The sequence below is a fragment of the Micromonospora sp. RV43 genome (genome assembly GCF_001029515.1).
GTDB lineage: Bacteria > Actinomycetota > Actinomycetes > Mycobacteriales > Micromonosporaceae > Micromonospora > Micromonospora aurantiaca.
Genome location: NZ_LEKG01000007.1, coordinates 1 through 89,005 on the forward strand (window position 1 = coordinate 1; position 89,005 = coordinate 89,005).

Annotated in this window: 95 protein-coding genes, 2 tRNA genes and 1 pseudogene; 41 read left to right on the forward strand and 57 right to left on the reverse strand. The window is 72.7% G+C overall.

The features are described from left to right. Positions 1–273 precede the first annotated feature (273 nt). A complete protein-coding gene (locus tag ABD52_RS03135; protein WP_013473958.1) occupies positions 274–1,908 on the forward strand; it encodes a glycoside hydrolase family 13 protein in 1,635 nt (544 codons plus the stop codon). A 153-nt stretch (positions 1,909–2,061) separates the two neighbouring features. Here the strand turns inward: ABD52_RS03135 and ABD52_RS03140 are convergent, their stop codons facing one another. The 6 genes from ABD52_RS03140 to ABD52_RS03165 all read right to left on the reverse strand — a co-directional run bounded on the left by ABD52_RS03140 (position 2,062) and on the right by ABD52_RS03165 (position 6,633). After that, positions 2,062–2,505, reverse strand: a complete 444-nt coding sequence (locus ABD52_RS03140) for a hypothetical protein (RefSeq protein WP_200905154.1) — start codon at positions 2,503–2,505, stop codon at positions 2,062–2,064. 73 nt (positions 2,506–2,578) lie between these two features. After that, positions 2,579–2,953 carry a GntR family transcriptional regulator gene (locus ABD52_RS03145; RefSeq protein WP_013283968.1) on the reverse strand — a complete coding sequence of 125 codons (375 nt, stop codon included), beginning with the start codon at positions 2,951–2,953 and terminating at the stop codon, positions 2,579–2,581. After that, positions 2,950–3,891 (reverse strand): YhjD/YihY/BrkB family envelope integrity protein, encoded by a 942-nt coding sequence (locus ABD52_RS03150; protein WP_013283967.1) that lies wholly within the window; start codon positions 3,889–3,891, stop codon positions 2,950–2,952. Before ABD52_RS03150 ends, ABD52_RS03145 begins: the two co-directional genes overlap by 4 nt. Before the next feature lie 56 nt (positions 3,892–3,947). Further along, the gene (locus ABD52_RS03155; protein WP_225319617.1) at positions 3,948–4,523 is read right to left on the reverse strand and encodes a 2'-5' RNA ligase family protein; all 576 of its coding nucleotides are present in this window, start codon (positions 4,521–4,523) and stop codon (positions 3,948–3,950) included. Positions 4,524–4,557: 34 nt separating this feature from the next. Further along, on the reverse strand, positions 4,558–5,583 hold the full coding sequence (trpS, locus tag ABD52_RS03160) for a tryptophan--tRNA ligase (protein ID WP_013283965.1): 1,026 nt from the start codon (positions 5,581–5,583) through the stop codon (positions 4,558–4,560). A 33-nt stretch (positions 5,584–5,616) separates the two neighbouring features. Further along, a complete protein-coding gene (locus tag ABD52_RS03165; protein ID WP_200905155.1) occupies positions 5,617–6,633 on the reverse strand; it encodes a hemolysin family protein in 1,017 nt (338 codons plus the stop codon). Positions 6,634–6,864: 231 nt separating this feature from the next. Here ABD52_RS03165 and galE point away from each other — a divergent pair, with 231 nt between their 5' ends. Next, a complete protein-coding gene (galE, locus tag ABD52_RS03170) occupies positions 6,865–7,797 on the forward strand; it encodes a UDP-glucose 4-epimerase GalE (protein ID WP_235437321.1) in 933 nt (310 codons plus the stop codon). A 58-nt stretch (positions 7,798–7,855) separates the two neighbouring features. Next, positions 7,856–9,007, forward strand: a complete 1,152-nt coding sequence (gene galK / locus ABD52_RS03175; RefSeq protein WP_047890723.1) for a galactokinase — start codon at positions 7,856–7,858, stop codon at positions 9,005–9,007. Positions 9,008–9,097: 90 nt separating this feature from the next. Here galK and ABD52_RS03180 read toward each other — a convergent pair whose 3' ends face one another. From ABD52_RS03180 to ABD52_RS03220, 9 genes are all read right to left on the reverse strand, one after another. Further along, positions 9,098–10,399, reverse strand: a complete 1,302-nt coding sequence (locus ABD52_RS03180; protein WP_013283961.1) for a sulfate adenylyltransferase subunit 1 — start codon at positions 10,397–10,399, stop codon at positions 9,098–9,100. Then, on the reverse strand, positions 10,399–11,310 hold the full coding sequence (gene cysD, locus ABD52_RS03185) for a sulfate adenylyltransferase subunit CysD (protein ID WP_013283960.1): 912 nt from the start codon (positions 11,308–11,310) through the stop codon (positions 10,399–10,401). The genes ABD52_RS03180 and cysD overlap by 1 nt, the downstream gene beginning before the upstream one ends. A 79-nt stretch (positions 11,311–11,389) precedes the next feature. Continuing rightward, positions 11,390–12,223 (reverse strand): inositol monophosphatase family protein, encoded by an 834-nt coding sequence (locus ABD52_RS03190; protein ID WP_030274093.1) that lies wholly within the window; start codon positions 12,221–12,223, stop codon positions 11,390–11,392. Positions 12,224–12,288: 65 nt separating this feature from the next. Beyond that, complete coding sequence (gene pth, locus ABD52_RS03195) at positions 12,289–12,879, reverse strand: aminoacyl-tRNA hydrolase (protein WP_013473953.1); 591 nt, start codon at positions 12,877–12,879, stop codon at positions 12,289–12,291. Between the two features lie 100 nt (positions 12,880–12,979). Next, positions 12,980–13,675 (reverse strand): 50S ribosomal protein L25/general stress protein Ctc, encoded by a 696-nt coding sequence (locus ABD52_RS03200; protein ID WP_013283957.1) that lies wholly within the window; start codon positions 13,673–13,675, stop codon positions 12,980–12,982. Positions 13,676–13,959: 284 nt separating this feature from the next. Further along, entirely contained in the window at positions 13,960–14,940 is a 981-nt protein-coding gene (locus tag ABD52_RS03205) for a ribose-phosphate diphosphokinase (protein ID WP_013283956.1), read from the reverse strand. A 116-nt stretch (positions 14,941–15,056) separates the two neighbouring features. Further along, the gene (gene glmU, locus ABD52_RS03210) at positions 15,057–16,520 is read right to left on the reverse strand and encodes a bifunctional UDP-N-acetylglucosamine diphosphorylase/glucosamine-1-phosphate N-acetyltransferase GlmU (RefSeq protein ID WP_013283955.1); all 1,464 of its coding nucleotides are present in this window, start codon (positions 16,518–16,520) and stop codon (positions 15,057–15,059) included. 73 nt (positions 16,521–16,593) lie between these two features. Beyond that, a tRNA-Gln gene (locus ABD52_RS03215) sits at positions 16,594–16,664 on the reverse strand. Positions 16,665–16,711: 47 nt separating this feature from the next. Continuing rightward, on the reverse strand, positions 16,712–17,452 hold the full coding sequence (locus ABD52_RS03220; RefSeq protein WP_047890724.1) for a helix-turn-helix domain-containing protein: 741 nt from the start codon (positions 17,450–17,452) through the stop codon (positions 16,712–16,714). Positions 17,453–17,524: 72 nt separating this feature from the next. On the opposite strand from ABD52_RS03220, the gene ABD52_RS03225 reads away from it, so the two are divergent. Further along, positions 17,525–18,193 (forward strand): TetR family transcriptional regulator, encoded by a 669-nt coding sequence (locus ABD52_RS03225; RefSeq protein WP_013283952.1) that lies wholly within the window; start codon positions 17,525–17,527, stop codon positions 18,191–18,193. A 41-nt stretch (positions 18,194–18,234) separates the two neighbouring features. Here the strand turns inward: ABD52_RS03225 and ABD52_RS03230 are convergent, their stop codons facing one another. From ABD52_RS03230 to ABD52_RS03255, 6 genes are all read right to left on the reverse strand, one after another. Next, a complete protein-coding gene (locus ABD52_RS03230; RefSeq protein WP_030274086.1) occupies positions 18,235–18,702 on the reverse strand; it encodes a DUF4383 domain-containing protein in 468 nt (155 codons plus the stop codon). A gap of 116 nt (positions 18,703–18,818) precedes the next feature. Then, positions 18,819–19,274, reverse strand: a complete 456-nt coding sequence (locus ABD52_RS03235) for a DUF4383 domain-containing protein (protein ID WP_013283950.1) — start codon at positions 19,272–19,274, stop codon at positions 18,819–18,821. A gap of 97 nt (positions 19,275–19,371) precedes the next feature. Next, entirely contained in the window at positions 19,372–21,171 is a 1,800-nt protein-coding gene (locus tag ABD52_RS03240) for an ABC-F family ATP-binding cassette domain-containing protein (RefSeq protein WP_047890725.1), read from the reverse strand. 65 nt (positions 21,172–21,236) lie between these two features. Further along, positions 21,237–22,190 carry a 4-(cytidine 5'-diphospho)-2-C-methyl-D-erythritol kinase gene (locus tag ABD52_RS03245; protein ID WP_047890726.1) on the reverse strand — a complete coding sequence of 318 codons (954 nt, stop codon included), beginning with the start codon at positions 22,188–22,190 and terminating at the stop codon, positions 21,237–21,239. Between the two features lie 86 nt (positions 22,191–22,276). Further along, positions 22,277–23,146: a 16S rRNA (adenine(1518)-N(6)/adenine(1519)-N(6))-dimethyltransferase RsmA gene (rsmA, locus tag ABD52_RS03250; RefSeq protein WP_047890727.1), complete on the reverse strand. Its 870-nt coding sequence runs from the start codon at positions 23,144–23,146 to the stop codon at positions 22,277–22,279. Positions 23,147–23,248: 102 nt separating this feature from the next. Continuing rightward, the gene (locus ABD52_RS03255) at positions 23,249–24,154 is read right to left on the reverse strand and encodes a TatD family hydrolase (protein WP_047890728.1); all 906 of its coding nucleotides are present in this window, start codon (positions 24,152–24,154) and stop codon (positions 23,249–23,251) included. Positions 24,155–24,235: 81 nt separating this feature from the next. On the opposite strand from ABD52_RS03255, the gene ABD52_RS03260 reads away from it, so the two are divergent. Further along, positions 24,236–25,480, forward strand: a complete 1,245-nt coding sequence (locus ABD52_RS03260; RefSeq protein WP_047890729.1) for a hypothetical protein — start codon at positions 24,236–24,238, stop codon at positions 25,478–25,480. Between the two features lie 61 nt (positions 25,481–25,541). Continuing rightward, positions 25,542–26,393: an alpha/beta fold hydrolase gene (locus ABD52_RS03265; protein ID WP_013473944.1), complete on the forward strand. Its 852-nt coding sequence runs from the start codon at positions 25,542–25,544 to the stop codon at positions 26,391–26,393. A gap of 58 nt (positions 26,394–26,451) precedes the next feature. Here the strand turns inward: ABD52_RS03265 and metG are convergent, their stop codons facing one another. Beyond that, positions 26,452–28,254: a methionine--tRNA ligase gene (gene metG / locus ABD52_RS03270; RefSeq protein WP_030274078.1), complete on the reverse strand. Its 1,803-nt coding sequence runs from the start codon at positions 28,252–28,254 to the stop codon at positions 26,452–26,454. A gap of 127 nt (positions 28,255–28,381) precedes the next feature. Between metG and ABD52_RS03275 the strand changes: the two genes are divergently transcribed. After that, on the forward strand, positions 28,382–29,212 hold the full coding sequence (locus tag ABD52_RS03275; RefSeq protein WP_221488154.1) for a hypothetical protein: 831 nt from the start codon (positions 28,382–28,384) through the stop codon (positions 29,210–29,212). 60 nt (positions 29,213–29,272) lie between these two features. Here the strand turns inward: ABD52_RS03275 and rsmI are convergent, their stop codons facing one another. Further along, on the reverse strand, positions 29,273–30,121 hold the full coding sequence (gene rsmI / locus ABD52_RS03280; RefSeq protein WP_145754457.1) for a 16S rRNA (cytidine(1402)-2'-O)-methyltransferase: 849 nt from the start codon (positions 30,119–30,121) through the stop codon (positions 29,273–29,275). An 83-nt stretch (positions 30,122–30,204) separates the two neighbouring features. Between rsmI and ABD52_RS03285 the strand changes: the two genes are divergently transcribed. From ABD52_RS03285 to ABD52_RS03295, 3 genes are all read left to right on the forward strand, one after another. After that, positions 30,205–31,875 (forward strand): dolichyl-phosphate-mannose--protein mannosyltransferase, encoded by a 1,671-nt coding sequence (locus ABD52_RS03285; RefSeq protein WP_047890731.1) that lies wholly within the window; start codon positions 30,205–30,207, stop codon positions 31,873–31,875. Between the two features lie 306 nt (positions 31,876–32,181). Beyond that, positions 32,182–33,474, forward strand: a complete 1,293-nt coding sequence (locus ABD52_RS03290) for a VWA domain-containing protein (RefSeq protein ID WP_047890732.1) — start codon at positions 32,182–32,184, stop codon at positions 33,472–33,474. Between the two features lie 2 nt (positions 33,475–33,476). After that, on the forward strand, positions 33,477–34,250 hold the full coding sequence (locus ABD52_RS03295) for a hypothetical protein (RefSeq protein ID WP_047890733.1): 774 nt from the start codon (positions 33,477–33,479) through the stop codon (positions 34,248–34,250). A 52-nt stretch (positions 34,251–34,302) separates the two neighbouring features. Here the strand turns inward: ABD52_RS03295 and ABD52_RS03300 are convergent, their stop codons facing one another. Then, positions 34,303–34,578, reverse strand: coding sequence for a hypothetical protein (locus ABD52_RS03300; protein WP_013283937.1), 276 nt, complete (start codon positions 34,576–34,578; stop codon positions 34,303–34,305). A 126-nt stretch (positions 34,579–34,704) separates the two neighbouring features. On the opposite strand from ABD52_RS03300, the gene ABD52_RS03305 reads away from it, so the two are divergent. The 5 genes from ABD52_RS03305 (at position 34,705) to ABD52_RS03325 (ending at position 38,132) form a co-directional block, all read left to right on the forward strand. Further along, entirely contained in the window at positions 34,705–35,361 is a 657-nt protein-coding gene (locus tag ABD52_RS03305; RefSeq protein WP_047890734.1) for a 4'-phosphopantetheinyl transferase, read from the forward strand. Positions 35,362–35,436: 75 nt separating this feature from the next. After that, positions 35,437–36,438 carry a hypothetical protein gene (locus ABD52_RS03310; RefSeq protein WP_047890735.1) on the forward strand — a complete coding sequence of 334 codons (1,002 nt, stop codon included), beginning with the start codon at positions 35,437–35,439 and terminating at the stop codon, positions 36,436–36,438. Positions 36,439–36,565: 127 nt separating this feature from the next. Next, complete coding sequence (locus ABD52_RS03315; protein WP_047890736.1) at positions 36,566–37,282, forward strand: hypothetical protein; 717 nt, start codon at positions 36,566–36,568, stop codon at positions 37,280–37,282. A gap of 111 nt (positions 37,283–37,393) precedes the next feature. Continuing rightward, positions 37,394–37,585, forward strand: a complete 192-nt coding sequence (locus tag ABD52_RS03320) for a hypothetical protein (RefSeq protein ID WP_047890737.1) — start codon at positions 37,394–37,396, stop codon at positions 37,583–37,585. Between the two features lie 85 nt (positions 37,586–37,670). Then, the gene (locus ABD52_RS03325; RefSeq protein WP_047890738.1) at positions 37,671–38,132 is read left to right on the forward strand and encodes a hypothetical protein; all 462 of its coding nucleotides are present in this window, start codon (positions 37,671–37,673) and stop codon (positions 38,130–38,132) included. Between the two features lie 35 nt (positions 38,133–38,167). Here the strand turns inward: ABD52_RS03325 and ABD52_RS03330 are convergent, their stop codons facing one another. The 3 genes from ABD52_RS03330 to ABD52_RS03340 all read right to left on the reverse strand — a co-directional run bounded on the left by ABD52_RS03330 (position 38,168) and on the right by ABD52_RS03340 (position 42,279). Continuing rightward, positions 38,168–39,031, reverse strand: coding sequence for an alpha/beta fold hydrolase (locus ABD52_RS03330; RefSeq protein ID WP_047890739.1), 864 nt, complete (start codon positions 39,029–39,031; stop codon positions 38,168–38,170). Between the two features lie 63 nt (positions 39,032–39,094). Then, positions 39,095–41,137 (reverse strand): cellulase family glycosylhydrolase, encoded by a 2,043-nt coding sequence (locus tag ABD52_RS03335; RefSeq protein WP_047890740.1) that lies wholly within the window; start codon positions 41,135–41,137, stop codon positions 39,095–39,097. Positions 41,138–41,268: 131 nt separating this feature from the next. Further along, a complete protein-coding gene (locus ABD52_RS03340) occupies positions 41,269–42,279 on the reverse strand; it encodes a trans-acting enoyl reductase family protein (protein WP_047890741.1) in 1,011 nt (336 codons plus the stop codon). A 94-nt stretch (positions 42,280–42,373) separates the two neighbouring features. Between ABD52_RS03340 and ABD52_RS03345 the strand changes: the two genes are divergently transcribed. From ABD52_RS03345 to rox, 3 genes are read left to right on the forward strand one after another with little or no spacing between them, the layout of a single operon-like run. Continuing rightward, positions 42,374–43,312: a helix-turn-helix domain-containing protein gene (locus tag ABD52_RS03345; protein WP_047890742.1), complete on the forward strand. Its 939-nt coding sequence runs from the start codon at positions 42,374–42,376 to the stop codon at positions 43,310–43,312. A gap of 51 nt (positions 43,313–43,363) precedes the next feature. Then, positions 43,364–43,540, forward strand: a complete 177-nt coding sequence (locus tag ABD52_RS40060) for a hypothetical protein (RefSeq protein WP_200905156.1) — start codon at positions 43,364–43,366, stop codon at positions 43,538–43,540. A 20-nt stretch (positions 43,541–43,560) separates the two neighbouring features. Beyond that, entirely contained in the window at positions 43,561–44,988 is a 1,428-nt protein-coding gene (rox, locus tag ABD52_RS03350) for a rifampin monooxygenase (protein WP_047890743.1), read from the forward strand. Between the two features lie 25 nt (positions 44,989–45,013). Here rox and ABD52_RS03355 read toward each other — a convergent pair whose 3' ends face one another. After that, positions 45,014–45,526, reverse strand: a complete 513-nt coding sequence (locus ABD52_RS03355) for a hypothetical protein (RefSeq protein WP_047890744.1) — start codon at positions 45,524–45,526, stop codon at positions 45,014–45,016. A gap of 383 nt (positions 45,527–45,909) precedes the next feature. Between ABD52_RS03355 and ABD52_RS03360 the strand changes: the two genes are divergently transcribed. The 5 genes from ABD52_RS03360 (at position 45,910) to ABD52_RS03380 (ending at position 48,514) form a co-directional block, all read left to right on the forward strand. Then, positions 45,910–46,536 (forward strand): DUF1963 domain-containing protein, encoded by a 627-nt coding sequence (locus ABD52_RS03360; protein WP_082171183.1) that lies wholly within the window; start codon positions 45,910–45,912, stop codon positions 46,534–46,536. A 26-nt stretch (positions 46,537–46,562) separates the two neighbouring features. Further along, entirely contained in the window at positions 46,563–46,910 is a 348-nt protein-coding gene (locus ABD52_RS03365; RefSeq protein WP_013473924.1) for a helix-turn-helix transcriptional regulator, read from the forward strand. Further along, on the forward strand, positions 46,907–47,386 hold the full coding sequence (locus ABD52_RS03370; protein WP_047890746.1) for an SRPBCC family protein: 480 nt from the start codon (positions 46,907–46,909) through the stop codon (positions 47,384–47,386). The genes ABD52_RS03365 and ABD52_RS03370 overlap by 4 nt, the downstream gene beginning before the upstream one ends. A 61-nt stretch (positions 47,387–47,447) precedes the next feature. Then, positions 47,448–47,666 (forward strand): hypothetical protein, encoded by a 219-nt coding sequence (locus ABD52_RS03375; RefSeq protein WP_013283921.1) that lies wholly within the window; start codon positions 47,448–47,450, stop codon positions 47,664–47,666. Between the two features lie 152 nt (positions 47,667–47,818). After that, on the forward strand, positions 47,819–48,514 hold the full coding sequence (locus tag ABD52_RS03380; protein ID WP_047890747.1) for a proteasome protein: 696 nt from the start codon (positions 47,819–47,821) through the stop codon (positions 48,512–48,514). An 81-nt stretch (positions 48,515–48,595) separates the two neighbouring features. Here ABD52_RS03380 and ABD52_RS03385 read toward each other — a convergent pair whose 3' ends face one another. The 7 genes from ABD52_RS03385 to ABD52_RS03415 all read right to left on the reverse strand — a co-directional run bounded on the left by ABD52_RS03385 (position 48,596) and on the right by ABD52_RS03415 (position 56,682). Then, complete coding sequence (locus ABD52_RS03385) at positions 48,596–49,321, reverse strand: RICIN domain-containing protein (protein ID WP_235437318.1); 726 nt, start codon at positions 49,319–49,321, stop codon at positions 48,596–48,598. Positions 49,322–50,284: 963 nt separating this feature from the next. Next, positions 50,285–50,358, reverse strand: a tRNA-Ala gene (locus tag ABD52_RS03390). Between the two features lie 180 nt (positions 50,359–50,538). Beyond that, positions 50,539–51,321 carry a hypothetical protein gene (locus ABD52_RS03395; protein ID WP_176739738.1) on the reverse strand — a complete coding sequence of 261 codons (783 nt, stop codon included), beginning with the start codon at positions 51,319–51,321 and terminating at the stop codon, positions 50,539–50,541. A 168-nt stretch (positions 51,322–51,489) separates the two neighbouring features. Continuing rightward, the gene (locus ABD52_RS03400; protein ID WP_047890750.1) at positions 51,490–52,131 is read right to left on the reverse strand and encodes a GNAT family N-acetyltransferase; all 642 of its coding nucleotides are present in this window, start codon (positions 52,129–52,131) and stop codon (positions 51,490–51,492) included. Positions 52,132–52,183: 52 nt separating this feature from the next. Further along, positions 52,184–53,497 (reverse strand): gephyrin-like molybdotransferase Glp, encoded by a 1,314-nt coding sequence (gene glp / locus ABD52_RS03405; RefSeq protein WP_013473918.1) that lies wholly within the window; start codon positions 53,495–53,497, stop codon positions 52,184–52,186. After that, the gene (locus tag ABD52_RS03410) at positions 53,494–54,483 is read right to left on the reverse strand and encodes a UTP--glucose-1-phosphate uridylyltransferase (protein WP_047890751.1); all 990 of its coding nucleotides are present in this window, start codon (positions 54,481–54,483) and stop codon (positions 53,494–53,496) included. Before ABD52_RS03410 ends, glp begins: the two co-directional genes overlap by 4 nt. Positions 54,484–54,492: 9 nt before the next feature. Continuing rightward, the gene (locus ABD52_RS03415) at positions 54,493–56,682 is read right to left on the reverse strand and encodes a diguanylate cyclase (RefSeq protein WP_047890752.1); all 2,190 of its coding nucleotides are present in this window, start codon (positions 56,680–56,682) and stop codon (positions 54,493–54,495) included. Between the two features lie 124 nt (positions 56,683–56,806). Here ABD52_RS03415 and ABD52_RS03420 point away from each other — a divergent pair, with 124 nt between their 5' ends. Then, the gene (locus tag ABD52_RS03420; RefSeq protein WP_200905158.1) at positions 56,807–57,412 is read left to right on the forward strand and encodes a 5-formyltetrahydrofolate cyclo-ligase; all 606 of its coding nucleotides are present in this window, start codon (positions 56,807–56,809) and stop codon (positions 57,410–57,412) included. 63 nt (positions 57,413–57,475) lie between these two features. Beyond that, positions 57,476–57,616: pseudogene (locus ABD52_RS41365) on the forward strand (FmdB family zinc ribbon protein); the annotation flags it as partial. Positions 57,617–57,630: 14 nt separating this feature from the next. Here the strand turns inward: ABD52_RS41365 and ABD52_RS40560 are convergent. After that, complete coding sequence (locus tag ABD52_RS40560; protein WP_047890754.1) at positions 57,631–57,849, reverse strand: hypothetical protein; 219 nt, start codon at positions 57,847–57,849, stop codon at positions 57,631–57,633. 366 nt (positions 57,850–58,215) lie between these two features. Between ABD52_RS40560 and ABD52_RS03430 the strand changes: the two genes are divergently transcribed. Then, positions 58,216–58,692, forward strand: a complete 477-nt coding sequence (locus ABD52_RS03430) for a hypothetical protein (RefSeq protein WP_013473914.1) — start codon at positions 58,216–58,218, stop codon at positions 58,690–58,692. A 5-nt stretch (positions 58,693–58,697) separates the two neighbouring features. On the opposite strand, the gene ABD52_RS40065 is transcribed toward ABD52_RS03430, so the two are convergent. Further along, positions 58,698–58,874 carry a hypothetical protein gene (locus ABD52_RS40065; RefSeq protein ID WP_174361685.1) on the reverse strand — a complete coding sequence of 59 codons (177 nt, stop codon included), beginning with the start codon at positions 58,872–58,874 and terminating at the stop codon, positions 58,698–58,700. A 186-nt stretch (positions 58,875–59,060) separates the two neighbouring features. On the opposite strand from ABD52_RS40065, the gene ABD52_RS38000 reads away from it, so the two are divergent. Continuing rightward, the gene (locus ABD52_RS38000; RefSeq protein WP_047890756.1) at positions 59,061–59,606 is read left to right on the forward strand and encodes a hypothetical protein; all 546 of its coding nucleotides are present in this window, start codon (positions 59,061–59,063) and stop codon (positions 59,604–59,606) included. Positions 59,607–59,616: 10 nt separating this feature from the next. Here the strand turns inward: ABD52_RS38000 and ABD52_RS03445 are convergent, their stop codons facing one another. Next, complete coding sequence (locus tag ABD52_RS03445; RefSeq protein ID WP_013473913.1) at positions 59,617–60,099, reverse strand: DUF2231 domain-containing protein; 483 nt, start codon at positions 60,097–60,099, stop codon at positions 59,617–59,619. A gap of 161 nt (positions 60,100–60,260) precedes the next feature. Here ABD52_RS03445 and ABD52_RS03450 point away from each other — a divergent pair, with 161 nt between their 5' ends. Further along, positions 60,261–60,689: a Fur family transcriptional regulator gene (locus tag ABD52_RS03450; RefSeq protein WP_013473912.1), complete on the forward strand. Its 429-nt coding sequence runs from the start codon at positions 60,261–60,263 to the stop codon at positions 60,687–60,689. A gap of 80 nt (positions 60,690–60,769) precedes the next feature. After that, the gene (locus tag ABD52_RS03455; protein WP_013283905.1) at positions 60,770–61,621 is read left to right on the forward strand and encodes an oxygenase MpaB family protein; all 852 of its coding nucleotides are present in this window, start codon (positions 60,770–60,772) and stop codon (positions 61,619–61,621) included. Positions 61,622–61,634: 13 nt separating this feature from the next. On the opposite strand, the gene ABD52_RS03460 is transcribed toward ABD52_RS03455, so the two are convergent. The 11 genes from ABD52_RS03460 to ABD52_RS03505 form a co-directional block, all read right to left on the reverse strand. Next, complete coding sequence (locus ABD52_RS03460; protein ID WP_222947505.1) at positions 61,635–62,468, reverse strand: PD-(D/E)XK nuclease family protein; 834 nt, start codon at positions 62,466–62,468, stop codon at positions 61,635–61,637. A gap of 124 nt (positions 62,469–62,592) precedes the next feature. Continuing rightward, positions 62,593–63,207, reverse strand: a complete 615-nt coding sequence (locus ABD52_RS03465) for a MarC family protein (RefSeq protein ID WP_013283903.1) — start codon at positions 63,205–63,207, stop codon at positions 62,593–62,595. 31 nt (positions 63,208–63,238) lie between these two features. Beyond that, the gene (locus tag ABD52_RS03470; RefSeq protein ID WP_047890758.1) at positions 63,239–64,105 is read right to left on the reverse strand and encodes a PHP domain-containing protein; all 867 of its coding nucleotides are present in this window, start codon (positions 64,103–64,105) and stop codon (positions 63,239–63,241) included. Between the two features lie 10 nt (positions 64,106–64,115). Next, on the reverse strand, positions 64,116–65,333 hold the full coding sequence (locus ABD52_RS03475; protein WP_235437319.1) for a hypothetical protein: 1,218 nt from the start codon (positions 65,331–65,333) through the stop codon (positions 64,116–64,118). 56 nt (positions 65,334–65,389) lie between these two features. Continuing rightward, positions 65,390–66,097, reverse strand: a complete 708-nt coding sequence (locus ABD52_RS03480; RefSeq protein WP_047890760.1) for a SigE family RNA polymerase sigma factor — start codon at positions 66,095–66,097, stop codon at positions 65,390–65,392. A 93-nt stretch (positions 66,098–66,190) separates the two neighbouring features. Continuing rightward, positions 66,191–67,042, reverse strand: coding sequence for a PH domain-containing protein (locus ABD52_RS03485; protein WP_013473907.1), 852 nt, complete (start codon positions 67,040–67,042; stop codon positions 66,191–66,193). A 6-nt stretch (positions 67,043–67,048) separates the two neighbouring features. Then, complete coding sequence (locus ABD52_RS40070; protein ID WP_013283898.1) at positions 67,049–67,207, reverse strand: hypothetical protein; 159 nt, start codon at positions 67,205–67,207, stop codon at positions 67,049–67,051. 118 nt (positions 67,208–67,325) lie between these two features. Continuing rightward, complete coding sequence (locus ABD52_RS03490; RefSeq protein WP_327652719.1) at positions 67,326–68,012, reverse strand: DUF6758 family protein; 687 nt, start codon at positions 68,010–68,012, stop codon at positions 67,326–67,328. 102 nt (positions 68,013–68,114) lie between these two features. Beyond that, positions 68,115–68,738, reverse strand: a complete 624-nt coding sequence (locus ABD52_RS03495; protein WP_030273632.1) for an RNA methyltransferase — start codon at positions 68,736–68,738, stop codon at positions 68,115–68,117. A 34-nt stretch (positions 68,739–68,772) separates the two neighbouring features. Next, on the reverse strand, positions 68,773–69,264 hold the full coding sequence (locus ABD52_RS03500; RefSeq protein ID WP_047890761.1) for a hypothetical protein: 492 nt from the start codon (positions 69,262–69,264) through the stop codon (positions 68,773–68,775). A gap of 95 nt (positions 69,265–69,359) precedes the next feature. Further along, positions 69,360–69,875 (reverse strand): MaoC family dehydratase, encoded by a 516-nt coding sequence (locus ABD52_RS03505; RefSeq protein WP_013283894.1) that lies wholly within the window; start codon positions 69,873–69,875, stop codon positions 69,360–69,362. A 546-nt stretch (positions 69,876–70,421) separates the two neighbouring features. Here ABD52_RS03505 and trxA point away from each other — a divergent pair. From trxA to ABD52_RS03520, 3 genes are all read left to right on the forward strand, one after another. After that, on the forward strand, positions 70,422–70,784 hold the full coding sequence (trxA, locus tag ABD52_RS03510; RefSeq protein ID WP_013283893.1) for a thioredoxin: 363 nt from the start codon (positions 70,422–70,424) through the stop codon (positions 70,782–70,784). Positions 70,785–70,894: 110 nt separating this feature from the next. Next, a complete protein-coding gene (locus ABD52_RS03515) occupies positions 70,895–72,940 on the forward strand; it encodes an intein-containing Rv2578c family radical SAM protein (RefSeq protein WP_047890762.1) in 2,046 nt (681 codons plus the stop codon). Between the two features lie 41 nt (positions 72,941–72,981). Next, complete coding sequence (locus ABD52_RS03520) at positions 72,982–73,389, forward strand: CoA-binding protein (RefSeq protein ID WP_047890763.1); 408 nt, start codon at positions 72,982–72,984, stop codon at positions 73,387–73,389. Here ABD52_RS03520 and ABD52_RS03525 read toward each other — a convergent pair. Next, the gene (locus tag ABD52_RS03525) at positions 73,346–74,002 is read right to left on the reverse strand and encodes a TetR/AcrR family transcriptional regulator (protein ID WP_047890764.1); all 657 of its coding nucleotides are present in this window, start codon (positions 74,000–74,002) and stop codon (positions 73,346–73,348) included. The two genes, ABD52_RS03520 and ABD52_RS03525, sit on opposite strands and share 44 nt — an antisense overlap. 89 nt (positions 74,003–74,091) lie before the next feature. Here ABD52_RS03525 and ABD52_RS03530 point away from each other — a divergent pair, with 89 nt between their 5' ends. After that, the gene (locus tag ABD52_RS03530) at positions 74,092–74,745 is read left to right on the forward strand and encodes a PH domain-containing protein (protein ID WP_013283886.1); all 654 of its coding nucleotides are present in this window, start codon (positions 74,092–74,094) and stop codon (positions 74,743–74,745) included. A 9-nt stretch (positions 74,746–74,754) separates the two neighbouring features. Here ABD52_RS03530 and ABD52_RS03535 read toward each other — a convergent pair whose 3' ends face one another. After that, the gene (locus ABD52_RS03535) at positions 74,755–75,951 is read right to left on the reverse strand and encodes an acyl-CoA dehydrogenase family protein (RefSeq protein WP_013283885.1); all 1,197 of its coding nucleotides are present in this window, start codon (positions 75,949–75,951) and stop codon (positions 74,755–74,757) included. Between the two features lie 172 nt (positions 75,952–76,123). On the opposite strand from ABD52_RS03535, the gene ABD52_RS03540 reads away from it, so the two are divergent. After that, on the forward strand, positions 76,124–76,531 hold the full coding sequence (locus tag ABD52_RS03540) for a DUF4190 domain-containing protein (RefSeq protein ID WP_013283884.1): 408 nt from the start codon (positions 76,124–76,126) through the stop codon (positions 76,529–76,531). Positions 76,532–76,534: 3 nt separating this feature from the next. On the opposite strand, the gene ABD52_RS03545 is transcribed toward ABD52_RS03540, so the two are convergent. Next, positions 76,535–77,425, reverse strand: a complete 891-nt coding sequence (locus ABD52_RS03545) for an SDR family NAD(P)-dependent oxidoreductase (protein WP_013283883.1) — start codon at positions 77,423–77,425, stop codon at positions 76,535–76,537. Positions 77,426–77,541: 116 nt separating this feature from the next. Between ABD52_RS03545 and ABD52_RS03550 the strand changes: the two genes are divergently transcribed. After that, positions 77,542–78,096 carry a DUF4190 domain-containing protein gene (locus tag ABD52_RS03550; RefSeq protein WP_013283882.1) on the forward strand — a complete coding sequence of 185 codons (555 nt, stop codon included), beginning with the start codon at positions 77,542–77,544 and terminating at the stop codon, positions 78,094–78,096. 42 nt (positions 78,097–78,138) lie between these two features. Here the strand turns inward: ABD52_RS03550 and ABD52_RS03555 are convergent, their stop codons facing one another. Then, complete coding sequence (locus ABD52_RS03555; RefSeq protein ID WP_013283881.1) at positions 78,139–79,095, reverse strand: CoA ester lyase; 957 nt, start codon at positions 79,093–79,095, stop codon at positions 78,139–78,141. A 124-nt stretch (positions 79,096–79,219) separates the two neighbouring features. Between ABD52_RS03555 and ABD52_RS03560 the strand changes: the two genes are divergently transcribed. Together ABD52_RS03560 and ABD52_RS03565 are read left to right on the forward strand one after the other, a co-directional pair. Beyond that, positions 79,220–80,044 (forward strand): SDR family NAD(P)-dependent oxidoreductase, encoded by an 825-nt coding sequence (locus tag ABD52_RS03560; RefSeq protein WP_200905157.1) that lies wholly within the window; start codon positions 79,220–79,222, stop codon positions 80,042–80,044. Between the two features lie 18 nt (positions 80,045–80,062). Further along, the gene (locus tag ABD52_RS03565; protein ID WP_013283879.1) at positions 80,063–80,350 is read left to right on the forward strand and encodes a hypothetical protein; all 288 of its coding nucleotides are present in this window, start codon (positions 80,063–80,065) and stop codon (positions 80,348–80,350) included. 2 nt (positions 80,351–80,352) lie between these two features. Here ABD52_RS03565 and ABD52_RS03570 read toward each other — a convergent pair whose 3' ends face one another. Continuing rightward, a complete protein-coding gene (locus ABD52_RS03570) occupies positions 80,353–82,485 on the reverse strand; it encodes an APC family permease (protein ID WP_235437320.1) in 2,133 nt (710 codons plus the stop codon). A 66-nt stretch (positions 82,486–82,551) separates the two neighbouring features. Continuing rightward, positions 82,552–83,508, reverse strand: coding sequence for a DMT family transporter (locus tag ABD52_RS03575; protein ID WP_047890767.1), 957 nt, complete (start codon positions 83,506–83,508; stop codon positions 82,552–82,554). Positions 83,509–83,616: 108 nt separating this feature from the next. Between ABD52_RS03575 and ABD52_RS03580 the strand changes: the two genes are divergently transcribed. Further along, the gene (locus tag ABD52_RS03580) at positions 83,617–84,312 is read left to right on the forward strand and encodes an HAD family hydrolase (protein WP_047890768.1); all 696 of its coding nucleotides are present in this window, start codon (positions 83,617–83,619) and stop codon (positions 84,310–84,312) included. A 25-nt stretch (positions 84,313–84,337) separates the two neighbouring features. Here ABD52_RS03580 and ABD52_RS03585 read toward each other — a convergent pair whose 3' ends face one another. Further along, entirely contained in the window at positions 84,338–84,871 is a 534-nt protein-coding gene (locus tag ABD52_RS03585; RefSeq protein WP_176921705.1) for a hypothetical protein, read from the reverse strand. Positions 84,872–84,913: 42 nt separating this feature from the next. Beyond that, positions 84,914–85,783 (reverse strand): PhzF family phenazine biosynthesis protein, encoded by an 870-nt coding sequence (locus tag ABD52_RS03590; protein WP_013283874.1) that lies wholly within the window; start codon positions 85,781–85,783, stop codon positions 84,914–84,916. Between the two features lie 33 nt (positions 85,784–85,816). On the opposite strand from ABD52_RS03590, the gene ABD52_RS03595 reads away from it, so the two are divergent. The 3 genes from ABD52_RS03595 to ABD52_RS03605 all read left to right on the forward strand — a co-directional run bounded on the left by ABD52_RS03595 (position 85,817) and on the right by ABD52_RS03605 (position 88,925). After that, on the forward strand, positions 85,817–87,103 hold the full coding sequence (locus ABD52_RS03595; RefSeq protein ID WP_013283873.1) for a CBS domain-containing protein: 1,287 nt from the start codon (positions 85,817–85,819) through the stop codon (positions 87,101–87,103). Next, the gene (locus ABD52_RS03600; protein ID WP_013283872.1) at positions 87,096–87,704 is read left to right on the forward strand and encodes a DUF1003 domain-containing protein; all 609 of its coding nucleotides are present in this window, start codon (positions 87,096–87,098) and stop codon (positions 87,702–87,704) included. Before ABD52_RS03595 ends, ABD52_RS03600 begins: the two co-directional genes overlap by 8 nt. A gap of 72 nt (positions 87,705–87,776) precedes the next feature. Further along, positions 87,777–88,925, forward strand: coding sequence for an Mrp/NBP35 family ATP-binding protein (locus ABD52_RS03605; protein WP_013473894.1), 1,149 nt, complete (start codon positions 87,777–87,779; stop codon positions 88,923–88,925). Positions 88,926–89,005 lie beyond the last annotated feature (80 nt).

The window sequence follows — 89,005 nt, forward strand, 5'->3', positions numbered from 1 at the left end:
CGCCTGACCCCACCCGCCCTTGAGCGGGGGCGATCATGAGGTTGGCGGGGACAAATCGGGCGACGAAGGCCGTCAACCTCATGATCGACGGGAGTCGGCGGGCGGTGAGGGTGGGTCGGTGTCCCGGGATTCGGGAGAGGGTGCCGGAGCAGCGGCGGGTGATGGCCGTCATTTCTTGCGCAAGGAATGCTTGACTCTTGCAGTGCGATGGCGGCATTCTGCTCAGACACCCTGCGCCGCACCAGAAGCCGCCACAGAACGGGATCGACACCGATGACCTCCGTCCCCAGCACCACCCCACGCACCGCCGACGACGACTGGTGGCGGTCCGCGGTCGTCTACCAGGTGTACGTCCGCAGCTTCGCTGATGCGAACGCCGACGGTGTGGGTGACCTCCAGGGCATCCGGCAGCGCCTGCCGTACCTGCGTGACCTCGGCGTGGACGCGCTCTGGCTGACGCCGTTCTACACCTCGCCGCAGGTCGACGCCGGCTACGACGTGGCCGACTACCGCGACGTCGACCCGCTGTTCGGCAACCTGACCGACTTCGACGAGATGATCACCGACGCGCACGCGCTCGGCCTGCGGATCATCGTGGACATGGTGCCGAACCACACCTCCAGCGCGCACCCGTGGTTCGCCGCCGCGCTGGCCGCCGGACCGGGTTCGCCGGAGCGTGAGCGCTACCTGTTCGCCGACGGCAAGGGCGAGCAGGGCGAGCTGCCGCCGAACGACTGGGAGAGCATCTTCGGCGGTCCGGCGTGGACGCGCGTGGTCGACGGCCAGTGGTACCTGCACCTGTTCGACCCGGCCCAGCCCGACCTGAACTGGCGCCACCCGGAGGTGCGGGCCGAGTTCGAGGACGTGCTGCGCTTCTGGCTGGACCGTGGCGTGGACGGCTTCCGGATCGACGTGGCGCACGGGATGATCAAGGCCGAGGGCCTGCCGGACGTGGGCTTCAACTCGATGACCACCGGCCAGCGCCAGTCCGAGCTGCTGGGCAAGGGCCGGCTGCCGTACTTCGACCAGGACGAGGTGCACGACATCTACCGCGCCTGGCGGCCGATCCTGGACAGCTACCCGGGTGGCCGGATGGCGGTCGCCGAGGCGTGGGCCGAGACGCCGCAGCGGCTGGCCCGCTACATCGGCCCGGACGAGCTGCACCAGGCGTTCAGCTTCGACTTCCTCGACGCCACCTGGTCGGCCGACTCGTTCCGCAAGGTGATCGACACGGCGCTGGCCGAGTCCACGATCGTGGGCGCGCCGACCACCTGGGTGCTCTCCAACCACGACCGGCAGCGGCACGTCACCCGGTACGGCGACGGCGAGGTCGGCCTGCGCCGTGCCCGTGCCGCCGCGCTGCTGATGTTCGCGCTGCCCGGCTGCGCGTACGTCTACCAGGGCGAGGAACTGGGCCTGCCGGAGGTGCTGGACCTTCCCGACGAGCTGCGTCAGGACCCGGCGTTCCGGCGCACCGGGGAGAGCCGGGACGGCTGCCGCGTGCCGATCCCGTGGGGCGGCGAGCTGCCCCCGTACGGCTTCGGGCCGGACGGCAGCGAGCTGAGCTGGCTGCCGGCGCCGGCGACCTGGCGGTCGCTGTCGGTGACCGCCCAGACCGGGGTGCCCGGCTCGACGCTGGAGCTGTACCGGACCGCGCTGCGCACCCGGCACGAGCACCCGGCGCTGGCCGGCCTGGACGCCATCACCTGGCTGGAGACCGAGCCCGGCGTCCTGGCGTTCCGCCGCACCGCCGGGGACGCCGAGGTGACCTGCGTGGTGAACATCAGCGGCGCCGAGGTGACTGTGAGCGGCTACGGCCGCCCGCTCGTCGCCAGCGCCGAACTCACCGAGCGGGGCGACGGACACGTCCTGCCGGTGGACGCGGCTGCGTGGTTCGAACGGCGCTGAGCCGGGTAACCCGCCAACGACCTGGCCGTCCGTTGTGCCCCGCGCCGACGGGCGGCTGGGCTGCCGACCCCTTGTGGTGGGGGGTGAGGTGGCCCCGGCCCCTCGGGAGTCCGCTCCCGGGGGGCCGGCGTCCATCGGGGAGCGCGCGCGTCCTCAGCCGCCCTTGGCGGTGAGCAGCGCGGCGATCCGGGCGAACCCGGCCCGGATCTCCTCCCGGTCGGGCGCCTCCAACGGCTCGGGCTCCGGCTCGCGTTCGGCGGCCCGTTCCAGTTCCTCGTCGATGACGTCCTCGAAGTCGCCGTAGAGGTCCGCCTGGTCGATCTCGGCCGCCTCGTCCTCGGCGGCGATCTGCGCGGCCGCGATCTCGCCGCGGATCTCCTCCGGTGTGAGCGCCGGCAGCAGCGGCTCCACCACCGCCATCAACTGCTCGTCGGCCACCACCGCCTCGGCCAGCGCCAGCGCGTGCGGTCGCTCGTACGGGCCGCAGACCACCGGCTCCCAGTCGTCCTCGGCACCGAGCGGGCCGAACGTGATGATCCACGGCAGACTCCGGATCGGGGAGTCGTCCGGCAGGTCCAGTGTCACGAGTGCGCCCACCGGCCCATCATGGTCGCCGCACATCGGCCCGGGGAACGCATTCATCGGACTCTCCCCGCTTCGGGGACCACGCTCAGCCACGCGTACCGGCGTCCAGCGCCGCACGGACCAGCGCGACAGCCCGCTCCGGCGCGACACCCAGGCGCCGCGCCTCGGCGGCGTACTCGGCGGCGGCCCGGTGCAGCCGGTCGGTGGCGTCGTCCCGGCCGGGGGCCACCACCGTGCCGTGCCGGCCGCGCGTCTCCACCAGGCCGGCGCCCTCCAGTTCCCGGTACGCCCGCGCCACGGTGTTCACGGCCAGCCCCAGGTCGGCGGCGAGCTGCCGCACGGCCGGGAGCCGGGTGCCCACCGGCAGCCGCCCGTCGCCGATGCGCGCGGCGAACTGCGCCCGCACCTGCTCGTACGGCGGCACCGCCGACTCGGCGTCGATCCGGATCCGCGCGCTCATCCCGCTCCCCCCGGTGTCCCCGGTTCCGTCTCCTCGTCGAGCACGTCCGCCTCCACGTCCACCTCCCGGGCACCGCCCTCGGCCAGGTCCACCACCCGGCCGTACCGGCTGGTGGCGGCGAGCGCGGCGCCGAAGAGCACCAGCTGGTTGAGCAGGTAGAGGTAGAGCAGCAGGCCCACGGCGGTGGCGACCACTGTGTACGCGGGGTTCCGCTCGGTGCGTACCACGTAGTAACGCCCCACGGTGTTCAGCAGGGTGATACCGACGGCGATGGTCAGGATCGCCGGGCGCAGCCGGCGCCGGCTCATCCGCAGCCGCGGCACTGCGAGCAGCAGCGCGGCGGCGAGCACGGCGTTGACGAGCACGCTCAGCAGCGCGCTGATCGTGGTCAGGCCCACCGAGCCGGTGCTGCGCAGCAGGAAGCGCAGCAGCGACTCCAGCGCGTCCACGGCGGCGACCGAGACGAACAGCAGCACGAAGACCGCCACCAGCACGCCCAGGTCGACAAGCCGCCGCACCACGAGGTTGCCGGGCTGCTGGTTGAAGCCGTACATCAGCCGCTGCGAGGAGCGGATCGCCTCCACCCAGCCGATGCCGGTGAAGACCAGGATGACCAGGCCGACCACGCCGACGGTGCTGCTGCTCTCGGCGATCTGCACCGGGTCGAGGAAGGGCAGGTTCTCCTCCAGGAAGTGGGCCGCGCCGCGGCTGACCTCCTCGTTGTCGCGCAGCACCGCGCCGAAGATCCAGTACGCGACGAGCGCGAGCGCGAACACGGCGAAGAAGCCGTAGTACGCGATGGCGGCGGCGAGCCGCCCGGCGAGCAGGTCGGCGTAGAGCGTCCCGGCCCGCCAGACGTGGTCGAAGACCGACGAGCGGCCCCGGGCCGCGTCGATGCGGCGCCCCACCGCCGCCTCGATCCGGCCGAAGACGTTCACCCCGTCATCCTCGCCGATCTCCGCCCGTGGCGGAGGGGCCCCGGCCGGTCGGATGTTCAGCTCCGGCCGCCGAGCCGGAAGTCGCGGCGGGGCTGCCACCGGGTCGCCCCGCTGTGCGAGAACAGCGTGAACGCGTCCACCTGGAACAACGCGGAGAAGTCGGCCAGGTCCTCGTACGCCCTGTCGAGCACCTCGGGCGGCACGTCCTGCGCCACAGTGACGTGCGGGTGGTACGGGAAGCGCAGCTCGCGCCGCAGCTCGGGGGCCGAGTTGATCGCGGCGGCCAGCAGTTCGCACTCGCTGATCCCGGCCGCCACCGCCACGAACACCACCTGGGTGACCGGGCGGAACGTGCCGGTGCCGCGCAGGTGCAGCGTGAACGGCAGGTGCGCGGCGGCGACCCGGTCCAGGTGCTCCTCGACGGCGGGCAGCGCGCGTACCGGGATCTCGGTGGGCCCGAGGAGGGTGACGTGCGCGGGGACGGCGAGCGGGTCGCCGGCCTCGACCCGGCGGCGGGTGAGCAGCCCGCCCCAGGGCTCGGGGACGTCGACAGCGATCCCGATCTGGATCGTGTCCGCGCCGCCCGGCGCCGTGTCACTGCCCGCCACGTCGCGCGCCACCCCTCCGGCCACCGGCTGCGTCACCCGTTCCCGCCCGTCCGGGCCGTTACTCGAACCGCACCGGCGGGAAGAAGCCGACCCGCTCGTACGCGTCCCGCAGCGTCCCGGCGGCCACCGACCGGGCCTTCTCCGCGCCCCGCGCCAGCAGCTTGTCGAGCTGGGCCGGGTCGTTCAGGTAGGCGTTCGTGCGTTCCTGGATCGGCGTGACGAACTCCCGCACCACCTCGGCGAGGTCCTTCTTCAGGTCGCCGTAGCCCTTGCCGTCGTACGCGGCGACCAGGTCGTCGACGGACCGGCCGGACAGCGCGGAGTAGATCGTCAGCAGGTTGGTGATGCCCGGCTTGCCCTCGGCGTCGAAGACGATCTCGCGGCCGGTGTCGGTGACCGCCGAGCGGATCTTCTTGGCCGACCGGGCCGGGTCCTCCAGCAGATCGATGATGCCGGCCGGCGAGGACGACGACTTCGACATCTTGGCCGTCGGATCCTGCAGGTCGGTGATCTTCGCGGTGTCCTTCACGATGTGCGGGGAGGGCACTGTGAAGGTGCGTCCGAACAGCGAGTTGAACCGCTGCGCCAGGTCGCGGGAGAGCTCCAGGTGCTGCCGCTGGTCCTCGCCGACCGGCACCGCGTTCGCCTGGTAGAGCAGGATGTCCGCGGCCTGGAGGATCGGGTACGTGAACAGGCCGACGCTGGCCCGCTCGCTGCCCTGCTTCTGCGACTTGTCCTTGAACTGGGTCATCCGGCCGGCCTCGCCGAAGCCGGTGATGCAGCCGAGCACCCAGGCCAGCTGCGAGTGCTCGGGCACCTGCGACTGCACGAACAGCGTGCTGCGCTCCGGGTCCAGGCCGAGCGCGAACAGCTGCGCGGCGGCGAGCCGGCTGCGGCGCTTGAGCACCAACGGGTCGTGCCCCGCGGTGATCGCGTGCAGGTCGACGACGCAGTAGTAGGCGTCGTGGCTGTCCTGCAACGCCACCCAGTGCCGCAGCGCGCCCAGGTAGTTGCCGAGGTGGAACGAGTCGGCCGTCGGCTGGATGCCGGAGAAGACGCGCGGGCGGGCGGGTACGTCGGACATGGCGGCAATTCTGTCAGCAAGCCCCGGCGTCCGTCATGACGGGCCGGTGGATCGGGCGGGTACGGGCGGAAGCGGACCGTTCACCTCACGCCGGGGCTCGGGCAGCCGCGCGGCGGAGACCGCCAGGCGGGACACCCGCCGGCCGTCGAGCGTGAGCACCCGCAGCAGCCAGCCCGCCGGATCGGCGGGGACCGATCCGGTGGCCGGGTCGACAGCCACCGGCACCTCGTCGCCCGCCACGGGCAGCCGGCCCAGGGCGGCCATCACGTACCCGCCCACCGTCTCGTACGGCCCGGCGGGCAGCGGCACCCCGGTGCGCTCGGCGAAGTCGGTCAGGTTGAGCCGGCCGTCGACGACCGCGGGCAGACCGGCGGGTTCCGGTTCGAGCGGGCCGTGCTCGTCGTCGCGGATCTCCCCGACCAGCTCCTCGACCAGGTCCTCGCAGGTGACGATGCCGGCGGTGCCGCCGTACTCGTCGACGACGACGGCCAGGTGGTGGCCCTCCCGGCGCATCTCGGTGAGCGCCGCCAGCACGCGCTTGCTGTCCGGCAGGCGCTTCACCTCCCGGATCAGGTCGCCGACCAGGAGCAGCCGGTCCGCGTCCGGGCGCAGCAGCACGTCCCGCAGGTGCACCAGGCCGACCACGTCGTCGTGGGTGCCGTCGACCACCGGGTAGCGGGTGTGCGGCTCGGCCCGGACCAGCCGCTGGGCCTGCGCCAGCGGGAGCGCCGCGCTGAGGAAGACCACCTCGGTGCGGGGCACCATCACCTCGCGGACGAGCCGGGCGCCGGCCACCAGCACCTCGTCGATGATCCGCCGTTCGTCCGGGTCGAGCAGCGTGTTCGCCGCGACCAGGTCACGCAGCTCGGCCTCGCTGATCCGTTCCCGCCCGGCGATGGGGCTGGCCCCGAGCAGGGCGGTGACCAGGCGGGTGGCGCCGTCGGCGCCGCGCACCACGAGACGGGCCACGGTGCGGGCCAGCGGGCCGGGTTCGCGTCGGGGCCGCCCCGACGGTCGCCGCCGGGGCCCGGGACCACCACCCTCCCGCATGAGAAGGATGGTAGACAGCGGTCACCGTACGCTCGGCCCAATGTTCGTATCTGTTCAATCATGGAGGATTGTGATGGAATGGAGGCGGACTCAACTCGACAGCCGCGACACAGCCCCCGGCCGTAGGGTGATCGCGGGACGGCCGCCGCGGGACGCGGCCCAGGCAGGAGGACCGACGTGAAACTGCTCGTCACCGGCGGCGCCGGCTACATCGGCAGCGTGGTGACCCGGATGCTGCTCGACCACGGCCACCAGGTGACCGTGCTGGACGACCTGCGCACCGGTCACCGGGAGGCCCTCGCCCCCGACGCCACCCACGTCGAGCTGCCGGTGCACGAGGCCGCCCGGGTGCTCACCCCCGACGCAGGGTTCGACGGCGTGCTGCACTTCGCCGCCCTCATCGCCGCCGGCGAGTCGATGATCCGCCCCGAGCTGTACTGGCACACCAACACGGTCGGCTCGATCGCGCTCATCGACGCGGTCCGCGCCGCCCGGGTGCCCCGGATGGTCTTCTCCTCCACCGCCGCCGTCTACGGCAACCCCACCGAGCTGCCCATCCCGGAAACCGCCGTCAAGGCGCCCACCAGCACCTACGGCGCCACCAAGCTGGCCGTCGACATGGCGCTCACCTCCGAGGCGATCGCGCACGACCTGGCCGCCGTCTCGCTGCGCTACTTCAACGTCGCCGGGGCGTACCTGCGCGACGGGCTGGCCATCGGCGAGCGGCACGACCCGGAGACGCACCTCATCCCGATCGCGCTCGACGTGGCCGCCGGACGGCGGGAGAAGCTCCAGCTCTTCGGCGACGACTACCCCACAGTCGACGGCACCTGCGTCCGCGACTACATCCACGTCGAAGACCTGGCCCGCGCCCACCTGCTCGCGCTGGACGCGGCCACCCCGGGCCGGCACCGCATCTACAACCTCGGCAACGGCAACGGCTTCACCAACCGGCAGGTGGTCGACGTGGTCCGCGAGGTCACCGGGCACCCGGTGCCGGTCGAGGTGGCCCCCCGCCGCGAGGGCGACCCGGCCGAGCTGGTCGCATCCTCCGCGCTGGCCCGCGACGAGCTGGGCTGGACGCCGACCAAGCCGACCCTGCACGACATGGTCGGCGACGCCTGGGCGTTCTACCGGGCGCACGTCGCGGAACAGCCCTCGTGAGCGCGAGGAGTGAGCCGGGGTTGCGAGCCCCGCAGTCGCGAACGAAAGAAGGCACGGCATGAACGTCGCCGACCGCGCCACGGCCGGCTTCCGGCAGCGGTACGGCACCGAACCGGCGGGCCGCTGGGCGGCTCCCGGCCGGGTCAACCTGATCGGCGAGCACACCGACTACAACGACGGCTTCGTGCTGCCCTTCGCGCTGCCGCTGCGTACCGTGGTCGCCGCCGCGCCCGCCCTCGACGGACGCTGGACCGTCTGGTCGGAGCTGGATGACGAACCGGTCGAGTTCGGCGCGGCGGAGGCCGACGAGCCCGGCCGGGTCGACGGCTGGGCCGCCTACGTGGCCGGGGTGGTGTGGGCGCTGCGCGCCGACGGCCACGACGTGCCGGGCGCGCGGCTCGCCGTCGCCTCCGACGTGCCGGTCGGCTCCGGGCTCTCCTCGTCGGCGGCGATCGAGTCGGCGGTGCTGGCCGCGCTGGTCGACCTCGGCGGGCTCGACCTGCCCGCCGGCCGGTGGCCGCGGCTCGCCCAGCGGGCCGAGAACGACTACGTCGGCGCGCCCACCGGGATCATGGACCAGTCCGCGGTGATCCGCGGCCGGGCCGGGCACGCGCTGTTCCTCGACTGCCGCACCGAGGAGGTCGAGCAGATCCCGTTCGACCTGGACGGCGCCGGGCTGGCGGTGCTGGTGATCGACAGCCGGGCGCCGCACCGGCACGCGGACGGCGAGTACGCCGCTCGGCGCAAGAGCTGCGAGCAGGCCGCCGCGACGCTCGGGGTGACAGCGCTGCGCGACGTCGACGTGACCGACCTCGACGCCGCGCTGGCGCGCCTCGACGACGACGAGACCCGCCGCCGGGTCCGGCACGTGGTGACCGAGAACCAGCGGGTGCTCGACACCGTCGCGCTGCTGCGCGCCGGGCGGGTCCGCGACACCGGTCCGCTGCTGACCGCCTCGCACGCCTCCATGCGCGACGACTTCGAGATCACCGTGCCGGAGATCGACACCGCGGTCGAGACGGCGCTGGCCGCCGGGGCGTACGGCGCGCGGATGACCGGCGGTGGCTTCGGCGGCTGCGTGCTCGCCCTGGTCGACGCCGACGCCGCCGACACGGTGGCGGCCGCCGTGACCGAGGCGTACGCCGAGCGCGGCTTCACCGCCCCCGGCACGCTCACCGTCCTGCCCGCCGGTGGCGTCACTGAGGTGTAAGGAAGGGCCCCTTATTAACGCCTGCGGTAGAGGAAGGGCCCCTTGTTAACAGCGCACTGTTAACAAGGGGCCCTTCCTTGCAACCCAGGGTCAGCCGGCCTCGACGATCATGCCGGCGCCGACCGTACGGTTCGTCGACTCGTCGATGATCACGAAGCCGCCGGTGGTGCGGTTACGGCGGTACTCGTCGGCCAGCAGCGGAACCGTGGTGCGCAGCCGGACCCGGCCGATCTCGTTGAGCTTCAGCTCACCGGCCGTCTCGTCGCGGTGCAGCGAGTTGATGTCCAACCGGTAGTGCAGCCCGCGCACGATCGCCCGCGCCGAGCGGGTCGTGTGCTTGATCGCGTACTTGCCGCCGACCTGCAACGGCCGCGTCTCGTCCATCCAGCAGATCATCGCCTCGATGTCCTGCACGGCCATCGGGGCGTTGTTCGGCCGGCAGATCATGTCGCCGCGGGAGATGTCCAGCTCGTCGGTCAGCCGGACCGTCACCGACATCGGCGGGAACGCCTCGTCCACCGGGCCGTCCGCGGTCTCCACCGCGGCGATCCGGCTGGTGAAGCCCGACGGCAGCACCATGACCTCGTCGCCCGGCTTGAGCACGCCGGAGGCCACCTGACCGGCGTAACCCCGGTAGTCGGTGACGGTGGTGGACTGCGGCCGGATCACGTACTGCACCGGGAACCGCACGTCGACCAGGTTGCGGTCCGACGCGATGTGCACCCGCTCCAGGTGGTGCAGCAGCGACGGGCCCTCGTACCAGGGCATGTTCTCCGAGCGGGTGACGATGTTGTCGCCCTGCAGCGCGGACACCGGCACCACAGTCAGGTCCGGCACGTCGAGCTTCGCGGCGAACGCGGTGAACTCGTCCGCGATCCGCTCGTAGACCTCCTGCGACCAGTCCACCAGGTCCATCTTGTTCACGCACAGGACCAGGTGCGGCACCCGCAGCAGCGAGCAGAGGAACGCGTGCCGGCGGGACTGCTCCACCAGGCCCTTACGCGCGTCCACCAGGATCAGCGCCAGGTCGGCCGTGGAGGCACCGGTGACCATGTTCCGGGTGTACTGGATGTGCCCCGGGGTGTCGGCGATGATGAACTTCCGCCTCGGCGTGGCGAAGTAGCGGTACGCCACGTCGATGGTGATGCCCTGCTCCCGCTCGGCGCGCAGGCCGTCGGTGAGCAGCGCCAGGTTCGTGTACTCGTCGCCCCGGGCCGCGCTGACCGCCTCGACGGCGGCGAGCTGGTCACTGAACAGCGACTTGGTGTCGTAGAGCAGACGGCCGATCAGCGTCGACTTGCCGTCGTCGACGCTGCCCGCGGTGGCGAACCGCAGCAGGTCCATCGGCCGCGCGGTCTCGCTCTCGGCCGGGGCCAGGGTCTCGACGCTCATCAGAAGTAGCCCTCTCGCTTGCGGTCCTCCATGGCGGCCTCGCTGACCCGGTCGTCGCCGCGGGTCGCGCCGCGCTCGGTGATCCGCGTGGCGGCCACCTCCTCGATCACCTTCTCCACCGTGTCGGCGTCCGAGCGGACCGCCGCGGTGCAGGAGGCGTCACCCACGGTCCGGTACCGCACCTGGGCCTTGAACGGCTGCTCACCGGCGCGCGCCCGGAAGAACTCGTTCACCGCGTAGAGCATGCCGTCGCGCTCGATCACCTCGCGCTCGTGCGCGTAGTAGATCGACGGCAGCGGGATCCGCTCCCGCTCGATGTAGTGCCAGACGTCCAGCTCGGTCCAGTTCGACAGCGGGAACACCCGGATCGACTCGCCCGGGTGGTGCCGGCCGTTGTAGAGCGCCCACAGCTCCGGACGCTGGTTCTTCGGATCCCACTGGCCGAACTCGTCGCGGAAGCTGAACACCCGCTCCTTGGCCCGCGCCTTCTCCTCGTCGCGCCGGGCGCCGCCGAACAGCGCGTCGAAGCGGTGCTTCTCCACCGCCTCCAGCAGCACCGGCGTCTGGATCCGGTTGCGCATGCCGTCGGCCGACTCGCGGACCAGGCCCTTGTTCAGCGCCTCCGGCACGCTCGCCACGATGAGCTGCAGGCCCAGCTCGGCCACCCGCTGATCGCGGTAGTCGAGCACCTCGGGGAAGTTGTGCCCGGTGTCCACGTGCATCACCGGGAAGGGGATGTTGGCCGGCGCGAACGCCTTCTGGGCCAACCGGAGCATCACGATCGAGTCCTTGCCGCCGGAGAACAGCAGCACCGGCCGTTCCATCTCGGCGACGACCTCGCGCATCACGAAGATGCTCTCCGCCTCGAGCGCGTCGAGGTGCGACACCTGGTACGCGGCGGGGGACGTCATGACACGAACTCGATTCGCACGGATCCGTACATCGGATTCCAGACCTTTCAGGTCGGACTCGTGAAGAAGAACGCTCAGGTTACCCGGAATGCCGCTGCAACGCTGCAAGCAACCGACTCGCGAGATCCTTGCGGCAGACCAGCAGATCCGGTAGGCGCGGGTCGGCCCCGTTGTATTTCAGCGCAGAACCGTCGATCCGGGAAGCATGCAGACCGGTGGCCGTCGCCACAGCGACCGGAGCGGCCGAATCCCACTCGTACTGACCGCCCGCGTGGATGTACGCGTCGACCTCACCCGTGACCACGGCGGCGATCTTCGCGCCCGCCGAGCCCATCGGAACCAGATGAGCGCCGACGTCCTCTGCCAGGTCGGTCAGGAAAACCGGCGGACGGCTACGGCTGGCCGCCAAGCGGATGACCCGCGCGCCGCCCCCGGTGGCCGCCTCCACTGTCATCGGCGGGTACGCCGGCGGGTGGTCCGTGCCGAGCACCCGGTGCTGGGCCGGCAGCGCCACCGCGCCCGCCACCAGACCGTGCGGCCGCGACGCGTTACGCGACCAGAGCGCCACGTGCACCGCCCAGTCCGCGCGCCCCTCCTCCGCGTACTCCCGGGTGCCGTCCAGCGGGTCGATGATCCAGACCCGGTCCGCGGTCAGGCGCGACAGCGCCGCGTCTGTCACCTCCGCCGTCCAGGCCAGCCGCGAGCCCTCGTCCTCCTCCGACAGCACCGCGTCCGCCGGCCGCCACTTCGCCAGCTCGGTGCGGATCAGATCGTGCGAGACCTTGTCGCCGGCCGACCGGAGCGCGCCCGCGTCGGCGAAGCCCATCTCCGCGCGCAGGGCCGTCAGCGCCTGACCGGCCCGGGACGCCAGCCACCGGGCGAACCCGCCGTCGATCATCGGAGGACTGCCCATGCTGCTCCCGTCACCCGCCTTCGCTCCCGTCGCCCGAGGCTACCGGCCGGGCTCCGCCCCGCCGCTCAACCCCCGTGGTACAGGTTCTGCGTCGGCTCCACGCCCTTCAGAACCACGGACTCCACCACGTCCGCCGCGCGGTCCACCAGGAACTCCAGCTCCTTGCGCTCCGACGAAGAGAAATCCGAGAGTACGTAGTCAGCCGGGTCCTGCCGGCCCGGCGGCCGGCCGATGCCGAACCGCACCCGCACGTAGTCCTTGGTGCCGAGCGACTTCGACATCGAGCGCAGGCCGTTGTGCCCGCCCTCGCCGCCGCCGCACTTCACCCGCACCTGCCCGTACGGGATGTCCAGCTCGTCGTGCACCGCGATCACGTGCGCCGGCGGGATCTTGTGGAACTGCGCCAGCCCGGCCACCGGACCGCCGGAGAGGTTCATGTACGTCAACGGCTTCAGCAGCACCAGCTTCGGACCGCCGAACCCCAGCCGCCCCTCCGCGGCCTCGGCCATCGCACGCTTGTGCCGCCCGAACTTCGCGCCCACCCGGGCCGCCAGCAGGTCGGCCACCATGAACCCGACGTTGTGCCGGTTGCCCGCGTACTCCCGGCCGGGGTTGCCCAGGCCGACCACCAGCCACGGTCCCGCCTCGTCCGTCACCCGACGCCCCTTCCCGCTCGCTCGCCCGACCAGCCGTCCCGATACGCCGACAGGCGCCCCCGGGAACCGGGGACGCCTGTCGCACAGCCTTGCGGACCGGTCAGGCCTCGGTCTTCGCCTCGGCCGGGGCCTCCTCGCCCTCGGCGGCCGGAGCGCCCTCGGCACCCTCGGCGGTCTCCTCGCCGACCTCGGCCTCGGCCTCCTCGGTGGCCTCCTCGACCTCGGGGAGGGTGGCCTCGAGCTGCTCGGCGGTCGGAGCGGCGGTCACCGAGGCGACAGCGGTCTCCTCGTCGGTGGCCAGCTCGACGCCGGCCGGCAGCTCGACGTCGGCGGCGGTGATCGTGGTGCCCGGCTCGGCGCCCTCGATCGACGCCTCCAGGTGGTCCGGCACCTTGGTCGCGTCGGCGGTCACCGACAGCGTGTCGTGGTCGTGCACGATCAGGGTGTCCTTCGCGGCCTCACCGGTCAGCTGGACCGGGACCTCGACGGTGACCTTCTCGCCACGGCGGACCAGCAGCAGGTCCACGTGCTCGAAGGTGTCCTTGATCGGGTCACGCTGGATCGCCTTCGGCAGCGCCAGCACCTGGGTGCCGTCGCTGACCTCGATCGCGAAGAGCTGGTTCGCGCCGCCCTTACGGATCGCGGCGGCGAACTCCCGCGCCGGAAGCGCGATGTGCTTGGGCTTCTCGCCGTGGCCGTACAGCACGGCGGGCACCTTGCCGGCCCGGCGGGTACGACGGGCACCACCCTTGCCGAACTCGGTACGGGGCTCGGCGCTGATCTTTACCTCGGACACGGGGAAACTCCTGATGCTTCGCTGCGGCGGCTTGTCGTCTGGCGGTGCTGGGGCGAGGGGCTCGCTGGGGCTAGGGTCATGAACGACCGCCCGGAGCACCGCGTCGATGACGGCGCCTCCGTGCGGTGCTTGTCAGCAGCCCGCCGGGCACCCTCGCCGTGGCAACCGCACCAGTCTACCCGAGGGAATTCCCGGCTCTCCGGCAGTCCCCCATATCACCGCCCCGCCGGTTCCGCAGGGCATCGGCCCGGCCGCCGGGAACTCCCGGCGACCGGACCGCACGCTCAGCTCAGGCCACCGAACAGGGTGGTCACCGAGCCGTCGTCGAAGACCTCCCGGATCGCCCGCGCCAGCAGCGGGGCGATCGACAGTACGGTCAGCTTGTCCAGCTGCTTCTCCGACGGCAGCGGCAGCGTGTTCGTCACCACGACCTCGCTGATCGGGCTGTTCTTCAGCCGCTCCGTCGCCGGGTCGGACAGCAGCGCGTGGGTCGAGGCGACCACGATCTCCGCCGCGCCCTGCTCCTTGAGGATGTCCGCCGCCTTGGTGATCGTGCCACCGGTGTCGATCATGTCGTCCACGATCAGGCACACCCGGCCCTCGACCTCACCGACCACCCGGTTCGCCACCACCTGGTTCGGCTTGAGCGGATCGCGGGTCTTGTGGATGAACGCCAGCGGGCAGCCGCCCAGCCGGTCGGTCCAGCGCTCGGCCACGCGTACCCGGCCCGAGTCCGGTGCCACCACGGTCATCGGCCGGCCCGCGTACTTGTGCTCCACGTACTCGGCCAGCACGTCCATCGCGAACAGGTGGTCCACCGGGCCGTCGAAGAAGCCCTGGATCTGCGCGGTGTGCAGGTCCACGGTCAGGATCCGGTTCGCGCCCGCCGTCTTCAGCAGGTCGGCGATCAGCCGCGCCGAGATCGGCTCCCGGCCGCGGTGCTTCTTGTCCTGCCGCGAGTACGGGTAGAACGGCAGTACCACGGTGATCCGCTTGGCCGAGCCGCGCTTCAGCGCGTCGACCATGATCAGGGTCTCCATGACCCAGGTGTTCACGCCGTGCGTCACGGACTGCACCACGAAGGCGTCCGAACCACGGACCGAGTCCTTGTACCGTACGAAGATCTCGCCGTTGGCGAAGTCGTACGCGTCGGCCGGCGTCGGCGCGACGCCGAGCACCTCACCGATCTCCTTGGCCAGCTCCGGAAAACCCCTCCCGGAGAAGAGCATCAGGCTCTTGCGGTTTTCGGCGACGATGCTGCCCATGGGCCCGTCTGCTCCCGTATGTCGGTGGTGCCCGGCGGCGGTGGGGCCGGGGACTGTTCGGTTGCAGTATGCCCCCGGTTCAGCGATCCACCCACGGCCCGCCGATCCCCGTGGATTCAGTCACCTTCGCTTGCGGCGCCGCCCGTGTCCGGCGCACCCTCACCGGCCCGCCGCGCCGCCTCCGCGGCGTCCGTACCGGCCCGCTTGCGCAGCACCCAGCCCTCCACGTTGCGCTGCTGACCACGCGCCACCGCCATCGCGCCCGGCGGCACGTCTCCGGTGATCACCGAACCCGCAGCGGTGTACGCGCCGTCGCCCACCCGCACCGGCGCCACGAACATGTTGTCCGCTCCGGTACGGGCGTGACTGCCGATGGTGGTGTGGTGCTTGCGTACCCCGTCGTAGTTGACGAAGACGGTGGCCGCGCCGATGTTGCTGTGGTCGCCGATCGTCGCGTCGCCCACGTACGACAGGTGCGGCACCTTCGACCCGTCACCGATCGACGCCTTCTTGGTCTCCACGAACGTGCCGACCTTCGCCTTGCGGCCCAGCCGCGACTCCGGCCGCAGGTACGCGTACGGGCCGACGCTCGCCTGCGGGCCCACCTCGGCGCCGAGCGCGTGGCTGCGCACGATGCTCGCGCCCGCGCCCACAACCGTGTCCACGAGCGTGGTGTCCGGGCCGACGAGCGCGCCCTCGCCGACCACTGTCGCGCCCTGGAGCTGCGTGTTCTGGTCGATCACCGCGTCCCGCTCGACGGTCACGGTCACGTCGATCCAGGTGGTGTGCGGGTCGAGGATGCTGACCCCGGTACGCATCCAGCCCTCGTTGATCCGGTCGCGCAGCAGGCGGCGCAGCGCGGCCAGCTCGACCCGGTCGTTGCAGCCGAGCGTCTCCACGTGGTCGGCGGCGCAGTGCACGGCCACCGGCTCACCGGCGTCGCGCAGCAGCGCGAAGACGTCGGTCAGGTACTCCTCGCCCTGGTCGTTGTCCGTGGAGAGCTTGCCCAGCGCCTCCCGCAGGCGAGCCGCGTCGAACGCGTAGATGCCCGCGTTGATCTCCCGCAGCGCGCGCTGCTGGGGGGTGGCGTCGCGCTCCTCGACGATCTGCTCCAGGTGCCCCTGCGCGTCCCGCACGATCCGGCCCAGACCGGTCGGGTCCGGCACCTCGGCGGCCAGCACTGTCGCCGCCGCGGCGGCCTCCTCGTGCGCCTCGACGAGCGCCTGGACCGTCTCCGGCCGCAGCAGCGGCACGTCCCCGTTGATCACCACGACGGTGCCGGTCGCGTCCGGCACCGCGTCCAGCGCGATGCGGACCGCGTGCCCGGTGCCGAGCTGGCGCTCCTGGAGCACCGGCGTGGCACCCGGGGCGACCTCGGTCAGGTGCTCCCGGACCTGGTCGGCGCCGTGGCCGACCACGACCACCGAGCGGTCCGCGCCCAGCGGACCGGCCGCGGCCAGGACGTGACCGAGCAGGGTACGGCCGAGCAGCGGGTGCAGCACCTTGGGCAGGGACGACTTCATCCGCTTGCCCTCACCGGCGGCGAGCACGACAACGGTGCGGAGGTGGGGCTGGGACACGACGTGGCTCCCGTCGGGACGGCGACAGTCTCGCGGTCATGCTAACCACGCGACGGAGGGCAAACAGCAGAAGCTCCCGGGAGAGGATTCGAACCCCTATAATCAGGACCAAAACCTGACGTCCTGCCATTAGACGACCCGGGATGGTCGAAAACGGGCAAATAGTATTACGCCCGCCGGCTGCCTACACCTTACCGGTCACGAGGTGGATCTTCATTGCTCATTCCTTTCATGATCCCTTCGATCCTCCAATAGAGACGGGTTCCACCCACGACGTGCACGGTCAGGCAGCCGTGGTAGTCGGCTCCGACGTTCTTGCGCCTGGTCAGCGGCCGGTGCCTCTTGATCGTGGTGGGCTGGAAGCTCTCCGCCGGCACGCCTACCCGAGCCGCCCACCACCGCACCGCAGCCGCGTCGTCCGCCGTCTCGTGGATGCTCACCCGGAACCTCCGGTCCTCGACCGGCACCTCGACGGCGTTCAGGAAGCGAAGGAAGAGCATCACCAGCAACGGATCGCTGTTGACGAATTTGATCCGGCAGTCGTTCGGACGCCAGGGCTTCGCCTTGCCACCCTCACACCAGTAGAGCGCCGCGCCGATCAGCAACAACTCGCGCCGGTCGAGGCGCCGCACCCAGTCCGCCGACGCGGCCACCGCCTCGGCCCGGGCCGCGTCCCGCGCCGCCCGGTGCGCGCTCCACTGCGCGTCGGCACGCGCCTGCTGAGCGACCCGCCGGCGCCGGCGCACTAGCTCCGGATCCAGCGGCACATGCCGGGTCCACAGGTATGCCGTGGACTTCGAGACGCCGAGCGCCTTCGCGATCTCCCCCACCGGTGAGCCGGCTCGCCGCAGAGCCAGCGCCCGCGCATGCAGCTCCGGCTTCCACCCCCGGTAAGAGGGCGGACGACTACCGGACTCATCATCGACGGTCACCGGAGCAGATTAGAACACCCGTACGACAGCAGCCGGTCTGACCGCGAGCTTCGCGCCTGGCAGGATGGACGGGTGACCGACGTATCCGGCAGCGACCGCACCCGTCGGCGGCCCGTGCCGGCGGCGAAGCCCTCCCGGGTGCGGATGTCCGCGACGCAGCGGCGCGAGCAGTTGATCTCGATCGCCCGGCAGATCTTCGCCGAGCGCGGCTTCGACGCGACCTCGATCGAGGAGGTGGCGGCGCGCGCCAAGGTCTCCAAGCCGGTGGTCTACGAGCACTTCGGCGGCAAGGAGGGGCTCTACGCGGTGGTGGTGGACCGGGAGGTCCGCGCGCTGCTTGACCGGATCACCACGGCGCTGACCGCGGGCAACCCGCGGGAGCTGCTGGAGCAGGCCGCGCTGACGCTGCTGACCTACATCGAGGAGGAGACCAGCGGGTTCCGGGTGCTGGTCCGGGAGTCGCCGCTGATGTCGGCGACAGGCAACTTCAGCAGCGTGATGAACGACGTGGCGCACCAGGTGGAGCACATCCTGGCGGGCGAGTTCTCCATCCGGGGGTACGACCCGAAGCTGGCGGAGCTCTACTCCCAGGCGCTGGTGGGCATGGTGGCGCTGACCGGCCGCTGGTGGCTGGAGGTGCGCAAGCCGCGCAAGGAGACGGTGGCGGCGCACCTGGTGAACCTGGCCTGGAACGGGTTGTCGCACCTGGAGTCGAAACCCGGGCCGATCCCCCGGGGCTGACGCCGCGTCAGCGCAGCAGCCGCGTCAGCGCAACAGCCGCTTCAGCGCTCACCGATGGGGTGGTAGCGGCGCTGCCGCTCCTCCTCGGCGTGCTCCGCGGTGCCGACCTTGTCGTAGAGGCCGGTGGCGAGCAGGACCAGCCCGAACAGCAGCGACACGATGACTGTCGACATCGAGAAGTTCAGGAAGTTCGCCGGGGTCTGGAGCACCGACATCATCAGGATGCCGGTGACCAGGAAGACCACGCCGGCGGTGAGGTTCATGTAGTGGCCGAGGTTGTCGCGGCGGGACGCCCCGACCAGCAGGACCGCGCCGAAGACCACGGAGACCAGCGAGAAGGCCAGGTTGGTACGCAGGCCGAGCGCCCAGTCGCTGTCCCGGCCGAACAGTCCTTCGCCCCAGGTCTGGAAGACGCCGAAGACGCCGAAGACCAGGATGTAGAGGCCGATGAGCCCGGACAGCACCCGGTAGAGCGGCCGCGCGGGGTGGTTCACCGGGAAGTGCGCCATGATGCCCTCCAGCCGTGTGACTGATTCGGGGCAATTGTCACCTGCGTTGTCCGGTCGCGTCCGGAAAACACCGAAGGCCCGGCGCAGCGCGCCGGGCCTTCGGGTACGAGACGGGATCAGAGCACCAGGCGGGCCTTCTGCCAGGCCTCGTGCTCGTCGTCGGAGCCGACCTTGCCGTACATGCCGACCATCAGGAGCACCAGCGCCAGGGTCAGGACCACGACGTCGGTCATGATCGAGAAGTTGAAGATGTTGGCGTCGGTCTGCAGGAACGCCAGCGCGGCCAGGCCGATCACCATCAGCGTGTAGGCCAGCCACTGGTTGATCGCCACGTCGAGGTTGCGGCCGATCGCGGTGCCGACCAGGATCACGACGCCGACCAGCACCGACAGCAGCGAGAACGCCATGTTGGTGCCCTGGCCGAGGACCTTGGTGTCGTCCTGGGCGAGGAAGTCGTTGCCGGCGCTGGCGATGATGCCGAGGCCGCCGAAGACGACGAAGTACAGACCAACGAGCCCGCCGATCGCCCGGTAGATCGGCCGCGCGGGGTGGTTGACGGGGGTGTGGGCCATCTCTGCGTCTCCAAAAGACCGTTCGGACGAGGGTTCCACCGGTGATTGTCCCGTACGCCGGTCAGTGACGCCGCACACCCCCCACCCCGGCGGCAGGTCAGCCGCCCGGGAGCTCCTCGGCGAGGGACAGCCAGGTCTCCTCGGTGCGGTCCCGCTCGGCCCGTACCTCCTTGAGCTGGGCGTCCAGCTCGGCGACCCGGGCATAGTCGGTGGCGTTCGCGGCGAGCTGCTCGTGCAGGCCCGCCTCCTTCTGTTCGAGCTTGGCGATCTGCCGTTCCAGCCGGTTGAGTTCCTTCTTCGCGACGCGTACCTCGGCCGCTGACATGCCCTCGCGGGCCGGCGCCGCCGTGGCCGGGGTGAGGTCGGCGGGTGCCGGGCCGCCGGCCGCGGCGGCGCGCGCGAGGTACTCGTCGACGCCGCCGGGCAGGTGCACCAGGCGGCCGTCACCGAACATGCCGTACGCGACGTCGGTGACCCGCTCGATCAGGTAGCGGTCGTGGCTGGCCACCACGATCGTGCCGGGCCACGAGTCGAGCAGGTCCTCCAGCGCGGCGAGCGTGTCGGTGTCCAGGTCGTTGGTGGGCTCGTCGAGCAGGAGCACGTTCGGCTCCCCGGCGAGCAGCCGCAGCATCTGGAGGCGGCGGCGCTCGCCGCCGGACAGGTCGCTCACCGGGGTCCAGAGCCGCTTGTCGTCGAAGCCGAAGATCTCGGCGAGCTGGGCGGCGCTGATCTCCCGGTCGCCGAACTGCACACGCCGGGCCACCTCCTCGACGGCTTCCAGCACGCGCAGGTGGCCGGGGAGTTCGGCGAGTTCCTGGGACAGGAACGCGGGCCGGACGGTCTGCCCGGCGGCGAAACGCCCGCCGTCGGGGCCGGTCACGCCGGCGAGCATCCGCAGCAGGGTGGTCTTGCCGGCGCCGTTGCGGCCGAGGATCGCGACCCGGTCGCCGGGCCCGACCTGCCAGGTGGTGTCGTGCAGGATCTCCTTCGGGCCGGCGTGCAGCCGGACGTGTTCGAGGTCGTACACCTGCTTGCCGAGCCGGGCGGTGGCGAGCCGTTGCAGCGACATGGTGTCGCGGGGTTCCGGCACGTCGGCGATGAGTGCGTTCGCCGCGTCGATGCGGAACTTGGGCTTCGAGGTGCGTGCGGGGGCGCCCCGGCGCAGCCAGGCGATCTCCTTGCGGAGCAGGTTCTGGCGGCGGGCCTCGGTGGCGGCGGCGACGCGTTGCCGCTCGACGCGGGCCAGCGTCCATGCGGCGAAGCCGCCCTCGTACGCCCGGACGGTCTGGTCGGCGACCTCCCAGGTGGTGGTGCAGACGGCGTCGAGGAACCAGCGGTCGTGGGTGACCACGACGAGCGCCCCCCTGCGGGTGACGAGGTGCCGGGCCAGCCAGTCGACGCCGCCGACGTCGAGGTGGTTGGTGGGCTCGTCGAGGACGAGCAGGTCGGCGTCGCGGACCAGCAGCGCGGCGAGCGCGACGCGGCGGCGTTCCCCGCCGGACATCGGGCCGACCGGCGTGTCCAGGCCGAGGTGGGGCATGCCGAGGCCGTCGAGGATGGCGCGGACACCCGCGTCGCCGGCCCACTCGTGCTCGGCGCCCATGCTCTCGCCGAGCCAGGCGGTGCCGAGCACGACGTCCCGCACGGTCAGTTCGGGGGCGAGGTCCAGGCGCTGCGGCAGCCAGGCCACCCGCAGGTCGCGGCGGTGGGTGACGCGGCCGTCGTCGGGTTCCTCGGTGCGGGTGAGCAGGCGCAGCAATGTCGACTTGCCGGTGCCGTTGAGGCCGACCACACCGACCCGGTCGGCGTCGTCGAGGCCGAGCGAGACGTCGGTGAGCAGCGGCCCCGCGGCGCCGTACCCCTTGGACACCCGGTCCAGGTTGACGATGTTGGCCACTGACCCACCCTTCACGACTCAGGCGTCCCGGGGGCCCGGGACGCCTGAGTCAAGGGTACGGGGCGTCAGACCACGCGGGCGCCGGCGACCGGACCGTGCGCGACGCGGGCCTCCCGGCACACCCCGGCGGCGGTGATCTCGGCGGCGATCCGGACGGCGTCGGCCTCGCCGGTGGCGAGGAAGACGCAGGTGGGTCCGGAGCCGGAGACGATGCCGGCGAGCGCCCCCGCGGCCTCGCCGGCCTTGAGCGTCTCGGCCAGCGAGGGGCGCATGGTCAGCGCGGCGTCCTGGAGGTCGTTGCCGAGCGTGGCGGCGAGCACCCGCGGATCGCGCTGGCGCAGCGCGGCGAGCAGCGCGTCGGTGCTGCCCAGCGGCGTGCCGGCCCCGCCGGCGTCACGCAGCCGGTCCAGTTCCCGGTACGCGGCCGGGGTGGACAGGCCGGCGTCGGCGATCGCCACCACCCAGTGCCAGGAGGTGGGGCGGGCCAGCACCGGGCTGACCGCCTCGCCGCGGCCGGTGCCGAGCGCGGTGCCGCCGTGGATGAGGAACGGCACGTCCGAGCCGAGGTCGGCGGCGATGCCGGCGAGTTCGTCGCGGGACAGCCCGGTGCCCCAGAGCGTGTCGCAGGCGACGAGCGCGGCGGCGGCGTCGGCGCTGCCACCGGCCAGCCCGCCGGCGAGCGGGATCTGCTTGCGCAGGTGCAGCCGGGCGTGCGGGGCGACGCCCGCGTAACCGGCCAGCGCGTGCGCGGCGCGCAGCGCCAGGTTGGTGTCGTCCAGCGCCAGCTCGCCGGCGCCCTCGCCCTCCATGGTGAGGGTGAGCGTGTCGCCGCGACGGGCGGTCAGCTCGTCGTAGATCGAGATCGCGTGGTAGACGGTGTTCAGCTCGTGGTAGCCGTCACGCCGCAGCGGTCCGACCCCGAGATGCAGGTTGACCTTGGCGGGCACCCGCACCTTGACCGGGCCGCTGGCCCCGCGCCGCTGCCCGTCCTCGTCCCCCGGTCGCCATGCCTCGGTCACCGGGTGGACTCCACCGGACGTGGGCGGATGTCGAACGGCTTCGGCACTGTCAGCTCCTCGGCGAGGGGTCGGGCAACGGCGCCAGCCTACTGCTCGCCGCCGGGGGCGTCCGGGGCCGACGCCGCGATGGCGGCGAACTGCTCGACGGTGAGCGATTCGCCCCGCGCGGACGGGTCCACGCCGGCGGCGGTGAGCGCGGCGGCGGCCCGGTCCGCGCCGCCGGCCCAGCCGGCCAGGGCGGCGCGCAGCGTCTTGCGGCGCTGGGCGAACGCGGCGTCGACGACGGCGAAGACGGCCTTCCGGGGTACGTCCGGCCGGGGCGGCTCGCGCCGGGTGAACGCGACCAGGCCGGAGTCGACGTTCGGCACCGGCCAGAACACGTTCGGCGGGACCTTGCCGGCGGCGCGGGAGCGGGCGTACCAGGCGAGTTTGACCGACGGGATGCCGTACACCTTGGAGCCGGGACCGGCGACGAGCCGGTCGGCGACCTCCTTCTGCACCATCACCAGGCCGTGGCGCAGCGTGGGCAGCTCGGCGAGCAGGTGCAGCACGACCGGCACGGCGACGTTGTAGGGCAGGTTCGCCACCAGCGCTGTGGGCGCCGGGCCGGCCAGGTCGTCGGCGGTGACCCGCAGCGCGTCGGCCGGATGGACGGTGAGCCGTTCGGCGGCCGCCCCGGCGAAGCGGGCGGCGGTCTCCGGCAGCGCGGCGGCGAGCGCCGGGTCGAGTTCCACAGCGTGCACGTGCGCGGCGACCGGGAGCAGGGCGAGCGTGAGCGAGCCGAGCCCGGGGCCGACCTCCAGCGCCACGTCGTCGGGGGTCAGCCCGGCGGTGGTGACGATCCGGCGCACGGTGTTGGGGTCGTGCACGAAGTTCTGGCCGAGTTTCTTGGTCGGCGTGACGCCGAGGCGCGCGGCGAGTTCCCGGATCTCCGCCGGGCCGAGGAGTCCGGTCACGCCCCGTAGCGTAAGCGCCCCCGCCCGCGGGGAAGGAAGGGCCCCTTCTTAACGCCTCGCGATATGGAGGGGCCCCTTCTTAACGCCACGGACCGAACGCGCTCAACGCCACGGGCCGAACGCTCGCTCACCGTTCGTGGAGAGGGCGGCGCAGAGGGCGTCCACGTCGGTGCCGGTGGTCTCGGCGAGGAAACGGACCGTCAGCGGGATCAGGTACGACGCGTTGGGCCGTCCCCGGTACGGCATCGGGGTCAGGTAGGGCGCGTCGGTCTCCACGAGCATCTGCTCCGGCGGGGTGACGGCTGCGGCCTCGCGCAGCGCGGCGGCGCTGCCGAACGTGACGGTGCCGGCGAAGCTGAGCAGGAAGCCGCGCCGGACGCACTCGCGGGCGAAGTCGGCGTCGCCGGAGAAGCAGTGCATGACCACGGTTTCCGGGGCGCCCTCGTCGTCGACGATGCGCAGCACGTCGGCGTGCGCGTCCCGGTCGTGGATGACGAGCGCCTTGCCGTGCCGCTTGGCGATGGCGATGTGCGCCCGGAAGCTCTTCTCCTGCGCGGCCCGCCCCTCCTCGCCGGTACGGAAGAAGTCCATCCCGGTCTCGCCGACGCCCCGGACCCGGTCCCGGCCGGCGAGCGTCTCGATCTCGCGCAGCGCCTCGTCCAGGTCGGCCAGCCGGGGCGCCTCGTTCGGGTGCAGCGCGACGGTGGCGAGCACCGGGGCGTACCGGTCGGCGACGTCGGCGCTCCACCGGGACGAGTCGACGTCCACCCCGACCTGGACGAGCCGGTCCACGCCGGCCCGGGCGGCGACGTCGATCGCGGCGGCCACCGGGTCGTCGCCGGTGGTGCCGCCGGGAGGCGTGCCGAACTCGCCGACGGTGATGTCGAGGTGGGTGTGGCTGTCCGGCACGGGTACGGGCAGCGGCTCGGGGGCGGGCGGGAACTCCCCGGCCCGGCGGGCGGCGCGCTGCTTGCGGGTCTCGGTCTGCTCGGTCATCGCGGCCAGCATCACACACCCGCCCGGGGCTGCGTTCCCGGACCGCCACCGGCTGTTCACGTGCCTCACATCTGGCGGGCTTAGCGTCCTGGAGTGACAGTCACCGACCAGGCCGGCGAGCCCGCCTCCGACCGGGCCGGGTTGCGCGTGACGTACGGCGGCCGGGTGCATCCGGCGGAGGAGATCGCCCGGGGCGCGGCGTACGAGTTGTTCAGCGCCGACGAGGCGCCCGGGTTCGAGTGGTGTCCCCGGCCCGGCAACGGCTATCCGTGGCGCCGGTTCGTGCACGCGACCGAGGTCGACGCGGTGCACGGGGGCGCCGGTTCGGCCGACGACACGGACGCGCCGCTGCTGATGCCGGTGCACCGGGACCGGGGCTGGGCGTACGTACACCAGCTCAGCCAGCAGCCGGGCGCGGCGGCGGATCCGACGCTCGCCGCCGTACGGGCGTCGGCGGTGATCCGGCCGGGTACCCGGATGGTGAAGGTGCTCTCCGCCCGGCAGCTCGCCGGGTACGTGCGGGGCGTGCTGCCGCACGGCTTCTGCTACCGGGAGCACGACGTCGCGCACCTGCGGACACCGGCCGGGATGGCGGTGCTGCGGGGCGACTCCGAGGGTGGCGACGTGGCGTACGCGGTGCGCTGGCGGGCCGCCGACCCGGCCGACTACGACGTGCCCGTGGGCCCGGCGCACCGGGGACTCATGGCGTTGCCGCCCCGGGACCGGCTCGGGCCGCCGGTGCTCGGTACCGGGTTCGTGCCGAGCAGCGCGCAGCTCGTACCGGAGTTCGTCACCCGGGAGTTCGCCGACCTGCCGATGCCGGCGAACGCCACCCTGCTCGCCTACCCGGCCGACGGGGTGGAGGTGGTCCTCTACACCTACCAGGCGGAGCAGCGGGGCTGGCTGCGCCTGGCCGGCCCGCAGTGGCGGCACCTGCTCGCCGCGGTGCCGGGTCTCTCCGCCGACCAGGAGTACGTGCCGACCGGCGAGGCGCCGCGCTCCACCCGGCTCGTCGGCGCGTACGCGGGTTCGGAGTACGAGGCGGTGGCCGACCAGCCGGGCGGGTTCCGGGTGCTGGCGATGACCCGGGCGGCCCGTTACCCGGTGGACGCGGCGGCCCGGCGGGTGCGCACGGCGGCCTGGCGCGGGGTGCCCTGCCTGGTGCTGCGGGAGGAGGGCGGCTGGCTGCGGTTGCGGCTGCGCCGCCCGGATCCGGACGCGGTGGCCGCGACCGGCGCGCAGTGTCTGGAACGCGGCGTGTACGAGGTCTGGGCGCCCGGCGCCGAGCTGGCCGACGACCGGGTGGTGGACCTGCCCTATCCGGCCCGGCACGAATAGACGAGGGCAGGTCGGGAAGGCGTGGGGTGTCCGAGAAACCCGCGCGAGGGGGAATCCCGACATGCCTTTCGTCACCGTCGGTACGGAGAACTCCGCACCCATCGACCTGTACTACGAGGATCACGGTTCCGGTCAGCCGATCGTGCTGATCCACGGTTTCCCGTTCAACGGGGCGACCTGGGAGAAGGTGAGCGGTCCGCTGCTGGACGCCGGATACCGGGTGATCACGTACGACAGGCGTGGATTCGGCAACTCCGCGCAGCCGGCCATGGGCTACGACTACGACACGTTCTCCGCCGACCTCGACGTGCTGATGACCGAACTGGACCTGCGGAACGCGATCCTGGTCGGGCACTCCATGGGCACCGGTGAGGTGACCCGCTATCTGGGCGCGTACGGGTCGGACCGGGTGGACCGGGCGGTGCTGATGGCCCCGTTGGCGCCGTACCTGCTCAAGGCGCCCGACGACCCGGAGGGCGTCGACAAGAGCATGTTCGACGGGTTCCAGAAGGCGATCATCCAGGACCGGTTCGCCTACCTGACCCAGTTCTGCGACGCGTTCTTCAACGCCAGCGAGAACCGGGGGACGCTGGTCAGCGACGAGGCGTACCACGCGCACTGGCAGATCGGCGCGCAGGCGTCGGCCAAGGGCACCCACGACTCGGTGGACGCCTGGCAGACCGACTTCCGCGGTGACCTGCCGAACATCAACGTGCCGGTGCTGATCATCCAGGGCGACAAGGACAACGTGCTGCCGTACCCGGTGACGGGCCAGCGGCTGGTGAACATGCTGTCCGACGCCAAGCTGGTCACGCTGAAGGGTGCGCCGCACGGCACGCCGTGGACCCATCCCACCGAGGTCAACAAGGCCATCATGGAGTTCATCGGCAAGCCGAGCATGGCCCGCGCCTGACCGGCGCACACGACCGCGGCCCGGGGAGAGATCCCCGGGCCGCGGTTCGCGCGCGTGTTCAGCCGGCCAGGCGGGCCAGCTCCTCCTCGACGATGGACGGGTCGAGCTTGCGGAACACCGGCTTCGGCGCCGCGAGCGGCCGGCCCACTTCCAGGGGTACGGACTCCCAGCGCGCCCCGACCGTGTAGTCACCGGTCAGCACCGGGTACGACGGCCCGCCGTCGAGGTCGTCGACCTCCTCGATGACGGGCATCGGCGCGTGCACGCCGGTGCCGCCGAGCAGCTCATGGATCTTCTGGGCGGAGTGCGGCAGGAACGGGGTGAGCAGCGTGTTGGCGTCGCTGACCACCTGGAGCGCGACGTGCAGGACGGTGCCCATGCGGGGCTTCTCGTCCTCGCCCTTGAGCTTCCAGGGCGCCTGCTCGGAGAGGTACTTGTTGGCCTCGGCGACGACCTTCATGGCCTCGCCGATGGCCTGCTTCTGCCGGTGCCGGGCGATCAGGTCGCCGACCACGCCGAAGCCGGCCTTCGCGATGTCCAGCAGCGCCTGGTCGGCCTCGGTGAGCCCGGCCGGGTCGACCGGCGGGATCGCGCCGAAGTTCTTCGCCGCCATCGACACGGACCGGTTGACCAGGTTGCCCCAGCCGGCGACCAGCTCGTCGTTGTTGCGGCGCAGGAACTCGGCCCAGGTGAAGTCGGTGTCGTTGCTCTCCGGGCCGGCCACCGCGATGAAGTACCGCAGCGCGTCGGCGTCGTAGCGCTCCAGGAAGTCCCGGACGTAGATGACCACCTTGCGGGAGGAGGAGAACTTCCGTCCCTCCATGGTCAGGTACTCGCTGGAGACGACCTCGGTGGGCAGGTTGAGCCGGCCCAGCTCGCCCGGTTCGCCGTCGCGGGCGCCCTCACCGGAGTAGCCGCCGAGCAGCGCCGGCCAGATCACCGAGTGGAAGACGATGTTGTCCTTGCCCATGAAGTAGTAGGAGCGGGCGTCCTTCCCCTCCCCGTCCGCCGACCACCACTTGCGCCAGGCCTCCGGGTCGCCGGTGCGCCGGGCCCACTCGATGGACGCGGACAGGTAGCCGATGACCGCGTCGAACCAGACGTAGATCCGCTTGTCCGGGCGGTCGCGCCAGTCGTCGAGCGGGATCGGCACGCCCCACTCCAGGTCGCGGGTGATGGCCCGGGGCTGGAGGTCGTCGAGCAGGTTGCGGGAGAACCGCAGTACGTTCGGGCGCCAGCCGTCGCGGGTGTCCAGCCACTGCCGCAGCGCGTCGGCCAGGGCGGGCAGGTCGAGGAAGAAGTGCTCGGTCTCGACGAACTCCGGGGTCTCCCCGTTGATCTTCGACTTGGGGTCGATCAGGTCGATCGGGTCGAGCTGGTTGCCGCAGTTGTCGCACTGGTCGCCGCGCGCGCTGTCGTAGCCGCAGATCGGGCAGGTGCCCTCGATGTAGCGGTCGGGCAGCGTCCGGCCGGTGGACGGGGAGATCGCCCCGGTGGTGACCTTCGGGACGATGTAGCCGTTGCGGTGCAGCCCGGTGAACAGCTCCTGCACCACCGCGTAGTGGTTGCGCGTGGTGGTGCGGGTGAACAGGTCGTACGACAGGCCCAGCGCCCGCAGGTCCTCGGCGATCACCCGGTTGTAGCGGTCGGCCAGCTCGCGCGGGGTGACCCCCTCGGCGTCGGCCTGCACCTGGATCGGGGTGCCGTGTTCGTCGGTGCCGGAGACCATGAGCACGTCGTGACCGGCCATCCGCATGTACCGGGAGAAGACGTCGGAGGGAACGCCGAATCCGGATACGTGGCCGATGTGGCGCGGGCCGTTGGCGTAGGGCCAGGCGACCGCGGCGAGAACGTGACTCATGAGCAGCAAGCCTAGTGATTGCCGTGGGCGTGCCGCGAACCAATGGGGTGCGCGCTCCGACCGTACGTCCGATTTGTCGCCGACACGCGGCGTGAGCTGCCCGACAAGCCAGACGTACCGGTGTGAAATGAACATCGTGACCAGCAGACCAGCGGCGCCCGAGCCGTCGGCGGCCGCCACGCGGCGGGCGGCGCGGCCCACGCCGCCCGGCGGGCCCGTCGCTCCCCAGCCACGGCTCGACCCGGCGGACCCGCCGGTGGAGGTGGAGCCGACCACCGGAGCGCCGGTGGACGCGGTGCCGAGCCGGGTGCCGGTACGCCAGCCGCGCTGGCAGCGCGAGGCCGCCCCGTCCGGCGGCTGGGCACCGATCGAGGAGGTGCACTGGGACGGCACGCCGCTGCGCGACGAGCCGCGCCCACGTCCGGGCCGGCCCCCGGCGCGACGGGAACGCGCCCGCCCGGCCGCGCCGCCGAGCCCGCCCGCCGGGCTGGCCGTGCTGCTGACGCTGAGCCTGCTCGCCGCGTTCTTCGCCTGGGTGAGCGCCGGGCCGTTCTGGCTGGCGGTGGGGCACTCGACCGGCGGCACCGTGATGATCACCGAGTGCGCGGGCGGCGGGCTCACCCAGCGCTGCCGGGGCATCTTCTCCGCCGACGGCGACCGGTTCCAGGCCCACGGGGTACGGGTCAGCGGCGTACCGGCCGGGCGCACCGACACCGGCAGCTCGCTGCGGGCGCGGATGACCGGGCCGGACGGGTCAACCGCCTACGCGGACACCGGCGTCGGACGGCACCTGCGCTGGCTGCTGGGGCTGGCCCTGGTGGCCGGCTGCGCCGCCGGGATCGCCAGGTGGACCGGGGCGACCCGGCTCGCGGACGAACGGCAGCGGCGCTGGGCGGTCGGCCTGGCGCTGGCCGGCCCGGCGTTGATCACCGTCGGCTTCCTGGCCGCCGCCTGGTGAGGTAAGGCGTTAAGAGGGGGCCCTTCCTCTACCGCAGGCGTTAAGAAGGGGCCCTTCCTTTCAGCTGTGCACGACGGCGTACACCTCGCGCCGCCGCAGCCCGTACGCGGTGGCGACCTCGGTGATCGCGTCCCGGCGGGACAGCCCGGCCGCCTCGCGCTCGGCCACCGCCGCGCGCAGCGTCTCGTCGTCCGGCCGGACCGCGGGCGTGGCCGGTGCGCCCGCAACGACGAGCGTGATCTCGCCCCGCGGATCGCCCTCGGCGGCCCACTCGGCCAGTTCGCCGAGCGGCCGGCGGACGACCTCCTCGTAGGTCTTGGTCAACTCGCGGCAGAGCGCGGCGGGCCGGTCCCTGCCGAACGCCTCGGCCAGGTCGGCGAGCGCACCGGCGATGCGGTGCGGCGCCTCGAAGAACACCAGCGTGCGGTCCTCGGCGGCGAGCGCGCGCAGCCGGGAGCGGCGGGCGCCGGGAGTACGCGGCAGGAAGCCCTCGAAGCAGAACCTGTCGCAGGGCAACCCGGACAGCGCCAGCGCGGTGGTCACCGCGCTCGGCCCGGGCGCGGCGGTGACCGGCACACCGGCGTCCAGTGCGGCCCGGACCAGCCGGTAGCCGGGGTCGGAGACGCTCGGCATGCCGCCGTCGGTGACCAGCGCGACCGTGTAGCCGGCGGCGAGCACCTCGGCCAGCTCGGGGGTACGCCGCTCCTCGTTGCCCTCGAAGTACGAGACGATCCGGCCGGGCACAGTCACGTCCAGGTCGCGGGCCAGCCGGGTGAGCCGCCGGGTGTCCTCGGCGGCGACCACGTCGGCGGCGGCCAGCACCTCGCGGAACCGGGCGGACGCGTCGGCCGGGTTGCCGAGCGGCGCGCCGAGCAACACGAGCCGCCCTACCTCGGACATTTCCCCCACGGCGTGCGCTCCCTCATCGACGGTCGTACCAATTTCGGAGACGAGAGACGCCACCGGGCACCCTCGCAGCCTACGATCGCCGGGTGACGAGTGCGTCGACAGCACAGAGCGCGAACCCGGACCCTTCCACCACCGACCGGGGCGACGGCGCCGGGCGCGGGCTTCCCGCCGCCGTGCGGCGCCGGCTCGCCACCGTCGATGATCGCATCGGTCGAGGTCAGGCGTGGCTGGCGACAGCGGTGGTGGTGGCCGTCGCGGCGATCCTGCGCTTCGTGGGGCTCAGCTTCCCGCCCGGGAAGATCTTCGACGAGACCTACTACGCCAAGGACGCGTACGGGCTGATCGACCGCGGCTTCGAGTGGAACTACAAGGACAACGGCCCTTCGTACGTGGTGCATCCACCGCTGGGCAAGTGGATGATCGGCATCGGCGAGTGGGCCTTCGGCTACCAGGACGCGGACAGCGGCGTCTCGGTGCCGGGCCACCTGATCACCACCTCGCCGGAGTTCGGCTGGCGGTTCGGAGCGGCGGTGGCGGGCACGCTGTCGGTGCTGCTGCTGGTCCGTATCGGGCGGCGGATGTTCCGCTCCACGGTGCTCGGCTGCGCGGCCGGCCTGCTGCTCGCGCTCGACGGCTACCACCTGGTGCTGTCCCGCACGGCCATCCTCGACATCTTCCTGCTGCTGTTCGTGCTCGCCGCGTTCGGCGCGCTGGTGCTCGACCGGGACGCCCGGAGGCGGCGCTGGGCGCGGGCGCTGGAGGGCGGGCTCGACCCGACACAGCCGGGCCGGGCCGGCCGTCCGTCGTCGGGCTGGCGGGACTGGCCGTGGTGGCGGCTGGCAGCAGGTGTGCTGCTCGGCTGCGCCTGCTCGGTGAAGTGGAGCGCGCTCTACTTCGTACCGGCGTTCGCGTTGCTGGTGCTGCTCTGGGAGGTGGGCGTCCGCCGCTCGTCCGGGGTACGCCGGCCGTGGCGCGACGCGGTGCTCGACGAGCTGCCGTGGCTGCTCGCCGCAGGTGCGCTGATACTCGTTACCTACGTCGCGACCTGGTCGGGCTGGCTGCTCGGGCAGGACGGCTACTACCGCCTGGCGGAGCGCTACCCGAACAACCCGGAGCTGAGCGACACCCCGTTCATCGGGGCGCTGATCAACCTGTGGGAGTACCACAAGGCCGCGTACGGCTTCCACACCCAGCTCGACGACCCGCACAAGTATCAGTCCTGGCCCTGGCAGTGGCTGCTGCTCGGCCGTCCGGTGGCGTTCCACTGGTCCGGGGACGGCAGTTGCGGCGCGCCGAGCTGCGCCTCGGAGGTGCTGCTGCTGGGCACGCCGCTGCTGTGGTGGTCGTTCCTGCCGGCGATCGCCGCAACCGCCTGGCTCGGCCTGGCCCGGCGTGACTGGCGGGCGGGCGCGATCCTGCTCAGCGTCGCCGCCGGCCTGCTGCCCTGGTTCTGGTTCGCCCTCGACGGCCGGACGATGTTCTCCTTCTACGCCGCGCCGGCGGTGCCGTTCCTGGTGCTCGCGGTGGTCTACGTGCTCGGCGCGATCGCCACCCCGGCGCCGGTGACGAACACGGCCGCGCCACCGGACCCGCAACAGGTCCACGACCGCCGGCTGGTGGGCGGGATCATCGCGGGCGCGTACGTGTTGCTCGTGGCGCTCTGTTTCGCGTACTTCTACCCGATCTTCGTGGGCCGGGTGCTGCCGTACGCGGACTGGTCGGCGCGGATGTGGCTGGACGGCCGCTGGATCTGACGCGGGGCGCCGGGCACTGCGCGGCGCCGGGGCACAAAGAAGCGCGCCCCGATCGCCTGCCACGGGGGAAGCGGGCGATTGGGGCGCGCAAGACAGAGCTTAACCACACTCCGGCAACGGCACAACGGGTGCGGGCCGGTCAGATTTCCGACGAGTGCACCACCGGCCGAAAGGTTTACATGGTGCAGCTAACGGTGGGTGGCCGAGCGCGACCGTGACGGCCCCAGCGGACGCCGGAGACGGGCCTCCGGCGGGCACCTCCGACCCGGATGATCTTCCAATGTGGATCTCACTACACTTCGCCCGGTGATCAACAAGAGACGATCGACGGCCGTCCTCATCGGACTGCTGGCGGCGGCCGCGCTGATCGGGCCGAGCCCCGCCGGGGCCGACGACGAGACCACCGAGCCCGTCGCCGAACCACCCAAGGTCGAGCTGGTCCTCGACGTCAGCGGATCGATGCGGGCCCGCGACATCGACGGCCGCAGCCGGATCTCCGTCGCCCAGCAGGCGTTCAACGAGGTGGTCGACGCCCTGCCGGACGAGACACAGCTCGGCATCCGGGTGCTCGGCGCCACCTACCGGGGCAAGGACAAGAAGCAGGGCTGCCTGGACACCCAGCAGATCGTGCCCGTCGGCCCGGTGGACCGTACCCAGGCCAAGGCCGCCGTGGCCGGGCTGCGGCCGACCGGTTTCACACCGGTCGGGCTGGCGCTGCGCTCCGCCGCGCAGGACCTGGGAACCGGCAGCACCGCCCGCCGGATCGTGCTGATCACCGACGGTGAGGACACCTGCGCGCCGCCCGACCCGTGCGAGGTGGCCCGCGAGCTGGCCGCCCAGGGCACCCGCCTGGTGGTCGACACGCTCGGCCTGGCGCCGGACGAGAAGGTACGCAAGCAGCTGCTCTGCATCGCCGGCGCGACCGGGGGCACCTACACCGCCGCGCAGAGCGCCGACGAGCTGACCGGCCGGATCAAGCAGCTCGTCGACCGCGCCCGGGACACGTACACCGCCGCTCCGGCTGTGGTCGGCGGCGGCACGGCGTGCGAGGGCGCGCCGCTGCTCGCCCCCGGCGTCTACAGCGACCGGGAGGCGTTCTCCGAGCACCGCTGGTACCGGGTGCCGGTGCGTCCCGGGCAGGAACTGCGCGCCTCGGTGAGCGTCGCGCTGGACCGGCCGGTCAACCCGGACTACGGCGTGCTGCTGCGCGCCACCGCGCCGGACGGGCGGGAACTGGTCCGGGGCGTCGACGCCGGCAGCGGGCGCACCGACGTGGTCTCCGCCGGGCTGCGCTGGTCGGCCGCCGAAGAGGAGGAGGACGGGCCGAGCCCGGAGCCGAGCGCCGGCGCGGAGCAGCCCGTACGGACCGTCTGCCTGGTGGTCAGCAACTCGTTCGCGGCCAAGCCCGGCACCCAGGCCCGGCCCGGCATGCCGGTGGAGCTGACAGTCGACGTGGTGGCCGCCTCCCCCGCGCCGGACGGGCCGGATCTGGGCCGCGGCTGGGTGCTGCTGCTCCTGCTCGCGCTCGCCGGACTGCTCACCGGGCTGGTCGCCGGACTGCTCACCCGCTGGTGGGTGCACACGTGGAGGGTGAACTGAGCATGCGTACGCTGATCCGCTCCGCGGCGGCGATCACCGCCGCCGGACTCGCCCTCACCCCGGCGGCGGCCCTGGCCGCGCCCAGCCCGTCACCGGGCGCGACCACGGTGACCAAGGCGGGCACCTCGTTCCTCACCGCCACCACAGTCACCGCCGGCCAGCCGGTGCAGGTGGGCGCGTCGACCGGCGACCACCTGTACTGGTCGTTCCGCGCCGACGCCGGGCAGGTGCACGAGGTCACCGCCACCGTCACGTTCCCGAAGCCACGCAGCGGCGCGTCCACCTGGACCGTCGACGTCTTCGACGGGCTGCGCCGCCGGCAGGCGTGCACCGCCGGCGCGCAGACCCCGACCGCCGGCGCGTCGGCGACGAGCGTCGCGCTGGGCTGCACGCTGCGCCGGGTACGGCCGTGGGCCGAGCCCTGGTCGGGCGACCCGCTGCCCGGCACCTACTACATCCGGCTCTCCGTCACCGATCTGCCGGAACCCGACCTCGGTCTGCCGATCGACGTGGAGATGCTCGTCGGCGCGACCGACGAGGGCGGCGCGTCCGGCGACGACGGCGAACTGACCGCGCCGCTGGTGCCGAACACCAGGGCCGGCACCGTGCTCAGCGCCGAGCCGACGCCCGAGCCGGTGGCCGACGAGGAGACCGACCTGACCGGGTGGCTCCCCGAGGCCGGATCGCGCTGGGTGTGGACCACAGTGGGCGGCGTGCTCGCCGCCGTGGCCGGCGTGGTCGGCTTCGGGCTCACCCGGCGGCCGCGCCGCCCCTGAGGACCGCAGCCGGTGGCCGCCGCGAACCCGACGCGGCGGCCACCGGACGCGCTCATGCCTCGGCGATACGCGGGCCGCGCGGCACCCAGCCGATGAACCGGTCCTGGAGCGCGGTGACCGGCACGGAGCGTAGATCCTGCGTCGCCGCGGCGAGGCAGGACCCGAGATAGACGCTCAACGACGCCCGGTCCACCTGGTACTCGCGCAGCAGGTGATGACGTTTCGTGGCGCAGGGCCAGTCGTCACCGCACGAGCCGCATGTCCAGTCGGGGGTCACCGGCACGTGCTCGCCGCCGGTACTTCCCGAAACCTCAGCGCCAGGCGTCATCGGCCGCTCCTTCCGAGTCAGGAATGGTGGTGATGGACCGGTTGCCTCCCCGCAACATTCCTTCAGCGCAGCGGCACGCCCAAGCGTTACGGTACGTTCACCGCGTGTCCCCGTCATCCACCTCTCGTGCGTGATCTGCTCCCGGCCGAGGTCGCCGTGGCGGTGGCCGACGCGGCCGACTGGGCCGGTGAGCTGCTCCCGGCCGAGCTGGCCGCCCTGGGTGAGCGCGCGGTACCCGGCCGGCGCCGAGACTTCACCGCCGGGCGGGTCTGCGCCCGGCGGGCACTCGGCGCGCTCGGCCTGCCCGCCACGCCGGTACCGGCCGGCGCCGACCGGGCCCCGATCTGGCCGCCCGGCGTGGTCGGCGCCATCACCCACACCCGCGACTACTGCGCCGCGGCCGCCGCCCACGCCACCGACGTGCGCGCCGTCGGTATCGACGCCGAGCGCTACCGGCCGCTCTCCCCGGGGGTACGCCGGAAGGTGTGCCGCCCCGACGAGGAGGCGGACCTGGCCCGGCTGCCGCCCGGCACGCCCTGGCCGACCGTGTTGTTCAGCGCGAAGGAGACCGTCTACAAGGTCTGGCACCCGCTCGTCGGCACGTGGCTGGGCTTCGCCGACGCGCGCGTCACGCTGGACCCGGAGGCGGGCACCTTCCACGCCGCCATCGCCCCGGCCCGGCTCGCCGCCGCACCGGTGCCCGATCCACCGTCAGCGGTGACCGGACGGTTCGCCGTGGACGACGACCTGGTCCGCACCGCGGCCGTCCTGCTTCGTCGATGAGGCACTGCCGGGCGGGTTGTGCCCGGCTTGTACCGTCGTTCCGACTGAAAATCCCGAAGGCGCCCAAGGAGTACGGTGAGCCACCCTCAGCCTCCGTCCGGGTCACCGGACCCGAACCAGCAGCCGCAGGAACCGCCGACGCAGGCGTTCCCCACCGCCCCGATGCCGCCGGTGCCGGGCAACCCGTACGCGCCACCACCCGCTCCGACGTCGGGCTCGCCCTACCCGCCGCCCTCGGACGCGCCGCAGCCGCCCGTCTCGGGCGCGCCGTACCCGCCGCCGGGCAGCGAGTATCAGCCGCCGGGTGCCGCGTACCAGCCGCCGGGCGGTGCGTACCCGCCGCCGGGGTCCGAGTACCAGCCGCCGGGTGCGGCGTACCCGCCCCCGGGTGGTTACCCGCCGCCGGGTGGTGGCGCGTACCCGCCGCCGCCCGGAGCGCCCTTCGGACCGCCGGCGAAGAAGTCGAACAAGAACGTCTGGATCACTGTCGGCATCATCGCGGTGATCCTGCTGCTGCTGTGCTGCGGTGGCGGCATCTTCGCCATCTACAGCGGCGCGAAGAAGACCCAGGAGGCGATCGACTCGCTGCCCACCCCGGGCGTCACCTACGGCCAGCCCACAGGTGACACCCCGACGGGCGCTCCCACCGGCACGCCGCAGCCGGGCAACACCGACGACAAGACGTTCAACATGCCGGCCGGCGACAAGCTGGTCGTCAACGACGACCGGGGCACCATCGAGATCACCGTCGGCAACTTCCGGACCAGGAACGCCGCCTGCAGCGAGGTCATGCCCGGCCCGAAGAACGGCATGTTCCTGATCGCCGACGTGACCGCCGAGATCACCAAGGGCACCGGCTCGATCAACCCGTTCTACTTCACCTGGGTCGCTGCGGACGGCACCGAGGAGAGCGGCATCGGCGGCGCCTTCTCGGGTTGCGGCAAGCTGATGACCTCGGGCAACAACCTGCCCGAGGGTTCCAAGCGCAGCGGCCAGCTCATCTTCGACGTCAAGGACCAGAACGGCGTCGTGGAATACAAGCACCGCTTCCGTTCCGCCGGGTCCTGGAAGCCCTGACCCCAACGAAACCCCGCACGGGGGCCGGTCCACTACGGACCGGCCCCCGTGTCCGTTCGGACGGCGCCAGAAGCCGAACGGACATTTCCATGTGCACGAGCCGGCCCTCGGTCGCCAGGCTCGGAGCATGGCTAACGAGACGACGATCCCGCTGCTGCCGTGCCGCTCCCTGGACGATGTGGCGCCCTTCTACCAGGCCCTCGGCTTCGAGATCACGTACCGGCAGGAGCGCCCGAACCCGTACCTGACGCTGCGGCGGGAGGATCTCCATCTGCACTTCTTCGGGATGCCGCAGTTCGATCCCGCCGACTCGTACGGCTCCTGCCTGGTGGTGGTGGACGACCTGGTCGACATCCACCGGGCCTTCACCGACGGCCTGCGTGCCACGTACGGCAAGGTGCTCGTCTCCGGCGTGCCCCGGATGACCCGGCCCCGGCCCCGCCGCAACCAGGAGGGCCACTTCGGGTTCAGCATCGTCGACCCCGGCGGCAACTGGATCCGGTTCGTCGGCCGGAGCGATACCGCGGAGACCGACGACAGGGGCGGGCTGGCCCGTACGCTGCAGAACGCGGTGGTGCAGGCGGACTCTCGCGGCAATCCCCAGCAGGCCGCGCGGATCCTCGACGGCGCGCTTGCCCGCCCGGATGCCGCCGACGACCCGGCCGTCCAGGTGGAGGCGCTGGTCTACCGGGCGGAGCTGGCGCTGCAACTCGACGAGCCGGAGTCCGCGCGGGAGCTGGTGCGGCAGGCCCGCTCGATCCCGCTGGACGACGGATCGCGCGACGCGCTGACCGACACGCTGCGGCACGCCGAGGACCTGATCACCGCACTGCCGCCCGCATGACCGCACGGCGGGCGGGCGCCCGGCCGGTGGCGGCGGTTTGCCGGCCGGGTCAGCGGGGACGCGCCTCGGCAGGCGGCGAGGGCCGCCACGCGACGATCCGGGGAGGCGGCAATGAGCGTCGAGCGCGCGAAGAACGACCTGGAGGACCTGGCCGGTCCGGCCCGGGCGCGGCTCGGTGACCTGAACCAGGACGAACACGCCGAAGCGGACCGGGTACGCGAACGGGATGAGATCCGGGGCAAGCGCCCCGGCGAGCACATCCAGGCGGACGCCCGCGACGCCGACGACGACTTCTCCGCCTGACCCCGTCCTGCCGGAGATCCGAGGTCGGGCCGCGCCGCACGCGCGGCGGGCGTGCGCTGTCGGGGGTGGCTCCTATCCTGGGACGATGGTTCTCACCGACGTCACCGGGTCCTGGGCAGGCACCAACGGCTTCCGGCTGATGCCCGCCGACCCGCTCGCCGGGTCGCCGGCCGCGCTCACAGTCGCCACCGCGGCCGGCGGGCACCTGACCACCGTGTCGTACTCGTGGGAACATCCCGACGACGGCCCGCAGGACGGCCTGCTGGTGGTCGGCGCCGGCGACCGGCCGGGCTCGCTCGTCGCCTGGTGGGGCGACTCGTGGCACCAGCAGCCGACCCCGATGACGCTCACCGGCGCGGCGGGCGGGGCGGCGGTCGAGCTGACCGCCGAGTACGGCGGCGGCTGGGGGTGGCGGATCGTCCTCGACACCGCCGACCCGGTCACGCTGCGGCTGCGGATGGAGAACGTCGTCCCCGCGGACCAGGCCGGGCCCGGCACACCGGCCGGCCCCTACCCGGCGATGGTCACCGACGTGCGCCGGGCCTGACCGTCGCGGGCATCCGCGACGCGGCGCTGCCGCGATCAGGCGTCGAGGATCTCCCGCAGCCGGCGCGCGAACGCCTCCGGCTGCCCGGCGTGGCCCATCCCCTCGCCGAGGAACCCGCCGTGGTGGCTCGGGAAGACCGCGGCCTGTCCGCCGAGCAGCTCGGCGGTGGCCACCGACGTCCGCGCGGTGAGGGTGTCCGCCGACTCCTCGCCCACCGCCACCACGACCCGGGTGGGCGCGGCGCGCAGCGCGTCGGCGTCCGGCCGGAAGACGGTGACCGCCGCGGACCGGTCGGAGAGCAGCGGGTCGTCGCGGCTGCCGTCGTCCTCGGCCGGCATTCCGAACGCGGCGGGATCGGGTGCGGGCTGGGCGAAGTAGTCGGCTGTGAACTCGCCGCGCCACGACGTCATGACGATGAACGCCGCCATGCCGGCACCCCAGCCGTTCTTCCGGTACGCCTCCTGGCAGGCGGCCATGGCCCGGCCGGCCGCCTCGGCGTCGGGGAGCAGCGTGGTCAGCGGCGGCTCGTGCGCCACCAGCGTGGTCACCACGTCCGGGTACGCGGCCACCAGGGCGAGCGCGGTCACCGCGCCGCCGCTGCTGGCGAACATGTCGACCGGGCCCACGCCGAGGGCGTCGACGATGTCGCGGACGTCCCGGGCCTGCACCTCGGGCAGCGAGTCGTTCCGGCCGTCCTTGCGGACGCTGCGGCCGAGCCCGCGCGGGTCGTACGTGATGACTGTGCGGTCCGGGAAGTACGACGCGAGCGTGGTGAAGCCGTCGGCGCACATCGGCTGGCCGATCATGAACAAGGGGCGGTGCCCGGCCTCGGCCGCCTCGGGGGCGTGGACGTCGTAGACCAGGTCGACCTCGGGCGTCTGGAGAGTGAGCGTCTTCATGCCTCTGTCGACCGGCGCCGACCTCGGAAATCATCGGTCCGGCGGAAACTCGTGCCGTCGCGGTCAGCTCACCGTGCCGGTGACGGTGCTGCCGGACTTGGTCACGTAGTAGGTCAGCTTCGTGCCGCTCCAGAAGTGGAACGTCAGCGTGACCCGCTGGCCGTCGTTGACCTCGGCGAAGAACTCCGGCTTCAACGCGATCGTGTTGCCGGTGTAGTTCGGCGCGAACGTCACGTCGAACTCCTTGTACGAGGTCCAGTTGTGCGGCCCGGCGTTGCTGCCGTCGGCGTACTTCGCCTCCATCGTGGCCAGCTGGTCACCGCGGAACTGCGCCGGGAGCGTGAACGCCGCCGTGGTGCCCGTGGCGTTCGACAGCACCGGCGGGTCGTACGTGATGATGCTGATCCGCCACGGCACGCCCGCGGAGAAGCGGGCCTGGAGGTTGGCGTTCACCCCGTACGCGCGGGAGCCGACCAGCCGGGTCAGCGCCGACGCGGTGAGCGTCAGGGTGCTGCCGGAGACCGTGTAGTCGGTGCCGTTCACCAGGTCGGTGGTGCCCTGGCGCAGCCCCTGGAACGTGGTGCCGTTCAAGTTGAGCGTCAGGCTCTTGGCGGTGATCGTGCCGGTACGCGGCACGTACACCTGGTCGCTGGACGCGGTACCGGAGCGGGTCGTCCAGCTCGACTTGATCTGCGCGAACAGCTCGGGGTCCTTCCACACGAACGACGTGCGGTCGAAGTGCTGGCCGTTGTCCCAGAGCTGGGTGGTCAGCTTGCGGCTACGCGCGTAGTGGCCGAGGAACTCGAAGAACTTGAGCTTCTCGCCCTGCTCGATGGTGCCGGTGTGGCGGTCGAAGCCGAGCAGCCCGTACTCGCCGATGATCACCGGGATGTTGCGGGTGACGAAGGCGTTGTATACCCGGTCGAACTGGTCGGTCAGGTCCTGCTGGACCGTCGCGTCGAACCGGGTGCCCCCGGCGACGTTCACGCTGAACGGCCAGTACCCGTAGAAGTGCACGGTGGCGATCAGGTTCGGGTCGTTGAGCGTGTTGAACGTGCTGACCAGCTCGTTCACCCGGGCCTGCTCGGCGGAGGTGTGCAGGGTCGGCAGGACCAGCAGCCGGGTGGCGTTGCCCCCGCCGGACTGACGGACGATGCGGTGGAACGAGGTGTTCAGCTCGTTGAGGAGCGTGGCGTTCTGCGCGTCGCCGGAGCTTCCGGTGAACTGCGGCTCGTTGACGCTCTCGAAGGTCAGCTTCGGCGAGGAGTCCTTGAACGCGGCGGCGATCTGGGTCCAGAGCGCGTTGTAGCGGTTCAGCACGCCTGCGCGGTCGGTGGGCATCGTGTTGATCCACTGCCACGAGTCGTGGTGGATGTTGAGCACCACGTAGAAGCCGTCGGCGAGCGCCCAGCCGACCACCTCGCGTACCCGGTTCAGCCAGGCCGCGTCGATCGTGTAGTTCGGCGCGGCGCCGTGGTGGTTGCTCCAGGTCACCGGGATGCGGATGCTGTTGAAGCCCTGCGCCCGGACGTTGTCGAGCAGCGCCTCGGTGACCCGCGGGTTGCCCCACGCGGTCTCGTCCGCGCCGACCGCGTCGAAGGAGTTGCCGAGGTTCCAGCCGGGCTGCATGGCGGCGACGGCGGCCATGGCGTTGCCTGCGGGCGGCGTCGGCGGGACCACCCCGCCGCCCGTGCAGGCCACACCGTTGAGCGAGAACGCGGTGGGCGCGGTGTTCGCGCCGGACCAGGAGCCGTTGAAGCCGAACGAGACGCTGCCGTTGGTGGCGATGGAGCCGTTGTAGCCGACGTTCGTGGCGGTGACGTCGGCGCCGGAGGAGGTGACTGTGGCGCTCCAGGCCTGGGTGACCCGCTGGCCGGACGGGAACGTCCAGCGCAGGTTCCAGCCGTTGATCGGGTCACCGAGGTTGGTCACGTCGACGTTCGCGGTGAAGCCGCCGGGCCACTGGCTGGCGGTCGTGTAGGTGACGCGGCAGCCGGCCGCCGCCTGGGCGTTCGTCGCCATCACGGCGGTGCCTGTCACGAGTGCCGCGGCGGTCGCGGCGACCAGGCCGACCCGCAATCGGGCGGTACGGGGAGAGCGGAACATGGTGGTTCCTTCGTGGTGGGGTGGGGCGCGTGGACGGGGAAGGCGGGGCGCGCACCCGCCCAGCGCGAGAGTAAGTTTGGATTCCAAACATTGTCAATCGGTAGCCGTGGATGCGGGAGGCCGACGGGGCATCAGGCGGCCGACGGCGTCTCGACGGTGAGATGCGCCGACAGCGCGCCCAGGAAGTCCGGCGCGTCGAAGATCCGGCCGGCCGACGCGACACCGGTCGCCCGGGTCCGCCCGGTCAGGATCCGGTGGACCGCCTCGACCGCCAGCGGCGCGCTGATCGCGTAGATGTCCTGCCCGTGGGCCACCACCCGCCGGCGGACGTCGCCCGAACGCACCACCACGTCGACGGTGAACGTCTGCGCGGACCGGCCACGCTCGTCCACAGCGGCCGGCGCCTCCCCGGCGGCCAGATCCCCTGCCGCGTTCGCGGTCATGTACGTGCACACCTCCGGAATGTCCAGGTGGCTCGGCACCGTCACCACGTCGGCCATGGTGAACTCGCCGAGCACCGGCCGCACACCCAGCGGCGCCGGGAACTCCCAGTCCAGCCGGGGGAGGTCGCCGTCGGCGTACACCAGGCGCCCTTCGGTGAAGCGGACCCGCCGGCCGTCGCGGCGCTCGCGCGAGACGACGCCGGAGGCGACCGTGCCGGCCGTCGGGTGCCAGCTGCTCAGCCCGTACGCGACGTGCGCCTCGTCGGCCGCCGCCCAGTCCCCCATCGCGACGGTGACCAGCAGGTCGCCGAGCCCGCCGAAGAACGCCATGGCGGGCACCACCGCGACTCCGGCGGCCTCGGCACGCTCGGCGTAGTGCGCGAACGTGTCCCGGTTCGCCTCGATCTCGGCCGCCACGTCGACGTAGGGGATCCCGGCCCGCAACGCGGCCTCGATCAGCGGGCCGGCGGTCGAGGCGAACGGCCCGGCGCAGTTGACCACCGCCGCCGCCCCGGCCAGCGCCCGGTCCAGCGAGGCCGGGTCGTCGACCGACGCCACCCGCTGCTCCACCCCCGGGAACGCGGCCGACAGCCTCCCGGCGTCGCGTCCCACCGGCAGCGGCTCGTATCCCCGCTCCCGCAGCTCCGCCACCACGAACCGTCCGGTGTGCCCGTACGCCCCGAACACCGCCACCTGCATGACATTCCCCCTCGAAGATCGACTGGAATGATCCTCGCCGGAATTCGAGAGCCGGGACAGTGGCGCAAACGCCAATGCCCGTACAGTTTCGGACATGACCCTGATCGCGCTCGCCGCCACCGACGGGATGCTGCACTTCGAGCTGGCGGCGGCCTGCGAGATCTTCGTGCGCGACCCGACCGGCCTGGCCGACCCCTGGTACGACCTGGTGGTCTGCGGTCCCGGCCCGGTCGGCGTCGGCCGGTTCGCGGTCACGCCCGACCACGGGCTGGACCACCTCGCCCGCGCCCACACGGTGATCGTCCCGGCGATCGAGGACACCGACGCCGAGCCGCCGTCCGACCTGGTCGACGCGGTCCGCGCCGCGCACGAGGCGGGCGCCCGGATGGTCTCGTTCTGCACCGGCGCGTTCGTCCTCGCCGCCGCCGGCATCCTCGACGGGCTGCGCGCCACCACCCACTGGGCGCACACCGACGCGCTCGCCGCCCGCTACCCACGCGTCCAGGTCGACCCGGACGTGCTCTACGTGGACAACGGTGACGTGCTCGCCTCCGCCGGCAAGGCCGCCGCGATCGACCTGTGCCTGCACCTGATCCGCCGCGACCACGGCTCCACAGTCGCCAACGCCGTCGCCCGCCGCCTGGTGGTGCCGCCGCACCGCGCGGGCGGCCAGGCCCAGTACGTCACCACACCGGTCCCGGCCCGCGAGGACCACCCGCTCGCCGCGCTACTCCCCTGGGCGATGGCGCGGCTGGACCGCCCGCTGACGGTCGCCGACCTCGCCCGCCAGGCCACCATGAGCACCCGCAACCTGGTCCGGCACTTCACCGCCGCGACCGGCGTCACGCCGTCGCAGTGGCTGGCCACGCAGCGCATCCGGCGGGCGCAGGAGCTGCTGGAGAACACCGACGACGGCATCGACGCCGTCGCCGAGGCATCAGGCATGGGTACGGCGACGACGCTGCGCCGCCACTTCCAGCGCACCGTCGGCGTACCCCCGGACACCTACCGCCGGACGTTCCGCCGCGGCTGACCCGATTGCCCGGCGGTAGTAGCGTCGGCCACCCGATCACCGGAGCAGACCATGACGGACCAGGCACGGGTGCCCGACGACGGCGCCGGCAGCAGCGAGTTCGAGGCCCGCGCGTTCCGGCACGGAGGATATGGTCGATTCGACCAGCGGCCGATCGTCGCCGCGCTCGTGTCACGCATCCGCTCCCTGTCCGGTGGTGTCGTGCCGCTCGGGGGGACGGTCGCCTGACACCCGACACGGGGGAAGATGTGTTCGACGTGATCGTGGTCGGCGGTGGACCGACCGGAATGATGCTGGCCGCCGAGCTGCGCCTTCAGGGCGTCGGCGTGCTCGTCCTGGAACGCGACGCCGAGCCGCCGCCGTACGTGCGCTCGCTCGGCCTGCACGTCCGCAGCATCGAGGTGATGGACCAGCGCGGGCTGCTGGACCGGTTCCTCGAACACGGCGGCACGCATCCGATCCGGGGGTTCTTCGCCGGCATCGACAAACCCGCGCCCGCCGACCTGGACACCGCACACCCGTACGTCCTCGGCATCCCGCAGACGCTCACCGACCGGCTGCTCGCCGACCACGCCGCCGAGGTCGGCGCCGAGATCCGGCGCGGCAGTGCGGTGACCGGGCTGGAGCAGGACGACGACGGCGTGACAGTCCACCTCGACGACGAGAGCGCGTCACCGCTGCGGGCGCGGTTCGCCGTCGGCTGCGACGGCGGGCGCAGCACCGTCCGCAAGCTGCTCGGCGTCGGCTTTCCCGGCGAGCCGTCGACGATCGACACGCTGCTCGGCGAGATGCAGTTGACCGCGCCCGCGGACGAGATCACCGCGATCATGACCGAGGTACGCCGCACCGAGAAGCGGTTCGGACTCGGGCCGTCCGGCAGGCCCGGCGTGTTCCGGGTGGTCGTACCGGCGGCCGACGTGGCCTCGGCGCCGCCGACGCTCGACGACGTCAAGCGGCAACTTCACGCGTACGCGGGCACCGACTTCGGCGTGCACTCCCCCCGCTGGCTGTCGAGGTTCGGCGACGCGACCCGCCTGGCCGAGCACTACCGGGCCGGGAGGGTGTTCCTGGCCGGCGACGCCGCGCACATCCATCCGCCGCTGGGCGGGCAGGGGCTCAACCTGGGCATCCAGGACGCGTTCAACCTGGGCTGGAAGCTGGCGGCGACGGTGAACGGCTGGGCGCCGGACGACCTGCTGGACACCTACGAGACCGAGCGGCGCCCGGTCGCCGCCGACGTGCTGACGAACACCCGCGCGCAGATGCTGCTGACCACGAACGAGCCCGGACCGCAGGCCGTGCGTCAGATGCTGGCGCAGCTCATGGACTTCGACGAGGTCAACCGCTTCCTGATCGAGAAGGTCACAGCGATCAGCGTCCGGTACGACGTCGGCGAGGGGCATGCGCTGCTCGGGCGGCGGCTGCGCGACGTACCGCTGCGGGAGGGACGCCTGTACGAGCTGATGCGTACCGGCGGCGGGTTGTTGCTGGACGGGACCGGGAAGCTGTCGGTGGACGGCTGGGCCGACCGGGTCGGGCACGTCGCCGGCACCGGCGACGGGCTGGACGTGCCGGCGGTGTTGCTGCGGCCGGACGGGCACGTGGCCTGGGTGGGTGACGATCAGCAGACGCTGGACGACGCTCTCGCCAAGTGGTTCGGTGGCGCGACGAGGTGAGCTGCCGCCGACCGCCCGAGGGCGTTCAGGATCCGGTCGTCTGGTAGCTGCGGAGCGCGGCTTCGGCGAGTCGGGGGAGGTGATCGTCGCCGCCGGGCTCGTTGCCCTGCTCATGAACGACCACCAGGGTGGTGCCGATCCGGACGAGGATGCTGTCCCATGCCAGGGTGATCGATCCGGAAGTCGTGCTGGAGTCGACGCGCATGCTCTCGTCGCCCAGTCGCGGCCCCGGTACCACCGCGAAACGGTAGCTGCCTCCGTCCTGGCCCGGTGACGCGACGGCAGGGCATCGGCCGATGAACGTCCGCAGGTCCGCCATCGCCTCTCGGGCGCCGTCGTCGGCGTACGTCCTGAGCACTTCGCTCGCCACCCACGGGTAGTCGGAGCCCTCGCCAGAGCTGACGGTCGCGGCGGCCATCGCCGACGGAGCACCGGTCAGCCGGTTGGCCGACAACAGCGGAATCATGTCCGCACAGGGCACCTCGGGGCCGGGGCGCTGCCGGCCCGCATCCGGAGCCATGACCGTCGCGATGTCCACAGTGAAACCTCGTGGTAGCGCGTCCGTGGTCACCAGCCGCGCCGACAGTGCCGCGGAGTAGCCGGCGCCGCCGGTCGCCGGAAGCTTCCGGGTGGTGGGCGTACCGGTCGCCTGGGCCGTGGAGGGGACGGCTTCGCCCGCCGAACGATCCGCTGGATCCGCAGTAGAGGGTCCGCACGCAGCCACCACGCAGACCGCGCCCGCCGCGCCCAGCCTCCGCAGCACCGTCCTGAGCACCGGGCAGACTCCATCTGTCGTACGGACGCGTCAGGCTACCAACGGACGTGACTCCGATCGGCCGCCCGGCTGCGGGCCGGGTGCCGGACGGACCCGGGCACATCTGAGCGCTGCGAGAGACCGTCGACTCCCCTACGCTGCGCCGCGTGACGATTCTGATGATCTACAACGGTGACACGGCACCAGATGCGCCCGGCACGCGTACCGGCGGTGTTCCGCTCGTGCCTGCGGGCTTCGACTGGCCGGTGTGCGACGAGTGCGACGGACCGATGCAGTTCCTGGCCCAGGTCCGGCTCGACGACATCGACGCGGACGACGCCGCGCTCTTGTCGATCTTCATGTGCCAGAACGATCCGGGCCTGTGCGACGAGTGGGATGCGACAGCCGGCGGCAACCGCGCGTTCGTCTTCCCTTCCGGGGCGCTGGCTCCGTCTGCCGTGCCCCCGGGCGACACCGTCCTGGCGGCCGAGACGTCCGCCGTCACGTACGTGCCGATGCACGACTCCGACGGCTACGACGAGGCGCGCGAGCGCTGGCGCAGTGAGTCCGGCCGACCGCTGCGAGACGTCCTCGGGCAACTCGGCGGACTGCCGGCGTGGCTCCAGTTCGACCAGACGCCCACCTGTCCCGCCTGCGCCCTGCCCATGTCGTTCGTCGTCCAGCTCGAGGAAGGCCACGATCACCGCACCGGCTTCAACTTCGGTGGCGGTGGCTGCGGGTACGGATTCCGCTGCCGGCCATGCTCGACGGCGGCGTTCCTGTGGCAGCAGTGACCTGCTTTCAGGCTTGACGAACGCCAATGGTAAGTCGTAGCTTACCGTTCGTGGGAACTTACCGAACCGAGGACGGGTGGGACGCCCTGGGCGACCCGACTCGGCGGGCGATCATCGCGTGTCTCGCGGAGCAGCCGCGGGCGGTCGGCGAGCTGGCCGCGGTGCTGCCGGTCAGCCGCCCCGCGGTGTCGCAGCATCTGCGGGTGCTGAAGGACGCCGGCCTCGTGACGGACCGCACGGCGGGCACAAAGCGTGTCTACCGGCTCAATCCCGCCGGCGTGGCCGCCTTACGAGATCAGCTCGACACCTACTGGAGCCGCGCGCTGGACGGCTTCAAGGACGTCGCCGAGCGTCCTGACGAGGAGGAATCATGAGTGGAGCGGATGCGGTGGTGCGGCGGCAGATCGTGGTCGACGCGCCGGTGGAGCGGGCTTTCGCGGTATTCACGGAGCGGTTCGGCGACTTCAAGCCGAAGGAGCACAACCTGCTGTCATCGCCGATCACCGAGACGGTGTTCGAGCCGAAGGTCGGTGGGCACATCTTCGACCGCGCCGAGGACGGCAGTGAGTGCGCCTGGGCGCGAATCCTCGTCTTCGAGCCGCCGGACCGGCTCGTCTTCAGCTGGGACATCAGCCCGGCATGGCAGCTCGAACAGGATCTGGAGAACGCCAGCGAGGTCGAGGTCCGGTTCGTCGCCGAGACACCGCAGCGCACCCGGGTCGAGTTGGAGCACCGCAACCTGGACCGGCACGGTCCGGGTTGGGAGTCGGTTCGTGACGGCGTCGGCCACGACGAGGGCTGGCCGCTGTACCTGGACCGCTACGCCGGACTGTTCACCGAGGCCGGATAGCACGCGCGCTGGATTCACGAGCCTCGAAAGGCTCGGAGAGAGGCACTGGCAGACTGCCGTCATGCCGTCCGAACCGCCGTCGTGGACAATCAAGCACTTCTCGCAGGCCAACCCGGCGGGACCGGGTCAGGACAGCGTCCCGGCCCTGCTACGCCGCATCGCCGACAGCATCGAGCAACGGCCTGGTATCGAGGTCCAGGACGTCGTCATTCAAAGCGAGATCACTGCCGACGGTGACTGGTGGTCGGCCACCGTCTACTTCCACGAGCCGTCGCCGTAACGCATCCGGCCGGCCGCTCGACCGCGTCGCCGCCGACGGGCGGCAGCCTTCCCGTAGTCCGGCCACGAGTGGGCCAACCCTCGTCGGGGTGTAGGCAGGCGGGATGGCGGGTACGTCGCGCCCTACCCCTTACCCCTGCTCAGGAGGACGCTATGACCGTCGTACTCGCCGTTGTCTGCAAAGACGGGGTGGTGATCGGCGCCGACTCCCAGATCACCGAGAGCGACCGCGGTCTGAGCTTCCCCGCCCAGAAGCTGCACCCGCTGGGCGACTGCGCCGCCTGGGGCGGCAGCGGTGCGCGGGGGGTACTCAACGACCTGCGCCCCCTCCTCCAGGACTCGGCCACCGCCATCCTCGAAGCACCCGACATCGGCGACGAGTTGCAGGAGCGCGTCCTGCCCGTCTTCAAGAAGCACTACGAGAACTACATCCCGGACGTACCGGGCGAGGGCGCCGGCGGCGGGGTGTCGGCGTACCTGCTCGCGGCCGGCTTCAGCCAGGGCGGCCCGTGGATCGTGGAGATCAACCCCAACGGACTCATCGGCCGCTACGAGGACGTGGGCTTCCACGCCATCGGCTCCGGCGCGCCCATGGCCCAGCAGGCCGGCGCGCTGCTGTCCCACTTCCGGATGACCACGCGCACCGTCGAGTACGGCGTGGTGGGCGTGGTACGGGTGCTGGAGGCTCTGGAGCGGACCTCGCCGTCGGTCGGCGGGCCGTTCAGCGTCGCGTGCATCCGCGAGGAGGGCGCCCACCACCTCGACGAGAAGGAGATCACCAAGGCGCTGAAGGACGCCGAGCGCTGGCGCGATCTCGAACAGAAGGCGCTCGACGGCCTGTTCGACTGACGCCGGGGCGTGCGAGCAAACCGTCATCCGCGCGGAGGAGCCCGGACAACAGTCCGGGCTCCTCCGGTCAATGCGGTGTCGTCAGGCAGGGATCGCGGTGAGGTACCAGAGCTGCCCGGTCACGTTCTGGCACTTGTCGGTGAACGCCGCACCCTTCAGGACGGACGTCGGCGCGAATCGGTTACCTTCCAGGCATTCGCCTTCCTTCTCCCGGAACTTCGTCTGCAGCCGGAAGAGGTTGTCTCCGGCCTTGACCAGCTTCCACTGCTGTCCGGTGACCTCGCGGCACGTGTCCAGGAACGCGGCGCCGCCGAGGACCTTCCCGGCGATCTGGTTGCCTTCGAGGCACTTCTCCCCGCCGAGGAACTTCGTCCGCAGCGTGTAGTAGCCGTCGGGGCGCTTGGTGAGACTCCAGGCCTGCCCGTCAACGTCCTTGCAGGTGTTCTGGAACGCGGCGCCGGCGAGGGTTGAGTTGCCGTCGACGCGGTTGCCTTCCAGGCACTCGTTCTCACCGCGGAACACGGTCTTGAGCTTGTAGTATCCCCCCGCCGAGGCTGGGGCCTGGGCCGCCGGCTGCGCCGCGACATCCACCGTCTTCACGGCAGCGGCGTCTGAACCGTCCACCGGCTTCTCGTTGATGGACGTGTCGACCGCCACCGCGGGCGCGGACGCGGCGGCGGATGCAGAGGCGGATGCCACGCTCGTCGGCGTGGCCGACTCGGACGCAGACGGGCTTGACTCACTGTCCTGCTCGCATCCCGCCGCGGCCATGGCCAGAACCGCCAAGACCACCACAGACTTTCGCATGTTTTTCACTGTCGTTCCCATCAAAGACGATTTTCGATACAATCAGCACGCCTGCAATTGCCGCAATTCATCTGGCCAATCACACGGAACGCTGGTGCCGCAACGGTACGGGCGCTCCTGGCAGCCACAACAGGTCGAGCGGGTGGCAAAATCGCGCCTGTTCGGGGCGGCCCGACTGGTTTGTCGGCTCATTGTGGGGCGCTGGCCGACGACGCCCGGATCCCCCGGTCGGCCGGAACTCTAAACGCGATTAACAATAAGGAAGTCAGGAGTGCCGATCGAATCCCGGGGGCCATTGCCGACAAACTGGATATCCCAAGCATCGGCAACAAGTCACAACATTTTCTTGAATAGCGAAGACTTCCGGTTGTCGCCGTCTCGGACGCTAATGCTCGGCAACAAACGCCCTCATAAACACCGCAAAGGGCGAGCGGCGACGCCGCCGAGCAGGTGGCCCAACCGGCCTGGAAGACGGCTCGAGACGGCGCCAGGCACCCGACTTTCGGCGCGCTGTTCGCCTGCTGGTCGGTGGCGCGACACAGCAGATTTCGGATCCTTCACCCTCGCGGTCGCCCTTGACCCGCCCGACTACTGTCGCAGCGGCTGTTCCTGTCGTGTCGGCGTTGACCACTCGGACGTCTATCTCAACAGCTTCATGAGTGTGTCAGGGACTCGTGACGGGTCTTCTCGTAGGCGTCGGGGCTGACGTTACCCAGACGGCCGTGCCGGCGCCGTGGGCCGCAGAAGCCTTCGATGGAAGAGAAGACGACCGTTTCCAGTTCGTGCCGTCACGGCCAGGCGCGGGTGTAGACCAGTTCGGTCGTGAGGGTGGCGAAGACCGTCTCGGCCATGGCGTGTCGCACCGCCGCGGGTGAGCGCCCACCTCACGATGCGCCCAAGCCACTTGCTGCAGAAGATCAGAAAAGGCCGTCCCCCACCACGGGAGACGGCCTTTGAACTGGGTGGAGCTGAGGGGATTTGAACCCCTGACCCCCTCGATGCGAACGAGGTGCGCTACCGGTCTGCGCCACAGCCCCTCCGCCGGCGAACCAGCGTCGGTCCCACCCGGCTTTCACCGGGCGGGCCGACGACAAGGCTAACAGGTCGCGCCCCCACGACGCGAACCGCCCCGCCGCCCCGTAGATCTTGGAAGGAAAAGGCCCCCGGAGGGGCCGAAACCTTCCAAGATCGCCACCAGCAAGGCGCCGGCACGGCGGTCAGGCGCCTCGGCCGGACTGGTAGGGGCGTCCGCGCAGGCCGCCCGCCCGCCGGTAGGACACCGAGCCGCCACTCGCCGCCGGTGGCAGGTCCGCGGGACGGTCCAGCCCCATCGCCGTACGCCGGACCGCCTCGCGCTGGGCGGCCAGCCGGCGCTGCGCCTCCCGTCGGGCCGCCGCGCGCCGGGCCTGCTCGCGGCGCACCTCGGCCTGGCGGGCGGCCAGCCAGGCCGCCTCCCGGGCGTCCGCGCGCCGCCGTCGGCGTTCGGCCAGGGCACGCTGCCGCAGGTGTACGACGTACGCGACGAGCAGCGCGCCGGTGACCGAGACACTGATCCAGAACCCGGGTCCGACGAGCACCACGCCGCCCAACTCGACCAGGTTGAGCAGCAGCAGCGCGGCCAGCACCCGGCGCCGGCGGTAGATCGCCGGGGTGTGCCGTCGCCGGGGCGGGTGCCGTCGGCGGGACTGTGCCGGCACCGCGGAGACGGGCCGGAGTCGCCCGGAGCGCCGGCGCAGTGGCGGTGCGGAGACCGGACGGGCAAGACTGCCCGTGTCGGAGTCTTCACTGAGGGTCACGACGAGGGAGCGCGGCGGGTGCAGCGGTCGCCGCCCGGGCACGGTGCGCCGTCGACGCCGGCGCTGGAGCACCCGCGCCGTCGACTGCGCCCGCTCCGCCACCAGCCGCTCGGTGGCGTCGTACCGGCGGACCAGCGCCGGAGCGAGGGCGAGCAGACCGGCGGCGGCGAGGACGGCGAGGAGCACCGACGTGGGCACCCTCACCCCTCCCGTCACCAAAGTTCTCCGGCGAGCACCGCCGCCGCAACTTCTTCCGTCTACCGTCGTTTACGGCGCACTTCGTGCGGGCGGGCAGCGCTTGCCACAGCTTGCAGTTACTTGAGGTTACGGGCCGCCGACCCGGTTCACAGTGCGCCGCGCCGGGCGTTCGCCTCAGCGGCGGTTGTCACGTACGCGGTGCCACCGCGCCAGCAAGCCGCCCTCGGCTACTACTTCCTCGCCCGTCATCGCGTATCCGATGTGGTCCCGCCACGCGCCGTCGATGTGCATGTAGCGCACGTGATAGGCCTCCTCGCGGAAGCCGAGTTTCTCCACCACCCGCCGGGAGGGCATGTTCTCCGGCCGGATGTTCACCTCGATCCGGTGCAGACCGCCCGGTCCGAACGCGTGGTCCACGGCGAGCGCCACAGCGGTCGGGATCACGCCGCGACCGGCCACCCTGGAGTCCACCCAGTAGCCCACGTACCCGGAGCAGAACGCCCGCCGCACGATGCTGCCCACGTTCACGTGGCCGACCAGCCGCTCCTGCCCGTTCTCGCGGAGGCAGACGGCGAACGGCATGCCCTCACCGGTACGCGCGGACTTGCGCTGGTCGGCGTGCACCAGGCGGAACGCGGCGGGCGAGTTCGTCTCGTACCAGCCGCCGGGCACATGGGACTCCCACGGCGCCAGCCACTCGCGGTTCGCGCGCCGGATCTCCGACCAGGCGGCGGCGTCCGAACGCCGGTACGGCCGCAGCACCACCGGACCGTCCACCAGCACCGCCGGCCACCCCGGCGCCTGCCGGAACCTCACCGAGCTTGCCTTTCGCTCGCGACTGCGGGGCTCGCAAGCTCACTCCTCGCGCTCACCGGCGCCGGTCCAGCAGGAGCACGTCCACCGTAGACCCGGCAGCCGCAGTGGTGACCCGCTCGCCGAGCACCAGCAGGCCGTTGGCCTCGGCCAGGCCGGAGAGCGTGTACGGGCCACCGGCGAGCGGCTGCACGGTGTACCCGCCGCCGCGCCGCTCGGCCACGTGCGCGGGCCGGAACTCGCGCAGCCCCACCGGGGACGAGACCGTCTCCAGCAGGTGCGCGCGGACGCTCGGCCGGAACACCGGCTCGGCCCCGGCCAGCAGCTGGATGGCCGGGCGGGCCAGCACCTCGAAGCCGATCAGCGCCGCGCCGGGCTCACCGGGAAGACACACCACCGGCACCTCCTCGGCGCCGACCGTACCGAACCCGAGAGCCGTTCCGGGATAGAGGGCCACCTCTGTGAAGGCGACCGGCCCGGCGCGCCCGCCGTCGCGGCGGGACAGGATGCGGCGGACCATGTCGCCGGGACCGGTGCCGGTGCCGCCGGTGGTGATGATCAGGTCGGCGCGCAGCGTCTGGTCCTCCAGCAGGCCGCGCAGCGCCTCCGGGTCGTCGTCGCAGATCCCCACCCGGTACGCGAGCGCGCCCGCCTCCGCCGCCGCCGCGGTCAGCGCGTGCGAGTTGGTGTCCACCACCTGGCCGGGCTGGCTGCCCCGGCCCACGTCCACCAGCTCGTCGCCGGTGGCCACGATGACCACGCGCGGGCTGGGCCGCACCACCACGTGCCCGATGCCGGTGGCGGCGAACACCGCGACCAGGGCCGGTGAGACGTACGCCCCGGCGCGGGCGAGCAGCGTGCCGGCGACGAGTTCATCCCCGGCGCGGCGCAGGCCGTACCCCCGTTTGGGGGCGCGGAAGATCTCGACGGCGGCCATGCCCTGGTCGGTCCACTCCACCGGGACGACCACGTCCGCGCCGATCGGCAGCGGCGCGCCCGCCGCGACCGAGAAGCAGGCGCCGGGGGTGAGCCGCACCGGTCGCCAGCTCGCCGCGCCCAGGTCACCCACCACGTTGAGGCGGATGCTGCGGCCGCCGGGCATACCGGAGGGGGCCGGGACGTAGCCCGGCCCCCGACTCCCACCGGAGATGTCCTCCCAGCGCGCGGCGTACCCGTCCACCGCCGCCTGGTCGAAGGCGGGGTACGAGTGCGGGGCGACCACGTCCTCGGCGAGCACGTTGCCGTACGCCTGGGTCAGGTCGAGGTCGAGTGGAGGCAGCGCGCGTAACCTGCGCAGCACACTGCCCAGGTAGTCGGCGAGCGGCGTCAACTCGTTCGCGGCCGCCTCGGCGTCGGCCGTCGCTGTCATGTATCGGCACCGCCGGACGCGTCGCGGATGCCGTTGAGGACCGCGGCGGTGACCGTCTCGTCGCCGTTGTTGACGAACTCCGTCAGCCACTTGCGGAACTCGGCGCCCAGGTCCTCCCGCTCGGCGGCGATCTGCACCACGGTCTGGAGGTAGCCGAGCGGCATGCCGGTGTCGTAGCGGGTGCCCCGGTAGACGATGGCGTGCACCGGCACCCCCTCGGTACGCAGCAGCTCCATCGCGTCGGTCAGCTGGATCTCGCCGCCGCTGCCCGGTCGGGTACGCCGGATCGCGTCGAAGATCTTCCCGGGGAGCACGTACCGGCCGAGGACGGCGAGGTTGCTGGGCGCGTCCTCCGGGCTGGGCTTCTCCACCATGCCGGTGACCTTGACGACCTCGGCGATGTCGGAGTATTCCGACTCGGTCGGCTCGACCGACGCGATGCCGTAGCGGCTGGTCTCGGCCGGGTCGACCTCGAAGAACGCGAGCACCACGCCGCCGGTGCGGGCCTGGAGTTCCAGCATGGCCGGCAGCAGCGGCTCGGAGGGCTTGACGAACTCGTCGCCGAGCAGCACCGCGAAGGGCGCGTCGCCGACGTGCGACTCGGCGTATCCGACGGCGTGGCCGAGGCCGAGCTGTTCCGGCTGGCGGACCGTGTAGATCGCTGCGAGTTCCTCGGTGCGCTTGACCTCGGCCAGCAGCTCGGGCTTCTTGGCGAGCCGTTCCTCCAGGTCCGGCCGGCGGTCGAAGTGGTCCACCATCGAGGTCTTGCCGCGACCGGTGATCAGCAGGATGTCGTCGATGCCGGCCTGGGCGGCCTCCTCGACGATGTACTGCAGCACCGGCCGGTCGACGACCGGCAGCAGTTCCTTGGGAACCGCCTTGGTGGCCGGCAGGAACCGGGTGGCCAGGCCGGCGGCCGGGATCACGGCCTTGACCGCGCGGGAGCGACCGGGGGCCGCTGAGGGGTTCGCTGAGTGCTCCGACATGTCGCGAGACTATCGGCCACGGCTCTGCCGCGGCGGGTGAGGACCGGAAGACGCGCCGCCCTGGACGGTGCCCGCCGGGTCCGCCGCGCCGGCCCGGGGCAGCCCGTCCGGCGGGCTGACGCCGGCGGCCACCACCGGGATCTCCTGGGTGGGGACCGGATCGGGCGCCGGGGCGAGCCGGTAGCCGTCGCGTCCGGCGGCCTTCGCCGCGTACAACGCGTCGTCGGCGGCGTCGAGCACCTGCTGGCCGCCGGCCGCGTGGTCCGGGTAGACGGCGATGCCGATGGAGACGGTCACCGGCACCCGCACCGGCTCGTCGCCGCTCCCCTCGACCGCCACCGGCTGGTCGCGTACCACCGCGCCGAGCCGCTCGGCGACGATCGTGGCGCCCCGGGCGTCGGTCTCCGGCAGCAGCACCACGAACTCCTCGCCACCCTGCCGGAACGCCAGGTCCACCTCGCGGATCACGCCGCGTACCCGGCGGGCGAACTCGACCAGCACGGCGTCCCCGGCGGCGTGCCCCCAGGTGTCGTTGACGTTCTTGAAGCGGTCCAGGTCGAGCGCGAGGACGCTGAGCATCCGGCCGAACCGGTTCGCCCGCTCCACCTCGCGGCGGATCGACTCGCGCAGGTAGCGGTAGTTCCACAGCCCGGTCAGCGGGTCGGTGAGGGAGAGCCGTTGCGCCTCCTCGTGCACCCGGACGTTCTCCACGGCGACCGCGGCGTGCCCGGCGAACGTCCGCAGCGTCACCACGTCGTCGTCGTGGAACTCGTGCCCGCCGAGCCGGTCGTAGAGCACGAGCACGCCGAGCGCCGCGCAGGCCGAGCCGGGCGGGTCGCCGTCGGCGGGCGGATGGCCGGGCCGGTCCGGGCCGCGCGGTTCGGCGCCGCCGGGGGTGGCGAACGGCACCGCCACGTACGTCTCGCAGGACGGCTCCCCGGTCGGCGTGTCCGGCGGCGCCCACCGTCCGCGCAGCGGTTCGCCGGTGGCGGCCACCGCGCCGAGCACCCCGGCGCCGACCGGCACCCGCAGCGTCGCCGGGTCGGCCGGGTCGCCCGTCGGCCGGCGTCCGGTCAGACCTTCCACGCACCGGCCGACGAGTACGCCGTCGCCGTCGACCAGCAGCACCGCGCCGGCCCGGGCGCCGGTGGCGGCGATCGCGCTGTCCAGGATCACCCGCAGGATGCGTTGCAGGTCGTGCGTGCTGGCGAGCGTGTCGCCGAGCACTGCGAGGTGGTTGCGGAGCTGGTCGCGGCTGCTGGTCAGCGCCGTCACGTAGGTGCCGGTCTCCCGGGTCATCCGGTTGAACGCGCTGGCCAGCCGTCCGATCTCGTCGCGGCTGCGCACCGGCACCCGGGCGCTCAGGTCGCCGCGCGCCACCCGGTCCACCGCGCCGGCCAGCTCACCGAGCGGCCGGGTGGTCACCCGGGCCAGTCGCCAGGCCGCGAGCACTGCGAGCAGGGCGGCGAGCGCGACCGCGGCGATCAGCGCCCCGTACAGGCCGGGCGCACGTTCCCCCGGCACCGACAGCACCAGCGGCAGCGGCTGACCGGGAGACGGGCCGACCCGGCGCACGTACCGGCCGTCGCCGGTCCCGGTCACCCGGTTCCCGTCCGCCTTGCCGGCGGCGGCCAGCACCGCTGCGCGTACCCCCTGGTCCTCGGTCGTGTGGGTGATGCCGCCGGGGTCGTCGAGGAGAGTGATCCCGACGCCGGTCACGGCGGCGAGCCGCGCCACGAAGGCCCGGTCGACGGGCTGGGCGGCGGCGACCGCGCCCAGGTCGGTGCCGGCCGGGTCGCGGAGCCGGACCTGGGCGGCCAGTGCGGCGACACCGGTGGCGGGCGCGCCGGCGCAGTCCTGCCAGCGCCCGGCCGGCCCGCCGGGCGTGGTGTAGGTGGTGCGGCCGGCGGCGTCGGCGATCAGCACGGCGGCGGCCAGCCCCCGGGCGACCACCTGGTCGGCCGCGCGCGACCGGACGACCGGGTCGCCGACCAGCGCGACCGCGTCGGCCGCCGCGCGGAGTTGCTGGCAGAGCGCGTCGATCGAGGTACGGACACCGGCCGCGGCCAGGCCCAGCCGCTCGGTGGCGCGGCTGTGGTCGACCGCGCTGAGCGTGGCCCCGACGAAGAACGCGCCGAGCAGGACGGGGCCGAGGACCACCGCGAGGAAAGCCGCCGTCAACCGCCCGCGTAGCGTCAATCTTCCCCCCGGAAGTTCCGCTCCCTTGGTGCGATGCTGACACAGAGCGACCATTAGGCAAGCGTTGCGTCAGGAGTGTTGCGTGCCGGAATTTTCGGATGAAGCGCACGATGCGAAGCGGGAGATGCGCATCGCGCTACTCGCCGCGCGCCGGTCGCTGTCCGCGGCCGACCGCACGGTGGCGGCGGCCGCCGTCCAGGCCGAGCTGGTGACGTTGGTACGACGGCTGCGGCCGGCCAGGATGAGCGCGTACGTGCCGGTCGCCTCGGAGCCCGGCGGGGACGACCTGCCGGACGTGCTGCGGACCGCGCTGCCGCCCGACGCCGAGTTGCTGCTGCCGGTGCTGCGCGAGGACCTGGACCTGGACTGGGCCCCGTACACCGGCCCGGACTCGTTGCGCGCCGCCGGCCGGGGCCTGCGCGAGCCGACCGCACCGCCCCGGGGGCGTGCCGCGGTGGCCGGAGCCGCCCTGGTCGTGGTGCCGGCGGTCGCGGTGGACCGCCGCGGCATCCGGCTGGGCCGGGGCGGCGGCTCGTACGACCGCGCACTGGCCCGGGTGCCCGCCACAGTGCCGACAGTGGCGCTGCTGCACGACGGCGAGCTGATCGCGGCGGTGCCCGCCCTGCCGCACGACCGCCCGGTGCACTGTGTGATCACTCCGGCGGACGGGCTGGTGGCGGTCCCGGGTGTGGGCCCGGGCGCTTCCGCTGGACGAACCCGGGGGTCATGACGCACCATTGGCACTCGAAGTCCACGAGTGCCAGAAGGCCGTGCCGAAGATCCGGAGGAGAACGTGCCCACGTACCAGTACGCCTGCACCGCGTGCGGCCACCAGCTCGAGGCGGTGCAGTCCTTCTCGGACGAGCCGCTGACCGAGTGCCCGGCGTGTGAGGGGCGGCTGCGAAAGCTCTTCAACTCGGTAGGCATCGTGTTCAAGGGCTCCGGCTTCTACCGTACGGACTCCCGTCCGTCCAGCTCCGACAACGGCGCCTCGACGACGAGCAAGCCGGCCAAGTCCGAGTCGTCCTCGTCGTCGGACTCCTCGTCCTCCTCGTCCTCCTCGTCCGGGTCGTCTTCCTCATCCGGTTCGTCTTCTTCGTCCGGATCCGGGTCGACGGCGAGCAAGGCACCGGCGGCGTCCAGCTCGTCCTGACCCGCTGCTCGCACGCGACACGTGGCCGTTCCCGCTCGGGGGCGGCCACGTTCCGTTCGCGGCGGATGCTCGCCGGCTCGGCGAGGCTGCTGCTCGGCCGGTGGCGGATGCTCGCCACCTCGGCGAGGCTGCTGCTCGGCCGGTGGCGGATGCTCGCCAGCTCGGCGAGGTTGCTGCATCCGCCGGTCCGGAAGCAGCAACCTCCCCGAGCTGGCGGTCCCAGCCGTACCGGACGTCCGCTGGTGACGGCGGGCCTCCCCGGGGGAACGGTTTTCCACAGGGCGGCGGGTTATCCACAGGGGCGGGCGGTGGGGCGGCGGGAGCCGGGAGGCCGGGCCTAGCCTGCGGGTCGGACGGTTGACCGGCGGCGGGAGGCAGCGGTGACGGATGGCGAGGCGACGTTGCGTCCGGTCCGCTGGCGCGGGCTGCCCCGGCGCCGGACGCTGCTGCGGGTGACGCTCGTCGCGGTGCTGCTCGGCCTGGCCGCTGCGGTGCTCCGGACGCCGCCGTCCTGCCCACCACCCCGCGTCCTGCCGGCCGCCTCGGCGACGGCGTCGCCGTCCGGCGGCACCCCCGCCCTGCCGGCCGGTGCGGTCGGCGTGCCGATCCGGCTGGCCGAGCCGGCCGCGCTCGCGGTGCTGCGCCCGGGTGCCCGCGTCGACCTGCTCGTCGTGCCGGCCGGCGGTTCGCCCGACCCGACGCTGCTAGCTCCGCGCGCGCTGGTGCTCGACGTGGTCGGCGCCACCGGCGCGGTCGACGGCTCCTCTGCGCTCTACCTGGCGCTGCCGCCGGAGCAGGCCAGGCGGGCGGTCGGGTTGCCGGAGGGCAGTCGATTCGCCGTGGTGGTACGCGGCTGACGCGATCAGCCCCAGTGCGGGGGGCGTTCGGCGAGCAGCCAGTCGTCGTTGCCGCCGGGGCGCTCGCCCCAGCCGCGGTCGGTGTCGTCGCTGGTCTGCTCGGGCAGCACCACGAAGTCGTCGCTGAGGTCGACCACGCGGTCGTCGTCGTCGCGCGGTGTCCGGATGGCGGGGTCGGTCACGAGCAGCAACGATACCGCCGAACAGGGCGCCGGCTCGATCCCCGGGACCGGCCGGATCGTCCCGAGCCCGGCCGTACCGGGCCGGGAGCCGTCGGAACGCCACACACAGGGCGCGACGGGCCGGGGTGGCGGTGATCGACGCGTCGGGCGGCCGACCGGCCCGGGGCGTTGGTAGCGTCGGACGGCGTGACGACGCCGAGCGGTGGCAGCCCCGACGACGAGACCTGGCGACGCCCGGACCAACCGGCACCCGCCGCGGAGAACGCCCCCGGGGCGGTCCCCCGGGACGGCGCGGACAGCGCGGACGCCCACCCGGCCGGTCCCGGAGCCCGGCCCGGTGACGCCGGCGGAGACTGTGAATCGGACCGCACCGCCGAACCGGCCGGGACCGCCAGCCCGTGGTCACGCGAGGCGGCCACCGACAGCCCGTGGGCCCGGCCGGAGGCGGCGGGCGGCTGGACGGTGGCCGGCGGCGCGTGGCCGGGGTCGCCCGCTGGTGGCCCACCGCCCTCGGGGTACGCGGGACCGCCGCCGAGCACGCCTCCGCCGCCCGGCTGGCGGCCACCGGTACACGTGCAGCCGTCACCGCCCCGACGGCTCCCGCCGCAGGACATGGCCGCGATGGACCAGGCGGAGCAGCGCGCGCAGCGGCTCACCTACGGCATCGGGGCAGCCGTCGCAGTGGTGCTGGTGCTGCTCACCTGCCTGCTCTGCTCGCGGGTGCTGTTCTGAGCCGTACCGGTCAGACGACGCCGTCCCAGACCATCTTGGCGCCGCTGTCCCCGGTCAGGTAGACGTACACGATCGCGAAGACCGCGAGCACCGCCACCACGACGGTGAGCACGATCGGGAGCCAGCGGGGCAGGTTCCGGCCCGCGACGAGGCGGCTCGTCGACAGCACGAGCAGCAGCGCCACGACGCCGAGCCCGAGCGCGAACCAGAACAGCGTGTCGCCGTACTCGGCGTGCTCGTGGATCTGCTGGAGCCGGTCCGGCGGATAGCCCTTCGCGCGCAGGGCCTCCTCCAGCTCCTCGCCGGACTCGGTCGCCACCCAGGCGACGATCGGGGTGGCCACGGCGAGCGCCGCGACCGCCCAGCCGAGGCGGGGCCGCCAGCGGGGCAGCACCCCGTACGCGACGGCGAGCAGTGCCAGCAGCGGCACCAGCACCACCGCCGCGTGGATGACGAGCACGTGGACGGGCAGACCGTTGATTTCCCTGAACACCGACACCTCCGGCGAGTGGGTGGTTTGGCGCGCTCAGCGTACGGCGTGACGCCGTCTTCTTCGATACACGCGGGCGCGGCGGTGCCGGTTCACCTGTGGCCCCGGCCACGGGTGAACAACGCTCGCTTGTCGGCCCGCCTGAGCCGTGCTGTCATGGATCCATGTCCACAGGTGAGGAGCTGCTCCGGTCGAGGGGCCTACGGGTCACCCGGCCGCGTCTCGCCGTGCTGGACGTGCTCTCCGCCGGCGGTCACCTGGAGGTCGACGAGATCACCCGGCGGGTCCGCCGGCGGATCGACTCGGTCTCCACCCAGGCCGTCTACGACGTCCTCGGCGCCCTGTCCCGGGCCGGGCTTTCCCGCCGGATCGAGCCGGCCGGCAGTCCCGCACGGTACGAGGCCCGGGTCGGCGACAACCACCACCACGTGGTGTGCCGGGGCTGCGGGGAGATCGCCGACGTGGACTGCGCGGTCGGCAGCGCCCCCTGTCTGGACCCGAACGTGGCGCACGGCTTCGAGCTGGACGAGGCGGAAGTGACCTTCTGGGGCCTCTGCCCTACCTGCCAGTCCCGCCGCTCCGCCGACGACTGACCGCCGCACCGACGACCGCCGCACGTCGACTGGCCGCCGCACCGAGGACGGCCGACGACGGCGCGTGGCACTCTTGATCGGTGGACACCGAAGACCTCGGCCTCTTCGGTCCGGGATCGGTCACGTGGAAGGTGCACGAGGAACCGATCCTGATCGTCGCCGGCCTGCGCTCGCTCTACCTCCAGGCGCTGCACCCTCGCGCGATGGCCGGCGTCGCCCAGAACAGCAACTACCGCACCGACGCCTGGGGGCGGCTCGTCCGCACGGCGACGTACGTGGGAACGACGATCTACGGCACCACGACCGAGGCGGAGGCGGCCGGGCGACGGCTGCGTACGCGGCACGCCCGGATGCGCGCCACCGACCCGTTCACCGGTGAGGAGTTCCGCGTCGACGATCCGGAGCTGCTGCGCTGGGTGCACGTCACCGAGGTCGAGTCGTTCGTGAGCACCGCCCGGCGGTCCGGGCTGGCGCTCACCGACGACGAGGTGGACGGCTACTACACCGAGCAGCGCCGGTCGGCGGCCCTGGTCGGGCTGGACCCGGACGACGTGCCGGGTACCGCCGCCGAGGTGGCCGACTACTACCGGGACGTACGCCCGCAGTTGCGGATGACCCGGGAGGCGGCCGAGACCGCGGTGTTCCTGACCGCGCCGCCGATCCCGTGGAAGCTCAGCCTGCCGGCGCGGGTCGGCCTGAACCTGGGTCCGCCGCGCTGGGCGTACTTCGGGATCGCCGCCACCGCGCTGGGGATGCTGCCGCCGTGGGCGTTGCGGCTCTACGGCGGGCTGGGCCTGCCCACCACCGCTCTGTCGGCGGACCTGAGCGCGCGGGCGCTGCGGCTGGCGCTGGCCGCGGTGCCCCGGCGCTACCGGGAGGGCCCGTTGCAGCAGGCCGCCAAGGAACGCGCCGCCCGCCTGACCGCGGCCTGACGGCGTCGCGCACTCACTCCGGGTCGGCGAAACGCTCGACTGCGGACCAGGGCTCCTTGCCCGGGGTCTGCGCGCCGGTCGGGCACGTACGCCGGTAGTCGCACCAGCCGCACCGCGGGCCCGGCTCAGTGGGGAACGCCGCGTCGGGGTCGGCGCCGTCGGCCACCGCGCGCTCGGCGGCCATGATGTCGCGGGCGGTGTCCTCGGCGCGGGTGAGCTGCCGGTTCAGGGACTCCGGCGTGTGCTCGTGCGCGGCGACGGTGCCGGTCGGCAGGTGGTGCAGCTCGACCCGGCGGCACGGCTTGCGGAACACCCGCTCGGCCGCGTACGCGTAGAGCGCGAGCGCCTGCGAGCCGCGCGCGTCGTCGGCGTCGAGCCCGGTGCGGCCGGTCTTGTAGTCGACGATGACCAGCTCGGGCCGCCCGTCCGGGCCGGGACGCGAGTCGATCCGGTCGGTGCGGCCATTGAACGCGAGCACCGCGGTCTTGACCGCGACCACCCGTTCCACGCCGAGCGGCTCGTCGGCCGGGTCGAGGCCCGCCACGTAGCTCTCCAGCCAGGTCAGCGCCCGCCGGAAGGCGTCGCGCTCCTGCTCGTCGTCGCGGTAGCCCTCGCGGACCCAGGTGCCCTTGAGCAGCGTGCCGAGCACCTCGGGGCGGCGGCGGTCGGGGGCCAGCGCGTACCAGTTCTTCAGCGCGGTGTGGACGCTCGCGCCGAGCGAGTTGTGCGCCCACGGCGGGCCCTTGGGCGGCGCGGGCCGGTCCACGTAGGCGTAGCGGTAGCGGCGGGGACAGTCCGCGTACGCGCCGAGCTTGCTCGGTGTGCAGACGAACAGGCGTTCCGGCATGCCCTCGAAGCCGAGCTGCTCGGACTGCTCGGCGCGGGGTCGGGGAGCCTTGGAGCCGCTGGCTGCTGACTGTCGTCGCACGCGGAGAATCCTGCCATCCGCATACGACAGCGGACGGACCCGCTCAGGCGTTGTTGAGGTACTGGGTCACGAACGCGGCGATCGCGTCGGCGATGAGCTGCACCGCGATGGCGGCCAGCAGCAGACCGGCGATCCGGGTCAGCACCTCGATTCCGCCGGGGCGCAGCACCTTGACGATCCCGCCGGAGAAGCGCAGCACCACCCAGACGGTGACCATCACCGCGACGATGGCGAGCCCGATGGCGAGGTAGTCGACGGCGCCGCCGGCCTGCTGCACGAACAGCATGGTCGCCACGATGGCGCCCGGCCCGGCCAGCAGCGGGGTGCCGAGCGGCACCAGCGCGATGTTGGAGGTGACCTGGTTGCTCGGGTCGTCCGCCTTGCCGGTCAGCAACTCCAGCGCGACCAGGATCAGCAGCAGGCCGCCCGCCGCCTGGAGGGCGGGCAGGTCGACGTGCAGGTACGCCAGGATCGTCTGCCCCGCCACCGCGAAGATCACGATGACCCCGAGCGCCAGCGCCACGGCCTGCCAGGCGGCCCGGTTCCGGTCGCGCGCGGGCAGCGGCCCGGTCAGCGCGAGGAAGATGGGCATCATTCCGGGCGGGTCGACGATCACCAGCAGGGTCACGAAGACCTCGCCGAAGAGCTTGAGATCCACGCGGACACGGTAGCCGTGCCGTCGGATCGCTTCAGCTCGAAGCGACAGGGGTCACCCCGCGGGCCTGCGCGACGATCCGCTCGTACGCCTCGGGGTCGGTGGTGTGCGCGCCGAGCCGGACCGTCTTGTGCGTGCCGTGGAAGTCGGACGAGCCGGTGACCAGCAGTCCCAGGTCGGCGGCGAGCCCGCGGACGTGCGCGCGCTCGGCCGGGTCGTGGTCCTCGTGGTCGGCCTCCAGCCCGGCCAGGCCGGCCGCCGCCAGGTTCGCGATCAGCTCGTCCGGCACGATCCGGCCGCGCCTGCTGGCCCTCGGGTGGGCGAAGACGGGCACGCCACCGGCCGCCCGCACCAGCGCCACCGCCTGGAACACCTCGATGTCGTCCTTCGGCAGCCGGTATCGCTCGCCGAGCCAGTCCGGCCCGAACGCCTCGGTGGTGGTGGTGACCAGACCGGCCCGGATCAGCGCCTGCGCGATGTGCGGGCGGCCTACGGTGCCGCCGCCCGCGCCGACCAGGATCTCCGTCCAGCTCACCGGGATGCCGTCGGCCTGGAGCAGCCGGACGATGCGCTCGCCGCGTTCCTCGCGGGCCCGGCGGACCCGGGCCAGTTCCGCGGCCAGGTGCGGCTCGGCCGGGTCGAACAGGTACGCGAGGAGGTGCAGCGGGATCGCCGGTTCGGCGCCGAACCACCGGCAGGAGATCTCCGCGCCGCGGATCAGGGTGAGGCCGGGCGGCAGGGCGGCGACGGCGGGCGCCCAGCCCGCGGTGGTGTCGTGGTCGGTGAGTGCCACCACGTCGAGCCCGGCCTCGGCGGCGGCCCGGACCAGTTCGGCGGGCGTCAGGGTGCCGTCGCTGGCGGTGGAGTGGGTGTGCAGGTCGATGCGGGCGGGGACGCTCACCCGCCCGACGCTACGCCCCGTCCGGCACCGTGGGGACGTCGGCCACCACCACCGGGCGGTCCTCCGGCGCCAGCCCTTCGACCTTCGCGGCCGTGGGCCGGTCACCGGCCAGCACCCGCTCGGGCTTGACCCGGACCAGCCCGCCGCTCGCGTCCACGTGCAGCGCCACGCCGCCCCGGGTCCAGGCCACGCCGCCGGCCAGCACCGGGCCGGCCGGGTGGGTGACCGGGCTGGCCGGGTCGGCCAGGTCGACCAGGAGGGCGGTGCGCGACGTGCCGTTCGCGAGCAGCCACCGGCCGTCGAAGGAGACGGCGCCGAGTCCGTCGGTGGCCAGCTTCGGGCCGCATCCGGTACGCACCGGGGCGAGGTCCCGGGCCGGGTCGAGCAGGGCCAGGCAGAGCTGCTGGTCCCGGCCGGCGGCGACCAGGCCGACCACCCGGCCGTCGGGCCGGGTGCCGTAGACGGTGCGGACGGCCGGGTTCACCGGGCCCGGCTGTCCGCCCAGCGCGCGGTCCCAGACGCTCATCCCGCCGTCGCCGGGCTGCCGGATCAGCACGGTGTCGCCGGCGAAGCCGACCGGCACGGCGCCCTCCGGCGCGGCGATCCGGACCGGCGCGATGAGCTGGCCGGCGACCACACCGGCGGCGATCACGTCCGTGCCGTCCCGCCAGGCGACCTGGCGGCCGTCCGGGGAGATCGCCACCGCGTCCGCGGCGGCGAGCATGACCTGCGGCGCGGTGCCACCGACCGGCACCCACCAGAGGGTACGGCCGGCGACGGTGGCCGCCGAGGTGAGCAGCCAGCCCTCCTGCTCGTGGATCCGCTGCGCCCGTTCGACGCCGCTCACACCGGTCAGCTGCCGCCGTTCGCCGCCGCTGGTGTCCAGCCGGTCACCGACGAGCAGGTCGAGTTCGGCGCGGACCGGCCCGAAGCGGGTGACCGAGGACGGCCCGGAGGTCTGCGGGGACGGGAAGAGGACGGGCGGATCGCCGAGCACCACTGTGGGCGTGCCGCCGTCGCCGCCCGGTGCGCTGAACTGGGCCACTCCGGTGGTGACGACAACGGTGGCGACCCCGGCCAGGGCCAGGCCGGTGAGCGTACGCCGCCGGCCCGTGCGCCGCGCCCGGCGCAGGATCTCCCCGGCCGGGTCGGCGGGCAGCGGGCGGGACGTCTCGACGCGGCGGGACAGGGTCTCCCGCAGCGCCCGCTCCAGCTCGTCGTCGCTCACGGGGAATGGACGCTCCGGGCTGCCCGTCCGGTTGTCACAGTGCTGCCGGGTGCCGCTCATCGGCTCTTCGCCGCGATCGGGACGGCGGGGCGGACCGGAGTCGCGGGTGGGAGCGGTCGGGGCACCCGGGCGGCGGGCCGTCGCGCCGGGGTACGGGTCGGCTCGGCGCCCCGGGCCGGCGGGACGGACCGGCCGGCTGCGGCGGGCGAGGCAGGCGGGGTCGCGGCGGGCGCGTCGGCCGGCGTGGGCAGGCTCAGGGCCGCCTCGGAGCCGAGCCGGCGGCGCAGCGTGTTCAGCGCACGGGAGGTCTGGCTCTTCACAGTGCCCGGGGAGATCTCCAGCAGCGCGGCTGTCTGCGCCTCGGACATGTCCTCGTAGAAGCGCAGCACCAGCACGGCGCGCTGCCGGGCCGGCAGCGCCTGAAGGTGCCGCCAGAGCGCGTCCCGGTCGAGTTGCTGCTCGATCTCGTCGACGCCGGCGCGCTCCGGCAGCACCTCGGTGGGGCGCTCGCCGTGCCAGCGGCGCCGCCACCAGCTGGTGGACGTGTTGACCATGACCCGGCGGGCGTACGGCTCGATGGCGTCGATCCCGCCGAGCCGCTTCCAGGCGAGGTAGGTCTTGGTCAGCGCGGTCTGGAGCAGATCCTCGGCGGTGGCCCAGTCACCGGCGAGCAGGTACGCGGTGCGCAGCAGTGCGCCGGACCGGGCCGCGACGAACTCGCGGAACTCCTCCTCCAGCGGATCTCTGCTCACCACCACACTCATCTCCCCCCGTCCTGCCTGGCAGAATGCCACGGCCTGCCCGGTCGGGTCGATGGCGGAAGGTGTGCAGTTCATCCGATGTTCGGACGAAAAGTTTCAGGCTCCGTCGTCGGCCTTGGCCTCGTCGGCTTCCTTGCCCAGCCGCGCCTCGACCGCCTGCGGCTCGTACATCTCCTCGACCACGCGCAGGTAGAGCTCGTTCGGGTTGGGCAGGTTCTTGATCACTCGGAGTGCCTGTTCCTGACCGGCGGACTCCAGCACGAACGTGCCGTAGTTGAGGGCGCGGCCGGTCGGGCTCTGCTCGTACTTCATGTCGGTGACCCGGGTGAGCGGCATCATCGCGACCTGCCGGGTGATGATCCCGTTGACCACCATCACCCGCTTGTTGGTCAGGATGAACCGGTCGTACCACCAGTCGGCGACCTTCCAGGCCACCCAGCCCATCACGGCGAACCAGAGCAGCACGGCGACGGTGGTCAACGCGCCGACGTCCCGCCCGGCGAGGAAGCCGGAGAGGTAGCCGAGCACGAACGTGGCCGCCACGCCGACGATGATCGGGGTGGTGAGGTGGATCCAGTGCCGCTTCCACTCGCCCCGGTAGCGCTCGGTGGGGAAGAGGTAACGCGCCACGAGCGAGCTGGGCTCGTCCTCCAGCGGCAGCACCCGGCGGGGTGCCATGCCGGAGGCGTCGGACCGCAGCCCGGCCAGCTCGTCCTCGGAGATCGGCTGGTCCGGGAAGCCGTCCGGGTCACGCGTCCAGGCCCGGCCGGACCGCCCCTCACCGGTGTAGGCGCTGCCGTAACCGGCGTCGTCCGCGTCCGCGTACGGGCCGGGGCCGTAACCGGCCGGGTCGTCCGGGTCGATCCGGGGGATCGGCTCGGTGTCGCGCTCCCGGCGTGCCCGGTCGGGGTCGTCCGGGTCGAAGGGTGGACCGGAGGGGCTTCCCATGGGCGGCTAGGCGACGAGGTTGGTGAAGAAGTCGCCGAAGCCCTGCGCGATGTCCATGATGCCGCCGCCGAGAGACTTGAAGACGTCGGCGGCGGAGTTGGGCCGGTACGCAACAAAGAAGATCAAGAATGCGATGCCGGCCCAGGTGAGGACCTTCTTGACCATAGCGGGCCATCCTCTCGCGCGGCGCCGGGTCCGTTTACCGCAGCGGCACCCAGAGTATCAGCATGGTGTCTTACCGTGAATATCTGCGTCCGCTCTCCGACTAGCCGTGGCGAGCCGGTCAGGCCCGCCCGTGCAGGTACGGAGATGGTGCGCCGTACACGAGTTCGGGCGGTGTCCACTCGGTGAGGTCGTGCAGCACGACTTCTTCCGCGAGGAGGTGACCCGCACTCGCCGGCCAGGCTATCGCATGGAGCCACATTCCCCGAGCCTCGCCGGCGTACGCGCTTCGATCCGTTTCGGAGCGGACGAGCCACAGTGGAGTCGGATGGCCGCCCACCCGGATCTTCGCGTGCGGCAGGCGCTCGGGATGACCAGGGCCGGGATCGGTGAGCGCCTCCTCCACCTGTGGGCCGGGGTCGGGTCCGGGCAGTCCCGCGAAGCGGGAACCGAGACCGACGCCGGGTTCCTCGGCGACGAAGATCAGGTCGGCCGGGCCACCGTCCAGGGGGGCCGGACCGGCGCAGGCGACGAGCGTGGCCCGTACGCCCGCGCGGTCGTCGCCCGCCCACGCCACGCCGGTGAGCGTCCAGCCCGGCGGGAGCGGCCACGGGCACCACAGCGGCATCCGGAGCCGGCCTGCCGGGTCGGGGTCGGCGGCCATCCGCTCCACCACGCTGGCCATGATCTCGGCACTGATGTGCTCCGGCACGTGCAGCGGCGCGACCGGGCCGCAGCGCACGCACCGGTGCTCGGCGTGCATCAGATCCGGCTCGCGCACCGGGCCCGCGCACTTCGGACAACTCACCGCGACAGTCACACCCTCACCGTCACCCCGGACCCGCGAGGCGTCAAGCGGGGCGGGCCGACGAACGTGGGATTTCCGTCCGGCGGTGGACCCACGCGGCGTTCAGTCCGGCGGCGGCCCGGCGTACGACCGGATCCAGGCGTGCATGGCGATGCCGCTGGCCACGCCCGCGTTGATGGACCGGGTCGAGCCGTACTGGGCGATCGAGAACAGCGCGTCGCACGCCGACCGGGCCACCGCCGACAGACCAGGCCCCTCCTGGCCGAACAGGAGCACGCAGCGGCGCGGCAGCACCGCGGTCTCCATCGGCCGGGAGCCGGGCAGGTTGTCGATCCCGACCACCGGCAACCGCTCGTCGCGCGCCCACGCGACGAACTCCTCGATCGTCGGGTGGTGCCGGACGTGCTGATAGCGGTCGGTCACCATGGCGCCCCGCCGGTTCCACCGCCGCCGCCCGACGATGTGCACCTCGGCGGCGAGGAAGGCGTTGGCGTTGCGGACCACGGTGCCGATGTTGAAGTCGTGCTGCCAGTTCTCGATCGCCACGTGGAAGTCGTGCCGGCGCCGGTCCAGGTCGGCCACCACCGCCTCGCGCCGCCAGTAGCGGTAGCGGTCCACCACGTTGCGCCGGTCCCCGGCGGTGAGCAGCTCCGGGTCGTAGCGCGGGTCGTCCGGCGGGTCACCGGGCCACGGCCCCACACCCACGTCGAGCTGGTCGTCGGTCACGGTTGCCGAGGGTACGGCCCGGCGGCGTCCCCGGTCAGCGCAGGTCGAGCGCGCCGCCCAGCCGGTCGAGGAAGCGTGTGTCGGCGGGGCTCGGCGCGGTCTGCCCGGCCCGGCACACCCGGGCGGCGACCGACTCCACCCACTGCCGGTACGCCGCCGAGTCGGCCGGGTCGGCACGACGGCGCAGCACCCGTACCGCGGCCCGGGCGGCGGCCAGCAGGTCGACCAGGTCGGTGAGGCGCTTGTCCCGCTCGGTGGTCCCGTCGTGGCGGGCGTAGATGGCGGCCACCACGGCGCGGACGAGATCGCTGTCGAAGGCCCGGCCGGCGGCCACCGCGTCCAGGCCGGCCAGACCGGCGGCGACGCCACGCGGCGGGCGCCCGGGTCCGGGTGAGGCGGCGGCGACGAGGACGCGGCCCGGCAGGTCGGTCAGCAGGTCCCACTCCGCCGCCGAGTAGGCGGCGGTGGTGAGCGGTGCGGCACGGCGACCGGCGGAAGGCGGCTCTCCGGCTACGGAGTGGCTCATGGGAACCTCCAGCCCGAGCATATGCCCCCGGACGAGGTCCGGGCCCCGTCCCCGCCGAACGGAGAACGAGGCCCGGTGGCCGGACGGACGCGAGGTCAGCGCGGCTCGGGGAAGCTGGGACGCTCCGGGTCGACGCCGTCCGGGACGGCGGCGGCCGCGTACTCCTTCTTGGGGACCATGACCTTGCGGCGGAACACACAGACGAGCGTGCCGTCCTGGTTGTAGCCGCGGGTCTCGACCGCGACCACGCCGCGGTCGGGCTTCGAGGCCGACTCCCGCTTGTCCAGCACCGTCGTCTCGCCGTAGATGGTGTCGCCGTGGAACGTCGGTGCGACGTGCCGCAGCGACTCGATCTCCAGGTTGGCGATCGCCTTGCCGCTGACGTCCGGCACGGACATGCCCAGCAGCAGCGAGTAGATGTAGTTGCCGACCACCACGTTGCGCTTGAACTGCGAGGCGGACTCGGCGTAGTGCGCGTCCATGTGCAGCGGGTGGTGGTTCATGGTGAGCAGGCAGAAGAGGTGGTCGTCGTACTCGGTGACCGTCTTGCCCGGCCAGTGCCGGTAGACCGCGCCGACCTCGAACTCCTCGTAGTAGCGGCCGAACTGCATCCTTGTCCCCTTCACGGGCGGCGATGGAGTTCGGCACAGCATGCCTTATCGCTTGTTAAGGCGAGGGGCGGGGCGCTCGCCCGGCGGAAATGTCACACCGGGGCCACCGAGGTCCGGACGCAATGAGCGGCGGGGCCCTCCCCGGCACCCGCCGCCCACGCTCTGATGCGAAGAATTCTGCCGTACGACCACCCGTCGCCGACAGAGACGGAGGTCACATTTACCTTTTCGTAACACTACTCAAAGTAACCGACACGAGGTCGATAAGCGATCTCCGCAGGCCGGATAGATGCTCGTCAAGCCCGAAGTTACCGAGACGTAGCAGAAACTGAGAGTGATCTCCTTGGAAACGCTCCCATCACGTCCCGTCACGCAAGTGCGGCGTGCATTTGCGTTCCGCACGAACGGAGCGAACAGATGGTGTTCGATGTGCTCAGGGTCACCGTCCCGGCGCTCAGCGTTTCGTCACCCCCGCGGCGGGAATTCGGACGGACTGACCCTGGTTCCACCGGACGTACGACAATCCGCGGTGATCGGAGAGAGCAAATGGCAACGGTTGAGCTGACCACGGCCAACTTTGACGAGGTGACCGGGCGCGACGGGATCGTCCTGCTCGACTTCTGGGCGGACTGGTGCGGCCCGTGCAAGCGCTTCGCCCCGGTCTACGAGCGCTCCTCGGAGAAGCACCCGGACATCGCCTTCGGCAAGGTCGACACCGAGGCGCAGCAGGAGCTGGCGGCGAAGTTCAACATCAGCTCCATCCCGACGATCATGGCGATCCGTGACGGCGTGATCGTCTTCGCCCAGCCGGGCGCGCTGCCGGAGTCGGCGCTGGAGAACCTCATCGAGCAGGTCCAGGCGCTGGACATGGACGACGTCCGCAAGAAGCTGGCCGAGCACAACCACTGACGTTCCACACGCCACCGGCCGGTGCCCTGCTTCGGGCGCCGGCCGGCGGCGTTTCCGTACCGCGGCGGGCTCGCTTGCGCTTTGTTCGAACACGTGTTCGAATGAACCCCATGCGCTGGGACAACCTCTCCGCTCCCCCGGACGAGGGGACTCCCGATCGGGCGGCGCCGGCGGCTCCACCCCTGCCGCTGGCGCTGCCCGGCGCCGTCGCCCGCACGTTCGACACCCCGGGCTTCGCCGGCATGACCTTCTACGAGGTCCACGCCAAGTCGATCATCAACCGGGTGCCCGGCCAGTCACGCGTGCCCTTCGAGTGGACGATCAACCCCTACCGGGGCTGCTCGCACGCCTGCGTCTACTGCCTGGGCGGCGACACACCGATCCTGATGGCCGACGGCCGCACCAGGCCGATCAGCGAGCTGGAGCCCGGCGACCGCATCTACGGCACCCGGCGGCGCGGCGCCTACCGCCACTACGTCGTCACCACGGTGCTCGACAAGTGGTCCACCGTGAAGCGGGCCCACCGGATCACACTGGCCGACGGCACCACGCTCGTCGCCAGCGGCGACCACCGGTTCCTGACCGAACGCGGCTGGAAGCACGTCACCGGGACGATGCGTGGCGGCGGACGCCGTCCCCACCTGACCACCCGTAACCGCCTGCTGGGCACCGGCGGGTTCGTGGTGGCGCCGAAGCGCTCGGCCGACTACCGCCACGGCTACCTGCACGCCCTGGTCCGCGACGACCACCCCGCCGGTCACCGGCGCGACAACCGGTTCCGGCTGGCCACCGCCGAGGCGGAGGCGCTGGACCGGGCCGAACGCTATCTGGCCGACGCGGGGGTCACCGTCGAGCGGACCACCGTCGTCCGGGTCGGCCGCCGGGCGACGACCACTGTGGTACGCACTTCCGGCCCGGCCGACGTCGTCACCGGGCTGTTCGAGCCGATCGACGAGACGACTGACGACTGGGCGCTGGGCTACCTGGCCGGCATGTTCGACGCCGCCGGCACCTGCCACCGGGGCGTGTTCCGGATCAGCGTCGCCGACGACGAGAGCCGGGACCGCGCGGCCGCGGCGCTGGAGCGTTTCGACTTCCGGTGGGCGCTCGACGTGCCGGGCGCCCCCGGTGCGGCGCGGCAGCTCCGGCTGACCGGCGGGCTGCCGGAGCGGCTGCGCTTCTTCCACCTCACCGACCCGGCCGTCACCGCCCGGCGCTCGATCGAGGGCATGGCGCTCAAGTGCGCGGCGCAGCTCCAGGTGACAGCCGTCGAGGACCTCGGCCTGGAGCTTCCCCTGTGGGACATCACCACCGGCACCGGCGACTTCATCGCCAACGGCGTGGTCAGCCACAACTGCTTCGCCCGCAACACCCACACCTACCTCGACCTGGACCCGGGCGCCGACTTCGACCGCAAGGTGATCGTCAAGGTCAACGCCGGCGAGCTGGTCCGCCGCGAACTGGCCGCGCCTCGCTGGCGCGGCGCGCACGTCGCCATGGGCACCAACGTGGACTGTTACCAGCGGGCCGAGGGCCGCTACGGCCTGATGCCGCCGATCATCGAGGCGCTGCGGGACTTCGCGAACCCGTTCTCCATCCTGACGAAGGGCACGCTGCTGCTGCGCGACCTGCCCCTGTTGCTCCAGGCGGCCGAGGTGACACGGGTCGGGCTGTCGTACTCGGTGGGGTTCGTCGACGAGGCGCTCTGGCGGGCAGCCGAGCCGGGCACGCCGAGCCCGCGCCGCCGCCTCGACGCGGTCCGCACCCTCACCGACGCCGGTTTCTCCGTCGGCGTGCTGATGGCGCCGATCCTGCCCGGTCTCAGCGACGACGAGGAGTCGATCGACGCCACTGTCGCGGCAGTCGCCGCCTCCGGGGCGGCGAGCGTGACGCCGCTGCCGCTGCACCTGCGGCCCGGTGCCCGGGAGTGGTACGCCCGCTGGCTGGCCCGGGAGTTCCCCCACCTGGTGCCCCGCTACCGGCAGCTCTACCAGGCCGGCTCGTACGCGCCGCAGGCGTACCAGCGGGAGGTGACAGCGCGGGTGCGGATGGCGGCACGCCGACACGGGCTGAACCGCGGCGAGACCGGCGACAACAGACGGCTGCCGGACACCCCGCCGCCCGCCCCGGCCGCCGAACAGCTCTCCCTGCTCTAGCGACCGGGGGAAACCCGCACCGGCGGGGCTAGTCTCGGGGAATGCGTTCCGCTCAGCAGATCCTCGCCGACTCCGCCGTGATCGCCGTCGTGGGCGCCTCCCGTGATCCGGGCAAGGCCGCGCACCGCGTACCGCTGGAGATGCAGCGGCACGGGTGGCGGATCATCCCGGTCAACCCGACTGTGGACGAGTTGTTCGGCGAGAAGGCGTACCCGGCGCTCGCCGACATCCCGCACCCGGTCGACCTGGTCGACGTGTTCCGCCCGGCCCGCGACGCGGTCGACGTGGTGCGGCAGGCGGTGGCGATCGGCGCCCCGGCGGTGTGGTTGCAGCTCGGGATCTTCTCGGACGAGGCGCGCCGGATCGCCGAGGAGGCCGGCCTCGACTACGTCGAGGACAAGTGCCTCATCGTCGAGCGGGCCGCCGCCGGCCTGACCCGTCGCGGCTGACGGCGCCGGGCGGGGGTTCGGGCCCGAAGATCAGGTCGAGCTGGGCGTCGAGCGCGGCCAACGCGGTCTCCGGGGGGTAGTGGCCGCCGAGCACATAGATGCCGAGACCCTCCATCACCGCGAGCAGCCCGACCGCGGCCCGTTCCGGGTCCACCCGGCCGTCCGCGACGAGCGGTGAGCCGGCGGCGATCTGCCCGGCCACGAACGCCAGCAGCGCGGCCGTCTCGTCGTGCAGCGCGGCGGCCACGGCCGGCCGGACGGCGGTGTACGCGAGGAACGCCAGGGCCACCCGCCCGTCCGCCCGCCGGTCCTCGTCCAGCGGCAGCAGCTCGGCCAGCATGGCCCGCAGCAGCGCCCGGGGCGCCGGAGTCGCGCCGAGCGGCTCGACCGCCTTCCGGACCCGGGCCTCGTTGCGCTCGCGCACCACGGCGAGCGCGAAGACCATCATCTCGTCCCGGGTGCGGAAGTAGTGCTGCACCATCCCGGTGCTGACCTCGGCGGCGGCGGCCACGTGGCGCAGGCTGACCGCCTCCAGGCCCTGTTCGGCAGCGACCCGCATCAGCGCGTCGGCGATCAGCGCGCGACGCTCCCGGTGGTCGACCCGCTTCGGCATGCCCCCATGGTTTCACAATACGACTGCATTGACACCCCGCCGACACGCGTTTTACATTGCAGTTGTATTGAAAAAGAGGGGGTGCGGTCATGGGACGGGCGATCCGGCTGGCGCGGCGTGCGGTGGCGTACGAGTGGGGCATGTGGCGCAGCCTCACCCGGTGGATCCTGCGCCGCCCGTATCCGGTCGCCCCGGGCGCGGGGACGTACGCCTACGTCGGCGGCGTGCAGCCGATCCTGCTGGCCTTCATCGCCCTGTCCACGATCGAGATCCCGATCCTCGACGTGATCCTGCGGCACACGGTCGACCAGCCGACAGTGCGGCACGCGGCGATCGCGCTCGGCGTCTGGGGTGTGCTGTGGATGATCGGGCTGCTGGCCGCCCTCCGGATCCATCCGCACGTCGTCGACGACGCCGGCCTGCGGGTGCGCAACGGCACCTCGGTCGACGTCACGATCCCGTGGAGCGCGGTCGCCCGGGTGGCGGTCCGCCGCCGGTCGCTGCCGTCCAGCCGGGCCGTCCAGTACGACGCGGACGACCCGGCGGTGCTCAACCTCGGCGTCGGCAGCCAGACGGCGGTCGACGTGGTGCTTCGCGAGCCGCTGTCGGTACGGCTACCGAAGGGGCCGAGCGAGCCGGTACGGGAGATCCGGCTGTACGCCGACGACCCGACGGCGCTGGCCGAGCACGCGCGGCGGCACCTGCCCGCCGCCGAGCAGGCAGCGCGCCGGCCCGAGCGGTGAGCCGGGCCCTTACTGCTTGTACTGCTTGAGCAGACCGCGCGAGATGATCGTCTTCTGGATCTCCGAGGTGCCCTCGCCGATCAGCAGGAACGGCGCCTCGCGCATCAGGCGCTCGATCTCGTACTCCTTGGAGTAGCCGTAGCCGCCGTGGATCCGGAACGCCTCCTGGACCACCTCGGCGCAGTACTCGGACGCGAGCAGCTTCGCCATGCCCGCCTCGACGTCGTTGCGCTGGCCGGCGTCCTTGAGCCGGGCCGCGTTGACCATGAGCGCGTGCGCGGCCTCGATCTTCGTACCCATCTCGGCGAGCTTGAACGCGACGGCCTGGTGCCTGGCGAGCGGCTGGCCGAAGGTGTGGCGCTGCTGGGCGTACGCGACCGCCAGCTCGAACGCCCGGATCGAGATGCCGCAGGCGCGGGCCGCGACGTTGACGCGGCCGACCTCGATGCCGTCCATCATCTGGTAGAAGCCGCGGCCGACCTTCTCCTCGCCGCCGAGCACGGCGGAGGCGGGCACCGTGACGCCGTCGAGCACCATCTCGGTGGTCTCGACGCCCTTGTAGCCCATCTTGTCGATCTTGCCGGGGATGGTGAGGCCGGGCGCGGTCTCGCCGAAGCCGGGCTCCTTCTCCAGCAGGAAGGTGCTCATGTTGCCGTAGACCGAGTCGGCCCCGGTGTCGGTCTTGACCAGGGTGGCCACCACCGACGAGTACGCCCCGTTGGTCAGCCACATCTTCTGGCCGTTGAGGACGTAGTTGTCGCCGTCGCGGACGGCCTTCGACTTGATCGCCGAGACGTCCGAGCCGCACTCGGGCTCCGACATCGAGAACGCGCCCCGCACCTCGCCGGTGGCCATCCGGGGCAGCAGCCGGGCCTTCTGGTCGGCCGAGCCGTGCTGCGAGATCAGGTACGCCACGATGAAGTGGGTGTTGACGATGCCGGAGATCGACATCCAGCCCCGGGACAGCTCCTCGACCACGAGCGCGTAGGTCAGCAGGGACTCGCCCAGGCCGCCGTACTCCTCGTCGATGGTGAGGCCGAACAGCCCCATCTCGCGCATCCCGTCGAGGATGTCGCTCGGGTACTCGTCGGCGTGCTCCAGCCGCTGCGCGTGCGGGATGATCTCCTTGTCGGCGAACTCCCGGACGGTTTCCAGGATCGACCGCTGCACGTCGGTCAGTCCGGGTGTCTGGGCGAGTCGGGCCATCTCAGCCTCCGGGGTCGGCGCCTTACTCATGGGTAACTGAACGCTCGGTCAGTATCGGTCCCGCGACCGGCCGCGCCAAGGTGACCAGTCCACACAACCGCTGTGAAAAGGTTCACCGCTGCGGGTAGCGTCCGCAAGAGAAAGGGCCGTCGACCTGGGGAAAGGGGCGCCCGTGACCGACGAGCAGCCACCGTCGCCGTACGAGCCGCCGTCGCACGGCCAGCCGTACGGGCAGCCGCAGTACGGCCAGCAGCACCCGCAGTGGGGCCAGCAACCCCCGTACGCACCGCAGCCGCCCTACGGCCAGTACGGTCCGCCCGGCCAGGGACCGGGACCAGGCCCCCGTGGCACGAACGTGCTCGCCATCCTGTCGCTCGTCTTCGCGTTCGTCTTCGCGCCCGCCGGCATCGTCTGCGGCCACCTGGCCAAGCGGCAGATCCGGCAGACCGGCGAGGACGGCGACCAGCTCGCCAACTGGGGACTGATCCTCAGCTACATCTTCACCGCGATCGGCCTGCTGGTCTGCTGCGGCTGGATCGGGCTGGCGATCTGGGCCAACTCCGACAACGGCACCTACTGACAGTCAGCGGAACTGCGCCTCCCGGACACTGTTGCCGCCGTCGACCACCAGCATCTGCCCGGTGATGTACGACGCGGCCGGCGAGCAGAGGAACGCGATGGCCGCGGCCACCTCGTCCGGCGTGCCGGGACGCCCGACCGGCGTACCCAGGCCCTGCTTGATCTCGGCCATGGTGGACGCCGCGGTGTGGATGATTCCGGGCGCCACCGCGTTCACCGTCACCCCGTCGGCGATCATCTCCATCGCCAGCGCCCGGGTCAGCCCGACCACACCGGCCTTGGCCGCCGCGTAGGCCGCCTCGGTGGGCAGCGCGTTGACCGGCCCGGCGGTGGCGGCCAGGTTGACGATCCGGCCCCAGCCCCGCTCGGCCATGCCGCCGATGAACGCGCGGCTGCACAGGAACGCGGTGGTCAGGTTGCGGTCGATCTCGCCGCGCCACTCGTCGTACGTCAGCTGGGCCACCGGCCGCAGCACCTCCGGGCTGGCCCGGCTCGCCAGGCCCGCGTTGTTCACCAGCACCTCGACGTCGCCGAGCTGCTCGGCCACCGCGTCGGCGAGCGCGCCCACCTCCGACTCGTCGGTGAGGTCGGCGACGAAACCGGTGACGCCCAGCTCGCCCGCGCGTTCGTGGATGCGCCTCGTGGTGGACACGATCGCCACCCGGGCGCCCAGGTCGGACAGCCGGCGCGCGGTCGCGTACCCGATGCCGTCCGGGCTGCCCGCGCCGGTCACCAGCGCGACCCGGCCGTCCAGGCGCATGGTGGCCGGTTCCGGCAGCGGCGCCGGCCGTTCGGAGTCGGCGGCGCCGGCCGGCTCGCCGGCGCGCGGGCGCCGCACCGACCCCGGCCGGCTCATGTCCCGTCGCGACCGACCCCCACGCGCGTCAAGTGCCATGCCGAGGATCCTGCCCCGTGCCGACCCCACGGGCAACGCGGTGGCCGGAAAGGGGACGTCCGTGTCGCGCGCAAGGTGGCTACCCTGAGCGCGACCACGTACCTGGAGATGATCAGATGACCTATCCCCCACCGTCCGGTGGCTGGCAGGACCCCTCGGCGGCCGGGCCGCAGTCGAGCCCACCGGCCGATCCGATGGCCGGCAATCCCATCCCGGCCCAGCCCACCTCGGCGGACCCGTACGCGTCCGCCGACCCGTACGCCGGCATGAAGTCCGCCGACCCGTACGCGGCGGCCGGTTACCCGCCGGGCGCCTATCCGCAGCCGGGCGCTTACCCGCCCCCGGGTGGTTATCCCGGATACGGGTACCCCTCCGGACCGAAGCAGAACGGCCTGGCCATCGCCGCGATGGTCATTTCGATCGTCGGCGCGCTCGGCCTCTGCGGTTACGGCCTCGGCGGCTACATCGGCGTGGTGGGCGCGATCCTCGGCCACGTGTCCCGTAAGCAGATCAGGGAGCGCGGCGAGGGCGGCGAGGGCTTCGCCACCGCAGGCATCATCGTCGGCTGGATCGCCACCGTGCTGGCCGTGCTGGCCACCGCCGCCATCGTGATCTTCATTGTCTGGGCGGCGAACCAGGACTCGTCCGGCTACGACAGCACGACCTACTGAACTCGGCGGGCCGCCCCGCGAACTCGGGGCGGCCCGGGCCGGTCACTCCGAGGGCGGGGTGAACGAGGAGGTACGGGACATGCCGGCGGCGCGTCCCTTGGCGGCGATCACCAGCGCCATCTTGCGGGACGCCTCGTCGATCATCTCGTCGCCGAGCATCACCGCGCCGAGCTTCCCGCCCGCCTCCGAGGTGTAGTAGTCGTACGCGTCGAGGATCAGCTCGGCGTGGTCGTAGTCGGCCTGCGCCGGGGAGTAGACCTCGTTCGCGGCGTCGATCTGGCCGGGGTGCAGCACCCACTTGCCGTCGAAGCCCAGCGCCGCCGACCGCTTCGCCACCTCGCGGAACGCGTCCACGTCCCGGATCTGCAGGAACGGGCCGTCGATGGCCTGCTTGTCGTGCATCCGCGCGGCCATCAGGATGCGCATGAGGATGTAGTGGTACGGGTCGCCCGGGTAGTCCGGGATCAGCGCGCCGACCACGAGCGACTTCATGTTGATCGAGGCCATGAAGTCGGCCGGGCCGAAGATGATCGTCTCGACCCGGGGCGAGGCGCCGGCGATGGCGTCCACGTTCACCAGCCCGGCCGCGTTCTCGATCTGCGCCTCGATGCCGATCCGGCCCACCTCCAGGCCGAGCGTCTTCTCGATCTGGGTGAGCAGCAGGTCCAGCCAGTGCACCTGCTCGGCGTTCTGCACCTTCGGCAGCATGATGCAGTCCAGGTTCGCCCCGGCGCCCTCGACCACCTCGATGACGTCCCGGTAGGTCCACGGCGTGGTCAGGTCGTTGACCCGGACCACGCGGGTCTTGCCCGCCCAGTCGCCCTCGTTCAGCGCGGCCACGATGTTCTTGCGCGCGTCCGGCTTGGCCAGCGGCGCGACCGCGTCCTCCAGGTCCAGGAAAACCTGGTCGGCGGGGAGGCCCTGGGCCTTGCCGAGCATTTTGACGCTGGAGCCGGGTACCGCCAGGCAGGATCGGCGGGGACGACCGACAGCGGTCATGGATGCGCTCCTTCCAGCGTCCGGCGCGAGTGCCGGCGCAGCGGTGGATTTCGAGAACTTAACGATCCCAAAGGGCGTGGTGACGCCACGGTAACCTCGTGCCGTGACCGGGGTGAATGGACCTGTGGAAGATCTCACTGAGCGTCGGATCGTGGTGCTGACCGGGGCCAGCTCCGGCATCGGGCTGGCCGCCGCGGAGGAACTGGCGCGCTGCGGTGACCAGGTGGTGCTGGTCGGCCGCGACCCGGCCCGGCTGCGCGCCGCGGGCGAACGGGTCCGCGAGTGCTGCGGCGAGCAGCCGGAGCTGTTCCGCGCCGACTTCGCGGTGCTCGACGACGTACGCGGGCTCGCCGAGCGGTTACGCGAGCGGTACGACCGGATCGACGTGCTCGCCAACAACGCCGGCGCGATCGTGCTGGAACCGATCACCACGGTCGACGGGTTCGAGCTGAGCATGCAGGCCAACCACCTCGCCCCGTTCCTGCTCAGCAACCTGCTGCGGGACCGGATCGGGCGGATGGTGGTCACCGGATCGGACGCGCACCGCAGCGGTGTGCTGGACCCGGACGACCTCAACTCCGCGTTGCGCTCCTACCGGCCGTTCCGCGCGTACGGCACCAGCAAGCAGGCGAACATCCTGTTCACCGCCGAGGCGGCGCGACGCTGGCCGGAGGTGCCGGCGCACGTGTTCCACCCCGGCGTGGTACGTACCCGCTTCGGCAACGAGAGCCGGATCGTGGCGCTCGGCATGCGGCTGCTGCCGTTCCGCAGCCCGGAGAAGGGCGCGGAGACGCTCGTCTGGCTCGCCTGCCAGGACCCGGCCCGGCTGATCGACGGCGGCTACTACGCCGACCGCAAGCCGCACCGGCCCCGGCCCAAGGCCGCCGACCCGGCGCTGGCCGCCCGGCTCTGGACGGCCAGCGCGAAGGCGCTCGGGCTGGACGCCTGACGGAACCGAGAGGAACACATGACCACGGAGCAAGCGGTCCTGCTGGTCGCGCTCGTCGACCTGAGCGCCGACGTGGACGCCGGGCGGCGGTACGAGGACGCGGTGCTGGCGCTGCTCGGCCGGCACGGCGGCGAGTTGGAACGGCGGCTGCGCACCGGGGACGGGGAGACCGAGGTGCACGTGATCCGGTTCGCCGCCCGCGCCGGGCTCGACGCGTTCCTGGTCGACCCGGAGCGCGTCGCGCTGCGCGCCGAGCTGGGCGACGCGGCCCCCGCCACCCGGGTGCTGGAGGTCCACGACGTCTGAGGTCACGACACGTGCACCGGGACGCTCGTGCCCACCACGCCGGGCAGCGCGCGCAACGCGACCCGTAGCCGCTGCTCGGCGCGGCTGTGCAGCAGCCGGTACCGCCGCCGGCGCAGCACCACCTCCGGCACGATCACGGTGAGCGTCAGGTCCGGGCTCGCCGCGTGCAGCGCCTCCAGGTAGTGCGCCAGCGGCCCGATCACCGACCGGTACGGCGACACGATCGTCTCCAGCCGCAGGTGATCCCCCCAGGCCCGCCACTGCTCCCGGAACCGGTCCGCCTCGGCCTCCTCGGGAGCGAGGTGCACGGCGAGCGTCGGCCGCCCGAGTGACGTCGCGTACGCCAGCGCGCGCAGCGACGCCCGGTTCAGCCGGGCCACCGGCACGACCACCAGGTGGCGTACCTGCTGGGGCAGTTCGTCGCCCTCGGCGGGCGGCGCGGACGGCGGCGGATGCAGAGCCAGCGCGTGGTGCAGCCGGGCGTAGTGCCTGTGGATCCGGCGGAACAGCAGCACGAGCAGCGGCACGGCGAGCACCACCACCCAGGCGCCCTCGGTGAACTTGGCGACCGCCGCGGTCAGCAGCACCAGCCCGGACAGCGCCGCCCCGGCCGCGTTGACGGCGAGCCGGCGGCGCCATCCCGGCCTCCGGTGGCGCCGCCAGTGCACCACCATCCCGGTCTGGGACAGCGTGAAGGCGAGGAACACGCCCACCGCGTACAGCGGGATCAGCCGCTCGGTGTGCCCGCCGAACGCGACGAACACCGCCGCTGCGGTCAGCGCCAGCGCCACCAGCCCGTTGCTGAACGCCAGCCGGTCACCCATGTGCAGGAACCGGCGCGGCGCGTGCCCGTCGCGGGCCATGAAGAACAGCAGCCGGGGGAAGTCGTTGAACGCCGTGTTCGCGGCGAGCAGCAGGATCAGCGCGGTGGTGGCCTGGAGGATCGCGTACCCGGGCCCGCTCGGGAACGTCACCCGGCCGAGTTGGGACAACAGCGTCTCGTCCGCCCGGGGCACCAGGCCGTCGAGGTGGATCAGCCCGACCAGGCCGGCGAACAGCGTGACGAGCATGGCGACCATCCAGCCGAGCGTGGTGCGGGCGTTGCGCCACTCGGTCGGGCGGAACGCGGGCACCGCGTTGGAGACCGCCTCGATGCCGGTCATCGACACCGCGCCGGAGGAGAACGCCCGCAGCACCAGCAGCAGGCCCAGGCCCTCGGCGGCGGGCACCGACGGCGGCGGCACCGGTGCGAAACCCCGCGCCGCGGCCTTCGCGTAACCCACAGCCAGCACCGCGAGCAGCACCACCACGAACGCGTACGTGGGCAGCACGAAGATGTTCCCCGCGGTGCGTACGCCGCGCAGGTTGCCGGCGAGCAGCACCGCGATCACCAGCACCCCGAGCGGCACCGCCCACGAGCTGAGCCCGGGTAGCGCCGAGGTGACCGCGTGCACCCCGGCCGCCACCGACACGGACACGGTCAGCACGTAGTCGAGCATCAGCCCGGCCGCGGCGGCGAGTCCCGGCGTACGCCCGAGGTTGTCCCCCGCGACGATGTAGGAGCCGGCGCCGTGCGGATAGGCCGGGATGGTCTGGCGGTAGGAGAGGCCGACGGCGACCATCAGCACCACGAGCACGGCGGCGAGCGGCAGGGCCAGCCCGAGCGCGGCGCTCCCGGCCAGCACCAGCACCGCGAGCATCGCCTCCGGCCCGTACGCCACGGAGCTGAGCAGGTCGGAGGAGAGCACCGGCAGCGCGACGAGTTTGCGCATCCGCTCGTAGAGCACCGACGCGCTGGACAGCGGCGGCCCGAGCAGGGCCCGGCGGACCCGGGCGGCGGTCCGGCCGGCCCGGTCGCCGGGCAGGTCGGCCGCACCGGTGGCGACCAGTTCGTCCGGCTGCGCCACGGTGAACATGTCGATCGGCGCCAGCCGCCCGAACCGGGTGGGCGCCGGGTGGTGGTCGTGCCGCCCGAGCGTCGGGTCGACCGGCAGGTCGTCGGCGCGGCGCGGGCCGCGCCAGCGCTCGCCGATCCGGCCGAGCGCCGCCCGTTCCTCGTCGCCGAGCGGCGGGAACTCGGCCGAGGGCGTGACGACGGTGCCCGCCTCCGCCGCGTCGTCCCGGTCCGCCCCCACCCTGAGCACTTTCGTGCAAACCGGACGGCCCGGTGGCCGGAACGGCGCGACTTCGCCCCGACCGGCTCAGTCGCCGAGCGGCGTCGGGTCGGCGGGGGCCGCGACCGGCGTGGCGCGACGGCCGGCGCGCGCGCCGCCGAGCACCACCACCGCAACGCCGGCCAGCAGCAGCGCCAGGCCCGGCAGGGCCAGCGGCCGGGGCAACTGCCCCAGCCACACCCAGCCGATCAGCGCCGCGCCCGGCGCCTCCAGCAGGATCAGCACGCTGACGGTGGTCGCGGAGACCCGGTGCAGCGCGTAGTTGAACATCGAGTGGCCGAGCAGTTGGGCGCCCGCCACCAGGCCGAGGATCGCCAGCCAGGTCGCACCGTCGAAGCCGTGCAGGCGTACCCCGCCGACGAGGCACACCACGAGCAGGATCGCCGCGCAGACGCCGTAGCAGACGGTGGTGTAGGTGGTGGTGCTGATGCTGGCCCGGGCCCGCTCGCCGAACGCGGTGTAGACGGCCGCGAACAGGCCCCCGACCACCGCGAGCAGGTCACCGGCGAACGCGCGGCCGGAGACGCCGAAGTCGGCGCCGGTGGCGAGCACCGCGCCGAGCACCGCCACCGCGATGCCGGCCCACACCGCCGCCGGCAGCCGCCGCCCCTGCCCGCGGGCGATCAGCCCCTGCCACACCGGCTGCGTCGCGCCGAGCGCGGTCGCGGCCGCCACCGAGGTGAGCTGCGCGCTCGGCATCCAGGTGGCGAAGTGGGCGGCCAGGGCGACCCCGGAGAGTACGCAGTAGAGCCCCTCGCGCCGGCCCGGCCCGACGGTCAGCGCGCGGAGTTCGGCGCGCCGCCTGGTCACGGCGACCGGGCCGAGGACCGCCACCGACAACGCGGTACGCCAGAACGCCACCGCCAGCGCCGACGCGGCGGCGAACGCCACGAGCGGCGCCGAGGACGAGACCGAGGCGACGGCCAGGGCGAGCGCGCTCACCGTCAACGCGTCGAGCGGCGGGCGATGCGGAACGGTCGGCACGAACGGTAATCCTCACACGGACACCCGATCGACACGGAACGTCAGCGCTCCGTTACGATCATGCGCGTCCCGGCGATCCTCCCCCTCGACGTCCGGAGGCGTTCCCTCATGCCCAGGTTCCAGGCGGTGCTGTTCGACTTCTTCGGCACCCTGACCCACTGTGTGCGGCGCGGAGCCTCCCACCGCGCCACCGCCGACCTGCTCGGCTGCTCCGCCGAGGCCCTCGTGGAGGTGCTGAACAGCAGCTTCTACGAACGGGCGAGCGGCTCCTTCGGGAACGCCGAGTCGACGATGCGCTGGGTGTGCGCCCGGCTCGGCGTCCACCCGTCTGACGAGGCGGTACGCGACGCGGTCGCCACCCGGCACCGGGCCGTACGCGCCGGCACCCGGCTACGTGCCGAGGCGGTGCCGGTGCTGGCCGCGTTGCGCCACCGGGGCGTACGCACCGGGCTGGTCAGCGACTGCACGCACGAACTGCCGGCGTTCCTGCCGCAGCTCGCCGTCGCGCCGCTGCTCGACGTCCATGTCTTCTCGGTACGCCTGGGACTCTGCAAGCCGGACCCGGCGCTCTACCTGGCCGCGTGTCACCGGCTCGGCCAGGCCCCGGCCGACTGCCTCTACGTCGGGGACGGCGACAGCCAGGAGCTGACCGGTGCGGAGCGGGCGGGGCTGAGCGCCGCCCGGTTGGCGGCACCGGATCTCGCCGACCACGTGGTCCTCAACGCCGACCACGGTTTCGACGGGCCGTCGCTGACCTCACTGAGGGGCGTGCTCGACCTGCTCGACCCGGTCCCCGTCGCCTGACCCGGCCCGCCGACGGTTCGCACGGTCAGCGGCGGCGGACGCGGTGCAGGCGGAACGGCTTGCGGACGGCCCGTACCACAGGAGTCGGTCGGGGCTGCTCGCTCAGCGAGCCGTCCGGCAGGTCGGCGCCGGACACCGCGGTGCCGGCGGGCGCGAGCCGGTTCAGCGCGCACCCCTGTGCCGCCCACCGCTCCACCAGCTCGGCGGCGGAGCCGGAGGCGTTGAGCCGCTTCGCCGCGACCAGCGGCGCGACGGTGTCCCACTCCTCGGTGCCCGGTTGCAGCCGGGTCACCCGCGCCGGCCAGCTGACGATCCGCCCGCCGTGGTCGCCGCGCAGCGTCACGTCGGCCGTGTCGCTGTCGGCCAGCCCGGGTGCGGCCTGCTCGCCGGGACCGGTGACCACCAGCAGGGTGCCCTCCAGCGGCAGGCACCACAGCGCGTACGCCGGGCCGCCGGCGGTGCTCACCCAGCAGACCGCGGCCTTCTTCACCGCCTCGTCCACGAGCGGCGGCGTCACCCGCTCGTCCACCTCGTCACTCACCCCGCCATCCTGCCCCATCCCCCGCCCACCCCACCCCGGAGAGGGCCACGGGCGGGGCGGTCAGCCGATGAACGGGGGGACGGTGATCTCGCCTCGGGCCACCGGCATGACCTGGCCGGAGACGGTGGCGCCCACCGCCAGCCCGCCGGACGCGGTCACCGTGCAGGCGAGCGTCGACGGACGGTTGATCTCGATGCCCTGCCGGACGGTGTACTCCGCGCGGCCCTCGCCGGGCAGCAGGCCGCTGGCGACCAGCCACACGCCCAGTCCCAGGGCGGCCGAGCCGGTCGCCGGATCCTCCGGTACGCCGAGCCCCGGCACGAAGACCCGGGCGTGTGCGGTTTGCGAACCGGGCTCCCAGGAGAAGAGGCTGACGTGCTCCACTCCGTACCGCTGCGCCGCCGTCGTGTTCAACCGTGCCCGGGCCACCGCGTCCGGGCGTACCGGAAGATAGGGGAATTCGAGGCCGCACCCGGCGACCCGCGGTGGCGGGCCGACGTGGTCGGGGCCGGTGAGGCCGACCATCTCCAGCAGCGGCTCCGGGTCGAGTTCCGGGCCGAGCGTGGGCGTGCCGCCGGTGAGCGTCGCGCCGGTGGCGGTCACCTCGATCGGCAGGACGCCGGCGCCGCACTCCTGGGTGACCCGGCCCGCGCCGATGACGCCACGCCGGCTCGCGGTCACCGCGGCGCCGACGCTCGGGTGCCCGGCGAAGGGCAGCTCGTCGGCCGGGGTGAAGATCCGGGCCCGGTAGGTGGCGCCCACCTGCGTCGGCGGCAGCACGAAGACCGTCTCGGACAGGTTGAACTCCAGCGCGAGCGCCTGCATCTGCTCGGTGGCCAGCCCTTCCGCGCCGAACACCACGGCCAGCGGGTTGCCGGCGAACGGGCGGTCGGTGAAGACGTCCACGATCTCGTAGCCCAAGGTCGACATGTTGTTAGAGAGTAGGCCCTTAGGCTGGTGCCCGTGAGCACGCCGAACCGGGTCTACCTCGCTCGACTCGCCGGAGTCGCCGTTTTCGACCCGAACGGCGACCAGGTCGGCCGCGTCCGCGACGCGGTGGCCCGGATGCGGGCGACCCAGCGACCGCCGGAGGTGGTCGGTCTGGTCGCCGAGATGCCGATGCGGCGGCGCATCTTCCTGTCCATCAACCGGATCACCTCCATCGACACGGACGCGGTGGTGCTCGGCAGCGGCACGCTCAACCTGCGCCGGTTCGAGAAGCGCCCGAACGAACTGCTGGTGCTCCAGGAGCTGCTGGACCGCCGGGTCCAGCTCGACAGCGGGCAGGCCGGCTCGGTGGTGGACGTGGCGATGGAGTCCAGCCGCGGCGGCGAGTGGGCGCTGAGCCGCGTCGCCGTGCGCGAGCACACCGGCCGGCTCACCCGCCGCGGCCACCTCCACCAGGTCGACTGGGACCGGGTCCGCGGGCTGGGCGCGGTCGGCGACAACCGGGGTACGGCGAACCTGCTCGCCGTCCTGGAGGACATGCGCCCGGCCGACCTGGCGAACGCCCTCCAGGATCTGCCCGACGCCCGGCGCAACGAGGTGGCCGCCGCGCTCGACGACGAACGCCTGGCCGACGTGCTGAGCGAGCTGCCCGAGCGCGACCAGGTGGAGATCCTGGCCGCGCTGGACCGCCAGCGCGCCGCCGACGTGCTGGAGGAGATGGAGCCGGACGACGCGGCCGACCTGCTCAACGAGCTGCCCCCGCCGGAGCAGGACGTGCTGCTGGACCTCATGGAGCCGGACGAGGCCGACCCGGTACGCCAGCTGCTGCGCTACGCCTCCGGCACCGCCGGCAGCGTGATGACCTCGGAGCCGGTGATCCTGCCGCCGGACGCCACGGTGGCCGAGGCGCTGGCCCGGATCCGGGAGGCGCAACTGTCCCCCGCGGTGGCGGCCCAGGTCTTCGTGGCCCGTGCCCCGCTGACCACGCCGACCGGCCGCTACCTGGGTATGGTGCACTTCCAGCGGTTGCTCCGCGAACCGCCGGCCGACCTGCTCGGCGGCATCGTGGTGAACGACATCGACCCGCTGCGCACGTCGACCCCGCTGCCCGAGATCACCCGGCGGATGGCCACGTACGACATGGTCGGCATGCCGGTGGTCGACCGGAACAACCGGCTGGTCGGCGCGGTGACAGTGGACGACGTGCTGGACCACTCCCTGCCGCGGGACTGGCGGGACCGGGACGCGGCCCCCACCTCGTCCGCCACCGACGACGGCACCCTGGACGGCGACGATGAGTGACCAGCGACGCGGCGACCGGCTCGACCAGCCGCGCGCCCCGCGGAGCCTGCACCTGCCGCGGATCGACGCGGAGACGTTCGGCCGCTGGGCCGAGGGCATCGCCCGGGGCATGGGTACGGCGAACTTCCTCGTCTACATGACGCTGATCCTGGTGGCCTGGTTCCTGTGGAACACGCTGGCGCCGGCGAGTCTGCGCTTCGACCCGTACACCTTCACGTTCTTGACCTTGATCCTCTCCCTGCAGGCGTCGTACGCGGCGCCGTTGATCCTGCTCGCGCAGAACCGGCAGGCGGACCGGGACCGGATCGCGATGGACGAGGACCGGCGGCGGGCCACGCTCCAGAAGGCCGACACGGAGTACCTGGCCCGGGAGATCGCCGCGCTGCGGATCGCGATGGGTGACGTGGCGACCCGGGACTTCCTGCGCTCGGAGCTGACCCGGCTGGGTGAGGAGCTGGACGAGGCGGCCGAGCGGCGGCGCAGGCGGGAGCGGCGGCAGCAGGAGCGGGAGGGCCGGCGGACGGGCGGCGGCGAGCCGCTGGACGAGCCCCGGGACGAGCTGGACAGCGACTACGCGCGGGACGGCCGGCGCGACGGCTGAGCGGTCATCGAATCGCTCACACCGCCCCCGCCAGCGGCGGTGGCCGATGACCCGCGACGTAGCATTGCGGGCATGTCAGCACCCGTCAGCACCGTCTCCGACGCGATCCAGGCCGCCCTGGCCACCGTCAACGACCCGGAGATCCGCCGGCCGATCACCGAACTCGGCATGGTCCAGTCCGCCGAGCGTGGTGAGGACGGCGTGGTCCGGGTGGAGCTGCTGCTCACCGTGGCCGGCTGCCCGCTGAAGGACAAGCTGCGCAGTGACATCACCGCCGCCGTCGGCGCGGTACCGGGCGTGAGCGGTGTCGAGATCATCTTCGGTGTGATGAGCCCGGAGCAGCGTCAGGAGCTCCAGTCGAAGCTGCGCGGTGGCGGTGCCACCGCCGAGCCGGTGATCCCGTTCGCCCAGCCGGGCTCGCGGACCCGCGTCTACGCGGTCGCCAGCGGCAAGGGCGGTGTCGGCAAGTCCAGCGTCACAGTCAACCTGGCCGCCGCGCTGGCCTCGCGGGGCCTGTCGGTGGGCGTGGTGGACGCGGACATCTACGGCCACTCGGTGCCCCGGATGCTCGGCGCCGACGGCGCGCCGACCCGCGTCGAGGACATGATCATGCCGCCGCAGTCGCACGGCGTGAAGGTCATCTCGATCGGCATGTTCACCCCCGGCAACGCCGCTGTGGTCTGGCGCGGGCCGATGCTGCACCGGGCGCTTCAGCAGTTCCTCGCCGACGTCTACTGGGGTGACCTGGACGTCCTCCTGCTCGACCTGCCGCCGGGCACCGGCGACATCGCGATCTCGGTGGCCCAGTTGCTGCCGAACGCGGAGATCCTTGTGGTCACCACGCCGCAGGCGGCGGCCGCCGAGGTGGCCGAGCGGGCCGGTGCGATCTCGCTGCAGACCCACCAGCGGGTGGTCGGCGTGATCGAGAACATGTCCTGGCTGGAGATGCCGGACGGCTCCCGGATGGAGGTCTTCGGGGCCGGCGGCGGCGCGGCGGTGGCCGAGTCGCTGACCCGCACGATCGGCGCGCAGGTGCCGGTGCTGGGGCAGATCCCGCTGGACACCCGGGTACGCGAGGGCGGCGACGCCGGTCAGCCGATCGTGCTGGCGCAGCCGGACGCCCCTGCCGCGAAGGCGCTGTTCGAGGTCGCCGACCGCCTGGCCGTCCGCCGCGAGTCCCTGCTCGGCAAGCCCCTGGGCCTCAAGCCGGCAGGCCGCTGACCCTCACCCACCGCTCCCTCCCCACCGCCCCTTCCCGCCGCACGCGGGAGGGGGCGCGGTCAGGTGGCGTCGTCGTAGGG

Coding starts and splice junctions, on each gene's coding strand:
- ABD52_RS03135 (WP_013473958.1), top strand. CDS start 274: ATGACCTCCGTCCCCAGCACCACCCCACGCACCGCCGACGACGACTGG.
- ABD52_RS03145 (WP_013283968.1), bottom strand. CDS start 2,953: ATGAGCGCGCGGATCCGGATCGACGCCGAGTCGGCGGTGCCGCCGTAC.
- trpS (WP_013283965.1), bottom strand. CDS start 5,583: ATGTCCGACGTACCCGCCCGCCCGCGCGTCTTCTCCGGCATCCAGCCG.
- ABD52_RS03165 (WP_200905155.1), bottom strand. CDS start 6,633: ATGCGGGAGGGTGGTGGTCCCGGGCCCCGGCGGCGACCGTCGGGGCGG.
- galE (WP_235437321.1), top strand. CDS start 6,865: ATGCTGCTCGACCACGGCCACCAGGTGACCGTGCTGGACGACCTGCGC.
- galK (WP_047890723.1), top strand. CDS start 7,856: ATGAACGTCGCCGACCGCGCCACGGCCGGCTTCCGGCAGCGGTACGGC.
- ABD52_RS03180 (WP_013283961.1), bottom strand. CDS start 10,399: ATGAGCGTCGAGACCCTGGCCCCGGCCGAGAGCGAGACCGCGCGGCCG.
- cysD (WP_013283960.1), bottom strand. CDS start 11,310: ATGACGTCCCCCGCCGCGTACCAGGTGTCGCACCTCGACGCGCTCGAG.
- ABD52_RS03190 (WP_030274093.1), bottom strand. CDS start 12,223: ATGGGCAGTCCTCCGATGATCGACGGCGGGTTCGCCCGGTGGCTGGCG.
- ABD52_RS03205 (WP_013283956.1), bottom strand. CDS start 14,940: ATGGGCAGCATCGTCGCCGAAAACCGCAAGAGCCTGATGCTCTTCTCC.
- ABD52_RS03230 (WP_030274086.1), bottom strand. CDS start 18,702: ATGGCGCACTTCCCGGTGAACCACCCCGCGCGGCCGCTCTACCGGGTG.
- ABD52_RS03235 (WP_013283950.1), bottom strand. CDS start 19,274: ATGGCCCACACCCCCGTCAACCACCCCGCGCGGCCGATCTACCGGGCG.
- ABD52_RS03255 (WP_047890728.1), bottom strand. CDS start 24,154: ATGCTGGCCGCGATGACCGAGCAGACCGAGACCCGCAAGCAGCGCGCC.
- ABD52_RS03265 (WP_013473944.1), top strand. CDS start 25,542: ATGCCTTTCGTCACCGTCGGTACGGAGAACTCCGCACCCATCGACCTG.
- metG (WP_030274078.1), bottom strand. CDS start 28,254: ATGAGTCACGTTCTCGCCGCGGTCGCCTGGCCCTACGCCAACGGCCCG.
- ABD52_RS03275 (WP_221488154.1), top strand. CDS start 28,382: ATGAACATCGTGACCAGCAGACCAGCGGCGCCCGAGCCGTCGGCGGCC.
- ABD52_RS03295 (WP_047890733.1), top strand. CDS start 33,477: ATGCGTACGCTGATCCGCTCCGCGGCGGCGATCACCGCCGCCGGACTC.
- ABD52_RS03300 (WP_013283937.1), bottom strand. CDS start 34,578: ATGACGCCTGGCGCTGAGGTTTCGGGAAGTACCGGCGGCGAGCACGTG.
- ABD52_RS03315 (WP_047890736.1), top strand. CDS start 36,566: ATGGCTAACGAGACGACGATCCCGCTGCTGCCGTGCCGCTCCCTGGAC.
- ABD52_RS03320 (WP_047890737.1), top strand. CDS start 37,394: ATGAGCGTCGAGCGCGCGAAGAACGACCTGGAGGACCTGGCCGGTCCG.
- ABD52_RS03325 (WP_047890738.1), top strand. CDS start 37,671: ATGGTTCTCACCGACGTCACCGGGTCCTGGGCAGGCACCAACGGCTTC.
- ABD52_RS03330 (WP_047890739.1), bottom strand. CDS start 39,031: ATGAAGACGCTCACTCTCCAGACGCCCGAGGTCGACCTGGTCTACGAC.
- ABD52_RS03335 (WP_047890740.1), bottom strand. CDS start 41,137: ATGTTCCGCTCTCCCCGTACCGCCCGATTGCGGGTCGGCCTGGTCGCC.
- ABD52_RS03340 (WP_047890741.1), bottom strand. CDS start 42,279: ATGCAGGTGGCGGTGTTCGGGGCGTACGGGCACACCGGACGGTTCGTG.
- ABD52_RS03345 (WP_047890742.1), top strand. CDS start 42,374: ATGACCCTGATCGCGCTCGCCGCCACCGACGGGATGCTGCACTTCGAG.
- ABD52_RS40060 (WP_200905156.1), top strand. CDS start 43,364: ATGACGGACCAGGCACGGGTGCCCGACGACGGCGCCGGCAGCAGCGAG.
- ABD52_RS03365 (WP_013473924.1), top strand. CDS start 46,563: ATGGTAAGTCGTAGCTTACCGTTCGTGGGAACTTACCGAACCGAGGAC.
- ABD52_RS03370 (WP_047890746.1), top strand. CDS start 46,907: ATGAGTGGAGCGGATGCGGTGGTGCGGCGGCAGATCGTGGTCGACGCG.
- ABD52_RS03375 (WP_013283921.1), top strand. CDS start 47,448: ATGCCGTCCGAACCGCCGTCGTGGACAATCAAGCACTTCTCGCAGGCC.
- ABD52_RS03380 (WP_047890747.1), top strand. CDS start 47,819: ATGACCGTCGTACTCGCCGTTGTCTGCAAAGACGGGGTGGTGATCGGC.
- ABD52_RS03385 (WP_235437318.1), bottom strand. CDS start 49,321: ATGCGAAAGTCTGTGGTGGTCTTGGCGGTTCTGGCCATGGCCGCGGCG.
- glp (WP_013473918.1), bottom strand. CDS start 53,497: ATGACAGCGACGGCCGACGCCGAGGCGGCCGCGAACGAGTTGACGCCG.
- ABD52_RS03410 (WP_047890751.1), bottom strand. CDS start 54,483: ATGTCGGAGCACTCAGCGAACCCCTCAGCGGCCCCCGGTCGCTCCCGC.
- ABD52_RS03420 (WP_200905158.1), top strand. CDS start 56,807: ATGCGCATCGCGCTACTCGCCGCGCGCCGGTCGCTGTCCGCGGCCGAC.
- ABD52_RS03450 (WP_013473912.1), top strand. CDS start 60,261: ATGTCCACAGGTGAGGAGCTGCTCCGGTCGAGGGGCCTACGGGTCACC.
- ABD52_RS03460 (WP_222947505.1), bottom strand. CDS start 62,468: ATGCCGGAACGCCTGTTCGTCTGCACACCGAGCAAGCTCGGCGCGTAC.
- ABD52_RS03480 (WP_047890760.1), bottom strand. CDS start 66,097: ATGAGTGTGGTGGTGAGCAGAGATCCGCTGGAGGAGGAGTTCCGCGAG.
- ABD52_RS03485 (WP_013473907.1), bottom strand. CDS start 67,042: ATGGGAAGCCCCTCCGGTCCACCCTTCGACCCGGACGACCCCGACCGG.
- ABD52_RS40070 (WP_013283898.1), bottom strand. CDS start 67,207: ATGGTCAAGAAGGTCCTCACCTGGGCCGGCATCGCATTCTTGATCTTC.
- ABD52_RS03500 (WP_047890761.1), bottom strand. CDS start 69,264: ATGAGCCACTCCGTAGCCGGAGAGCCGCCTTCCGCCGGTCGCCGTGCC.
- ABD52_RS03505 (WP_013283894.1), bottom strand. CDS start 69,875: ATGCAGTTCGGCCGCTACTACGAGGAGTTCGAGGTCGGCGCGGTCTAC.
- trxA (WP_013283893.1), top strand. CDS start 70,422: ATGGCAACGGTTGAGCTGACCACGGCCAACTTTGACGAGGTGACCGGG.
- ABD52_RS03515 (WP_047890762.1), top strand. CDS start 70,895: ATGCGCTGGGACAACCTCTCCGCTCCCCCGGACGAGGGGACTCCCGAT.
- ABD52_RS03520 (WP_047890763.1), top strand. CDS start 72,982: ATGCGTTCCGCTCAGCAGATCCTCGCCGACTCCGCCGTGATCGCCGTC.
- ABD52_RS03525 (WP_047890764.1), bottom strand. CDS start 74,002: ATGCCGAAGCGGGTCGACCACCGGGAGCGTCGCGCGCTGATCGCCGAC.
- ABD52_RS03530 (WP_013283886.1), top strand. CDS start 74,092: ATGGGACGGGCGATCCGGCTGGCGCGGCGTGCGGTGGCGTACGAGTGG.
- ABD52_RS03535 (WP_013283885.1), bottom strand. CDS start 75,951: ATGGCCCGACTCGCCCAGACACCCGGACTGACCGACGTGCAGCGGTCG.
- ABD52_RS03545 (WP_013283883.1), bottom strand. CDS start 77,425: ATGGCACTTGACGCGCGTGGGGGTCGGTCGCGACGGGACATGAGCCGG.
- ABD52_RS03550 (WP_013283882.1), top strand. CDS start 77,542: ATGACCTATCCCCCACCGTCCGGTGGCTGGCAGGACCCCTCGGCGGCC.
- ABD52_RS03555 (WP_013283881.1), bottom strand. CDS start 79,095: ATGACCGCTGTCGGTCGTCCCCGCCGATCCTGCCTGGCGGTACCCGGC.
- ABD52_RS03565 (WP_013283879.1), top strand. CDS start 80,063: ATGACCACGGAGCAAGCGGTCCTGCTGGTCGCGCTCGTCGACCTGAGC.
- ABD52_RS03580 (WP_047890768.1), top strand. CDS start 83,617: ATGCCCAGGTTCCAGGCGGTGCTGTTCGACTTCTTCGGCACCCTGACC.
- ABD52_RS03585 (WP_176921705.1), bottom strand. CDS start 84,871: ATGGGGCAGGATGGCGGGGTGAGTGACGAGGTGGACGAGCGGGTGACG.
- ABD52_RS03590 (WP_013283874.1), bottom strand. CDS start 85,783: ATGTCGACCTTGGGCTACGAGATCGTGGACGTCTTCACCGACCGCCCG.
- ABD52_RS03600 (WP_013283872.1), top strand. CDS start 87,096: ATGAGTGACCAGCGACGCGGCGACCGGCTCGACCAGCCGCGCGCCCCG.
- ABD52_RS03605 (WP_013473894.1), top strand. CDS start 87,777: ATGTCAGCACCCGTCAGCACCGTCTCCGACGCGATCCAGGCCGCCCTG.